This is a genomic window from Vulgatibacter sp., from assembly GCF_041687135.1.
Taxonomy (GTDB): domain Bacteria; phylum Myxococcota; class Myxococcia; order Myxococcales; family Vulgatibacteraceae; genus JAWLCN01.
The window spans coordinates 1-111753 of the sequence record NZ_JAWLCN010000006.1; the positions used below are offsets into that span (position 1 = coordinate 1).

General features: G+C 70.0%; 106 protein-coding genes, 1 tRNA gene and 3 pseudogenes. 81 read left to right on the forward strand and 29 right to left on the reverse strand.

The features are described from left to right. The 31 genes from ACESMR_RS14820 to ACESMR_RS14970 form a co-directional block, all read left to right on the forward strand. Positions 1–439 (forward strand): EF-Tu/IF-2/RF-3 family GTPase (locus ACESMR_RS14820; RefSeq protein WP_373047878.1); only part of this gene is annotated, 439 nt, incomplete at its 5' end. 11 nt (positions 440–450) lie between these two features. Further along, positions 451–759 carry a 30S ribosomal protein S10 gene (gene rpsJ, locus ACESMR_RS14825; RefSeq protein ID WP_373047879.1) on the forward strand — a complete coding sequence of 103 codons (309 nt, stop codon included), beginning with the start codon at positions 451–453 and terminating at the stop codon, positions 757–759. A gap of 13 nt (positions 760–772) precedes the next feature. After that, positions 773–1411 carry a 50S ribosomal protein L4 gene (rplD, locus tag ACESMR_RS14830; RefSeq protein WP_373047880.1) on the forward strand — a complete coding sequence of 213 codons (639 nt, stop codon included), beginning with the start codon at positions 773–775 and terminating at the stop codon, positions 1409–1411. After that, complete coding sequence (locus tag ACESMR_RS14835) at positions 1408–1698, forward strand: 50S ribosomal protein L23 (protein WP_373047881.1); 291 nt, start codon at positions 1408–1410, stop codon at positions 1696–1698. The genes rplD and ACESMR_RS14835 overlap by 4 nt, the downstream gene beginning before the upstream one ends. Positions 1699–1712: 14 nt before the next feature. Further along, on the forward strand, positions 1713–2546 hold the full coding sequence (rplB, locus tag ACESMR_RS14840; protein WP_373047882.1) for a 50S ribosomal protein L2: 834 nt from the start codon (positions 1713–1715) through the stop codon (positions 2544–2546). Positions 2547–2615: 69 nt separating this feature from the next. Beyond that, positions 2616–2894 (forward strand): 30S ribosomal protein S19, encoded by a 279-nt coding sequence (rpsS, locus tag ACESMR_RS14845; protein WP_373047883.1) that lies wholly within the window; start codon positions 2616–2618, stop codon positions 2892–2894. 17 nt (positions 2895–2911) lie between these two features. Next, a complete protein-coding gene (gene rplV, locus ACESMR_RS14850) occupies positions 2912–3280 on the forward strand; it encodes a 50S ribosomal protein L22 (protein ID WP_373047884.1) in 369 nt (122 codons plus the stop codon). Then, positions 3280–3936 carry a 30S ribosomal protein S3 gene (gene rpsC / locus ACESMR_RS14855; protein WP_373047885.1) on the forward strand — a complete coding sequence of 219 codons (657 nt, stop codon included), beginning with the start codon at positions 3280–3282 and terminating at the stop codon, positions 3934–3936. The genes rplV and rpsC overlap by 1 nt, the downstream gene beginning before the upstream one ends. A gap of 90 nt (positions 3937–4026) precedes the next feature. Further along, positions 4027–4446 carry a 50S ribosomal protein L16 gene (rplP, locus tag ACESMR_RS14860; protein WP_373047886.1) on the forward strand — a complete coding sequence of 140 codons (420 nt, stop codon included), beginning with the start codon at positions 4027–4029 and terminating at the stop codon, positions 4444–4446. Positions 4447–4449: 3 nt separating this feature from the next. Beyond that, positions 4450–4662: a 50S ribosomal protein L29 gene (gene rpmC, locus ACESMR_RS14865; RefSeq protein ID WP_373047887.1), complete on the forward strand. Its 213-nt coding sequence runs from the start codon at positions 4450–4452 to the stop codon at positions 4660–4662. A gap of 103 nt (positions 4663–4765) precedes the next feature. Continuing rightward, a complete protein-coding gene (gene rpsQ / locus ACESMR_RS14870; protein WP_373047888.1) occupies positions 4766–5026 on the forward strand; it encodes a 30S ribosomal protein S17 in 261 nt (86 codons plus the stop codon). Between the two features lie 60 nt (positions 5027–5086). Continuing rightward, a complete protein-coding gene (gene rplN, locus ACESMR_RS14875) occupies positions 5087–5455 on the forward strand; it encodes a 50S ribosomal protein L14 (protein WP_373047889.1) in 369 nt (122 codons plus the stop codon). 2 nt (positions 5456–5457) lie between these two features. After that, entirely contained in the window at positions 5458–5775 is a 318-nt protein-coding gene (rplX, locus tag ACESMR_RS14880; RefSeq protein WP_373047890.1) for a 50S ribosomal protein L24, read from the forward strand. 64 nt (positions 5776–5839) lie between these two features. Further along, a complete protein-coding gene (rplE, locus tag ACESMR_RS14885; protein ID WP_373048087.1) occupies positions 5840–6376 on the forward strand; it encodes a 50S ribosomal protein L5 in 537 nt (178 codons plus the stop codon). Between the two features lie 22 nt (positions 6377–6398). Then, positions 6399–6584: a type Z 30S ribosomal protein S14 gene (locus ACESMR_RS14890; RefSeq protein WP_373047891.1), complete on the forward strand. Its 186-nt coding sequence runs from the start codon at positions 6399–6401 to the stop codon at positions 6582–6584. A 120-nt stretch (positions 6585–6704) separates the two neighbouring features. Beyond that, a complete protein-coding gene (gene rpsH, locus ACESMR_RS14895; protein ID WP_373047892.1) occupies positions 6705–7103 on the forward strand; it encodes a 30S ribosomal protein S8 in 399 nt (132 codons plus the stop codon). 12 nt (positions 7104–7115) lie between these two features. Beyond that, positions 7116–7655, forward strand: coding sequence for a 50S ribosomal protein L6 (gene rplF / locus ACESMR_RS14900; RefSeq protein ID WP_373047893.1), 540 nt, complete (start codon positions 7116–7118; stop codon positions 7653–7655). Between the two features lie 61 nt (positions 7656–7716). Beyond that, positions 7717–8091 (forward strand): 50S ribosomal protein L18, encoded by a 375-nt coding sequence (gene rplR / locus ACESMR_RS14905; protein ID WP_373047894.1) that lies wholly within the window; start codon positions 7717–7719, stop codon positions 8089–8091. After that, the gene (gene rpsE / locus ACESMR_RS14910) at positions 8092–8604 is read left to right on the forward strand and encodes a 30S ribosomal protein S5 (protein WP_373047895.1); all 513 of its coding nucleotides are present in this window, start codon (positions 8092–8094) and stop codon (positions 8602–8604) included. Positions 8605–8630: 26 nt separating this feature from the next. Then, a complete protein-coding gene (gene rpmD, locus ACESMR_RS14915) occupies positions 8631–8870 on the forward strand; it encodes a 50S ribosomal protein L30 (protein ID WP_373047896.1) in 240 nt (79 codons plus the stop codon). A gap of 3 nt (positions 8871–8873) precedes the next feature. Continuing rightward, the gene (gene rplO / locus ACESMR_RS14920) at positions 8874–9365 is read left to right on the forward strand and encodes a 50S ribosomal protein L15 (RefSeq protein WP_373047897.1); all 492 of its coding nucleotides are present in this window, start codon (positions 8874–8876) and stop codon (positions 9363–9365) included. 93 nt (positions 9366–9458) lie between these two features. Continuing rightward, on the forward strand, positions 9459–10772 hold the full coding sequence (gene secY, locus ACESMR_RS14925) for a preprotein translocase subunit SecY (RefSeq protein WP_373048088.1): 1314 nt from the start codon (positions 9459–9461) through the stop codon (positions 10770–10772). A 125-nt stretch (positions 10773–10897) separates the two neighbouring features. Next, the gene (locus ACESMR_RS14930) at positions 10898–11542 is read left to right on the forward strand and encodes an adenylate kinase (RefSeq protein WP_373047898.1); all 645 of its coding nucleotides are present in this window, start codon (positions 10898–10900) and stop codon (positions 11540–11542) included. Between the two features lie 4 nt (positions 11543–11546). Further along, on the forward strand, positions 11547–12314 hold the full coding sequence (map, locus tag ACESMR_RS14935) for a type I methionyl aminopeptidase (RefSeq protein ID WP_373047899.1): 768 nt from the start codon (positions 11547–11549) through the stop codon (positions 12312–12314). A 157-nt stretch (positions 12315–12471) separates the two neighbouring features. Then, positions 12472–12588, forward strand: coding sequence for a 50S ribosomal protein L36 (rpmJ, locus tag ACESMR_RS14940; protein WP_373047900.1), 117 nt, complete (start codon positions 12472–12474; stop codon positions 12586–12588). A gap of 28 nt (positions 12589–12616) precedes the next feature. Beyond that, positions 12617–12994 (forward strand): 30S ribosomal protein S13, encoded by a 378-nt coding sequence (gene rpsM, locus ACESMR_RS14945; RefSeq protein WP_373047901.1) that lies wholly within the window; start codon positions 12617–12619, stop codon positions 12992–12994. A 48-nt stretch (positions 12995–13042) separates the two neighbouring features. Continuing rightward, positions 13043–13429, forward strand: a complete 387-nt coding sequence (rpsK, locus tag ACESMR_RS14950; RefSeq protein ID WP_373047902.1) for a 30S ribosomal protein S11 — start codon at positions 13043–13045, stop codon at positions 13427–13429. A gap of 92 nt (positions 13430–13521) precedes the next feature. Further along, positions 13522–14148 carry a 30S ribosomal protein S4 gene (gene rpsD, locus ACESMR_RS14955; RefSeq protein ID WP_373047903.1) on the forward strand — a complete coding sequence of 209 codons (627 nt, stop codon included), beginning with the start codon at positions 13522–13524 and terminating at the stop codon, positions 14146–14148. Between the two features lie 76 nt (positions 14149–14224). After that, the gene (locus ACESMR_RS14960; protein ID WP_373047904.1) at positions 14225–15247 is read left to right on the forward strand and encodes a DNA-directed RNA polymerase subunit alpha; all 1023 of its coding nucleotides are present in this window, start codon (positions 14225–14227) and stop codon (positions 15245–15247) included. A gap of 84 nt (positions 15248–15331) precedes the next feature. Then, positions 15332–15751, forward strand: a complete 420-nt coding sequence (gene rplQ, locus ACESMR_RS14965) for a 50S ribosomal protein L17 (protein ID WP_373047905.1) — start codon at positions 15332–15334, stop codon at positions 15749–15751. 213 nt (positions 15752–15964) lie between these two features. Further along, on the forward strand, positions 15965–17287 hold the full coding sequence (locus tag ACESMR_RS14970; protein ID WP_373047906.1) for an ammonium transporter: 1323 nt from the start codon (positions 15965–15967) through the stop codon (positions 17285–17287). Positions 17288–17291: 4 nt separating this feature from the next. Here ACESMR_RS14970 and ACESMR_RS14975 read toward each other — a convergent pair whose 3' ends face one another. After that, positions 17292–17936, reverse strand: coding sequence for a UdgX family uracil-DNA binding protein (locus tag ACESMR_RS14975; RefSeq protein WP_373047907.1), 645 nt, complete (start codon positions 17934–17936; stop codon positions 17292–17294). 216 nt (positions 17937–18152) lie between these two features. On the opposite strand from ACESMR_RS14975, the gene ACESMR_RS14980 reads away from it, so the two are divergent. Further along, a complete protein-coding gene (locus tag ACESMR_RS14980; protein ID WP_373047908.1) occupies positions 18153–20960 on the forward strand; it encodes a choice-of-anchor D domain-containing protein in 2808 nt (935 codons plus the stop codon). A gap of 3 nt (positions 20961–20963) precedes the next feature. On the opposite strand, the gene ACESMR_RS14985 is transcribed toward ACESMR_RS14980, so the two are convergent. Continuing rightward, positions 20964–21464, reverse strand: coding sequence for a TlpA family protein disulfide reductase (locus ACESMR_RS14985; protein WP_373047909.1), 501 nt, complete (start codon positions 21462–21464; stop codon positions 20964–20966). 147 nt (positions 21465–21611) lie between these two features. Here ACESMR_RS14985 and ACESMR_RS14990 point away from each other — a divergent pair. The 4 genes from ACESMR_RS14990 to asd (ACESMR_RS15005) all read left to right on the forward strand — a co-directional run bounded on the left by ACESMR_RS14990 (position 21612) and on the right by asd (ACESMR_RS15005) (position 25554). Then, positions 21612–21686: transfer RNA gene (locus tag ACESMR_RS14990), tRNA-Cys, on the forward strand. Between the two features lie 128 nt (positions 21687–21814). Further along, positions 21815–22774: a hypothetical protein gene (locus ACESMR_RS14995; RefSeq protein ID WP_373047910.1), complete on the forward strand. Its 960-nt coding sequence runs from the start codon at positions 21815–21817 to the stop codon at positions 22772–22774. A gap of 184 nt (positions 22775–22958) precedes the next feature. After that, on the forward strand, positions 22959–24227 hold the full coding sequence (locus ACESMR_RS15000) for a Stp1/IreP family PP2C-type Ser/Thr phosphatase (RefSeq protein WP_373047911.1): 1269 nt from the start codon (positions 22959–22961) through the stop codon (positions 24225–24227). Positions 24228–24474: 247 nt separating this feature from the next. Next, entirely contained in the window at positions 24475–25554 is a 1080-nt protein-coding gene (gene asd, locus ACESMR_RS15005) for an aspartate-semialdehyde dehydrogenase (RefSeq protein ID WP_373047912.1), read from the forward strand. 744 nt (positions 25555–26298) lie between these two features. Here asd (ACESMR_RS15005) and ACESMR_RS15010 read toward each other — a convergent pair. Further along, positions 26299–27918: a M64 family metallopeptidase gene (locus ACESMR_RS15010; RefSeq protein WP_373047913.1), complete on the reverse strand. Its 1620-nt coding sequence runs from the start codon at positions 27916–27918 to the stop codon at positions 26299–26301. A gap of 191 nt (positions 27919–28109) precedes the next feature. Next, a pseudogene (locus ACESMR_RS15015) lies at positions 28110–28562 on the reverse strand (transposase); the annotation flags it as partial. A gap of 124 nt (positions 28563–28686) precedes the next feature. Here ACESMR_RS15015 and istA point away from each other — a divergent pair. From istA to miaA, 6 genes and pseudogenes are all read left to right on the forward strand, one after another. Then, positions 28687–29919, forward strand: a pseudogene (gene istA / locus ACESMR_RS15020) (IS21 family transposase). After that, a pseudogene (locus tag ACESMR_RS15025) lies at positions 29916–30317 on the forward strand (ATP-binding protein); the annotation flags it as partial. The pseudogenes istA and ACESMR_RS15025, both read left to right, overlap by 4 nt. A gap of 219 nt (positions 30318–30536) precedes the next feature. After that, on the forward strand, positions 30537–31454 hold the full coding sequence (locus ACESMR_RS15030) for a hypothetical protein (protein ID WP_373048091.1): 918 nt from the start codon (positions 30537–30539) through the stop codon (positions 31452–31454). 144 nt (positions 31455–31598) lie between these two features. Next, a complete protein-coding gene (gene asd, locus ACESMR_RS15035) occupies positions 31599–32456 on the forward strand; it encodes an archaetidylserine decarboxylase (RefSeq protein ID WP_373047914.1) in 858 nt (285 codons plus the stop codon). Beyond that, entirely contained in the window at positions 32453–33742 is a 1290-nt protein-coding gene (hisS, locus tag ACESMR_RS15040) for a histidine--tRNA ligase (RefSeq protein ID WP_373047915.1), read from the forward strand. Before asd (ACESMR_RS15035) ends, hisS begins: the two co-directional genes overlap by 4 nt. Before the next feature lie 5 nt (positions 33743–33747). Beyond that, positions 33748–34704 carry a tRNA (adenosine(37)-N6)-dimethylallyltransferase MiaA gene (gene miaA / locus ACESMR_RS15045; protein ID WP_373047916.1) on the forward strand — a complete coding sequence of 319 codons (957 nt, stop codon included), beginning with the start codon at positions 33748–33750 and terminating at the stop codon, positions 34702–34704. A gap of 4 nt (positions 34705–34708) precedes the next feature. Here the strand turns inward: miaA and ACESMR_RS15050 are convergent, their stop codons facing one another. Next, a complete protein-coding gene (locus ACESMR_RS15050; RefSeq protein ID WP_373047917.1) occupies positions 34709–35026 on the reverse strand; it encodes a hypothetical protein in 318 nt (105 codons plus the stop codon). A 95-nt stretch (positions 35027–35121) separates the two neighbouring features. On the opposite strand from ACESMR_RS15050, the gene ACESMR_RS15055 reads away from it, so the two are divergent. The 8 genes from ACESMR_RS15055 (at position 35122) to ACESMR_RS15090 (ending at position 43515) form a co-directional block, all read left to right on the forward strand. Then, the gene (locus tag ACESMR_RS15055) at positions 35122–36087 is read left to right on the forward strand and encodes an acetyl-CoA carboxylase carboxyltransferase subunit alpha (protein ID WP_373047918.1); all 966 of its coding nucleotides are present in this window, start codon (positions 35122–35124) and stop codon (positions 36085–36087) included. 53 nt (positions 36088–36140) lie between these two features. Beyond that, positions 36141–37229 (forward strand): histidinol-phosphate transaminase, encoded by a 1089-nt coding sequence (gene hisC / locus ACESMR_RS15060; protein WP_373047919.1) that lies wholly within the window; start codon positions 36141–36143, stop codon positions 37227–37229. Next, positions 37226–37933 carry a (d)CMP kinase gene (cmk, locus tag ACESMR_RS15065; RefSeq protein WP_373047920.1) on the forward strand — a complete coding sequence of 236 codons (708 nt, stop codon included), beginning with the start codon at positions 37226–37228 and terminating at the stop codon, positions 37931–37933. The genes hisC and cmk overlap by 4 nt, the downstream gene beginning before the upstream one ends. Positions 37934–37957: 24 nt before the next feature. Beyond that, positions 37958–38863 carry a 4-hydroxy-3-methylbut-2-enyl diphosphate reductase gene (ispH, locus tag ACESMR_RS15070; protein WP_373047921.1) on the forward strand — a complete coding sequence of 302 codons (906 nt, stop codon included), beginning with the start codon at positions 37958–37960 and terminating at the stop codon, positions 38861–38863. A 327-nt stretch (positions 38864–39190) separates the two neighbouring features. After that, entirely contained in the window at positions 39191–40900 is a 1710-nt protein-coding gene (locus tag ACESMR_RS15075; protein ID WP_373047922.1) for a 30S ribosomal protein S1, read from the forward strand. Positions 40901–41072: 172 nt separating this feature from the next. Next, a complete protein-coding gene (locus ACESMR_RS15080; protein ID WP_373047923.1) occupies positions 41073–42146 on the forward strand; it encodes a CNNM domain-containing protein in 1074 nt (357 codons plus the stop codon). Between the two features lie 65 nt (positions 42147–42211). After that, positions 42212–42439 (forward strand): hypothetical protein, encoded by a 228-nt coding sequence (locus ACESMR_RS15085; protein ID WP_373047924.1) that lies wholly within the window; start codon positions 42212–42214, stop codon positions 42437–42439. A gap of 8 nt (positions 42440–42447) precedes the next feature. Then, positions 42448–43515 (forward strand): CNNM domain-containing protein, encoded by a 1068-nt coding sequence (locus ACESMR_RS15090; protein WP_373047925.1) that lies wholly within the window; start codon positions 42448–42450, stop codon positions 43513–43515. Here the strand turns inward: ACESMR_RS15090 and ACESMR_RS15095 are convergent. Further along, positions 43484–44449, reverse strand: coding sequence for a LysR family transcriptional regulator (locus ACESMR_RS15095; protein ID WP_373047926.1), 966 nt, complete (start codon positions 44447–44449; stop codon positions 43484–43486). The genes ACESMR_RS15090 and ACESMR_RS15095 overlap by 32 nt on opposite strands. Before the next feature lie 224 nt (positions 44450–44673). On the opposite strand from ACESMR_RS15095, the gene glyQ reads away from it, so the two are divergent. From glyQ to ACESMR_RS15130, 7 genes are all read left to right on the forward strand, one after another. Next, complete coding sequence (glyQ, locus tag ACESMR_RS15100) at positions 44674–45606, forward strand: glycine--tRNA ligase subunit alpha (RefSeq protein ID WP_373048089.1); 933 nt, start codon at positions 44674–44676, stop codon at positions 45604–45606. Further along, on the forward strand, positions 45606–47717 hold the full coding sequence (gene glyS / locus ACESMR_RS15105) for a glycine--tRNA ligase subunit beta (RefSeq protein ID WP_373047927.1): 2112 nt from the start codon (positions 45606–45608) through the stop codon (positions 47715–47717). The genes glyQ and glyS overlap by 1 nt, the downstream gene beginning before the upstream one ends. 43 nt (positions 47718–47760) lie before the next feature. Then, the gene (locus tag ACESMR_RS15110) at positions 47761–50925 is read left to right on the forward strand and encodes a pyruvate, phosphate dikinase (protein ID WP_373047928.1); all 3165 of its coding nucleotides are present in this window, start codon (positions 47761–47763) and stop codon (positions 50923–50925) included. A gap of 258 nt (positions 50926–51183) precedes the next feature. After that, positions 51184–52578, forward strand: coding sequence for a hypothetical protein (locus ACESMR_RS15115; protein WP_373047929.1), 1395 nt, complete (start codon positions 51184–51186; stop codon positions 52576–52578). Next, on the forward strand, positions 52578–54713 hold the full coding sequence (locus ACESMR_RS15120; RefSeq protein WP_373047930.1) for a hypothetical protein: 2136 nt from the start codon (positions 52578–52580) through the stop codon (positions 54711–54713). Before ACESMR_RS15115 ends, ACESMR_RS15120 begins: the two co-directional genes overlap by 1 nt. Positions 54714–54783: 70 nt before the next feature. After that, the gene (locus ACESMR_RS15125; protein ID WP_373047931.1) at positions 54784–55434 is read left to right on the forward strand and encodes an FHA domain-containing protein; all 651 of its coding nucleotides are present in this window, start codon (positions 54784–54786) and stop codon (positions 55432–55434) included. Then, entirely contained in the window at positions 55434–55943 is a 510-nt protein-coding gene (locus ACESMR_RS15130) for a prepilin peptidase (protein WP_373047932.1), read from the forward strand. The genes ACESMR_RS15125 and ACESMR_RS15130 overlap by 1 nt, the downstream gene beginning before the upstream one ends. 43 nt (positions 55944–55986) lie before the next feature. On the opposite strand, the gene ACESMR_RS15135 is transcribed toward ACESMR_RS15130, so the two are convergent. The 3 genes from ACESMR_RS15135 to ACESMR_RS15145 are packed head-to-tail and all read right to left on the reverse strand — an operon-like array spanning position 55987 to position 60921. Further along, positions 55987–57972 (reverse strand): WD40/YVTN/BNR-like repeat-containing protein, encoded by a 1986-nt coding sequence (locus tag ACESMR_RS15135; protein ID WP_373047933.1) that lies wholly within the window; start codon positions 57970–57972, stop codon positions 55987–55989. A 52-nt stretch (positions 57973–58024) separates the two neighbouring features. Next, positions 58025–60169: a hypothetical protein gene (locus tag ACESMR_RS15140; RefSeq protein ID WP_373047934.1), complete on the reverse strand. Its 2145-nt coding sequence runs from the start codon at positions 60167–60169 to the stop codon at positions 58025–58027. Then, complete coding sequence (locus ACESMR_RS15145; protein WP_373047935.1) at positions 60166–60921, reverse strand: hypothetical protein; 756 nt, start codon at positions 60919–60921, stop codon at positions 60166–60168. Before ACESMR_RS15145 ends, ACESMR_RS15140 begins: the two co-directional genes overlap by 4 nt. Positions 60922–61075: 154 nt before the next feature. Between ACESMR_RS15145 and ACESMR_RS15150 the strand changes: the two genes are divergently transcribed. From ACESMR_RS15150 to polA, 4 genes are read left to right on the forward strand one after another with little or no spacing between them, the layout of a single operon-like run. Next, entirely contained in the window at positions 61076–62506 is a 1431-nt protein-coding gene (locus tag ACESMR_RS15150) for a pilus assembly protein N-terminal domain-containing protein (protein WP_373047936.1), read from the forward strand. Positions 62507–62515: 9 nt separating this feature from the next. Then, the gene (locus ACESMR_RS15155) at positions 62516–64060 is read left to right on the forward strand and encodes an ATPase, T2SS/T4P/T4SS family (protein ID WP_373047937.1); all 1545 of its coding nucleotides are present in this window, start codon (positions 62516–62518) and stop codon (positions 64058–64060) included. A 2-nt stretch (positions 64061–64062) separates the two neighbouring features. Next, positions 64063–64686, forward strand: coding sequence for a hypothetical protein (locus ACESMR_RS15160; RefSeq protein WP_373047938.1), 624 nt, complete (start codon positions 64063–64065; stop codon positions 64684–64686). A gap of 20 nt (positions 64687–64706) precedes the next feature. Further along, positions 64707–67448, forward strand: coding sequence for a DNA polymerase I (gene polA / locus ACESMR_RS15165; RefSeq protein WP_373047939.1), 2742 nt, complete (start codon positions 64707–64709; stop codon positions 67446–67448). 19 nt (positions 67449–67467) lie between these two features. Here polA and ACESMR_RS15170 read toward each other — a convergent pair whose 3' ends face one another. From ACESMR_RS15170 to ACESMR_RS15190, 5 genes are all read right to left on the reverse strand, one after another. Further along, on the reverse strand, positions 67468–68013 hold the full coding sequence (locus tag ACESMR_RS15170) for a hypothetical protein (RefSeq protein WP_373047940.1): 546 nt from the start codon (positions 68011–68013) through the stop codon (positions 67468–67470). A gap of 198 nt (positions 68014–68211) precedes the next feature. Further along, positions 68212–69210 (reverse strand): hypothetical protein, encoded by a 999-nt coding sequence (locus tag ACESMR_RS15175; protein WP_373047941.1) that lies wholly within the window; start codon positions 69208–69210, stop codon positions 68212–68214. A gap of 117 nt (positions 69211–69327) precedes the next feature. After that, on the reverse strand, positions 69328–70494 hold the full coding sequence (locus tag ACESMR_RS15180; RefSeq protein ID WP_373047942.1) for a peptidase MA family metallohydrolase: 1167 nt from the start codon (positions 70492–70494) through the stop codon (positions 69328–69330). Positions 70495–70631: 137 nt separating this feature from the next. Further along, the gene (locus ACESMR_RS15185; protein WP_373047943.1) at positions 70632–70922 is read right to left on the reverse strand and encodes a DUF167 domain-containing protein; all 291 of its coding nucleotides are present in this window, start codon (positions 70920–70922) and stop codon (positions 70632–70634) included. Next, the gene (locus ACESMR_RS15190; protein ID WP_373047944.1) at positions 70922–71425 is read right to left on the reverse strand and encodes a DivIVA domain-containing protein; all 504 of its coding nucleotides are present in this window, start codon (positions 71423–71425) and stop codon (positions 70922–70924) included. The genes ACESMR_RS15185 and ACESMR_RS15190 overlap by 1 nt, the downstream gene beginning before the upstream one ends. 147 nt (positions 71426–71572) lie before the next feature. Between ACESMR_RS15190 and ACESMR_RS15195 the strand changes: the two genes are divergently transcribed. Then, positions 71573–71965, forward strand: a complete 393-nt coding sequence (locus tag ACESMR_RS15195; protein WP_373047945.1) for a YfiM family protein — start codon at positions 71573–71575, stop codon at positions 71963–71965. Here ACESMR_RS15195 and proC read toward each other — a convergent pair. The 3 genes from proC to ACESMR_RS15210 are packed head-to-tail and all read right to left on the reverse strand — an operon-like array spanning position 71962 to position 75642. After that, entirely contained in the window at positions 71962–72786 is an 825-nt protein-coding gene (proC, locus tag ACESMR_RS15200; protein ID WP_373047946.1) for a pyrroline-5-carboxylate reductase, read from the reverse strand. The two genes, ACESMR_RS15195 and proC, sit on opposite strands and share 4 nt — an antisense overlap. Further along, positions 72779–74305, reverse strand: coding sequence for an FAD-dependent oxidoreductase (locus ACESMR_RS15205; RefSeq protein WP_373047947.1), 1527 nt, complete (start codon positions 74303–74305; stop codon positions 72779–72781). Before ACESMR_RS15205 ends, proC begins: the two co-directional genes overlap by 8 nt. Further along, entirely contained in the window at positions 74302–75642 is a 1341-nt protein-coding gene (locus ACESMR_RS15210; protein ID WP_373047948.1) for an FAD-dependent oxidoreductase, read from the reverse strand. Before ACESMR_RS15210 ends, ACESMR_RS15205 begins: the two co-directional genes overlap by 4 nt. A 100-nt stretch (positions 75643–75742) precedes the next feature. On the opposite strand from ACESMR_RS15210, the gene ACESMR_RS15215 reads away from it, so the two are divergent. The 3 genes from ACESMR_RS15215 to ACESMR_RS15225 are packed head-to-tail and all read left to right on the forward strand — an operon-like array spanning position 75743 to position 81439. Then, positions 75743–77509: a chloride channel protein gene (locus ACESMR_RS15215; RefSeq protein ID WP_373047949.1), complete on the forward strand. Its 1767-nt coding sequence runs from the start codon at positions 75743–75745 to the stop codon at positions 77507–77509. 40 nt (positions 77510–77549) lie between these two features. After that, positions 77550–79028 (forward strand): trehalose-phosphatase, encoded by a 1479-nt coding sequence (otsB, locus tag ACESMR_RS15220; RefSeq protein WP_373047950.1) that lies wholly within the window; start codon positions 77550–77552, stop codon positions 79026–79028. Continuing rightward, positions 79025–81439: a glycoside hydrolase family 65 protein gene (locus tag ACESMR_RS15225; protein ID WP_373047951.1), complete on the forward strand. Its 2415-nt coding sequence runs from the start codon at positions 79025–79027 to the stop codon at positions 81437–81439. Before otsB ends, ACESMR_RS15225 begins: the two co-directional genes overlap by 4 nt. On the opposite strand, the gene truD is transcribed toward ACESMR_RS15225, so the two are convergent. After that, the gene (truD, locus tag ACESMR_RS15230) at positions 81440–83044 is read right to left on the reverse strand and encodes a tRNA pseudouridine(13) synthase TruD (protein ID WP_373047952.1); all 1605 of its coding nucleotides are present in this window, start codon (positions 83042–83044) and stop codon (positions 81440–81442) included. It abuts the gene before it with no gap. A 188-nt stretch (positions 83045–83232) separates the two neighbouring features. Between truD and ACESMR_RS15235 the strand changes: the two genes are divergently transcribed. The 4 genes from ACESMR_RS15235 (at position 83233) to ACESMR_RS15250 (ending at position 89408) form a co-directional block, all read left to right on the forward strand. After that, positions 83233–84897: a hypothetical protein gene (locus tag ACESMR_RS15235; protein WP_373047953.1), complete on the forward strand. Its 1665-nt coding sequence runs from the start codon at positions 83233–83235 to the stop codon at positions 84895–84897. A gap of 22 nt (positions 84898–84919) precedes the next feature. Beyond that, positions 84920–86476: an adenylate/guanylate cyclase domain-containing protein gene (locus ACESMR_RS15240; protein WP_373047954.1), complete on the forward strand. Its 1557-nt coding sequence runs from the start codon at positions 84920–84922 to the stop codon at positions 86474–86476. Positions 86477–86538: 62 nt separating this feature from the next. Further along, positions 86539–87318, forward strand: a complete 780-nt coding sequence (locus ACESMR_RS15245) for a TerC family protein (RefSeq protein WP_373047955.1) — start codon at positions 86539–86541, stop codon at positions 87316–87318. A 140-nt stretch (positions 87319–87458) separates the two neighbouring features. After that, positions 87459–89408: a sodium:solute symporter family protein gene (locus ACESMR_RS15250; RefSeq protein ID WP_373047956.1), complete on the forward strand. Its 1950-nt coding sequence runs from the start codon at positions 87459–87461 to the stop codon at positions 89406–89408. On the opposite strand, the gene ACESMR_RS15255 is transcribed toward ACESMR_RS15250, so the two are convergent. The 7 genes from ACESMR_RS15255 to ACESMR_RS15285 form a co-directional block, all read right to left on the reverse strand. Then, positions 89386–90396: a hypothetical protein gene (locus tag ACESMR_RS15255; RefSeq protein WP_373047957.1), complete on the reverse strand. Its 1011-nt coding sequence runs from the start codon at positions 90394–90396 to the stop codon at positions 89386–89388. The two genes, ACESMR_RS15250 and ACESMR_RS15255, sit on opposite strands and share 23 nt — an antisense overlap. 66 nt (positions 90397–90462) lie before the next feature. Further along, positions 90463–91482 carry an ABC transporter ATP-binding protein gene (locus ACESMR_RS15260; protein ID WP_373047958.1) on the reverse strand — a complete coding sequence of 340 codons (1020 nt, stop codon included), beginning with the start codon at positions 91480–91482 and terminating at the stop codon, positions 90463–90465. Further along, complete coding sequence (locus ACESMR_RS15265; RefSeq protein WP_373047959.1) at positions 91479–92447, reverse strand: ABC transporter ATP-binding protein; 969 nt, start codon at positions 92445–92447, stop codon at positions 91479–91481. The genes ACESMR_RS15260 and ACESMR_RS15265 overlap by 4 nt, the downstream gene beginning before the upstream one ends. Next, on the reverse strand, positions 92447–93379 hold the full coding sequence (locus tag ACESMR_RS15270; protein WP_373047960.1) for an ABC transporter permease: 933 nt from the start codon (positions 93377–93379) through the stop codon (positions 92447–92449). The genes ACESMR_RS15265 and ACESMR_RS15270 overlap by 1 nt, the downstream gene beginning before the upstream one ends. Then, positions 93376–94407 (reverse strand): ABC transporter permease, encoded by a 1032-nt coding sequence (locus ACESMR_RS15275; protein WP_373048090.1) that lies wholly within the window; start codon positions 94405–94407, stop codon positions 93376–93378. Before ACESMR_RS15275 ends, ACESMR_RS15270 begins: the two co-directional genes overlap by 4 nt. Before the next feature lie 3 nt (positions 94408–94410). Then, entirely contained in the window at positions 94411–96042 is a 1632-nt protein-coding gene (locus ACESMR_RS15280) for a peptide ABC transporter substrate-binding protein (RefSeq protein WP_373047961.1), read from the reverse strand. 54 nt (positions 96043–96096) lie between these two features. After that, positions 96097–96309, reverse strand: coding sequence for a hypothetical protein (locus tag ACESMR_RS15285; protein WP_373047962.1), 213 nt, complete (start codon positions 96307–96309; stop codon positions 96097–96099). Positions 96310–96527: 218 nt separating this feature from the next. Here ACESMR_RS15285 and ACESMR_RS15290 point away from each other — a divergent pair, with 218 nt between their 5' ends. Beyond that, entirely contained in the window at positions 96528–97352 is an 825-nt protein-coding gene (locus tag ACESMR_RS15290) for a PHP-associated domain-containing protein (RefSeq protein ID WP_373047963.1), read from the forward strand. Between the two features lie 317 nt (positions 97353–97669). Then, complete coding sequence (locus tag ACESMR_RS15295) at positions 97670–98368, forward strand: transposase (RefSeq protein ID WP_373047964.1); 699 nt, start codon at positions 97670–97672, stop codon at positions 98366–98368. Positions 98369–98464: 96 nt separating this feature from the next. On the opposite strand, the gene ACESMR_RS15300 is transcribed toward ACESMR_RS15295, so the two are convergent. Next, positions 98465–99592, reverse strand: a complete 1128-nt coding sequence (locus tag ACESMR_RS15300) for a serine hydrolase domain-containing protein (protein WP_373047965.1) — start codon at positions 99590–99592, stop codon at positions 98465–98467. A 172-nt stretch (positions 99593–99764) separates the two neighbouring features. On the opposite strand from ACESMR_RS15300, the gene ACESMR_RS15305 reads away from it, so the two are divergent. From ACESMR_RS15305 to ACESMR_RS15320, 4 genes are all read left to right on the forward strand, one after another. Further along, positions 99765–100493 (forward strand): hypothetical protein, encoded by a 729-nt coding sequence (locus ACESMR_RS15305; RefSeq protein ID WP_373047966.1) that lies wholly within the window; start codon positions 99765–99767, stop codon positions 100491–100493. A gap of 42 nt (positions 100494–100535) precedes the next feature. After that, complete coding sequence (locus ACESMR_RS15310; protein ID WP_373047967.1) at positions 100536–101027, forward strand: ubiquinol-cytochrome c reductase iron-sulfur subunit; 492 nt, start codon at positions 100536–100538, stop codon at positions 101025–101027. Continuing rightward, positions 101024–102730 carry a cytochrome b N-terminal domain-containing protein gene (locus ACESMR_RS15315; RefSeq protein WP_373047968.1) on the forward strand — a complete coding sequence of 569 codons (1707 nt, stop codon included), beginning with the start codon at positions 101024–101026 and terminating at the stop codon, positions 102728–102730. Before ACESMR_RS15310 ends, ACESMR_RS15315 begins: the two co-directional genes overlap by 4 nt. Before the next feature lie 99 nt (positions 102731–102829). Further along, a complete protein-coding gene (locus ACESMR_RS15320; protein ID WP_373047969.1) occupies positions 102830–104119 on the forward strand; it encodes a pyridoxal phosphate-dependent aminotransferase in 1290 nt (429 codons plus the stop codon). A gap of 42 nt (positions 104120–104161) precedes the next feature. On the opposite strand, the gene ACESMR_RS15325 is transcribed toward ACESMR_RS15320, so the two are convergent. Continuing rightward, positions 104162–105769, reverse strand: coding sequence for a flotillin family protein (locus ACESMR_RS15325; RefSeq protein WP_373047970.1), 1608 nt, complete (start codon positions 105767–105769; stop codon positions 104162–104164). 24 nt (positions 105770–105793) lie between these two features. Next, positions 105794–106426, reverse strand: a complete 633-nt coding sequence (locus tag ACESMR_RS15330) for an NfeD family protein (RefSeq protein WP_373047971.1) — start codon at positions 106424–106426, stop codon at positions 105794–105796. Positions 106427–106651: 225 nt separating this feature from the next. Between ACESMR_RS15330 and ACESMR_RS15335 the strand changes: the two genes are divergently transcribed. The 5 genes from ACESMR_RS15335 (at position 106652) to ACESMR_RS15355 (ending at position 110119) form a co-directional block, all read left to right on the forward strand. Further along, the gene (locus ACESMR_RS15335; RefSeq protein ID WP_373047972.1) at positions 106652–107212 is read left to right on the forward strand and encodes an HdeD family acid-resistance protein; all 561 of its coding nucleotides are present in this window, start codon (positions 106652–106654) and stop codon (positions 107210–107212) included. A 134-nt stretch (positions 107213–107346) separates the two neighbouring features. Then, a complete protein-coding gene (locus tag ACESMR_RS15340; RefSeq protein WP_373047973.1) occupies positions 107347–107943 on the forward strand; it encodes an LPP20 family lipoprotein in 597 nt (198 codons plus the stop codon). 69 nt (positions 107944–108012) lie between these two features. Beyond that, complete coding sequence (locus ACESMR_RS15345; RefSeq protein WP_373047974.1) at positions 108013–108525, forward strand: hypothetical protein; 513 nt, start codon at positions 108013–108015, stop codon at positions 108523–108525. Further along, positions 108522–109319: a GNAT family N-acetyltransferase gene (locus ACESMR_RS15350; RefSeq protein ID WP_373047975.1), complete on the forward strand. Its 798-nt coding sequence runs from the start codon at positions 108522–108524 to the stop codon at positions 109317–109319. Before ACESMR_RS15345 ends, ACESMR_RS15350 begins: the two co-directional genes overlap by 4 nt. Beyond that, positions 109316–110119 carry a GNAT family N-acetyltransferase gene (locus tag ACESMR_RS15355; protein ID WP_373047976.1) on the forward strand — a complete coding sequence of 268 codons (804 nt, stop codon included), beginning with the start codon at positions 109316–109318 and terminating at the stop codon, positions 110117–110119. The genes ACESMR_RS15350 and ACESMR_RS15355 overlap by 4 nt, the downstream gene beginning before the upstream one ends. On the opposite strand, the gene ACESMR_RS15360 is transcribed toward ACESMR_RS15355, so the two are convergent. Beyond that, positions 110094–110444, reverse strand: a complete 351-nt coding sequence (locus ACESMR_RS15360) for an Mpo1-like protein (RefSeq protein WP_373047977.1) — start codon at positions 110442–110444, stop codon at positions 110094–110096. The genes ACESMR_RS15355 and ACESMR_RS15360 overlap by 26 nt on opposite strands. Positions 110445–110582: 138 nt before the next feature. Here ACESMR_RS15360 and ACESMR_RS15365 point away from each other — a divergent pair, with 138 nt between their 5' ends. Continuing rightward, complete coding sequence (locus ACESMR_RS15365; protein WP_373047978.1) at positions 110583–111731, forward strand: hypothetical protein; 1149 nt, start codon at positions 110583–110585, stop codon at positions 111729–111731. The last annotated feature ends 22 nt before the right edge of the window (positions 111732–111753 follow it).

The following is a 111753-nucleotide window of genomic DNA, read 5'->3' on the forward strand; positions in this document are numbered from 1 at the left end:
GAACACCCAGAAGACCGTGGTGACCGGCGTCGAGATGTTCCGCAAGCTCCTCGACCAGGGCCAGGCCGGCGACAACATCGGCGCCCTGATCCGCGGCCTCAAGCGCGAGGACGTCGAGCGCGGCCAGGTCATGGCCAAGCCCGGCAGCATCAACCCGCACAAGAAGTTCAAGGCCGAGATTTACGTGCTCACGAAGGAAGAGGGTGGTCGTCACACCCCGTTCTTCAAGGGCTACAAGCCGCAGTTCTACTTCCGCACCACCGACGTGACTGGCGCCGTGCACCTCCCCGAGGGCACGGAGATGGTCATGCCCGGCGACAACATCTCCATCACCGTGGAGCTGCTCACCCCGATCGCGATGGAGAAGGAACTCCGCTTCGCGATTCGTGAGGGTGGGCGCACCGTCGGCGCCGGCGTGGTTGCCGAGATCATCGAGTAACGAGGAAATCGATGGCGACCCAGAAGATCCGCATTCGTCTCAAGGCCTACGACTTCAAGCTTCTTGATCAGTCGGCAGGCGAGATCGTGGAGACCGCGAAGCGGACCGGTGCCAAGGTGGCCGGCCCGATTCCGCTCCCCACGAAGATCAACAAGTTCACCGTCCTCCGCGGCCCCCACGTGGACAAGAAGTCGCGTGAGCAGTTCGAGATCCGGACGCACAAGCGGCTGCTCGATATCCTCGAGCCGACGCAGGCGACCCTCGACGCGCTCATGAAGCTCGATCTGTCCGCAGGCGTGGACGTCGAGATCAAGTCGTAAGGATAGGGACATCATGGCGACGTTCGACGTCTACAACCTCGAGAAGCAGAAGGTCGGCACCATCGACCTCGCCGACTCGGTCTTTGCCACTGAGGTCAACGAGAACCTCATCTACGAAGTGGCGAAGATGCAGCAGATCAACAAGCGCCGCGGCACCGTCGGCGTGAAGAACCGCTCGCTGGTCAGCGGTGGCGGCAAGAAGCCCTGGAAGCAGAAGGGTACCGGCCGCGCCCGCCAGGGCTCCATCCGTGCGTCCCATTGGGTCGGCGGTGGCAAGGCCATGGCACCCAAGAGCCGGGACTACTTCTACCGGCCGCCCGCCAAGGTGCGGAAGGGTGCTCTCCGCTCGGTGCTCTCGCTCCGTGCGCAGGAGGGCAAGCTCCTCGTGGTCGAGAACTTCGACCTCGGCGAGATCAAGGCCAAGAAGGCTCTCGCGACCCTGACCGGCAAGCTGGGCCTCGGCTCCGCGCTGCTCGTCGTGGGTGGCGTGCCCACCGATGCCGCTCGCGTCAATGCGATCAAGTCGGTGCGCAACCTGGCCTCCTTCGACGCTCTCCCGGTGGAGGGCTTCAACCTCGAGACCGCGCTTCGCCACAGCGAGCTCGTTCTCACCAGCGCGGCTGCGAAGCAGCTCGAGGGAGCTCTGTCGTGAACATCCACGAGGTGATCCGCGCGCCCGTCGTGACCGAGAAGTCCGACCAGATCCGCGAGACCGCGAACGCTTACACGTTCGAGGTCGATCGGCGCGCGTCGAAGATCGAGATCAAGGCAGCGGTGAAGCAGTTCTTCGGCGTCGACGTCGTCGACGTTCGCACCGCCGTCGTCCGGGGCAAGCACAAGCGCGTTGGCAAGAGCATCGGCCAGCGCCCGAACTGGAAGAAGGCGATCGTGGTCCTCAAGGAGGGCCAGCAGATCGATCTCTTCAACCTCGGCGTCTAAGGGAGCCAACGACCATGCCTCTCAAGGTCTACAAGCCCACGAGCCCCGCACGGCGCCTCACGTCCACCACGGACAACGCCGAGCTCACCAGGGGTAAGAAGCCCGAGAAGTCGCTCACCGCCCCGATCAAGAAGTCGGGCGGCCGCAACGGCAAGGGCCACATCACCACCCGCCACATCGGCGGTGGTCACAAGCGTCGTTACCGCCTCATCGATTGGAAGCGGAACAAGGACGGCGTGCCCGGCAAGGTGGCGTCGATCGAGTACGATCCGAACCGTTCGGCCCGGATCGCCCTCATCAGCTACCTCGACGGCGAGAAGCGCTACATCCTCTGGCCGCAGGGCCTCAACGTCGGCGACACGGTGCTCTCGGGCAGCGACATCGACGTCAAGCCCGGCAACTGCCTTCCGCTGCGCAGCATCCCGCTCGGCTCGGTGATCCACAACATCGAGCTCAAGCCGGGGCGGGGCGGCCAGATGGTCCGCTCTGCGGGCAGCTGGGCCCAGCTGATGGCCAAGGAAGACAAATACGCCCAGGTCCGCATGCCTTCGGGCGAGGTCCGCATGGTCCTCCTCGAGTGCCGCGCGACCATCGGCCAGCTCGGCAACCTCGAGCACGAGATCGTGCGCATCGGCAAGGCAGGTCGCAGCCGTTGGCTCGGTATCCGCCCGACCGTCCGTGGTGTCGTCATGAACCCGGTCGATCATCCGCACGGTGGTGGTGAGGGCAAGTCCGGCCAGGGCAACCCGCACCCGGTTTCGCCGTGGGGCATGCCCACCAAGGGCTACCGCACCCGCAAGAACAAGCGGACCCAGAAGTTCATCGTTAAGCGCCGCGGCAGCAAGTAAGGCGTTCCAAGCGATCGGATTGGCCTCGCGGCGCATGGAAGCGCCGCGAGGCCGTAAAGGAATGGAAGAATGGCTCGTTCTATCAAGAAAGGCCCGTTCGCCGATCAGTACCTCCTGAAGAAGGTGGATGACGCGAACGCCCAGAACAGGAAGCAGGTCATCAAGACCTGGTCGCGCCGCTCCACGATCTATCCCGAGTTCGTCGGGCATACCTTCGCGGTGCACAACGGTAAGAAGTTCGTCCCCGTCTTCGTGACCGAGAACATGGTCGGTCACAAGCTGGGTGAGTTTTCTCCGACCCGGACCTTCGGCGGCCACGCGGCCGACAAGAAGGTCAAGGGCCGGTAAGCGGGAGAAGCAACGCCATGGCTACCAAGAATTCTGCGGCGAACACCGCTTCCTCCGCCTACCTGCGCTACCTGCGCATCGCCCCCCGCAAGGTGCGGGCGGTTGTCGACACCGTGCGTGGGCAGCCGGTTGAGCGCGCCCTCGCAACGCTGCGCTTCACCCCGAAGGCGGCTGCGAAGCCCGTCGCCAAGCTGATCCGTTCGGCGATCGCCAACGCGGAGCAGAAGGCGAACGGCAACATCGACATCGACCGCCTCTACGTAAAGACGATCATGGTCGACCAGGGCCCGACCCTGCGGCGCTTCATGGCTCGCGCCATGGGTCGTGCGACCCGGATCAACAAGAAGACGAGCCACGTGACCGTCGAGCTCGGGGAGATGCGCTAGTGGGTCAGAAAGTTCATCCGATCGGCTTCCGGCTCGGCGTCATCAAGAGCTGGGACAGCAAGTGGTTCGAGGAGCGCAACTACGCCAAGTGGCTCCACGAGGACATCCGCATCCGCGAGTTCGTCAAGGAGAAGCTCGGCCACGCCGGCATCTCCCGCATCGAGATCGAGCGCGCTGCCAGCAAGGTGAAGGTCAACGTGCACACCGCACGTCCCGGCATCGTGATCGGCAAGCGTGGCGCCGGCATCGAGACGATCAAGAAGGACCTGCAGAAGTTCACCGCGAACGAGATCTTCCTGAACATCGTCGAGGTCCGTAAGGCCGAGACCGATGCGCAGCTCGTCGCCGAGAACGTCTGCACCCAGCTCGAGCGCCGCATCGCCTTCCGTCGCGCCATGAAGAAGGCCGTGTCCACCGCGCAGAAGTTCGGCGCCAAGGGCATCCGGATCGCGTGCTCGGGCCGGCTGGGTGGCGCCGAGATGTCCCGCTACGAGTGGTACCGCGAGGGCCGCGTGCCCCTGCACACCCTCCGTGCGGACATCGACTACGGCTTCGCCGAGGCGAAGACGACCTACGGCGTGATCGGCTGCAAGGTGTGGATCATGCGGGGCGAGGTCCTCCCGGGCGAGCGGGCGGTCGCCGATACCCGCAGGTAATCTGCGCCTCGTTTGCCGAGGCCTCTTGACGCGGTGGCGCGTTCGTGACATTTCACGCGCCCCGCTCGCTATTGAGCGAAGGATTTAACGATGCTTCAGCCCGCACGCACCAAGTGGCGCAAGATGCACAAGGGCCGGATGAGGGGCATGGCCCACCGGGGCTCCGAGCTCGCCTTTGGCGAGATCGGTCTCCAGGCCCTCGAGTCTGGGTGGATCACGTCCCGCCAGATCGAGGCGGCTCGTATTGCCCTCACCCGCCAGATCAAGCGTGGCGGCAAGGTCTGGATTCGCGTGTTTCCGGACAAGCCGATCACCAAGAAGCCCGCCGAGACCCGCATGGGTACCGGTAAGGGCAACGTGGAAGGTTACGTGGCCGTCGTGAAGCCGGGCCGCATCCTGTACGAGATGCAGGGTGTGACCGACGAGGTCGCCCTCGAGGCCCTCCGGCTCGCGGCCTTCAAGCTGCCGATCAAGACCAAGGTCGTCCGGCGCGACATGGTGGAGCTGTAAGCAATGACTGCGAACGAGCTGCGCGCGCTCTCGGGCGAGGACCTCCGGAACAAGGCTACCGAGCTGAAGGCGACCATCTTCGACATGAAGATGAAGCTGAAGACCGGCCGCCTGGATTCCACCGCGGACCTGGCCAAGACCAAGCGTGACCTTGCCCGGGTGAACACCCTCCTGCGTGAGCAGGAGATGGGCATCCGCCGCGAGACCAAGGCGTAGGAATCCCCGCCCACCGCGTACCCGTTGCGCGGTGGGCTCAACAACGTGCTCGGGTCGCTGCCGGCAAGGAAGCCGGGACGGGCCCGAGAGGGAAGGTGATCCGATGGAGCGCGGCCGTCCCAAGACCCGCATCGGAATCGTTACCTCGGACAAGATGCAGAAGACCGTGGTGGTCCGTGTCGACCACCGCGTCAAGCACCCGAAGTACGGCAAGTACGTCACGCGTCACGTCAAGTACAAGGCGCACGACGAGAACAATGCCTGCGCGATGGGCGACAAGGTCATGATCGTCGAAACCCGCCCGCTGTCGAAGGACAAGCGCTGGCGTGTCGTCGAGACGCTCGTCAAGGCCCCCACCGTCTAAGCAGCCCACCCCGCGGAAAGGCGCGCAGGATGCGCGAACCGCCCGCGGAAGGAGAGAGTCATGATCCAGGCCACCACGGTCCTCGACGTGGCCGACAACTCCGGTGCGAAGAAGGTCCAGTGCATCAAGGTACTGGGCGGTTCGCGTCGGCGTTACGCCAGCCTCGGCGACATCATCGTTGTTTCCGTCAAGGAAGCGATCCCCAACTCGAAGGTGAAGAAGGGCGACGTGCAGAAGGCCGTCGTCGTTCGCACCAAGATCGAGGTCGCTCGCCCCGACGGCAGCTACATCAAGTTCGACGTGAACTCCGCCGTCCTCATCAACAAGGACGAGGAGCCGATCGGTACCCGTATCTTCGGGCCGGTCGCTCGTGAGCTCCGCGCTCGCAAGTTCATGAAGATTGTCTCGCTTGCTCCGGAGGTTCTGTAACCATGCACATCAAGAAGGGTGACATGGTGAAGGTCATCTCCGGCAAGGAGAAGGGCAAGACTGGCAAGATCCTCGAGATCGACCGCGAGAAGCAGCGCGCGCGGGTCGAGGGTCTGATGGTGGTGAAGCGCCACCTCAAGCGTGGTCGTCTCCCCTCCGCGCCGGAAGGCGGCATCATCGAGAAGTTCGGCACCATCCACGTGTCGAACCTGATGGTCGTCGATCCCCAGACCAACGAGCCGAGCCGCATTGGCCACAAGCGCCAGGAGAACGGGAAGAACGTCCGTTTCTCCAAGCGCTCTGGCAATACGCTCGCCTGATTCACTGATCCGTCGGTGGTAGGCCCGAACGCCGGCGGAAGCAGGAGCTAGACAAATGGCCCAGATGTCGATGCGGGAGCGGTACGAGAAGGAAGCCGTCCCCGCCCTGATGAAGGATTTCGGCTACAAGAGCCGGATGCAGGTTCCCAGGATCACGAAGATCGTCGTGAACATGGGTATGGGCGAGGCCCTTACCAACAACAAGATCCTGGATGCCGCCGCCGAGGAGCTCGCCCAGATCGCCGGCCAGAAGCCGGTGCTGACGCGCGCTCGCAAGTCCATCGCGAACTTCAAGCTTCGCGAGGGCCAGGCAATCGGCGTGATGGTGACGCTCCGTTCCCAGCGGATGTTCGAGTTCCTCGAGCGTCTGATCGGCGTGGCGCTTCCCCGCGTTCGTGACTTCAAGGGTGTCTCCAGCAAGGCCTTCGACGGCGCTGGCAACTACACCCTCGGCGTTCGCGAGCAGATCATCTTCCCCGAGATCAACTACGACAAGGTCGAGAAGGTGAAGGGGATGAACGTCACGATCGTTACGACCGCGACGACCGACGAGGAGGGGCGCGCGCTCCTCAAGTACATGGGGATGCCCTTCCGCTCGTAAGAGCGAAAGCCGGGGAATAAGAATGGCCAAGCTCTCGAAGATGGCGCAGGCAAAGCGCAAGCCGAAGTTTTCGGTACGCCAGTACAACCGCTGCCCGCTTTGCGGACGGCCCCGGGCTTTCCTCCGGAAGTTCCAGATGTGCCGCATCTGCTTCCGGCTCCGGGCGCTCAAGGGTGAGGTCACTGGCGTGACCAAGTCCTCCTGGTAGTTTCAGGCGGATGGCAGGCCGGGGCCCATACCCGGCCAACCTAGATGGAATTGGCGTGCGACCGGACCACCGCATGGTGCGGCGAGGCGGCGCAGGCCCAGCAGTCAGGGAACCTCCTACATGGCTCAGGTGACCGATCCGATCGGTGACATGCTGACCCGGCTCCGCAACGCGGGGCGGGCGCGGCACGAGAAGACCGTGATTCCCGCCAGCAAGCTGAAGCGGGCGATCGTTCAGGTCCTCAAGGACGAAGGCTACATCAACGACTTCGTCTTCCACGAGGACAACAAGCAGGGCGAGTTGACCGTCTTCCTGAAGTACGACGGCGGCGACTCGGTGATTCGGCAGATCAAGCGCGTGTCCAAGCCGGGCCTCCGGCAGTACGTGCCGAAGGACGAGATTCCGCGCGTCCTGGGCGGCCTGGGCATCGCGATCCTCTCCACCAGCAAGGGCGTGCTGGTCGACCGTGAGGCCCGCAAGGCCGGCGTCGGCGGCGAGCTGCTCTGCACCGTGTTCTAAGCGAGGACCGACATGTCGCGCATTGGCAAGAGGCCGATCATCGTTCCCGACAAGACCAAGGTGCAGATCAACGGCAACGTGGTGAGCGCCGAGGGTCCGAAGGGGAAGGGCAACCTGACCTTCGGCGAGGGCGTCGAGCTCAAGCTCGAGGGCAACACCCTCACCGTGACCCGTGAGAGCGACGAGCCGAAGGCTCGTTCGATGCACGGTCTGACCCGCACCATCGTCAGCAACCTGGTCGAGGGCGTTTCCAGGGGCTTCGAGAAGACCCTCGAGATCACCGGCGTCGGTTACCGCGCCGAGGTCAAGGGCAAGGAGCTCCACCTCACCCTCGGTTATTCGCACCCGGTCGTCTTCCCGCTCCCCGAGGGCGTGACGGCGGCTACCCCGGCGCCGACCCGCGTGGTTCTCGGCAGCTGGAACAAGGTGCTGCTCGGTGAGACCGCCGCCAAGGTCCGGTCGCTCCGCGCTCCCGAGCCCTACAAGGGCAAGGGCATCCGGTACGCCGACGAGACCATCCGCCGCAAGCAGGGCAAGGCTGGCGCTGCCTAAGTGATTCGGGACCTCGGCGGGTAAGTCCTCATCCCGCCGGGAGCCGAAGGAGATTGCCGAAATGGCTGCAAATGTTCACAAGCGCAAGCTGAGCCCGCGCGAGCAGCGGGCGGCGCGCATCCGCAAGAAGCTCTCCGGGACCACCGAGCGTCCCCGGCTGACCGTCTTCAAGAGCAACAAGCACATCTACGCCCAGATCATCGACGACACGAAGGGTGCCACCCTCGCGTTCGCATCGACCCAGTCCAAGGAGCTCAAGGACCAGGTGAACGAGGCGGACAAGAGCGGCGCTGCGAAGCTCGTCGGCAAGCTCGTGGCCGAGAAGGCCAAGGCGGCGAACGTCAACCAGGTCGTCTTCGACCGGAACGGTTTCCCCTACCACGGCCGCATCGCTGCCGTGGCCGACGCTGCCCGTGAGGCGGGGCTGGAGTTCTAAATGGCTGCTGCACCGATCAATCCGAACGAGCTCGATCTCACCGATCGCGTCGTCAACATCAACCGCGTCGCGAAGGTCGTGAAGGGCGGTCGCCGCTTCAGCTTCGCAGCGCTGGTTGTGGTGGGCGACGGCAACGGCCACGTGGGCATCGGCCTCGGCAAGGCGAACGAGGTCCCCGAGGCGATCCGCAAGGGTGGCGAGCAGGCCAAGAAGCACCTGCTCCGCGTTCCCCTGCAGGGTTCGACGATCCCCCACGAGGCGCTGGGTCACTTCGGCGCAGGCTGGGTTCTTCTCAAGCCGGCTTCCGAAGGTACCGGCGTGATCGCGGGCGGCGCCGTCCGTGCGGTCCTCGAGGCCGCCGGTGTCCGCAACGTGCTCACGAAGATCCAGGGCACCCGTAACCCCCACAACGTCCTCAAGGCGGTCATGGACGCTCTCCGGCAGATGAAGTCGCCGGAAGAGATCGCTCGTGTCCGTGGCAAGGACGTCGCCGAGATTCTGCCCACCGCCTGATGGCGACGGGACGAGAAGAGGACGCGATGGCTCTCAAGGTGAAGCTCGTCAAGTCGTGGGCGGGCGCCCCGCAGGATCAGCGTGATACGGTCGCTGGCCTCGGGCTGTACAAGATGAACAGTGAAAAGATCCTCAAGGATACCCCGTCGGTCCGTGGCATGATTGCCAAGGTCCAGCACCTGGTTTCCTTCGAGGAGATCCCCGGTGATGCTCCCGTGCGCACGCGGCGCAAGGGCAAGGCCGGGCAGAAGGCGAAGGAGGCCTGAGCAATGGGCACCAACCTGCATAGCCTGAAGGCGCCGGCGAACAGCCGGCACCGGAAGAAGCGGGTCGGCCGCGGCCAGGGCTCCGGCCTCGGCAAGACGGCTGGCCGCGGTGGCAAGGGCCAGAAGGCCCGCACCGGCAACATGAACTTCGAAGGCTTCGAGGGCGGCCAGATGCCGCTCCAGCGCCGCCTTCCGAAGTTTGGCTTCAAGAACATCTTCCGCGTGGAGTACGCTGCGGTGAACTTGGACCGGCTCGAGGCCGCCTTCGAGGCGGGCGAGACGGTTTCGCCGGAGTCGCTGTACGAGAAGGGTGTTCTGTCGAAGAAGGGCCAGCTCGTGAAGATCCTCGGCCGCGGTGAGCTCTCCAAGAAGCTCACCGTTTCCGCGCACAAGTTCTCGACCACCGCCCGCGAGGCGATCGAGAAGGCGGGCGGTTCGGTGACGACGATCGAGCTTCACCCTGCGAAGGCAGAGGGTGAGGCCGGCAAGGCCTGAGCCTGACAACGGGGGCCCCCGGAGTTTCCGGGGGCCTTCGACCTTGTTCGAATTGGTCGAAGGGGAAGCAACTTGCTCGACGCCATCGGGAACATGTTCCGCATCCAGGAGCTGCGGAAGCGGATCATCTTCACGCTCTCGCTCCTCGCGGTCTACCGCCTCGGCATCTTCATCACCACCCCCGGCATCGACCGGGAGGCGATGCAGAGCTTCATGCAGTCGCAGGGCGGGCTGCTGTCTCTCTTCAACCTCTTCTCCGGTGGCGCGATCGAGCAGGCTTCGATCTTCGCCCTGGGGATCATGCCGTACATCTCCGCGAGCATCATCATCCAGCTCCTCGCGGTGGTGATCCCGGCCCTGGAGCGCCTCCAGAAGGAGGGCGAGCTCGGGCGGCGGAAGATCACCCAGTACACCCGCTACGGCACCATCGCCCTCGCCGTCGTGCAGGGCCTCGGCATCTCGTTCTGGCTCGAGGGCCTCGGCACCGCAGCACAGGCTGGCGCCGGCCTCGCCGCGCCCGTCGTGCTCGAGCCGGGCTGGGGCTTCCGGTTCATGACGGTGATCACCCTCGCTTCCGGCACCGCGTTCATCATGTGGCTGGGCGAGCAGATCACCGAGCGGGGCATCGGCAACGGCATCTCGCTGGTCATCTTCGCGGGCATCGTCGCCGGCATCCCGGACGCGATCTTCCAGACCATCAACTGGTTCAGCACCGATCAGATCGACGCCTTCTCGCTCCTCGTGATCGGCGTGATCATCCTCGCTGCCATCGCCGGCGTGGTCTTCATGGAGCGCGGCCAGCGCCGCATTCCGGTGCAGTACGCCAAGCGCGTGGTGGGGCGGAAGACCGTCGGTGGCCAGACCACCCACCTGCCGCTGAAGGTGAATGCATCGGGCGTGATTCCGCCCATCTTCGCCTCTTCGATCCTGCTCTTCCCTGCGACGCTCGCCGGTTGGTTCCCGGCGCTGAAGGGCTTCTCGGATCGCCTCCAGATCGGCGGCTGGGAGTACAACACCCTCTACGTTCTCCTCATCGTGTTCTTCGCCTTCTTCTACACCGCGGTGACGTTCAACCCGGTGGATGTGGCGGACAACATGAAGAAGCACGGCGGCTACATCCCGGGCATCCGTCCGGGCAAGAAGACCGCCGACTACATCGACCGGGTCCTTACCCGGCTGACCTTCGGCGGCGCCGGCTACCTGGCCATCGTCTGCGTGCTCCCCACCATTCTCATCAACACCATGAACACGCCCTTCGCCTTCGGTGGTACGGCGCTGCTCATCGTGGTGGGTGTGGCCCTGGATACGGTGCAGCAGATCGAGAGCCACCTGATCACCCGGCACTACGAGGGCTTCACCGGCGCTCATGGTCCCCGGATCCGCGGTCGTCGCGTCGCTGCCCGCTGAAGCGGGCGGCCCCGGCCTGACCCGGGTTTGAACACCAGCCGGGGCGTCTCCCGTGGGAGACGCCCCGTGCGCTTCGAGGCGGCAGCGCAGAGAGATCCCCTCTCGACGCGCCGCGGAGAGCCGACATGAATCTCGTCTTCCTCGGGCCCGCCGGTTCCGGCAAGGGCACGCAGGCCAAGAAGCTCGAAGCCGACTTCGGCGTGGTGCAGATCTCCACCGGCGATCTTCTCCGCGATGCGGTGCGCATGGGCACCGAGCTCGGCCAGCAGGCCGACCCGCTGATGAAGCAGGGCAAGCTGGTCCCGGACGACCTGGTGGTCGGCATCATCGAGGAGCGCTTCCAGCGCGGCGGCCTCGAGAAGGGCTTTCTCCTCGACGGCTTCCCCCGGACGCTGCCGCAGGCGGAGGCGCTCGACGGCATGCTCGAGCGCAACGGGCTGAAGATCGACAAGGTCCTCTCGCTCGAGGTCCCCGAGGAGCTGCTCTACGAGCGGATCACCGGGCGTCGCTCCTGCCCGAAGTGCGGCACGGTCTACCACGTCAGCAACGCGCCCCCGAAGCGCATGGGCTTCTGCGACGTGGAGGGCGAGCCGCTGGTGCAGCGCAGCGACGACAGCCCCGAGAAGCTGGCCAACCGCCTCGAGGTCTTCCGCACGGAGATCCCGAAGGTGAAGGAGCATTACGCGCGCATGGGCCTCCTCGCGGAGATCCACGGCGTGGGGACGCCCGACGGGATCTACACCGAGATCCGGAAGGCGCTGGGCAGGTAAGCGGATGGGTGTGCAGCTCAAGAGCCGGGCGGAGATCGCCGCGATGCGGGAGGCGGGGCGGGTGGTTGCCACCATCCTCGCCGCGCTGCGCGACGCGACCAGGCCCGGCGTCACCACCGGCGACCTCGACGACCTGGCAGCGGAGATGATCCGCAAGGCCGGGGTGAAGTCCGCCTTCAAGGGCTACGCGCCCGGTGGCCGCAAGCCGTTCCCCGGGGTGATCTGCGCCTCGATCAACGAGGAGATCGTCCACGGGATCCCGTCGAAGCGGCGTAAGCTGCGGGACGGCGACATCATCGGTCTCGATTTCGGCATCATCCAGGACGGCTGGTTCGGCGATTCCGCCGTGACCGTCGCCGTCGGCGAGGTGCCGGAGGAGACCGCGAGATTGGTCCGGGTGACGAAGGAGGCGCTGGATCTGGGGATCGCCCAGGCCAGGCCCGGCAACCGGATCTACGACATCGGCGCCGCCATCCAGGCCCACGTCGAGGCCCACGGCTATGCCGTGGTCCGCGACTTCGTGGGGCATGGGGTGGGGCGTCGCCTCCACGAGGAGCCGCAGGTTCCCAATTACGGCCCTGGTGGCCAGGGAATGCGGATCAAGCCGGGGATGGTCCTCGCCATCGAGCCGATGGTGAACGTCGGGACCTGGCAGGTGGAGGAGCTGGACGACGATTGGACCGCAGTCACCGCCGATGGCAAGTTGTCTGCTCATTTCGAGCACACCATCGCGGTGACCGAGGACGGGCCGGTCGTTCTCACCCTCCCGTAAGGGGAAAGGGTGGGGTGCAAGGCAAGATGGGCAAGAAGGGCTTGTCGGCGGGTAAGGAATATGCTATCCCCCGCCGGCTTTTGATTACCAGTGACTCCCGCGAGCGTCGTCAAGCGCTCGGTTGCGGGAAGTCGATCACCTGGCTGCGGAGCGAGCGATGAAGGTGCGGGCATCCGTCAAGAAGATTTGCGAAAAGTGCAAGGTCATTCGGCGTCGTGGCATCGTGCGCGTCATCTGCGCTGCCAACCCGCGTCACAAGCAGCGCCAGGGCTGAGCAAACTAGGAATTTCCGGAGGCATCACGTGGCACGCATCGCCGGCGTAGACCTTCCCCGCGAGAAGCGGGTGGTCATCTCGCTCCAGTACATCTACGGCATCGGTTCCAGCGTCGCGAAGCAGATCTGCGAGCGCGCTCAGGTCGACGAGAGCATCCGTACCAAGGACCTCACCGACGACCAGACCCGTCGCATCCGCGAAGTCATCGAGCGCGACGTCAAGGTCGAGGGCGACCTCCGCCGTGAGATCTCGATGAACATCAAGCGGCTCATGGACCTCGGTGCCTACCGCGGTCTGCGTCACCGCAAGGGCCTGCCCGTCCGCGGCCAGCGCACCCACACGAACGCCCGCACCCGCAAGGGTCCGAAGCGCTCGCTGGCACGCCCCCGCGCAGCAGCCCGGTAATTGTTTGCGCCTTCGGGCGTTGATCACCTGATTTGGAGTCAGCAGAGAATGGCCGACGACAAGAAGACCAAGAAGAAGGTCAGGAAGAATATCCAGCAGGGTGTCGTGCACATCGCATCGACGTTCAACAACACCCTGATCACCATCACCGATGTCTCGGGCAACGTGATCTCGTGGTCGAGCTCCGGTGCGCGTGGTTTCAAGGGTTCGCGCAAGTCGACCCCCTTCGCCGCGCAGGTGGCTGCTGGTGACGCCGCCGCCAAGGCGATGGAGCACGGCCTTCGCTCGGTCTCGGTCATGGTGAAGGGTCCTGGCGCCGGTCGCGAGTCCGCCCTCCGGGCCCTCGCCGCCGCGGGTCTCAAGGTCCAGCTCATCAAGGACGTGACCCCGATTCCGCACAATGGCTGCCGGCCCCCCAAGCGTCGCCGGGTCTGACCAGCACGACGAATTCGGGCGCTGCGGCGGCGGCCTGTGAAGCAGGCCGCCCCAGCCGATCCAGCGCGCAGACGACCTAAGGAGATTGCCAAGTGGCTCGTTACACCGGAGCGTCGTGCCGTCTTTGCCGACGCGAGAATCTCAAGATGTACCTCAAGGGCGATCGCTGCTACAGCGACAAGTGCGCGATCGAGCGCCGCCCCTACCCCCCGGGCCAGCACGGCCAGGGCCGGATCAAGTTCTCGGAGTACGGCGTCCAGCTGCGCGAGAAGCAGAAGGTCAAGCGCATCTACGGCCTGCTCGAGTCGCAGTTCCGCCTCACCTACCACAAGGCCGCTGCCAAGAAGGGCAAGACCGGCGAGAACCTCCTCCAGGCTCTGGAGATGCGTCTCGACAACGTCGCCTTCCGCATGGGCTTCGCGGACACCCGCGCCGAGTCGCGGCAGCTGGTTCGCCACGCGCACTTCACCGTGAACGGCAAGAAGGTGAACATCCCTTCGTACCAGGTTCGCGTCGGTGACGTGGTCTCCGTCAAGGAGAAGAGCCGCAAGGTCGCCCGCATCGGTGAGGCCCTCGAGGCCGTCGACCGCCGCGGCACCCCGGCCTGGGTGGAGATCGACAAGAAGGGCTTCGCCGGCACCGTGAAGTCGCTTCCTGCTCGCGAGGATCTGACGCTCCCCATCCAGGAGCAGCTGATCGTCGAGCTCTACAGCAAGTAATCGCTCCCTCCCCCGTAGTCGCCCGTGGAGCCCGGCCTCGAGCCGGGCGTGGTGGGCGGCACTGGAGTTCAGAGATATGGCCGACGCCACCATCGCGAAGAACTGGCGCGATCTGATCAAGCCCCGCGGGCTTCAGGTCGAGCAGGAATCGCTGACCAACACCTACGGCAAGTTCGTTGCCGAGCCGCTCGAGCGTGGCTTCGGCATCACGCTGGGCAACTCGCTCCGCCGCGTGCTGCTCTCCTCGCTGCAGGGTGCTGCGATCACCTCCGTGAAGATCGAGGGTGTGGACCACGAGTTCACGACCGTGCCCGAGGTCTCCGAGGACGTGACCGACATCATCCTCAACCTCAAGGAGGTCCGCCTCCGGATGCACACGCTCGACACCAAGCCGCTGCGCATCGAGGTCGAGGGGCCGAAGGAGGTCAAGGCCGGCGACATCATCACCGACCCGCAGGTGGAGGTCCTCAATCCGGGCCACCACATCGCTACCGTCGCCGAGGGCGGCAAGCTGCGCATCGAGATGACCTGCCGCCGCGGCCGGGGCTACGTCCCTGCCGAGCGCAACAAGGTCGCGGGCCAGCCGATCGGCACCATTCCGGTCGACTCGCTCTTCTCGCCGGTGAAGAAGGTCAACTACCAGGTGACCAACGCCCGCGTGGGCCAGGTCACCGACTTCGACAAGCTCTCCCTCGAGGTCTGGACCGACGGCTCGGTGGAGCCGGCGGACGCGGTGGCCTACGCCGCCAAGATCGTCAAGGAGCAGCTGTCGATCTTCATCAATTTCGACGAGTCCGAGGAGCCGGTCGCCGTCGAGATGCCGAAGACCGAAGAGAAGCTCAACGAGAACCTCTTCCGCTCGGTGGACGAGCTCGAGCTCTCGGTCCGCTCGGCCAACTGCCTCCAGAACGCCAACATCAAGACCATTGGCGAGCTGGTGCAGAAGACCGAGGCGGAGATGCTCAAGACCAAGAACTTCGGCCGCAAGAGCCTCAAGGAGATCAAGGAAATCCTTGCGGAGATGGGGCTCTCGCTGGGCATGAAGCTGGACAACTGGCCGCCGAAGGGCGGCGGTGTTGCCAGCACGCCGACTCTCTAAAGGCCGACGGGATGCGTTTCGCATCCCGGAAACCGTGAAAGCTGGGGGCGCTCATGAGGCGCCCTTCGATGACGGAGCAAGAAGATGCGTCACGGAGTTGCCGGCCGGAGGTTCTCGCGGACCTCGGCCCACCGCGAAGCGATGATGGACAACATGGTCACCTCGCTTCTGCGGCACGAGCGGATCCGCACCACGGTCCCCAAGGCCAAGGAAGCCCGCAAGCTCGCCGAGAAGGTGATCACCCTCGGTAAGAAGGGCTCGCTGCACAACCGTCGCACCGCCGGCAAGGTGGTCAACGACAAGGAAGTGCTGGCCAAGGTCTTCGGTCCCCTGTCGGAGCGCTACGCGCAGCGTCCGGGTGGCTACACCCGGATCATCCGCCTGGGCAAGCGTCTCGGTGACGCCGCCGAGATGGCGCTGCTCGAGCTGGTGGATCGTCCCGAGGCTCCGGTTGCCCCTGCGGCTGCCGAGGGCACCGAGGCCGAGACTCCGGCTGCCGAGTAGGCCTTTCGGCTAGCCGATCGTGCAGAGCGGCATTCGCCTCCTCGTCGGAGGTGGGTGCCGCTTTGTGCGTTCCTGGGGCTGCCTGCTGGTTGGGCAGCAGGCGCCCGGGGATCGGGCAGTCCCGGCGCTGGCAGGGGCGGGGCGGGCGCCTGGGGGCCGTTCTACGCCTCCGGCATCCCGGCTGCACCGGGGCCAGGGGCAGGAGGTGGCCCCATGGCAGCCAATGGCCTCGTCGATACCCTCTTCGTGCTCGTCTGCGCGCTCCTCGTCTTCTTCATGAACGCGGGCTTCGCGCTGCTGGAATCCGGCCTCTGCAGGGCGCGCAACGCCGCCTCGGTGCTGGCCAAGAACTTCGCCGTTTTTGGTATCGCCGCGCTGGCGTATTGGGCGGTGGGCTACGGGCTGATGTTCGGCGCAGCCGAGTGGGCGCTCGGCGGGCTGGTCGGGCGCTCCGGCTTCTTTCCCGACGGCAGTGGAAGCGCGCCGGTGGCGATCCCCGAGAGCGCCTTCTTCTTCTTCCAGCTCGCGTTCGTCGCCACCGCTGCATCCATCGTCAGCGGCGCGGTGGCCGAGCGCACGAAATACGTTTCGTATCTCGTCTTCTGTCTCGCCTGCTGCGGCGTGATCTATCCGGTGGTGGGGCATCTGGCCTGGGGCGGCGGGTGGCTCACCCGTCTCGGCTTCCTCGACTACGCCGGCTCCACGGTGGTTCACGCCACCGGCGGTACCGCGGCCCTCGTCGGCGCCTGGCTGGTGGGCCCGAGGCAGGGGAGCTACGACGCGGCGGGCAGGCCCCGGGCGCTCCCCGGTCATTCGCTCGCCCTCGCCACCCTGGGCAGCTTCGTCCTCTGGCTCGGCTGGTTCGGCTTCAACGCCGGCTCCGGTCTCGCCTTCGACGAGAACGCCCTTCGGGTCATCCTGACCACCGTGCTCGCATCCTCCGCCGGCGTGCTGTCGTCCACTGCGGTGGCGTGGTGGCGCCTCGGCAAGCCGGAGCTGACCATGACGCTCAACGGCTGCCTCGGCGCGCTGGTCTCGATCACCGCCGGCTGTGCCGTGGTGACACCGGGCGCGGCGGTGGTGATCGGCGCCGGCGGCGGCGCCCTCGCGGTGCTGGCGGTGCCGATCTTCGATCGGCTGCGGATCGACGATCCGGTGGGCGCGCTGGCCGTGCACCTCTGCTGCGGGATCTTCGGCACGGTCGCGGTGGGGCTCTTCGCCAGCCCGGCGCTGGTGGTGGAGGGCGCGTCCTTCGGCCTGCTCTACGGCGGGGGCGTGGGGCTCCTCGGTGTGCAGCTCCTCGGTTGCGCCGCCGTGGTGCTCTTCGTCGGGCTGGCCTCGCTGGGGCTCTTCACCGCCATCCGGCGCACCATCGGCCTTCGGGTGGAGCCGGAGGAGGAGGCGATCGGCCTTGACCGCGCCGAGATCGGCGTCGTCGCGTACGGCGAAGCGGTGCAGGGCGCGTTGATCGAGCCTCGCCGGGAGCCACCCGCGCCGCCGGCGCCGGTGGTGGCGCCGCGGCCGAGCGAAGCATGATCGGCTAGCGGCGAACCAGCGGCGCGAGCTTCGCGAGGTCTTCGAAGAAGCGCGCGCGCTCCCGGCGGCGGGACTCGTCGTCGGGGGCGCGGAGCACCGAGGAGGGATGGACCGTGGCCATCACCCACGGTGCGAGCCCGGTGCGCTCGAGGAGCTCGCCGCGCGATTGCGTCACCCGGAAGCCCCGGCCGAGGAGCGCCTGGGCCGCGGTGGCGCCGAGACAGACCACGGCCAGCGGCTTCACCGCCGCGAGCTCCGCGTCGAGCCAGGGCCTGCAGGCGGCGATCTCCCGGGCGTTGGGCTTGGCGTGGATCCGGCGCTTGCCGCGCGGCTCCCATTTGAAGTGCTTCACCACGTTGGTGACGTAGGCGAGGCTGCGGTCGATGCCGGCGGCCTCGAGCCCCTGGTCCAGCAGCTTGCCGGAAGGGCCGACGAAGGGCGCGCCGGCGAGATCCTCCTCGTTGCCCGGCTGCTCGCCGACGAAGACGATCCTGGCGCCCTGCGGCCCGGCGCCGAAGACGGTCTGCGTGCCCCGTTCCCAGAGCTCACAGGCCCGGCAGCCCGCAGCTGCCTCCCGGAGGGCATCGACCCCGCCCGCCCGCGGGACGAGGGGGGCGGCGGTTTCGTCGGGGGCCGGTTTTTTCGCCATCGCGCCTCGATGGCCATGGTGCGGCGCCGCTGCCGCCCCCCGATGAGGGGCAGGTGTTGCTTCCCTGTCGGGGTATTACTCCCGCTGCCAACTTTCTGTCACACTTGGTGTTTCTCGAGCCGCAAAGCTGTCCGGAGGCAGGCGATCATCGCCTGTCTTCCCGGCTCAGGACGTGTTGTCGGTGTTCACACTGCACGGGAGGGACACGTGCGCAGCTTGCGTTGGCTTGTCGTACTCATTCCGATCCTCGCCGCCTGTTCCTGCGAGGAAAAGATCTCTGCTGCTGCCGGCGACGTCGTCGCGACGCCGCAGTCGCTCGACTTCGGCGGTGTCTTCCTCGGCGAGGAGGGCGAGGCGGAGGTCGTCTTCCGCAACGATGGCAGGACCCACGTCACGCTCTCGGCTGCGGAGCTGCCGCCGAATTTCCTGGTGAAGCCAGCGAATCTCGAGATCGCGCCGGGCGCCACCGCGAATTGGACCTTCATCTTCGTCCCCGAGGTGGTCGGAGCCGCTGCAGGCGAGGCGAAGCTCGAGATCACCGGCGCCAAGAACAAGGAGATCCTCCTGCCGCTGCAGGGCGTCGGCCTCGCCCGCGACGTGATCGTCGAAGCGCTCGATTTCGGTCTCGTCCCCATCGGTGAGGAGCGGACCCTGCCGCTCGAGGTGAAGAGCGGCAGCGAGGGCGTGCTCAGCGTCGAGATGACGCTGACCGGCTCCGAGTCCAGCGCCTACCAGATCAACACCAGCCGCCTGGAGCTCGGCCCCAACGAGACCACTACTGTGCAGGTGACCTTCCAGCCGCAGGTCCGCGGCCCGCACGTGGCCCGGCTGCTGCTGAAGACCTGCGCCGACTGCCAGGAGCAGAGCGTCCGGATCACCGGGCAGGGCGCCGTCCAGGAGCTGCGTCCCGCCCCCAGCAGCATCGACTTCGGCATGGTGACGCCGGGCAACGTCAAGACCCGCAACCTCAAGGTCACCAACACCGGCGACCTGCCGGTGCAGATCGGCAGGGTGGGGCTGCTGCCCGAGGGCGGCCCCGACTTCCACGCCGACGCGACCGCGTTCCCGATGGAGCTCGCCGCCGGCGAGAGCGTCTCCTTCGACGTCTCCTTCCAGCCGCCGCAGGACGCCGAGTACATCGAGCAGGCGAACGCCGTGCAGTTCTACGCCGCGGACGCCAACACGCCGATCTTCAACGTCCCGGTCACCGGCAGGCCCGGTGGCCCGAACCTCGGGGTCTTCCCGGAGCTGATCGACTTCGGCCAGCAGCCGGTGAACCTCCGGGTCGAGAACGTCGTCACCGTCCGCAACTTCGGTGAGCCCGCCGCCGTGCGTATCGTCGCCGCCCGCCTCGAGGGCCCCGGCGCCGCCGCCTACACCCTGCAGATGCGCCGGCAGATCGGCGAGGACGCGGAGGAGTGGATCGCGCCGGAGCTGGGCCTTCCGGCAGACGTCGGCGATGCGGTCGCCAACTTCAAGGTCTCCTTCCGCGGCACCGCTCCCGGCGACTACGGCGCGGAGCTCGTCATCTCCACCGACGACGACGAGGACCCGGAGTTCCGGATCCCCGTCACCGGCAACGCCAGGGAGACCGGCCCCTGCAGCCTCCAGGTGCGGCCCGGCACCCTGCGCTTCGGCCTGGTGGCCAACGGCGGTGAGTACACGCGCTCGGTCAACGTGCAGAACACCGGCGTAGACGACTGCCTGATCTGGGACGTGCGGCTGGCTGCGAACGGCTCGCCCTTCTTCGTCACCGCCGGTGTGCCGACCACCACGACGCTCATCCCCGCAGGCGGCAGCCTCCCCCTCGCGGTGCGCTTCATCCCGCAGGGCCTGGCCGACGTGCGGCAGGAGTCGACGCTCTCCTTCGCCCACTCGACCCCGGGCACCCCGCGGATGGAGATCCCGGTGAGCGGCCTGCCCAGCCGCTACAACCTCGAGGTCACGCCGAACCCGGTGATGTTCGGGGCGCTGCCCATCGACTACCGCAGCAACGTGAACGTCACGGTGAGCAACGTCGGCTCCTTCGCCGTGAACATGGTGAGCGGGAACAAGACCACCGAGACCTCCGCGGAGTTCGGCATCCAGCCGGCCCTCGGCGTTCCCGGCCCCCTCGCCGAGGGAGGCCAGGCGGTCTACCAGGTGAGCTACGCCCCGGCGGAGGCCGGTGGTGACAACGGCATGTTCGAGCTCTGGATCCAGGAGGCGACGGAGCCGCTCCTCCTCGACGCCCGTGGCTCCGGTACCGACGAGGAGTGCGGGGAGCTCTGCGCAGCGCCGCAGGCGATCTGCCCCGGTGCCCAGACCACCAACGTGAACAACCAGATCGTGCTCGCAGGCTCGGGCTCCGATCCCGCCGGCGACTCTCTCAACTGCACCTGGCGCGTCGCCTCCGGCCCCACCGGCTCCCGCGCCGCGCCGGACAACGCGGCGCAGTGCGTGACCACCTTCACCCCGGACATCGTCGGCGACTACGTGATGGAGCTGACCGTCACCGACCCGATGGGCAACACCGGCACCTGCACCGCCGACGTGCACGCCAATCCCTTCGGCGGCCTCTGGGTCGAAATGTACTGGAGCCCCGCTGGTGACATGGACCTGCACATGCTCCACCCGAACGCAGGGTCGGGTACGCAGCGCGCCTCCTGGACCGACTCGAGCTACGCCTGCTTCTACGCCAACTGCGTGACCAGCCGCGGCGGCACCCTCGCCTGGGATACGAGCAGCGTGAACGACGATCCGAGCCTCGACCGGGACGACATCCCCGGCACCGGCCCGGAGAACATCCGCATCAACCAGCCGAGCACGACCCACAGCTACGCGGTCGGCTTCAAGAACTTCAGCAACTCCAACACGCCGATCACGGTGACCTACAACGTCTACTGCGGCGGCGCGCTGGTGAACGCGGCGAACAACACCTTCACCTCGACCACGGTCTCCGAGTTCATCTACGTCGGTGACGTGCAGTACGCGAGCGCAGCGGCCTGCACCTTCACGCCGAACGGGACGGTGATTCCTCCGTGACGATCACGCCCCCTTGCGCGCAGCGTCCAGCGCTGCGCGCAGGGGGCCGTACATCGAGTCGCCCTTGCCTGCATAACCGATGAGGCGGAAGGTGGCCCGGCGATCCCGGTCCACCACCACGAAGGTGGGCCAATGGAGCATGGCCACCATCTCCGCCCACTCGCGCGCATCCCGGTGGTGGTAGACCCCCGGCATGCCGATCGGGAGCCCGAGCTCCTCGAGCACACGCTCGGGGTAGCCGGGCTCTTCGTCGTCCGGGAACTCGGGCACATGGAGGGCGACGAAGGGGACGCCCGCCTCCGCTGCGAGGGGGACGAGATCCTGCAGCCCCTTCTTGCAGTACCAGCAGGAGGCTCCCCACATCCCGATGAGCCACGGCGGATCGGGTGGCAGCTCGGTGAGCCAGCCGCCGGCATTGCCCACGTAGCCGGCGCTGGGCAGCGGGGCGATGAGCCGCGGCGGCTCGATCGGCCCGCCGCGCTTCGATTCGATGAGGTCGCTCATGGAACGAACGTAGCGCCCGAACCCGGCCTCCGCAGCGCGAAGGCCGGGTGGGGGATCGTGCCGAAAAACGCCACGATCCCGCCGAAAACGAGAGGTTTCCTGCTTGACGGAGCAGCGAGGGCAGGGGTAGAAATCCCCCCACCTTACGGCGCCATAGCCAAGTGGTAAGGCAGAGGTCTGCAAAACCTCCATTCCCCGGTTCAAATCCGGGTGGCGCCTCCAGGAAACGAGAAACCCCGGTCCCAGCGGCCGGGGTTTTTTCGTCTCTGGCCCGGCCGGGCGCACGTGCGATGATGGTGGGCCCCTGCGTGCCAGCCCCTGGCCCGCTCCGACAACTGCGCGAGGCCCCCTTGGAGACGCTACCGGCACTGCTCACGGTGGCCGGCTCGTACGCCGGATACCTCCTCGCCCTGCGGCGGGTGCGGGTCTACCGTGGCAGGAAGGCGGGGCCTTCGCTCGAACTCCTCCGCCGCTACGATCACGTGGCCCTGGCGGGAGAGCTTTCGCCGGTGCGGGCGGCAGACGACACCACCGCCACCGGCCCCCGCCTCGTGCCGGTGCCGAGCGGTCCTGTCGGAACGCTCCCCGCGATTTGGGCGGAGGCGCCCTGGTCCTTCGCCGCGCCCACGCGCCTCGCCGCGGCCAGGGAGGAGCTCCTCCTCGGCCTGCCGGCGGAGGCCGCGGCGCAGGCAGCGGGGCAGGGCGCTCCACCGGAGGCGGTGCGCTCGCTCTTCACCTGGGCCTTCCTCCATCGGCTCTTCGGCGGGGAGCTCGCCATGGCGCGCGAGATCGCCGAGGCCCTGCGCACCCTCGACCCCGGCGCAGGCTCCCTGGTCCACCGGCTCCTCGCCAGGCTCGAGGCGGTGCGCGCAGAGGTGGAGCCCGGCGCCACCGAGGCAGCCGCAGCAGCAGGCCTCGAGCACCTGCGCCGGGGCGCGGTGCGGGGCCTGCCCGCACCCCCTGCGGAGGCCGGCCTCGTCGCCCATTTCGAGGTGCTCCGGCTCACGCTCTGGGAGCTCGAGTGGCGGGAGCTGGCGGTGCGCCGGCAGCTCCGGCGGGCACAGGCCCGGCACCCGCAGGCGCCGGTGCTCCACCTGGTGCGGGCCCACCTCGCCGCGGTGCTGGGCGACGGCCCGGGCGCCGCCGATCATCTGGCCCGCGCCCTCTACTACGCCCGCGGCGACGCCTTCTACGCGAGGCCCGTCGCAGCCTCGCCCTACCTGGCCCGGGTCCGCCCGGCGCTGGTGGCCGAGGCCCGCGGGCTCCTCGATGGGGCGCGGCAGCAGGGCGGGGGCGAGTCGATCGGATGACCCGGGCCGCTCCTGCGCGCCTGGCCGTGGAGGCTCACACGCCGGGTGTAGCGTGTGCGGCGAGGTCGGACGTCAATCACACGGCAAGTGAGATTCCACGCCCGCCGCGATTGACTTGGCGGAGGTGCCCAACCTACAGTCGCAGGCCTTCTGGCCAGAGGGCACGCGCCCGGGAACCTGCTGCATGAACGTGGCCTCCTTCGGCCTTTCCGACGTCGGGCGCAAGCGCCAGCACAACGAGGACGCCTTCCTCGCCGACGACGGTCTCGGGCTCTACATCGTCTGCGACGGCATGGGTGGCCACGCTGCCGGCGAGGTCGCCGCCGCCCGCACCACCGAGGTGATCCGCGAGCACGTCGCCGCGAACCACCAGGTGCTCCAGGATCTCGCCACCGAACCCTCGCCGAAGAACCGCGCCGCCGCGGTGGCGCTGGTGGAAGCTGCGGTGCAGAAGGCCTGCGCCGCGGTCTACCACCTCGCCCAGGCCGACGCGGAGAAGCGCGGCATGGGCACCACCTGCGTGGTGCTCCTCGTCGCCGGCGAAAAGGCGGTCATCGGCCACGTCGGCGACTCGCGCATCTACCTCCTGCGCAACGACGAGCAGCACCAGCTCACCGAGGACCACACCCTGGTCCAGGCGCAGCTGAAGCAGGGCGTGATCACGCCGGAGCAGGCCCTCGTCTCGCCCTACCGCAACGTGATCACCCGCGCCGTCGGCATCCAGGAGTCGGTGCAGGTCGACACGCTCCTCACCGACGTGGTGCCGGGCGACGTCTTCCTCCTCTGCTCCGACGGCCTCCACGGCTACCTCGCCGACGACGAGGGGCCGCGGATCGCAGCGCAGGGCACCACCTCGGATCTGGCGCAGCGCCTGGTCGACCTCGCCAACGATCGCGGCGGCAAGGACAACGTCACCGCGCTGGTGGTGGCCACCGAGGGCCCCCGCGCCGGGGGCGCTCGCGGCGAAGCGGAGGCGCGCCTCGAGGCGATGCGGAAGATCCCGCTCTTCCAGCACCTCAGCTACAAGGAGCAGATGGCGGTGCTCGCCATCGCCAACGCGCGCTCCTACGCAGCAGGCCAGGAGATCGTCCGGGAGGGTGCACCTGCCGAGCAGCTCTTCGTGGTGGTGAAGGGGCGCGTGGTGGTCGAGGCCACCGGCACCCCCGTCGCCGAGCTCCGCGCGGGCGCCCACTTCGGCGAGATGGGGCTCATCGATCAGGCCTCCCGCTCCGCCACCGTGCGCGCCCTCGAGCCCACCCGCTGCGTCGTCCTCGGGCGCCTCGAGCTCCTCGCGCTGATGCGCAAGGAGCCGGTGCTGGCGGTGAAGCTCCTCTGGAGCCTGGTGGGCGGCCTCGCCGAGCGGCTCCGCGCCACCAACGCCGAACTCGCCGAGGCGCGGCAGGGCGTGGTGCTCTCGCCGGGGCTCCCCGGCAACGAGATCCGAAAGCAGTAGCGCCCGGCGCTACGCCGTGCGCCGGGCGCTTTCCCACTCCCCGCCGCGGTCGATCCGCGCGGCGGGTCGACGGGCGTCCGCGTTGCAGCCACCCGGCCACGTCGGGGGGCGGGCGAATGGGCGCCGCCGCAGCAAACTCAGAATCAGATGGGGCCACGTGCCCCCGTGGGGCGCCGGCGGAGCCCGACCTCCACGACCTCTTCGCATCCACGGCGCCACGAGGCGCCGCATCCAGGAGTACGCCGCAATGGCTCGCATCCCCGTCGCCGTGGTGGGCGCTACCGGCCTCGCCGGCCAGCAGTTCCTCGCCGCCCTCGAGAACCACCCCACCTTCGACCTGCAGGTGGTCGCCGCCAGCTCCCGCAGCGCGGGCAAGCGCTACCGCGACGCGATCAAGGACGAGCGCGGCTCGTCGCAGTGGTTCGCGAGCCAGCGTGTCCCCGAGGCCTACGCCGATCTCGTGGTCCAGGACGGATCGAAGCTCGACCCCACCAGCGTCGGCCTCGTCTTCTCCGCCGTCGACGGCGACACCGCCCGGATCCTCGAGGCGGAGTACGCCCGCACGACGCCGGTGGTCTCCACCGCCAGCGCCTACCGCTACGAGGAGGACGTGCCACTCCTCATCCCGCCGGTGAACGCGGAGCACGCGAGGCTGATCGAGACCCAGCAGCAGCGCCGCGGCTGGAAGGGCTTCGTCGCCCCGATCCCCAACTGCACCACCACCGGCCTCGCCGTGACCCTCGCCCCGCTCGTCGAGCAATTCGGCGTGGATATGGTGCTGATGACCTCGATGCAGGCGGTCTCCGGCGCGGGGCGTTCGCCCGGCGTGATCGCCCTCGACGTCGTCGACAACGTGATCCCCTACATCCCGAAGGAGGAGGAGAAGGTCCAGGTCGAGACGAGGAAGATCCTGGGCGGCCTCGCCGGCGCCGGGATCACGCCCCACCAGATGGCCGTCTCCTGCACCTGCACCCGCGTCGCCGTCCTCGACGCCCACACCGAGAGCGTCTTCGTGAAGCTGGCGAAGAACGCCTCGCCCGCCGAGGTGGCGCAGGCGATGCGCGAATGGCGCGGCGCCGAGGTGGCCCGCGACCTGCCGTCCGCCCCCGCGCGCTGGATCGAGGTGAGTGACGATCCCTTCCGCCCGCAGCCGCGCCTCGACCGCGAGGCCGGCGGCGGCATGGTCACCACCGTGGGCCGGGTCCGCGAGGAGGCGGCGCTGGGCGGCGCGAAGTACGTGCTCGTCTCCCACAACACGAAGATGGGCGCAGCCCGCGGCGCCATTCTCGTCGCCGAGACGCTTCACGCACAGGGATACATCCGCTGACCGCACGCGCTGCCGAGACGGTGGAACATCGGGGTTCGCGGGCAGCTCCGCCTCGTGCAGCTGTTCGAGCGCTGCTGCCGCGGCGCATTCTTGCCACGCCGTGCGATTATCAGGAATGGTGAGACTCAGTTAATCCGGGCTCCGCTCGCACTGCACGAGATCGTAGACGGAGCTCTCCCCAGGGATGCAGGTGCACGTGCAATCGCCGAAGACGGTTGGCGAGGAGAATCCTCGGCAGGTGGAGCAGAGCAAGTCAGGGCACACTTGGAGAGCATCTGCGCCCGGATTGCAGCTCCATCCGTCTTCCGGTGTGCATACATCCCCCGGGAGCGGAAGCCCGGCACAAGCCAGTTCTCCGGCAGAGCAAGTCCGCCGATCAAAGAGTGGCGGCACGCACGTCCACTCCTCATTTACGCACTTCGGCTCTTGGAGCCAATCGTCACGGCAACTCCGGACACACCTGAAGTCCTCGTGGACCTGCACTCCGCAATCTCGAACTTCGCCGCCGCCACCGCCTTCCCCAATCGCACCACCGGTACCGCCCACGCCCGCAACGGCGCCGCCAGTTCCAGCGTCTGAATCCTGCCCTCTGGGCGATCGACCTGCGTCAACCTCGCCGCATGCAGCGGCAGCAAGAAGGAGTGCAAGGAGCGCGAGCGCGGAATTCATTGAAGATCATCCCATCGAAAGGCTGCTAGTCAGACTCTGCGGAGCACGGAGGAGCCCCGCGCTCCGCGAGACCTCTTACGGCGAGCTGACCATCCAGACCCAGGCCGTCTCCAACAGGTTGGCGGGATCACGACGGACGAATGGAGTGGTGTCCTCCAAGACGACCCTTACGATGTGTTCGCCTCCCCCGAAGGTGTAGGTGAAGCTGCTGCCGCCCGCTTGTTTTAAGGCGCCGTTCACGTACCAGCGAAACACTCCACCTCCTGGAACCAGGCTGTTGATGGCGAAGGTACTGGTCCCGCCGGGCATTACCGTCACGTTGAGGGCCGAGGGCGTGAACGACCCAATCATATGCGACCGGCTATAGAGGCGAAGCACGAGGGCTTCCTTGCAGATTTCGCAGTGCTCCTCGTGGCTCGCCCGCATCTTGCAGTCGGCTTCTGGTCGGAACAGACCATACATATGCCCACCGGCACCCTCGAAGCAGCCGACTCCCCCAATGCCGTGCCAAACGTTCCACTTGCTACAGGTGTGATCAGCCGTCATGTTGGCGTACTGAGGCTCTGGACCCGAGTAGGTCGTGAACATGTTGTATTCGTCGTACAGGCCGCCGAACGCATGTCCGAACTCGTGCGTCAAGGTGTCGTTGCCGACTCCGCTGGAACCCTGGTAGGCGACAGCGATCGGGCCGGAGCTGCAACCGCCATGTCGTGCATCGTTGACAATGACTGCAACGACACCTTCAAAATCCGGCGCGAGACCGGCATCTCGAAGGACCGCTTCGTCGTCCCTCGTGAAAAGGCAGATGCCCGCACCGTTGTACGCGTACGTAGCGTCGTAGTACGTGTCCTTCACGATTGGCGGCGATGCGTCCGGATGGTCAGCACCGGACTCGGCGGACGCCCTGAACACGGCATGAACGTTGAACGAGCTTCTATAGCTCGCGTAGGGCTCAGTGCCGCGCAACAACCAATCGGACCAGTCCTCAGCATCAGCGAAGAACTTTGCCTTTTCGCTGAGTGTGTAGCCATCGCCCAGGACGACGATGTCGTAGCGCTCTTCGGAAGGGCCGTTCGAGAAGAGCGTTCGCACTTCCGGTAGCGTCATCTGCAGCTTCCAGCCTCGCGTGGCCAAAAGCTCCAAAGCAGCATTGCTATAGACTTGGTCGAAAGCGATTGGAACATCGAAGCTACCCGCAGCGAGAAGACTGACCTCATCCACACTGCCTGCCGCCATTACGCGGGTATCCTGCTGTTCGGTAAGATCTGGAATCTTGACAACGAAAGCGATCGTAGGTCTACGAAGGATGTCGCCGTCGATCACCCAGTCGGAGCCGCCTAGATTCCAACCAGATCCATCCAGCGCTACCGAATACAGTACCGTGCTGTCGGCACCCAGAAGCTCAAGTCGATTGCCACTCGACGGAAACGTTGTGGTACCAATGTACGGGACGTTCATCCGCTGCGCACGCTCGATGGTCAGGCCGGTGGCGTCTCCGCTAACCAGGAGCATCAGGGTACTCTGCGAAATCACCGACTTCTCGGCAGCTACTGCGGCGTTCGGGATTAGTAGTGTGATGCACATGAGCATCGCGGAACATAGGCCACGCGCCCCGTCTGCGCAGAGTGCAGCAGTGCGCACCAGCGTTGATGCCTTTGACTCGCTCACGAACAGGCTGACAATCGACGAACTCATAGCCCCCTCCCAAGCCGCGCTGCACGTTACGGCCACCGGAAGTTCTTGCCTCGCCTCGGAGCACCTGGTCAATGGCGCTGCCCCCAAGGGGTTGTGCTGCGGTCAAGTCCCGATGTGTGTGTAGTTCGTAGCAGACCGAGGGAAGATCCATTGCTTGAGGCGGCCCGTGCCTCCTGCTTCTCAAACGCAGTCATGTCGAGGTAGCGGCGGTCGGTCCAGATGCTCGTAACCCGCAGCGCCACCGAGCTGATCAGCCGCAGCGCGGACGCCCGATCAGGGAACGATCCCACCGCGAGGATCCGCCTCTTGATTTCCCCGTGCAGGCGCTCGAGCCCGTTGGTCGAACGGATGCGCCGCCAGCGAGCCTCGGGGAAATCGTAGAAGACCGCCGACGCCTCGAGTCCGGCCTCGAGGCACTCGATGGCCTCCGGCACCAGCTTTCCCAACCCCGCCTTCAGTGCCTCCACACGCTACTTCGCCTCGCCCTTCGACGCTGCCGCGAAGACCTCGGATACCTCATTCGCTAGACGGGTGCGAAGCCGCTGCGGCGCCTTGGTGAGGACGTTCCGCTGCAGGTGCACGACGCAGCGCTGCTGCTTCACCTTCGGCAGGAGGCGGCGGACGGCGGCGGCTATCCCGCGGTGTGGAGCGTCACGGTAATTGACCCCCGAACGACACGGAAACTGACCCCCTCCCGCCTCGGACAAAAGGAAGGTCCAGTTGGAGCAGGAGAGGAGAGTTGGGGCACCGCCGTCGGCGGAGGTGCCGATGGTCGAACCGGAGGTGGTCAAGCAGATGCGCGAGTTCGCGGCGAAGGGCTTGGGCACCAAAGCGATCGCTGCCGAGCTGGAGGGGCCCGCAACACAGTCCGACGGTACCTCCGCGGTGCGCAGGCCGGCGTCATCGAGCGGCCGGGTGGGCGCAGGCTGGACGAGGCCCAGCGGAAGCAGGCCGAGGAGCTGTTCAAGCAAGTCGCCGAGGGCAACGCCGTGGTGGTGCGGGACATGCTAGTGGCCGAAGGGGGCGAGTTCGGTGTCCGTACCGTACAGCGAGCCGTGGAGCGCTACCGACGGAGCGTCCGTGCCGAGGAGTTGGCGACGATCCGGGTCGAGACCGAGCCGGGTCGCCAGATGCAGATCGACTTCGGCGAGAAGAAGGTCCGGATTGGTGGCGTCGAGGTTCGGGTGCACCTGCTCGCCGCGGTCCTCGGCCACTCGAGACGCATCTTCGTAAAGGCCATTCTTGCCGAGCGGCAAGACGACTGGCGTGAGGAGATCGCTGAGGCGTTCCCTCATTTCGGCGGCGTCCCGCGGGAGCTCCTCGGAGACAACGCGAAGGCCCTGGGTGATCTCACGCGGCCGGGAGCTGCAGACGGTTACCTTCCACCCGGCGTATGTCGCGTTCTGCAAAAGCTGGGGGGTGACGCCGAAGGCGTGTGCTCCGTACCGCGCGCGCACCAAGGGGATGGTCGAGTCGGGCGTGAAGTACGTGAAGCGCAACCCACTGGCCGGGCGCGAGTTCGCTTCCTTCGCCGAGCTGGAGGCGCACCTCGCGGCGTCGACGAGCCAGGCCGACGCCCGCGTCCATGGGACCACGCACGAGGTGCCGAACATCAGGTTCGTTCGAGCGTGATGAGCGCGAGGCACTCCGCCCGCTGCCAGCCCGGCCCATCCCCAGCCGCGAGAAGCGGATGCAGCGAACGGTGTCGAACGACTCCTTCGTCAACATCGACAGCGTCCGCTACAGCTCCCCTGGGGCATCGTGCGCGAGGACGTCGGGGTCGCGGTCGGCGAGACAGAGGTGAGCATCTTCTTCGGTAGCGCGCTGGTCGCGCAGCATGCTCGGTGCACCGAGCCGCACGCCGAGATCCGCAACCCGGAACACTTCGCAGGTCTCCACCGCGAGCCTACAGCCGTCGAGGAGCCGATCCCCGCAACCCTGGAAGCTCTCGGCAGGAGCCTCGCGGACTACGACGCTGTGATCGGCCAGGAGCCAGCATGAGCGACATCGTGCACGCGCGTGTCCTCGAGCACCTGGGACGCCTACCGCTCGGCCACCTCGCCCAACGTCTCGACGCAGCTCTGTCCGAGGCCGCTTGTACCGAGCCGAACCTGGCGTTTCTCGATCAGGTCCTCGGCGACGAGATCGGCGCGAAGCAGCGGAAGCGGGCGACGATCGGCATCCAGATCGCCCACTTTCCCGCGGTCAGGACCCTCGACACCTTCCAGTTCAAGTTCCAGCCCTTGGTCGACGAAAAGCTGGTGCGGGAGCTCTGCACCGGCCGTTTCATCGCCAACGGCGAGAACGTTCTGCTCTTTGGTCCACCGGGCGTCGGGAAGACTCACCTCGCGATCGCAATCGGCCGCGCGGTGATCGAGGCAGGCAACGCGGTACTCTTCAGGAGCGCAACGGCGCTCTCGGCTGCACTCGCAAAGGCCGAGGAGGGAACACGGAAGATCCGATTCCCAAGTGCCGTCGGTCGGACAGACCTTGCGCATCGAGAGCAGGCGGCCGGCGCGTTGCCTTCGTCACGGAAGTGCGGTACGCCTTGGAACCCTGCTAGCATAATTTTTACCTGCTCCGGCCATGTGTCGCCGGACTTCGGAGCTCCCTACCGAATGAGCCAGCTCCTCAAGATCGTCCTGACCGCCGTCGCCGTGATCGTCGTCTCCGTCATGGCCATCAACAAGTACAACGACACGGTCGAGACCTACGAATACAAGCTCGCCCGCGCCGACATCCGGGCCGATTACCTCGAGCGCTCCGCGACCGTGCGGGCGATCCAGGATCCCGTGCGCTACGAAGAGGAGGCCCGCGGCCTCTTCAAGTGGTACCTGGGCGAGCTCACCGAGCTCTACAACCGCTACCCGGCCCACAAGAACACCGAGGACGGCTACCTGGCGGAGCTCGAGGCGCGCAAGGCTGCCGGCCAGCTCGACGGCGAGGAGTTCGAGGCCTACAAGGCCTCCTACGACCAGGTGAAGGAGATCTGGGACCTGGTGAAGGCGGGCCGCTACAGCCCGGCGCTCACCGCAGCCGACGGCGCGATGCGCATCGACTTCCTCGAGTTCGAGCCCACCACCATCGACGGTGAGAAGGGCGTGAAGGGCCGCTTCGTGCTCTGGGGCGCGCAGCGCCGCAAGCTCGAGGAGAAGAGCTCGAACGGCGTCGTCTCCTACCGCTACGACGTGCAGGCCGCGTTCCAGGACGTGCAGCTCAAGCTCGCGGGCAAGGACGGCAAGCCGGTGGCCGAGGCCTCCTTCGGCCTGCCCTCCGGCCCCTACGTCCCCTTCCCGGAGCAGAAGCTCGCCGACTTCCCGCCGATGGCCTACATCGGCTCGTTCGCCTTCCCGGTTCTCCCGAACCAGGCGACGCAGGCGGAGATCGAGTCGGTGGTCGTGTCGCGCTCCGCGACCGGCCGCGACATCGAGGCCCGCTTCGCGTGGAAGAAGGAGGTCCCCTCCGAGTGGAAGCTCGCAGAGGGTGAGACCTGGAGCGGCGCCGACGTCGAGGAGCGCGAGGAGCTCGCGAGGTAATCCCGGCGCCAGCTGCTGCAACGACGACGGGCGGGCCTGCGAGGGCGCCGCCCGTCGCGCGTTTCGGGGCCGCGAGGGGGAAAGGTGAAGCGGAGCAAAGGGTTGTCGCCTGACCAGATCCCCTCTGCTAGAGTCCGCCGCCCCATGAAAGACGCTGCCTTCCTCTCCTTCGTCAAGCTTTTGCCCAAGCGCCAGCTCTCTCGCTTCGTGGGCGGCGCCACCCGCCTCGACGGCGCCCGCGGCGCCCACCAGGCCGCCATCCGCGCCTTCGCCCGCCAGTACCAGGTGAACGTCGAGGAGGCCGAGCTGCCCATCGAGGCCTACGAGACCTTCGGCGAGTTCTTCGTCCGCAAGCTCAAGCCCGGCATCCGCCCCGTCGCCCCCGGCGAGGACGTGGTCGTCTCCCCGGTGGACGGCACGGTGAGCCAGGCGGGCCACACGGCGAACGGCAGGCTGATCCAGGCCAAGGGCCGCGACTACTCCCTCGCGGCGCTCCTCGACGACGAGGAGGAGGCCCGCCATTTCTCCGGCGGCGCCTTCACCACCATCTACCTCTCGCCCCGGGACTACCACCGCATCCACGCGCCGCTGGGCGGCAGGATCACCGGCTGGTCCTACGTGCCCGGCAACCTCTGGCCGGTGAACCGCCCGTCGGTCCGCGGCGTCCCCGATCTCTTCGCGGTGAACGAGCGCGCCATCGTCTGGATGGAGACCGCGGTGGGCCGCGTCGCGGTGATCGCCGTGGGCGCCACCATCGTGGGCCGGATCCGCCTCGCCTTCGACGAACTCGCCACCAACCAGGGTGAGCCCGCCAGGCGCGTGCGCTACGAGGCGCCGCGCACCATCAACAAGGGCGACGAGCTCGGCATGTTCGAGATGGGCTCCACCGTGATCCTCTGCTTCGAGCGGGGGAAGGTGGCGCTCGACGACAGGCTCCAGCCGGAAGTGCCGCTCCTCCTCGGCGAGCGGATCGGCGGGCGGCCCCAGCAGGACGCGACATGAAGATCAACTCGGTCAAGGGCATGAACGACGTCCTTCCCACCGCGGAGGGGGACTCGGTCGCCTTCAACGGCAGGCTGTGGGAGCGGGCGGAGGCGGTCTTCCGCGACGTGATGCGCCGCTACGCCTTCGACGAGGTGCGCACGCCGATCGTGGAGGAGGCGCAGCTCTTCTCCCGCGCGGTGGGCGAGGCCACCGACATCGTCGGCAAGGAGATGTACACCTTCGAGGATCGCAGCGGGAAGAAGCTCCTCGCCCTGCGTCCCGAGGGGACCGCCGGCGCCGTCCGCGCCTACATCGAGCACGGCCTGCCGATGCGCGATCCGGTACAGCGCTGGTGGTATTTCGGCTCGATGTTCCGCCACGAGCGGCAGCAGAAGCACCGCTACCGCCAGTTCTACCAGGTGGGTGTGGAGCTCTTCGGCGTGGCCCAGCCCGAGGCGGACGCCGAGGTCCTCTCGCTCTGCAACGCGATCCTCGTGGACCTCGGTCTCGAGGGGATCGAGCTGCGCTTGAACAGCCTCGGCGACGAGCAGTGCCGGCCCGCCTACCTCGAACTCCTCTCGGCCTTCCTGCGCGAGCGGCGCGAGCAGCTCTGCCCGGAGTGCAGGGACCGGCTCGAGCGCAACCCGCTTCGCGTCCTCGACTGCAAGAACGAGGGCTGCCAGGCGGTGGTGGCGGACGCACCGGCGAGCCACGAGCACCTCTGCGCGCCGTGCAGCGAGCACTTTGCCAGGGTCCGCGCCTCGGTCGATCGCCTCGGGATCAAATACCGGCTCGACAAGAACCTGGTGCGCGGCCTCGACTACTACACCCGCACCTCGTTCGAGTTCCTCGCCAGCGCCCTGGGCTCCGCCCAGCAGACCGCGGTCTGCGGCGGCGGCCGCTACGACGGCCTGGTGAAGCAGCTCGGCGGCGCCGACACGCCGGCGATCGGCTTCGGCATGGGCGTGGAGCGGATCTGTGCCCTCCTCGCGCAGCAGGGCGTGCCTGCGCACGCACCGGCGCTCTTTCTCGCCATCGGCGACGAGGCCGCCCGCGAGGAGGTCCTCGCCCTGGCCACCGAGGCGAGGTCGAAGGGGCTCGCGGCGGAGGCGGATTTCCGCGGCGGCAAGATCGCCCGGCAGCTCGGCCGCGCCGACAAGCGCGGCGCCCGCTTCGCCGTGGTGATCGGCGGCAACGAGCTCGCCAGCCGGCGCGCGAAGCTGAAGGACATGCGGGGCGGCGAGGAGACCGAGGTCGCCCTCGACGAGCTCGTGGCCGAGGTCGCCCGCCGCGTCGGCGGGTGAGCGCCGTGGCCACGCCCTGGATCCGGCGCACCGCCTCCGCATCGACGGGGCCGGTGCTGCCGGCGATCGTCGGCCCCACCGCCTCGGGCAAATCGGCGCTGGCCCTCGCCGTGGCCGCGCGCCTGCCCGTCGAGATCGTCTCCTGCGATTCGCAGGCGATCTACCGCTGCCTCGACGTGGGCACCGCCAAGCCCACCGCAGCAGAGCGCGCGCTGGTGCCGCACCACCTCGTCGACGTGGCCGATCCCGCCGAGGACTACTCCGCGGCGCGCTTCGTCGAGGAGGCGGAAGTTGCGATCGCCGCGATCCGCGCCCGTGGTCGCATCCCCCTCCTCGTCGGCGGCACCGGCCTCTACCTGCGCTCGCTGATTCGCGGGATCTTCGAGGCGCCGCCGAAGGACGAGGCCCTGCGCCGCGGGCTCGAGGCCCGCGCCGCTGCGGAAGGGCCGGAGGCGCTCCACCGGGCGCTCGCTGCGGTCGATCCCGAGACCGCCGCGCGGCTGCCCCCCGCCGACGTGCTCCGGGTCGTCCGCGCCCTCGAGGTCCACGCCCTCACCGGCAAGGCCCTCTCCGCCCACCACCGCGACCACGAGGCGCAGCCGCCGCGCCACCGGGCCCTGGTCCTCGGTTGCAGCCCGCCCCGCGACGAGCTCTACCGCCGCGTCGACCTGCGGGCGGCGCAGATGTTCGAACAGGGCCTCGTCGAGGAGGCGGTGCGCGTCGCCGCCGACTCGGAAGCCCGGGCCCGCCTCGAGAGGCTCATGGGCTACCGCGAGGCGCTGCTCCTGGCCGACGGCGCGATCTCCGCCGAAGAGGCCCTCGAGCGCACCCGCGTCGAACAGCGCCGCTACGCGAAGCGCCAGCTCACCTGGTTCCGTGCGATGCCCGAGGTGGAGTGGCTGCCCTGGCCGGCGAATCCGGATGCGGTTGCAGCCCGAATCGCGGCGGCGCTCGCGAGCTGACGCGCTACTTGGCCGCCCGGAGCGTCGCCGCCCGGGCCGCTGCCAGCTCGGCACCCTTCGCGTCACCCAGCGCCTCCAGCGCCTGCGCGAGGATCGCCGCCGCCTCCGCGTCGTGCTTCGCCTCCTCCGCCACCCGCACCGCCGCCTGTGCCGCGAGGCCGCGCTCGACCAGCATCCGGGCCAGGTGGATCTCCGACCGGCCGCTCGTTTCGGCCGTGGGCAGCGGGCAGGAGAGGGCGGGGCCGGGGTCGCACCAGGCCGGCTCCACGTGGCCGGGATGGGCGAGGGCGACGGGGACGAGCAGGCGAACGAGCCATTCCATGGCGAGCAAGCTAGCCACGACGCACCGCTTCAACCCACAGGTCGGCCCAACGCGCCGTTTACTCCCGGACGCGGCGATGCTAAACCGCGCGGACCATGAGCCACTACGCGCTCGAATTCGAAAAGCCGCTCCTCGAGCTGGAGCGGAAGATCGATGAGCTGAAGCAGCTTTCCACGGGTGGGGCCAACGACTTCGGTGACGAGCTGGGCAAGCTCGAACGGAAGGCGAAGAAGCTCCAGTCCGAGATCTTCTCCGACCTCAGCCGTTGGCAGGTGGTGCAGTTGTCGCGCCACCATGGCCGGCCCTACACGCTCGACTACGTCCAGCATCTCTTCACGGACTGGGTCGAGCTGCACGGCGATCGTCGCTTCGCGGAGGACCAGGCCATCGTCGGCGGGTTCGCGCGTTTCGACGGCGAGCCGGTGCTGGTGCTCGGCCACCAGAAGGGTCGCTCCACCAAGGAGAACATGCAGCGGAACTTCGGGATGCCTCGTCCCGAGGGCTACCGCAAGGCCCTGCGCCTGATGGAGATGGCCGAGCGGTTCAACCGCCCCATCTTCTGCTTCATCGACACGCCGGGTGCCTACCCGGGCATCGGTGCCGAGGAGCGCGGCCAGGCGGAGGCGATCGCCTACAACCTGGAGATCATGGCGGGCCTCAAGGTCCCGGTGATCTGCACGGTGATCGGCGAGGGCGGTTCCGGCGGCGCGCTCGCCATCGGCGTCGGCAACCGCGTGCTGATGATGGAGTTCTCGGTCTACTCGGTGATCTCGCCGGAGGCCTGCTCCTCGATCCTCTACCGCGACCCGACCAAGGCCGAGAAGGCGGCGGAGGCCCTGAAGCTCACCGCCCCCGACCTCGCCGGCTTCGGCATCGTCGACGAGGTGATCGCCGAGGCCCCCGGTGGCGCCCACCGGGATCCGAAGCTCACCGCCGAGCGGCTGGGCAACGCGCTGCGCCGGCACCTGGGCGAGCTGAAGAAGCTCTCGCCCGAGCAGCTGGTCGACGATCGCTACGCGAAATTCCGCGCGCTGGGTGTTTTCGACGAAGAACTCGGCTGATCCCGCCCGCGCTCCCCGTATCGAAGTTTCGAAGTCCGAAGGAGTCACCGCAGATGTCGCTGGTCCCGAATTTCATCTCGAGCCTGTCGCCCTACGTCCCCGGCAAGCCCATCGAAGAGACGGAGCGCGAGTACGGGATCTCCAACGCGGTGAAGCTCGCCTCCAACGAGAACCCGCTCGGGCCCTCGCCGAAGGCGATGGCGGCGATCGCGCAGGCGCTGCCGAAGATGCACCTCTACCCGGACGGCGCGAGCTTCTATCTCAAGGAGAAGCTCGCCGGCTTCCTCGGGGTGAAGTCCGAGGAGCTGATGCTCGGCAACGGCTCCAACGAGCTGATCGAGCTCTTCATCCGGACCTTCGTCCACGGTGACGAGGAGCTCCTCGTCTCGGCGCAGACCTTCGTCATCTACAAGATCTCCGCGCAGGCGGTGGGCCGGAAGGTGGTCGAGGTGCCGATGCAGGATCGGCACTACGACCTCGAGGCGATGGCGAAGGCGGTCACCGACAAGACCCGCCTCGTCTTCATCGCCAACCCGGACAACCCGACCGGCACCTACCGCCCCGAGGCGGAGGTGGTGCGCTTCCTCGAGTCCGTGCCCGAGAAGGTCATCGTCGTCATGGACGAGGCCTACTTCGAGTACGTCACCGCCGCCGACTACCCGAAGTCGATGGAGCTCCGGAAGCGTTTCCCCAACCTGATCGTGATGCGGACCTTCTCGAAGGCCTACGGCCTCGCCGGGATCCGCCTCGGCTACGCGGTGGCGCGGCCGGAGATCTGCGACTTCGTCAACCGCACCCGCGCGCCCTTCAACGTCTCAGGCGTAGCGCAGGTGGCCGGCATGGCGGCGATCGACGACGCGGAGCACGTGCAGCGCACCCACGAGCTCAACGCGAAGGGCCTGCTCCAGCTCGCGACCGAGCTGCCGAAGTTCGGCCTCTCGCTCACGCCGTCGCAGTCGAACTTCTTCCTGGTCGACTTCCACCGGCCCGCAGGCCCCTTCTACGAGCCGCTGCTGCGCGAGGGCGTGATCGTGCGCCCGATGGGCGGCTACGGCTTCGGGACCTGCGCCCGCATCAACACCGGCACCGCCACCGATCACGAGCGGCTCTTCGCTGCCCTGGAGAAGGTGCTGCGGGCGTGAGCCGCGGCGGCGCCTTCCTCGTGGCCATCGACGGCCCGGCAGGTGCCGGCAAGAGCACCGTGAGCCGCCGGGTCGCCGAGCGGCTCGGCTTCGCCATGGTCGACACCGGGGCGATCTACCGCACCGTGGCCTGGGCCGCGGTGCGGGACGGGATCGCCTTCGACGACGACGCGGGGCTCGCCGGGCTCCTCGGCAGGATCCGGATCGAGTTCCGGCCCAGGCCCGGCGGCGGCCAGCTCGTCTTCCTCGACGGCGCCGACGTCTCCGCGGCGATCCGCACCCCCGAGATCAGCCGCGCTGCCTCCTCGGTCTCCGCCAGGCAGGTGGTGCGCGACGGGCTCCTCGAGCTCCAGCGCCGCCTCGCCCGTGGGGCGGGGAAGGGCGCCGTCCTCGAGGGGCGCGACATCGGCACGGTGGTCTTCCCCGATGCCGAGGCGAAGTTCTTCGTCACCGCCCGCCCCGACGTCCGGGCCGCCAGGCGCCACGCCGAGCTCTCGGCCCGTGGCGACGCGATCACGCTGGCCGAGGTGCTGGCGGATCAGAACCAGCGGGACAAGGACGACATGGAGCGGGCCATCGCCCCGCTCAGGCCCGCGGACGACGCGGTGGTGGTCGACACCAGCGACCTCTCCATGGACGAGGTGGTCGACAGAATCGTCGGCGAGGTCGAATCGCGGCTGGCTTCGGGCACGCTCCGCGGTTAGAGAGCGCGCAGCGAGGAGAGGACCATGCGGATCACGATCGCCAGGACTGCCGGTTTCTGCTGGGGTGTGCGGCGCACCGTCAACAAGGTGTTCGAGACGAGCGCCGCTGCGACCACGCCGGTGGCGACCCTCGGCCCCGTGATCCACAACCCCCAGACCATCGAGAAGTTCGAGGGGCAGGGGGTCAAGGTCTACCAGCAGGTCGAGGACGTGCCGGAAGGCACCACCCTCATCATCCGCACCCACGGCGCGGTGGTCCCGCAGCAGGCCCTCGCGAAGGATCGCGGTCTGCCGGTGATCGACGGCACCTGCCCCTACGTGAAGTTCCCGCAGGTGATGGCGCAGCGCCTCTCCCGGGACGGCTACCACCTGATCATCGTCGGCGACGAGAAGCACGCCGAGATCAAGGGCGTCGCCTCCTACGCCGAGGGCCCCTACACCATCCTGAAGACCGGCGAGCCGATCCCCGATCTGCCCGGCGTGAAGAAGGTGGCGGTGATCTCCCAGACCACCAACGACGCCACCCACTTCAAGGCGGTGGTGGCCGAGGCCGCGGTTCGCTTTCGCGAGGTCCGGGCGATCAACACGATCTGCTACGACACCGCCGAGCGGCAGACCGAGGTCCGGGAGCTCGCCCGGTCGGTGCAGGTGCTGATCGTGGTCGGCGGCAGGATGAGCGCCAACACCCGGCACCTCGCCGAGATCGGCGCGGAGATCCTCCCGCCGGACCGGGTCCACCACGTGGAGCGGGCCGAGGAGCTGGAGGCCGCCTGGTTCGAGGGCTTCGAGGAGATCGGCCTCTCCGCCGGTGCCTCCACCCCGGACGACGTGATCGAGTCGGTGGCAGCGCAGATCGACACCTTCGCCGCCGGGGGCGCGGAGCGGCGCTACCACCAGCCCTCCTTCACGCCGACCCACGCCAACCGTTGACGGCAGCGGCCTGCCGGGCGGTCCGCTGCCCGTCTCTTGCGGTGTGCGGCGCTGTGCGAATGTTCCGCTCTGGCGGCGCGTTGGCAGGAGGACGATTCGGCGCGTGCGCCGGCGATGGATCGGGCGTTTCGGCCCGGTCGGGGCTGCTTGACACCCCGGAATCGCTTGACTAGGGTGCGCGTTCCGAAGCGGACACCAGGCAACAGGTTTCCTGCATCGCCCGGAATATGATATTGGGCCGCCGCCATCGCTCCCCGTGGCGGCGTTTTTCCGTATTGGACCAGGGGGCAGTGTCGCAGCAGTACCGCGAAGAGAGTCGGTTTTTACATGAACGTGAATCCGCAGGAGCAGTTCACCGAGCAGGAAGAGAACTTCGCCGAGATGTTCGAAGCGTCCCTCAAGGAGCGCGGCGGCGAGGGTGTTCTCAAGGAAGGTGAAGTCGTCAAGGGCACCGTCATCCAGGTGACCAAGGACTTCGCCATCGTCGACGTGGGCTACAAGTCCGAAGGCCAGATCCCGCTTTCGGAGTTCACCAACGCCAAGGGTGAGACCAGCGTCGCCGCCGGTGATTCCGTCGAGGTGCTCCTCGAGTCTCGTGAGAACGAGACGGGCATGGTCGTCCTCTCCAAGGAGAAGGCCGACAAGATGCGGATCTGGGACGAGATCTCCGCCGCCTGCGAGCGGGACGAGCTCGTCCACGGAACCATCGTGGGCCGCGTGAAGGGTGGTCTCTCCGTCGACATCGGCGTGAAGGCCTTCCTCCCCGGCTCGCAGGTCGACATCCGCCCGGTCCGCAACCTGGACCAGTACATCGGCAAGGATTTCGACTTCAAGGTCATCAAGTTCAACAAGAAGCGCGGCAACATCGTGCTTTCGCGCCGGGTCCTCCTCGAGAAGCAGCGTGAGGAGATGAAGAAGGAGACCCTCACCAAGCTCCAGGAGGGTGCAATCCTCAAGGGCGTGGTGAAGAACCTCACCGACTACGGCGCCTTCATCGACCTCGGCGGCATCGACGGCCTCCTCCACATCACCGACATGAGCTGGGGCCGCATCGGTCACCCGAGCGAGGTCTTCAACGTCGGTGACGAGGTTCGCGTCGTCGTCCTCAAGTTCGACCCGAACACCGAGCGCGTCAGCCTGGGTCTCAAGCAGATCCAGGAGGATCCGTGGCACCGCGCCGACGAGAAGTACCCGGTCGGCACCCGCGTCAAGGGCAAGGTCGTCTCGCTCACCGATTACGGCGCCTTCATCGAGATCGAGCAGGGCGTCGAGGGTCTGGTCCACGTCTCCGAGATGTCCTGGACGAAGCGCGTCAAGCACCCGTCCAAGCTCATCAACGTCGGTGACCCGGTCGAGGCCGTGGTGCTCGACATCGATCCCAAGGCCAAGCGCATCGCGCTCGGCATGAAGCAGATCGAGCCGAACCCCTGGACCCTCCTCGAGGACAAGTACCCGATCGGCTCGGTCATCAAGGGCCAGATCCGCAACGTCACCGACTTCGGCATCTTCGTTGGTGTCGAGGAAGGCATCGACGGCCTGGTGCACGTCTCGGACATCTCCTGGACCCAGCGCATCAAGCACCCGGGCGAGCTCTTCAAGAAGGGTGACGAGGTCGAGGCCGTCGTTCTCAACATCGACGTCGAGAACGAGCGCTTCTCGCTCGGCATCAAGCAGCTCCACCAGGATCCCTGGGACACCCTCGCCGAGCGCATGCCGATCGGCAGCGTGGTCAAGGGCAAGGTGACCAAGGTCACCGACTTCGGCGCCTTCGTCGAGATCGAGGAGGGCATCGAGGGCCTGGTGCACGTCTCCGAGCTTCGCGAGGAGCGCGTGGAGAAGCCTGCCGACGTCTGCAAGGAAGGCGACGAGCTCGAGGTCAAGATCATCGACATCAACACCGTCGACCGGAAGATCGCGCTCTCGGCCAAGGCCGTGCTCTCGGGTGAGTCGGATTACCGCGACTACCTCCGCCAGCAGGGCCAGGACTTCGGCAAGGCTCGCCTCGGCGACCTGATGAAGAAGTTCAACCGCGGCTAAGCGGTAGCGGCTCTGCGAAGAGCTGCCAAACGAAGCCCCCTGCAGCCCACCGTGGCGGCAGGGGGTTTCGTCGTTCTGGCATCCCACCTCCTCGAAGGGGCGCTGCCCATCCGGAGCGGAGGTCGCATCTTGATGGCCCGGCTGCGCTGCAGGAGCAGCCGTACGGTCTCGCATGCTCCTTCTCCTTCTCTACGTCGGCATCGCCCTCTCGGTCTCCTTCCTCTGCTCCCTCCTCGAGGCGTCCTTCCTCTCGGTGCAGATGGGGGAGCTCCTCGCCCGCAAACAGGCTGGCGACGTGGCGGCGGAGCAGATGCTCGAGCTCAAGGAGCACCGGCTCGACGATTCGATCGGGGCGATCCTCACCCTCAACACCATCGCCCATACCATCGGCGCGGCGCTTGCCGGTGCACAGGCGGCACGGGTCTTCGGGAGCAACTGGGTCGGCGCCTTCTCCGCCGTGCTCACCCTTGCCATCCTGCTCTTCACCGAGATCATCCCCAAGACCCTAGGCACCACCCACGCCGCGGGGCTGGTCCGCTTCACTGGCACCACGATCCGTTTCCTCGCCTGGCTCCTCGCGCCGGTCCTCTTCGTCACCGGCTGGCTCACGCGCCTCTTCGCCAGGGGCACCGAGCTGCGGGTGTCGCGCCGCGAGATCGGGGCGCTGGTCGACGTGGCGGCGGAGCAGGGCAGTCTCGAGCCCGAGGAATCGAAGGTCATCGCCAACGTCCTCCGGAACCGCGAGGTGCTGGTCGCCGACGTGATGACGCCGCGGGTGGTGGTGAAGATGCACCCGGCCCACACCACCGTGGACGAGCTGCTCGAGGATCCGGAGGCGCTCACCTTCTCGCGCATTCCGATCTGGGAAGACTCGACGGATCGGGTGATCGGCTACGTCCTGCAGCGCGAGGTCCTCGAGGCGGTGGCCCGCGGCTCGTCCCGGGAGCGGCCGCTGCGCGACTTCCTCCGCGAGCCCTTCCATTTGCCGGAGATCGTCTCGGTGGAGTCGGCGCTGCGCGCATTTCTCGGGCGGCGGGAGCAGCTCGCCATCGTCACCGACGAGTTCGGTGGGGTGAGCGGCGTGGTGACCCTCGAGGATCTGGTGGAGACCATTCTCGGGGCGGAGCTCGTGGACGAGCTCGATTCCGAGGCGGATCTCCGGGCTGCCGCCGTGCGCCTCCGCGACGAGCGGCTCAAGCGGATGCGCCTCGCCCCGGTGGGCGGGCCGCAGGCCCCGTCCCACTGAAGGATCGGAGCGCCCAAACAGGCCGCGCCGTGGTAGGGACAGCTTCCTGCGCAAGGGAGCCGTTCGTGAAGAACTATGTGATTGCCGGCTTCGAGATCGACAGCTGTGAGCGCGCGGAGGAGCACCGGCTCGCCGATCGCCAGCTCCTCGTGCCGATCCTGGGCGACGTCGACCCGGGCCCCGACGACTTCATCCCGCTCACGCCGGAGCAGGCCCGGGCCGTCGCCGAGGCGACCGGCCTTCCGCTCCTGCCCGACGAGCTCGAGTATTTCCTCGAGATCGAGCGGATCTGAACGAGACCATGGCCCTCCTGTTCACCTACGTCGTAGTCGCCCTCTCCATCTCCTTCCTCTGCTCGCTGCTGGAGGCGTCGTTCCTCTCGGTGTCGATGGGAGAGCTGCTCGGGCGCAAGCAGGGCGGCGACAAGAGCGCCACGCTGATGCTCCACCTCAAGGAGGAGCGGCTCGACGACTCGATCGGCGCGATCCTCACCCTCAACACCATCGCGCACACCATCGGCGCCGCGCTCGCCGGCGCGCAGGCCGCCCGGGTCTTCGGCGACGCCTGGCTCGGCGTCTTCTCGGCGGTGCTCACCCTCGCGATCCTCGTCCTCACCGAGATCATCCCCAAGACGCTGGGCACCACCCAGGCGTCGGCGCTCGTCGGCTTCACCGCCCGCACGATCCGGCTTTTGATCAAAGGGCTCGCTCCGCTTCTCTTCCTCACCCGGATGCTCACCCGCCTCTTCGCCAAGGGCGCGGAGGTGAAGATCTCCCGTGGTGAGCTGGGCGCGCTGGTCGCCCTCGCCGCGAAGCAGGGGCTGCTCCAGCACGACGAGTCGACCCTCATCGCCAACGTGCTCCGCTTCCGCGAGGTCAAGGTCGCCGACGTGATGACGCCGCGGATCGTGGTGCAGATGCAGCCTGCCGACGCCAGCGTCGCCGACCTCCTCGGCGATCCCGCGGCCATGGTCCACTCGCGAATCCCGGTCTGGCAGGAGAGCCCCGATCACGTGATCGGCTACGTGCTCGTGCGCGACGTGCTCACCGCCGTGGCGAAGGGCACTTCGCAGGAGGCGCCGCTGGTCCGGTTCCTCCGCGATCCCTTCTTCGTGCCGGAGCTGGTCTCCGTCGACGGTGCCCTGCGGCAGTTCACCGGGCGCCGGGAGCAGCTGGCCATCGTCACGGACGAATACGGCGGGGTGAGCGGCGTGGTCACCCTCGAGGACCTGGTGGAGACGATCCTCGGGGCGGAGCTGGTGGACGAGTCGGATGCGGTCGCCGACCTGCGCAAGGTCGCGGCGGATTTGCGCGACCGGCGGTTGCAGCGCATGCAGGTCAACCTGCCCGACACCGATCGATCGGTGTGATCTCCTTCCCACCCGCGGGCGCCTGCGCGCCGGCGTTCCGTCGACGCAGGGGCAGCGCCCGGAGCTCCGCCGCCAGCGCCTGCAGCTCCTGTTCCCGGGGGTGGCCCGCCCGCCAGACCAGGCGGAAGGCGTCGGTGGCGAGCTCCAGCCGCGGGAGCAGCTCCGAGAGGCGACCGCGCGCGAGATCTGGCGCGACGAAGTAGCGCGGCAGCACCGCGACCCCCGCTCCCTCCAGCAGCCGGTAGCGGACGGCGGCGATGCTGCCGAGCCATTCGTTGCGGGCGAAGGGCCAGCGGGTGCCCACCGGCGCCGCGTCGATCAGGTAGCGGAAGAGGGGCAGATCCGGCCCGAGATCGAGGAGCGTGTGCCGCGCGACGTCCGCTGGCGCCGCGAGCGGTTCGCTGCGCAGCAGCCGCTTTGCACCGACGAAGACGTAGCCCTCCGGGTGGAGCACCTCGTAGCGGAGCGCGCGGCCCGCGAGCCTGCTGCTGGTCACCGTGGCGTCGAGGGTGCCGTCGCGGACCTGGGTGAGGAGCGCGTCACCGTCGCCGAAGGCGAGGTGGACCGTCCGCTCCGGCCGCGCCGCTTGCAGGGGCCCGAGCGCCGGGGTGAGCCAGGAGAGGCCCAGCTCGAAGCGGGTGCCGACGCGGAGCTCGAAGGGCGGGGTGCCGGCGTCTGTCGCAACGGCGAGGCAGCGTGCCGCTTCGTCCAGCGTGCGCCGCGCCTGCGGGAGGAGTCGCTCCCCTGCAGCGGTCAGCGCCACCCGCCGGGTGGTCCGGACGAAGAGCTCCGCCCGCAGGGTCTCCTCCAGCCGCTTCAGCCTGTCGCTGAAGGCTGCCGGCGAGAGCGCCACCGCACGGGCGGCGCGGCGGAAGTTGAGGTGGCTCGCCGCCGCGTCGAAGCAGCGGAGCGATTCGAGGTCGGGGAGCTGCATTCGTCACCTCCGAACGATCCTCGACGGATTCTATCGATTCCCGGCCTGAGCCGACCACCGCATCCCGCCGGTGGGGAAGGAGCCGAACGACGGAGCGGAGGGCCCCGTCCTGCTCGTGCGCAGCCGCTGGCGGCTGCGCGGCGCGCGCTGCAAAGTAGCGGCGAATCGCGGCCTTTCGCGCCTTGACGCTCCACGATCTCGCGGCTAGCGTCCGCCGCACTATGCTGACCTTCCAGGACCTGATCCTCACGCTGCACAACTACTGGGCCCAGCGCGGCTGCATCATCGGACAGCCCTACGACATGGAGGTCGGCGCGGGCACGTTCAACCCGCAGACCTTCCTGCGCTGCCTGGGCCCCGAGCCCTGGAACGTCGCCTACGTGCAGCCCTCCCGCCGCCCTGCGGACGGTCGCTACGGCGAGAACCCGAACCGGCTCTACCAGCACCACCAGTACCAGGTCCTCCTCAAGCCCTCGCCGAAGAACATCCAGGAGATCTACCTGGGCTCGCTACGGGCCATCGGCATCGATCCCCTCGAGCACGACATCCGCTTCGTGCACGACGACTGGGAGTCGCCGACGCTCGGCGCCTGGGGCCTCGGCTGGGAGGTCTGGTGCGACGGGATGGAGGTGACCCAGTTCACCTACTTCCAGCAGGCGGGCGGCATCGACCTGAAGCCGGTGAGCGTCGAGCTCACCTACGGCCTCGAGCGCATCTGCATGTACCTGCAGAACAAGTCGAACGTCTTCGACATCGAGTTCACGAAGGGCGTCACCTACGGCGAGGTGTTCCGGCCGAACGAGGTCGAGATGTCGACCTACTCGTTCCAGGCCTCCGATCACGACATGCTCTTCCGCCTCTTCGACACCTACGAGGCGGAGTGCAAGCGGCTCCTCGAGATGCAGCTGCCGCTGCCGGCGTACGACTACGCCCTCAAATGCTCGCATGCCTTCAACAACCTCGACGCCGGCGGTGCGATCAGCGTCACCGAGCGGCAGGGCTACATCCTGCGGGTGCGCAACCTCGCCCGCGGATGCGCCGAGGAATACCTGGCGATGCGCGAGCGCCTCGGCTTCCCGCTCCTCCAGTCGGGCTGGGCCCGGAACGAGGCCGGCCCCGCCACCAGCACCGCAGCTGCAGCGAAGGAGGTGCGGTGATGGCCCGCGACCTGCTCATCGAGATCGGCACCGAAGAGATCCCCGCGGCATTCTTTCCCCGGGCGATCGAGGACCTGCGCGACAACCTGGCGAAGGGGCTCGCTGCCGCGCGCCTCTCCCACGGCGCCGCCCGCCTCTACGGCACCCCCCGTCGCCTCGCGGTGCTGGTGGAGGGCGTGCTCGACGCGCAGCCCGACGTCACCCGCGAGGAGGTCGGCCCGCCGGTGAAGGTCGCCTTCGACGCGGAGGGCAAGCCCACGAAGGCGGCGCTCAACTTCGCCGAGAAGGTCGGCGTCCCGGTGGAGAAGCTCGCCCGCAAGCAGCAGCCCAAGGGCGAGTACATCGCCGCCACCGTCGAGGAGAAGGGCAGGTCGGCCCTCGAGGTGCTGCCGCAGATCCTCCACGACGCGGTCGCGAACATCCCCTGGCGCAAGAGCATGCGCTGGGGCAACCACGACGTGCAGTTCGCAAGGCCCGTCCACTGGATCCTCGCCCGCTTCGGCGGCGAGGTGGTCCCCTTCGGCTGGGGCGACGTGGAGAGCGGCGGCGTCACCTGGGGCCACCGCTTCCTCGCCAACCGGGCGATCGAGGTGCCGGAACCCGCCGCCTATGTGGAGACGCTGCGCCGGGCCGAGGTGGTGGTCGATCCCGCCGAGCGCCGCCAGGCAGTCCGGGCCGCTGCGGAGCAGGGCGCGAAGGAGGCAGGTGGCACCCTGCTGCAGGACGACGAGCTCTTCGAGCACGTCACCTGGCTGGTGGAGCGCCCGTCGCCCATCGTCGGCACCTTCGACGAGAGCTTCCTCGACCTGCCCAAGGAGGTCCTCGTCTCGGAGATGAAGGGCCACCAGAAGTATTTCTCGGTGAACCGCCCCGGCGACACGGGGCTCCTGCCCGCCTTCGTCGCCATCGCCAACACGCCGGTGAAGGATCCGAGCCTCGCCCGCCGCGGCTTCGAGCGCGTCCTGCGCGCCCGGCTCTCCGACGGCCGCTTCTTCTTCGACGAGGACCGGAAGTCCCCCCTCGTCGACCGCGTCGAGCGGCTGAAGAAGGTGACCTTCCAGGCGAAGCTCGGCTCGATCCACGAGAAGGTGGAGCGCTTCCGCGCGGTGGCGGCGTGGCTCGGCCAGCAGCTCGGCCTCTCCGCCGCAGCCCGCGAGCACGTGGAGCGGGCGGCGACGCTGGCCAAGGCCGATCTCGTCACCGGCATGGTGGGGGAGTTCCCCGAGCTCCAGGGCGTGATGGGCCGCGAGTACGCCGTCGCCTCCGGCGAGCCCGACGAGGTCGCCGTGGCTGTCTTCGAGCACTACCTCCCCCGCGGCTACGGCGACCAGATGCCGGCGGGCGACGTGGGCGCCGTCGTCGGCATCGCCGACCGGATCGACACCATCGTCGGCATCTTCGGCATCGGCAAGCCGCCCACCGGCAGCGCCGATCCGTTCGGCCTCCGGCGCGCCTGCCTCGGCGTCATCCAGGTGACGCTGCAGAAGGGCTACCGGTACTCGATTGCACAGCTGATCGACCGTTCCCTGGTGGCGCTCGCGGACCGTCTCGCCCTGCCTGCACCCGAGGTGAAGGCCCAGGTGCTCGATTTCTTCCGCACCCGCCTCAAGAACCTCTGGGCGGAGCAGCACCCCGTCGAGATTGTCGAGGCCGTGCTCGCTGCCGGCTTCGACGACCTCCTCGCCGTGCGCGCCAGGTTGTCTGCCGTCGACCAGATGCTCGGCGACGAAAGCTTCCGGGCCCTTGCCGAGGGCTTCTCGCGAACCAATATCGTCGAGAAGGCCAAGAGCATCGACGTCCGCGACGTGGATCCGCAGCTCTTCGAGAAGGACGCAGAACGCGTGCTCTTCAAGAGCTTCCTCGCCGCGAGAAAGCAGGTCGACGAGCGCCTGCAGGTGGACGACTACGCAGCCGTGCTGCGGGACTTCACCTCGCTGCAGCGCCCGCTCGATCAGTTCTTCACCGACGTGATGGTCATGGCCGAGGACCCGAAGGTTCGCGACAACCGGCTGCGGCTGCTCTCGGAGGTCCGGGAGCTCTTCGGACGCGTCGCGGATTTCGGAAAGATGGACCTCAAGCGCATCGGCGGCGGGAGCCGCGAGGCGAGATAGCAGGCGCCGGATTCGACAGCCCGGCGCCTGGCGGGAGAGCGTGATGGACAACCACGTGTTCTCGTTCGGTGACGGCAGGGCGCAGGGCTACGAGGCAATCCCCGCCGGGAACGAAGAGCGGAAGCGCATCCTCGGAGGCAAGGGAGCAGGGCTGGCGGAGATGACCGCCGCCGGCCTGCCCGTGCCCCCGGGCTTCACCATCTCCACCGGGGCCTGCCTGCTCTGGCAGCGGGAGGGCAGGCTCCTCGCTGCGATCGAGGCGCAGATGGACGAGGCCCTCGCCCTCCTCGAGCGGCGCATGGGCAAGCGGCTCGGCGATCCCGCCAACCCGCTCCTCGTCTCCGTCCGCTCCGGCGCGCCGAAGAGCATGCCGGGGATGATGGACACCATCCTGAACCTCGGCCTCAACGACGGGACGGTCGAGGGGCTGGTCGAGCGCACGGGCAATGCCCGCTTCGCCTACGACGCCTGGCGGCGCTTCATCTGCATGTTCGCCGACGTGGTCCTCGGCCTGCCGCGGCGCCTCTTCGAGGAGGAGCTCCACAAGGCCCGCCGTGCCCGCGGCGTGCGGCAGGACCACGAGCTCGACGCCGAGACGCTGCGCAACAAGGTGGTGCCCGCCTTCCTCGCCGTGGTGAAGCGGGGCACCGGCAACGACTTCCCGCAGGACGCACGCGAACAGCTCCGCCTCGCCATGGACGCGGTCTTCCGGAGCTGGAACAACCCGCGCGCCATCGACTACCGCAGGCAATTCCACATCCCCGACGACCTCGGCACCGCGGTGAACGTGCAGGCGATGGTCTTCGGCAACAAGGGCGACGCCTCCGCCACCGGCGTGGGCTTCACCCGGGACCCGGGCAGCGGCGCGCGCCTCTTCTTCGGCGAATACCTGGTCAACGCGCAGGGGGAGGACGTGGTGGCGGGCATTCGCACGCCGCAGCCGATCGCCGCGCTGGAGGAGGCGCTGCCGGAGGCCTTCGGCCAGCTCCGCGCGATCACCTCCCGCCTCGAGACCCACTACCGCTGGCCGCAGGATTTCGAGTTCACCATCGAGGAGGGGACGCTCTACATGCTCCAGACGCGCGACGCGAAGTGCACCGCGCGCGCGGCGATCCGCTGGGCCATCGACTTCCTCGACGCTGGGCTCATCTCCGAGGAGGAGGCGCTGCTGCGGGTCGAGCCCGCAGCCCTCGATCAGCTCCTCCACCCGGTCTTCGACCACGCCGCCAGGAGCCGGGTGAAGGCAGCCACGAGCGGCCTGCCCGCTGGCCCCGGCGCCGCCACCGGCCACGCGGTCTTCACCGCAGCCGACGCGGTGGCGTACGCGCGCAAGGGCAGGCCCGCGATCCTCGTCCGGGCGGAGACCAGCCCCGACGACATCGGCGGGATGATCGCGGCGCAGGGGGTGCTCACCGCCACCGGCGGCATGACCAGCCACGCGGCGGTGGTGGGCCGGCAGCTCGGCAAGCCCTGCGTCGTCGGCGCCGGTTCGGTGGAGATCGACGAGGGCAGGCGGATCGCCCGCATCGGCGGTGCCACCATCCGCGAGGGCGACGCGCTCTCGATCGACGGCGCCACCGGCGAGGTCTTCCTCGCGGCGATCCCCACCGTGCCCTCGGAGGTGATCCGCGGGGTGCAGGGGCGGCTTTCGCCGGAGAAGAGCGAGGTCCTCCGCGACTACCTGCGGCTGATGGAGATCGCCGATCGCCACCGCCGCCTCGAGGTGCGGGCCAACGCCGATCAGCCCAAGGACGCGAAGGCCGCCTTCGCGTTCGGCGCCAGGGGGATCGGCCTCTGCCGCACCGAGCACATGTTCTTCGAGGGCGAGCGGATCCCGGTGGTCCAGCGGATGATTCTCGCGGCGCCGGAGGGGCGCGAGGGGATCGTCCGCCTCGAAGCGGCGAAGGCGCGCTGCGAAGCCTCGAAGGGCAGGGGGCGCAAGGGCGATCCCCGGCTCCTCGCGGAGGTGCGGGCGATCGAAGCGGCGCACGGCGACGCCATCGCCGCCTACCTGGGAGCGCTGGAGGAGCTCCTCCCCCTGCAGCGGGCGGACTTCGCCGGCCTCTTCGAGGAGATGGACGGCCACCCCGTCACCATCCGCACCCTCGATCCGCCGCTCCACGAGTTCCTGCCCAGGCGCGAGGAGCTCCTCGTCGCCAGGGAGGCGCTGCGCCACGGCAAGAAGCCGGAAGGCTGGAGCAAGCTGGAGAAGAGCCTCAAGGCCCTCGGGCCGGTCCTCGGCAGAAAGCGCCTGTCGCGCCTCGAGCTGGTGGAGGCGGTGCTCCACCGGGTGGACGAGCTCCACGAGTTCAACCCGATGCTCGGCCACCGCGGTTGCCGCCTGGGGATCACCTACCCGGAAATCACGGCGATGCAGGCCCGGGCGATCTTCGAGGCGGCAGCGCGCTGCGCCAGGCGCGGCATCGTGGTCAAGCCGGAGATCATGATCCCGCTGGTCGGCACCGTGAAGGAGCTCGCCGAGCAGAAGGCGATCGTCCAGCGGGTCCACGCCGAGGTGCAGGCGAAGAAGCGGGTGGAGATCCCGCTGGTGGTGGGCACGATGATCGAGGTGCCCCGCGGCGCCCTCACCGCCGACGAGATCGCGAAGGAGGCCGAGTTCTTCTCCTTCGGCACCAACGACCTCACCCAGATGACCTTCGGCTACTCGCGGGACGACGCGGGACGGTTCATCCACGGCTACGTCGAACGGCAGATCCTTTCCCACGATCCCTTCGTCACCCTGGACGGCGGCGGTGTGGGCAAACTGGTCCGCATCGCGGCAGAGGGCGGCAGGGCCACCCGCCCCGAGATCAAGCTCGGCATCTGCGGCGAGCACGGCGGCGACCCCCGCTCGATCGAGCTCTGCCACGAGCTCGGCCTGGCCTACGTCTCCTGCTCGCCCTACCGGGTGCCGGTGGCGCGGCTGGCCGCTGCCCAGGCGGCGGTACAGGAGAAGCGCCGGGCGGCTCCGGTGGCGGAGGACCTCCCCGCCGCCGCGAACGATTCGGAAGCGGGGATCCCCGCCTCCGCCATCGCCACCGGCCCGGAGATAGCCGCCCTCGACATCGCGGTGCTGCCGGAGCTGCCCGCAGGCGACCTGCTCCGGGTCGCCGAGGCGGCCCGCGGCGCAGCCACCAACGCCTATCCCCCGCAGGCCCTCGACCGGGAGCTGCTGCGCGGCGACGAGGGCGGCGCCGACGAGGTCTGACCGGCAGCCGACCCGGGTGCAGCGCCGCGAAGGCGGTGGTTTCCCCCCACGGGGATCCACCGCCTTTTCGCGTTCTCCGGGGGCCCTCCCGTCGACCCGGTAATCCTTGACCGGGTCCGCTCCCGGTGCCATCCTCCGCCGCCTTTTCCCCGGGTAAATCGCGTGTCTGGCAAGCTTTCCCCTTCGAATCTCCTCCCTCCGGCGGCGCCTCTGCGGACGCGGGCGACGGAGATCTGCGCCCCGCGTACCGGACGCAAGATGCTGGCGGCGCTCCTCCTCGCCGCGGCGGGGATCGCCGGTGTCGCCTGTGCCGAGGAGGTGCCGCGCGAGCCGCCGCCGCTCGACCAGCTCTTCTTCCCCACCGGCGCAGCGCTCTCCAGCGACGGGACGGTGCTGCTCGTCACCTCGGGCAATTTCGATCTCCGCTATCGCTCGGGCGTGCTCCACGCCTTCGACGTGGCGGCGCTCGATCGGCTCGCGGACGAGGCGGACGGGGAGCCTTGCCCGGGCACCGCCGATTGCGCGCCGCCCAGGAACGCCGACATCGGCAGCGCTCTGGTGGACAGCACCGAGATCGGCGACTTCGCCGGGCAGCTCGGGCTCGGTTCGGTCGGCGGGCTCGATCGCGCCTTCATCCCGCTCCGGGGCAGTGACACCGTCCTCGCAGTCGACGTCGCCCCCGGCAGCGCCGACGGCGACGTGCTGCGCTGCGTGCGGCAGAACGACGAGCGCTGCCTCGGCGCCTCGTTCCCGCGGCGTGACCCGTTCAGCGTCGCGGTCCTCGAGGGGAACGTCTATGTCGGCCACATCGGCCGCGACGGCGACGACGATCCGATCGGCCTCATCGGCGCCGCCCGTGCCGACGACGATGCGCTCTGGCGCGAGGGGGACGGGGAGTTCGCCCGGATCGGCCTCGGCGAGCAGCCCGCCGGCGGCATCGCCGCAGGCGCCTGCCGCGACGAGGCGGAGGGGCGGACCTGCACGCTCTTCGCCACGGCGCGCACGCTGGAGCAGGGCTTCAACCCGGTCTTCCTCTTCGACTTCCGCGCGGGCGAACTGCGCACCAGCCCGGTCTTCAGCCTGAACGTCTTCGGCCAGCAGCGGGGCCTCGACACCCGCGGGGTCGCAGTCTCCAGCGACGGCAACGCCATCTTCGTGGCGGAACGCTTCCCCGACGCCCTCGCGACCATCGACGTGAGCCGCACCGGCGAGCAGCGCTTCGACGGCTGCGTGGTGCCCTCCGGCGAGCAGCTGCCGCCGGAGGGGAGCTGCCCGCCGGGGCCGGTTCCGCTCGGCGGCGAGGAGCCGCGCTTCGTCACCGCCGATCTCGTCCCCGTGCCGGAAGGTCCCAACGCGGTCTTCGTGATCCCGCGGACCCTACCCGGCGGTGGCACCAGCGATCTCGTAGTCGTCACCAACGACGACGGCCTCTATTTCGTCGATACGAGGACCGGTCTCGCCTCGGGCGCGGTGGAGAACATCGGCATCGCGCCCGCCGCGGTGGCGGTGCGTCCCAACGGCACCGGCGCCCGCCTCTACGTCCCCTCCTTCGGCGAGGGAACGCTGGCGGTGATCGACCTGCCCGACCTCTTCCGCCCCTCGTCGGCGGAGGTGGTCGCCATCCTAGGCAATTCGCAGGAGGGCGCGCTCTGATGCGCCGATTCGCTCCGCTCCTCCTCTGCCCCGTTCTCCTCGCCGGCTGCGGCGAGACCTCCGTCGCGCCCTTCGGCCAGCTCCGGAGCCCGGTGGCGCTCGCGGTGCACCGCCCCACGAGCCAGGTCTTCATCGCCTCCCTCGGCGGCGACGAGCTGCGCGTCTTCGACGCCCGCGAACAGGCCTTCCTCACCGCGCCGGTGGCGCTCTTTCCGCTCTCGGTGCCGACGGTCCGCAACCCGACCGCTCTCTCCGCAGCGGACCGCTTCGTCTTCGTCCTCTCCGGTCCCGACGCGGAGCTCGGCTTCGTCGACACCGAGGTTCCTGCTGGCGCTGCGGGCCCCCGCAGCGTCGACGTCGCCGGCTTCCCGCTGACGCTGCCCCTCGACACCGTGCCCGCCGACGTGGAGGCGTTCGCGGCCGCCTGGCCCTGGGGGCCCGACGCCGTGCTCGCCGATCACGCGATCGTCGCCGGCCTCGACGCGGACGGCGAGGGCGGCGTCCTCGTCGCGGTGCGGCCGCCCGTGGTGGCGGACGCCACCGAGGTCCTCGAGCTGCCGCAGCCGGAGGCGGTGCTCGAGCTGCCTGGGATCTACCCTGCTGCCATCGCCCTGGATCCCACCCCTGCAGCAGTCGCCGGCCTGCGGGGCGCCGACGGCGCGCCGGTCGAGGACTGCCGGCCGATGGCGATCGCCGACGGCAGGTTCGCCCCGGGCACCGATCACACCCCCGGCATCTGGCTCACCAGCGTGCGGGTGCAGCCCGACGGCGTCCTCTCCATCGACCCCCTCGACGAGAGCCGCTTCGTCGCGATCGAGGTGGCGGTGCGCCTCCCCGACGGGGCGGAGGAGCTCCGTGTCGCGCCGGTGCGCGATCTGGCCTTCGTACCGGCGCCGCTCACCGACAGCGCGCTCGCCGCTCTGGCGGTCGACCCCTGTGCCGCCCGCTCGGGCCGCATCTACGCCGTGCTCGACCCCGTCTATTGCGCCGGCGCCGTCGAGTGTCCCGACGTGGCGGTGGTGGACGTGGCGGGCACCGACGCGCCGCGCCTCGCGCCGGACGCGCTCGAGGCAGGGCCCGCGCTCTACGACCTGCCGGCGACGATGCTGGCGGTCACCGCCGTCTCCGGCCCCTTCGATCTGCCGCAGGCCTTCATCCCCGGCCGCTTCACCGACGCCGGTGTGAACGAGCCTCTCGACGCCTCCGCCGCCCTGGGGCTCTTCGCCTCCAGCAACGGCTCGGTCTACTACGTCGACGGCGGCCTCGGACCCTACCTCGTCGGCCCCGGGCCGGAGGATCGCGCTCCCGTGGGGCCGGCCTTCCCGGTGGACGCGGAGCAGGCCGGGCCGGGGATCTCGTTGCCGCTGGTGCGTACGGACGCGGGCCTCCGCGGCTCCGCCGCCAGCGATCCGGCCCTCGCCGTGCCCCCGGGGGCGCGCCCGCGGGACGAGCGCTGGACCCTGGCCTACCTCGCGGCCCTTCCCGGCCTCGGCAACCTCGGCAGGACCGCCGACATCACCGAGGACGGCAGGGTGCCCGCGCCGCCCGGGACCAATTTCCTGGCGCCGGTTGCCGCGCGGGCCTCTTCGGATCCGCGCCTTGCCGACCGGGTGGCGCCGCTGACCTTCACCAACGCTGTCTGTGAGGGGTTCCCGGTCACCGAGGTCGCCAGCGACGGCAGCTTCCTCCGGGTCGATCTCGCCTCCACCCTGCAGAACGACGAAGGCTGCTTCGAGACCACGCTGCCGCTGCGGCTGCTGCCGCCGATCGAGGAGCCCTGGTGGGTCTCCGGGGCCACCGTCGGCTTCGTGGGCAGGCTGGCCGGCGCCAGCGAAGAGGCACAGCCCACCTCGCTGGTCTTCGTCGGTGATTCGTTCCAATTCGCTTTCACGGCGCCGGCGGAGACGCCGCCGGAGCGGGCGACCTACGGCTTCTCGACCACCGACGGCCTGCGCTTCTACGGGGCCAACCCCGGCGAGTTCGGGGAGCTGCCCGCTGCGATGGCGTCCTTCCTCCGCGCCGGTCCGCGGGAGAACGCCGACCCCGACTGGCGGATCTTCGTCGCCTACAGCGGCACCGACACCCTCGCGTCGCTCCGGCCCGCCGCCCCCGACGACATCGATTTCTTCCAGTAGATCGAATCCGCTGCGGCCCCCTGCTAGACTCGCGCGCGCGCCCGCGGGTCGCGGGTTGGGGGCACCGCCGATGATCGAAACGAACGAGGCCAGCTCGACCCGCGAGGTCGCCATCGCCGACCATCTCTGGGCGACCCTGGAGACGATGTCCCGCGAGATGGCGACGCCGGTCGACGTCCTGCTCGGGCAGGCGATCTTCACCTTCGCCCGCTTCAACGGCTACCTCGGCTCGCTGCGCCAGGGCGCCGAGCGGGGCGGCGGCGCCGAGGTGACGGGGGCGCCCTCCGCAGCCACGGTCTTCGAGACCGCCGGGCCGCGCAGCGCAGCCGCCGCCCCCGTCGCCGCCGAAGCGCCGCCGCCGGTTCCGCGCAGCATCTCCTCGGTTCCCGCGGGACCGCCGCCGGTCATCCGTCCCGCCGAGCAGCGGCGGGAGGCAGCAGCTGCCGGCCTGGTCCTCCGGGACGACAACGGGGCGAGCTTCGTGGTCGAGGGGGAGCGCTTCGTCATCGGCCGCGGCAAGCATTGCAATCTGGTGATCGACTCCACCCGGATCTCCCGCGAGCACGCGGCGATCGTCCGGGAGGGGGGCGGCTGGTTCATCGAGGACCTCGGCTCCTCCAACGGTACCTGGTTCGACAAGCAGCGGATCGACCGGCGGCGGATCGCGGACGGCGACGAATTCTTCGTCTGCTCCGAACGGCTCCGCTGCCTGGTGCGCTGATGGCCCCGGAGGCTGCGGCCTGGGTGCTCGGCGCCCTGCTTCTCGGCAGCCTCGGGGTGTCGCTGGTCACCGACCTGCGCGCCCGCCGGATCCCCAACGCGGTGACGCTGCCGGCCTTCGCGCTGGCGCTCCTCGCCCGCGGCCTCCTCGTCGGCTGGGAGGGGCCGTATGGCCTGGGCAGCGGCCTCGTCGGCGCGGTGGTCGCCTTCGCCCCCTTCTTCCTCCTCGCTTGGATGGGCGGGATGGGGATGGGCGACGTGAAGCTCGCCGCCGTGGTCGGCGCCTGCGTCGGCTGGGAGCGGATCCTCGCGGTGCTCTTCTGCATCGCGCTGGTCGGCGGCGTCCAGGGCGTGATCGCGCTCCTCTGGTCCCGCCTCCCGCGCCGCCAGGCCGGGCCCCGCACGGTGGCGGAGCCTGGCCCGCAGCTGCGGCGGGTGACGGTTCCCTACGGCGTGGCGATCGCGTTCGGTACCGCGTGGGCGCTGGTGTGGCCCGTGCTCGGCTCCTGATGCGCCGGGCGGTTCGACCGCCGCCCGACGCCGTTCGCAGCGATCACGGCAGGGGCAGCTTCCAGACGCCGGCGCCGTCGACGCCGACGTAGAGGTGCTCCTCGGTCAGCACCAGTGCGAGCGGAGGCCCCGGCAGCTCCTGGCCGAACGTCTGCCAGGTGATGCCGTCGTCACTGCTCCGCCAGACGTGGTGGAAGACCTGCCGCTCGTACTCCCACCCGGGGCGGACCAGCGTCACGAGCAACTCGCCGTCGACCACCACCGCCGAGGTAGGTGTGCCGGGGAGCGTGACATGCTGGCGCTGCCAGGTGAGCCCGTCGTCTGCCGAGTGCCAGACGTCCATCGCGCCCACGTCTGGGGTGCCGTGGAGCATCTCGCCGATGCCGATCAGGCGCGTGCCGCTGCGGACGATCCTGCCGAGGCTGAAGGTGCCGTCGGAGACCGTGGTGAACGTTCCCCCCGCGTCGGTGCTGCGCCACGTCTGGCGGGCCCCGAGCGCGAAGAGGTTCGCGCCGTCCGCGACGAGGCGACCGACGTCGGGACTGCCGTTGCTGCCGGGCAGGTTGGCGCTGAGCGAGGTCCAGGTGGCGCCACCGTCGCTCGAGCGCTGGAGATCGTGCCCCAGTCCGACGAAGAGCTCGCTCCCCACCATCGCAAAGCCGTACGCCCAGCGATCGGCGTCCAGCAGCTGCCAGGTCGCGCCGTCGTCGGAGCTGGACATCACACCGTCCCGCTCGGAGTGGCCGATCCAGTTGCTGCCTCCCAGCGGCTCGATCAGCCGCAGGTGCACCCCGGGGATCGACGACCAGCTGGCGCCTCCGTCCGTGGAGCGGAAGGTGCGGCGGTAGGAGTCGGAGGCGAAGAGGACCGCGACGTTGCCAGCGAAGGCCTTCAGCCCGCGGTTGGCCGAGGCGACAGGGACCTCCATCCAGGCGTTGGCGGCGGTGTCCCACCGGACCAGATCACCGCTCGTCACGTCGAAGACCCACAGCGTGCCGCCGCCCGTAGCGGTGGCGCAGTGGCCATTCCTGAGCGGGCCGACGCGGTTCCAGCCGGAGGCGCCACGTTCGTAGACGCCACTGCCGTCGAGCGCATAGAGCGTCGAACCGACGAGGTAGGTTCCGCAGACCGGGTGGATCTCGTCGCGCGGGAGGCCCGATGGATCGTCGGAGACCCACGTCTGCCCGCCGTCGTCGGAGCGGACGATGGTGCCGTCGAGGAGGGCGGCGAAGTGGCTGCCGTCGTACGCGCGGATGCGCGCCCGCATGGATTGCGGGAGGGGGTGCGCGGTCCAATTCACCCCGTCGATCGAGACGCGCATCTCCTGGTCGTAGTGGGTGAAGAGGTGTCCTCCCGCTGCATCGAAGAGCCACCCCATCGCTGGGAGCGAGGTGAGATCGGTCCAGGTGATGCCGCCGTCGCTGCTGGTCCGTACCATCGGCGGCATCCCCGCGGCGTAGTGCACCGTGGTCCAAAGCGCATGTTGCGGGCCCGCAATCGGCAGACTCACCTTCCACCCGCTGCTGCGCACCGCCCAGGTGGCGCCCTCGTCCGAGGAGGCCAACAGCTGGTCGTCCACCAGGTTGATGCCGTAGAGGGTGCCGTTCACCTCCTCCCCGATGTAGTCGGGCAGTGGCTGCGCCCTGTCGACGACGCTCCAGGTGATCCCGCCATCGGTGGAGCGGCGGAGATCCAGGGGCGTCCTGGCCAGGAGGGTACCGGCGTCGGTGCCGTGCAGGTACATCCCCTGCACGCCCTTCGGGCCGCTCGTCGGGATCCAGGTTTCCGGGGCGATCGCGCCGCCGGCGCCTCCGCTCCCCGCCGCGCCGCCGGCGCCTCCGCTCCCCGCATCGCCGCCGCCGCCTCCGCTGCCCGCTTCGCCGCCACCGCTGCCACCCGGATTCCCGCCGGCACCGCCGCTTCCGCCGGCTGCAGGCACGAGCGACCCCTCGACCGAACCGCCGGCATCGGTACATCCCGCGGCGACGAGCGCCGCGCACACGTACAGCATCGACCTCGACCGAATCATGGTCAGGCTCCTTTCGCGGAAGCGCTGCCGCCTCCGCCAGCGTGTTCGTGCTTCAGGGCAGCGGCAGCTTCCAGACGCCGGCGCCGTCGACCCCGATCCAGAGGTGGCCGCCGGCGACGACCGGGCCCGTGGGCAGGCCCGGCAGCTCCGGGCCGAGGACCGACCAGGTGGCGCCGTCGTTGCGGCTGCGCCAGACGTGGTGCAGGTCGTCCTGCTCCGCATCGAGGAGGCGAGCGAGAGTCGCCAGCACGTTGCCGTTCACCGCCGTCAACGTCATGGCCAGACCGGGCAGGTTGGCGTGCTGGCGCTGCCAGGTGATTCCGTCGTCCTCCGAGATCCAGAAGTCGCCCCGGTAATCTCCGAGCGGGAGCAATTCGCCCGCCGCGACCAGCGTCGAGCCGTTCCGGACGATCCGCCGGAGGCTAAAGGTTCCGTCCGTGATCGTGGAGAAGCTCGCGCCGCCGTCGGTAGAGCGCCAGGCGGTGTGGGTCCCGAGGACGTAGAGGTTCGAGCCGTCCACCGCGATCCAGTTGATGTTCGGGCTTCCACGGGGCACGGGCAGGTTGGCGGTGAGCGAGGTCCACGTCGCACCGCCGTCGCTCGAACGCTCCAGCTGCGTCACGCTGGCCATGAAGAGATCGCTGCCCAGACCGGCAAAGGCCGTGGCCCAGACGTCCGGGCGCAGCGTCTGCCACGTGGCCCCGTCGTCAGCGCTCGCCACGGCGCCGTGTTGGGTGGAATGGCCGATCCATCTGCCGCCGCCGAGCGATGCGAGTCGCCTGAGGTTCAGACCGGGGACGGCGTGCCAGTTCGCACCGCCATCGGTCGAGCGGAAGGTCTGCTCGTAGATGTCCGTGGCGAGGAGGACGGTGCTGGTGGCGCCCAGGTCGATGACGCGGCGGAAGGGCGAGGCGACCGGCACCAGCGCCCAGTTGCCCGACGAGCGATCCCAGCGCGCGATCTCGCCCACGGTGTAGTCGAAGTGCCAGAGCGTCCCGCCACCAGCGGCGGTGGGACATTTGCCGTTCCAGGTGGGACCGACCCGGCTCCAGCCCGTGGCGCCACGCTCGTGGACGCCGTCTTCGTCGACGGCGAAGAGGATCGGTCCGGCGAGATAGGTGCCGCAGCGCATCTGGATCGGCGTGAGCGCGGAGGGCTCGTCGGCGATCCAGCTCTGCCCGCCGTCGTCCGACCGCGCGATCGAGCCGTCGGCGAGGGTGGCGAAGAGGCTGCCGCCGAACTCGTCCACATGGCGGAGCGTCGGCGCCGGGTGCACGGTCCAGCTGGCGCCGTCGCTGGAGACGCGTAGCTCCTCGCCGAGCGAGGCGAAGAGCCTGCCGCCGGCGGACATCACCCGCATCCCCATGGCGGGGAGCTGGTGGACGTCCGTCCAGCTGACGCCGCCGTCGGTGCTCTTGCGGAGCACGTGCGGCTGCCCCGACACCACCTGGACGGTGGACCAGAGTGCACCCTGCGGACCCGCGAAGGGCAGGGGACCAGTCCAACCGCTGTGGCGCACCGACCAGGTGCGCCCCTCGTCCACGGAGGCGACGAGGCGATCGCCTGCCGTGTCGAGCGCGTAGAGGGCGCCGCCCAGCTCCGCGGCGAAGATGTTCGGGAGGGGCTGCTGCCTGTCGACGGGGCTCCAGCTCACGCCGCCGTCGGTGGAGCGGAGGAGATCCCAGGGCGTGCGAACGAGGAGCGTGCCGGCGTCGGTGCCATGGAGGCGCAGCGCGTCCACGCCGAGCGGGCCGCTGGTCTGCGCCCACCGGCCCGGGAGCCCGCCACCGAGCGCCGGTGGCTCGATGTCGCCGCCCTCGTCGACGGGTACCGCACGCGGAGCGGCAGGTCCGCCGGACGCCGGTACCGCCACCGGGACGTGGGGACGCTGCGCCACGCTGCCGAAGACCTGCTCGAAGCCGAGATCGACCACGTGCGCGGGCAGATCGCCTTCGGGGCTGCAGAGCACGCCGCGCTCGTGCTCGTAGGCGTGCGGCATCTCGGGCGGGCAGCGGAAGCCGGTCTCGATGATGCCGTTGTCGTACGCGCAAAAGGGATGTCCCTCCACCTCGACGTACGAGCCACCGCCGGGGCAGGTCTCGAGCGCATGCGAGCGGGAGGTCGGTGCCTCGTCGCCGCACGAGGCGGCGAACATTGCCGCGGCGATCGATATCGAAAGCAGGCAGGACCGCTTCATTCTTCGTCTCCGTCGTCGTGCTGCATGGAATCGCGCGGTGCCCAGAGCACCGAGAAGTCGAGGGCGTCCGCGTCGGCTGCGCCGCGGGCGGCTTCGTCGAGCGCCTTGAGCGCCGGCCAGATCTGCTCCTCGTAGAGCTGCTGCAGGCGCGGCAGATCCTCGGGGCGGATACGGAAGGCCAGGGTGCGGGCGAAGGCGCGGGCCTCGCCGCGGAAGAAGCGCCCGTAGACCGCGTGGGCCAGGTTGGCGGCGAGGTTCTGCAGGGCGTCGAGGCGCGAGAAGAGCGAATCGGCGACGAGGCGCCGCTCGGCCTTGAGCGCCTCGTAGCGGATCGTCCGCCCCTCGATGCGCCGCGCCCGCTGCTGCTCCACGAGGAGCTGCAGCGCCTTCGCGACCGCTCGCGGCTCCACGTCCGGCAGCGCCTGGCAGATCCGCGCCTCGCTCTCCGGCCCCGCCCAGATCAGGAACTCGATCCGCCGCGGCAGCTCGTGGGTCTCGTTGGTGTGGAGGAAGCGCTGCTTCAGGCGACTGGAGAGATCGGCCACCTTGCGCAGGCTCGCGCCCATCCGCTCCGCCGCCTCGCGGGTCTTGAGGCCCTGCCTGCGGGTCTCGTGGAAGTAGGCGACCTCGAGCTGATCGGCCACCTCGCGCACCGGCACGCCGAGCGCCAGCGCGAGGCGCGCCGCCGGCAGCAGCAGGGCGTAGACCACCTGCTCCGCGAGCTCCTTCTCCGCTGTGCCCCGATCTGCCATGGGACAATTAGCGCAAGATTCCGCGCAAATCGTCAAGCCGGGTTTGCGCCCCATGCGGGGCGATCGCCCCCGCTGCCCGCCCGTCCTGCCGGAGCGCCGCCGCTGGTCGGCAGCTTGCAGAAGCGCCCCGCGTCTCGAGCATCGGAGGACCGCGATGGGCCGCTACGCAGCCGGGTTGTTACTCGTCGTCGCCATTGCCCTTCCCGCAGCAGCCTCCGCAGAGGAGATCCTCCTCGGCGTCGGCGCGCAGCGGGTCCTCACCGCGCCCGGCGGCATCGAGCGGATCTCGGTGGGCGACCCCGAGATCGCCGACGTGAAGCCGCTGGGCAGCGATCAGGTCCTCGTCCTCGCAGGAAAGCCCGGTCGCACCACGCTCCTCGTCTGGCGCAAGGGCGGCAGGCGCGACAGCCACGCGGTGGTGGTGCGCCACGGCACCCTCGATCACACCGTCGACGAGATCCGGGCGCTCCTCGCCGATCGCGAGGGGATCTCGGTCCGCAGCGTCGGGGACCGGATCCTCCTCGAAGGTGATGCCCTCACCGCGGAGGACCACCGCCGGGTGGAGCAGGTGGTGGGGCTCTATCCCGGCGTCCGCTCCTTCGTCCGCGTCGCCCCTGCAGCCCGGCGGGTGGTGGCCCAGCACCTCACCGCGGCCTTCGCCGAAGCGGGCCTGCCCGGCGTCCGGGCCCTGGTGGTGGGCAGCACCACGTTCCTCGAGGGGACGGTGGAGAGCGAAGCCGAGCTGGAGAAGGCGGCGCTCATCGCCAGGGCCCTCGGTGAGCGGGTGGAGAACCTGGTGCAGGTGGGGCTGCGGCGGATGGTCCTCTCCGAGGTACACTTCGTCGAGCTGCGGCGGGCGAGCCTCCTCAACCTCGGGGTGAAGCTGCCGGTCGAAGCGGTGGGAACCGCGCAGGCGAGCGCCACGCTCACCGGGCCCCTGGCGATGGCGCACGGGGCGACGGCGGGTACGTGGGACGCCAGCGCCGCAGCCGCGGCGGGCTTCTCGCTGCGCGCTGCGCTCGACTCCGGCGAGGGCAGGCTCCTCGCCCAGCCGAAGCTGGTCTGCGCCTCCGGCGAGTCGGCGGAGTTTCTCGCAGGTGGCGAAGTGCCCCTGCCGCTCGTCACCGCCAACAGCAGCGCCGTCGACTACAAGCCCTACGGCATCGTCCTGCGGATCAAACCCATCGCCGATCGCGACGGGAACATCTCCACCGAGATCGAGGCGGAGGTCTCCGAGCTCGACCGATCGGTGGCGGTGGCGGTGGGGCCCGACAATTCGGTGCCCGGCTTCCGCAACCGGCGCGTGCGCACGAGGGTCACGGTGAAGAGCGGCGAGACGATCGTCCTCTCCGGCGTCTTCAGCAGGGACGAGCAGAAGAACGTATCCAAGGTGCCGGTGCTGGGGCACATCCCGATCCTCGGCGAGCTCTTCAAGCAGCGGGCGGTGGACGACGTGGAGCGGGAGCTCGTGGTCTTCGTCACGCCGCGGCTGGTGGCCGCAGGCGACGAGGCGAGCGACTCGCTCATCGGCGATCTGAAGCGCCGCTACGAGGAGGAGAACGTCGGCGTCGAGCTGCTCGACTAGGAGGCGGCGATGGAGCTTCTCCTCCACGTTCGTGAAGGCGGCGGAACGCGGGTGGTACGGCCTGGGCAGGCCACGATCCGCATCGGGCGCGACGCGGACAACGAGCTGGTGATCCCGGTGGCGGCGGTGTCGAAGCGCCACGCGCTCCTGCGCTGGCAGGGCGGCGGGGGAACGCTCGAGGACCTCGGCTCGCGGAACGGAACCCGGGTGAACGGCGCGCCGGTGGTGGGCGTGGTGGCGGTCGTGCCCGGGGACGAAATCGAGATCGGGCCGGCGCTGGTGCAGGTCGCTCCCGCCACCGACGCAGCGGAAAGGGCGGGCTTCCGCAAGCGGGTGCACGACGAGCTGCTGGTGCGGCTCGACCTGCGCCGCCTCGATCCGGACGCGATCGGCGCAGCGGAGCTCCGGCGCCGCACCGATCGGATCCTCGGCGAGATCCTCGAGGCCTGGAGGGACGAGGTGCCGGAAGGCGCTGCGGCCGGGCTTCGCCGCGAGGTCCTCGACGAGGCGCTGGGGCTCGGGCCCCTCGAGCCGCTCCTCGCCGACGAGACGGTGAGCGAGATCCTCGTGAACCGCGCCGACCAGATCTACGTCGAGCGGGCAGGGCGCCTCGAGCTCGCGCCGCAGCGCTTCTCCTCGGACCGGGCGGTGCTGGCGGTGATCGAGCGGATCGTCTCGCCGATCGGCCGGCGCATCGACGAATCCTCGCCGCTGGTGGACGCGCGCCTCCCCGACGGTTCCCGCGTCCACGCGATCGTGCCGCCGCTCGCGCTCAAGGGACCCTGCCTCACCATCCGCAAATTCCGCCGGGAACCGCTGCGGGTGGAGGAGCTGGTGGCCTCCGGTGCGATGAGCCCGCAGCTCGCGGCCTTCCTCGAGCTGGCGGTGCGGGCGCGGCGCAACGTGGTGATCGCCGGCGGGACCGGATCGGGAAAGACCACGCTCCTCAACGTGCTCACCGGCTTCGTGCCGGAGCGGGAGCGGATCATCACCGTGGAGGACGCCGCGGAGCTGCAGGTTCGGCAGCCGCATTGGGTGCAGCTCGAGGCCCGGCCCGCCAACCTCGAGGGGCAGGGGGCGATCGGGATCCGGGAGCTGGTCCGCAACTGCCTCCGCATGCGGCCCGATCGGATCGTCGTCGGCGAGTGCCGTGGCGGTGAGGCCCTCGACATGCTCCAGGCGATGAACACCGGCCACGACGGCTCGCTCACCACGCTCCACGCCAACGGGCCGCGGGAGGCATTGGCGCGCCTCGAGACGTTGTGCCTGCTCTCCGGCGTCGAGCTGCCGGTGCGGGCGATCCGGGATCAGATCGCCCGGGCGGTCCACCTCGTGGTGCAGCAGGCGCGCTTTCCCGATGGGAGCCGGCGGATCACCCACGTCTGCGAGCTCACCGGGATGGAGGGCGAGGTGATCGCGCTGCAGGAGCTCTTCCGCTGGGACCGACAGGGTGGCGGCAGGCACGTGGCTACTGGGTTCGTCCCGCGCTTCGTGGAGGAGCTGCGGCAACAGGGCGAGGTGATCGATCCGGCGATCTTCGCCCGGGAGGGGTGACGATGCGGTGGCTGGTGCTGGCGGTGGCGTTTCTGGTCGGCGCAGGCGTGGGCTGGCTCGTGCACGGGCGCGAGGAGCCGGTGGCTGCCGCCGACCCCTGGGGTGGCGGCGGGCTGGTGGTGGAGGAGGGGGCTGCGGTCGAAGCCGCTGGCCCGGGTCCCGTGGCGGACGGAGAGGACGGGCTGCAGGGGAGCGAGGCCTTCGAGATGCGGCGACGCGACGTCCACGCGGCGCTCCTGGCCGGCGCCCTCGAGACGGCGGACCAGCGCTTCTCCACCCTCGTCGAGGCGGAAGCTGCGCTCCCACACCACGAGCGCGCGCCCCGGGAAACCCGGGAGCTCGCAGCGCGGCTCGCCGCCGGCTGGCACGAGCGCGGACGGGTCCACGAGGAGCGGCAGCAGCTCGAGGCCGCCTTCGCCGCCTGGGCCCGTGCGGCGGGCCTCGACCCCACGCACGTCGAGAGCCTCGCGGGGCTGCAGCGCCTCGAGTTGCGGGCAGCCCGGCTCCTCGCGGGCGACGCGAATTGCGCCGCCCTCGCGAGCATCACCGGGACCACCCGGCAGGAGAGCGCCACCCACCGCGCCGCCGCCGAACGCCTCGCGGGATGCGGAAGGCATGGGCGGTAGCGATCTGTTATGTAGCCCCTGTGGCTGACACCAACCGACCGACCCTGACGCTCATCGACGGCTCCTCGTACATCTTCCGTGCGTACCACGCGATCCGCACGGAGCTGGCGACGTCGAAGGGCCTTCCCACCCGCGCCGTCTTCGGCTTCACCCGCATGCTCCTCAAGTCGCTGCGGGAGGCCTCGCCCACCCACGTTGCGGTGGTCTGGGACCGGGACGGCAAGACGCTGCGCCAGGCGATCGATCCCCAGTACAAGGCCCAGCGCCCCGAGGCGCCGGACGATCTCAAGGTCCAGTTTCCCTGGATCCGCAAGGTCGTCGACGCCCTCGCGGTGCCCAACCTGGAGAAGGCCGGCTGGGAGGCGGACGACGTCATCGCCACCCTCGTCCACCAGGCGGTCGAGCGCGGCTTCGACGTGGTGATCGTCACCGGCGACAAGGACTTCTCCCAGCTCGTCGGCGCGCACGTGAAGCTCTACGACGGCATGACCGACAAGTGGACGGGGCCCGACGAGGTGCGCGAGAAGTGGGGCGTGCCGGTCGAGAAGTTCCTCGAGCTCCAGACCCTCCTCGGCGACGCCATCGACAACGTGCCCGGCGTGCCGGGCGTGGGGCCGAAGACCGCGGCGGATCTGATCGCCCAATACGGCGACGTCGACGCGGTGATCGCCGCCTGCGATCGTGGCGAGGTGAGCAAGAAGAAGGTCGCCGCCGCCATCTGCGAGGCAAAGGATCAGCTCGCGCGGAACAAGGAGCTGGTGCGGCTGCGCACGGACGTCGAGCTCGAGCTCGGCCCCGACGATCTGCAGCGCCGCCAGCCCGACCCGGGCCCGGTGCAGCAGCTCTTCCGCGACCTCGAGTTCTACGGCCTGCTGCGCGAGCTCCCCGCGGTGCTGCCGACGCTCAAGGGCGTGCAGGCCGAGACGCCGCAGGACGCAGCGCCCGTCGCGCCTGCCGATGCCTTCCCGCTCCCGGCGACCGAGCTCGTCACCGACGAGGCGGCGTTCGCCAGGCTGCTCGAGCGGATCCGCGCCGCCGATCACGTCGGCCTGCGGGCGGCGCCGCCGATCGAGCCGGTGCACGCAGCGGATCTCGTCGGGGTGGCGCTGGCGATCCCCGGGGGCCCGAGCGCCTACGTGCCGGTGGGCCACCGCGGCATGTTCGTCGGCCCGCAGCTCGATCGCGCCCGGGTGGTGGAGGGCCTCCGCACCGCCCTCGCCGGAAAGCCCTGGTACGGCTCGCACACCAAGCGCGACCTCATGGTGCTCTACGGCGCTGGGCTCGACCTCCACGGCGCCACCGGCGACGCGGAGCTCGCTGCCTACCTGCTCAACCCGGTGCGGCGCACCTTCGAGACCACCGACCTCGCCCGCGAGAAACTTGCCTGCGACGTGCCCGAGTACGGGACCGTCGCCGGCGTGGGCAAGGAGCGCAAAGCCTTCTGCGAACTGGAGCCGAAGGCCGCCGGAGACTTCATGGGCGCCACCGCCGCGTGTGCAGCCGAGGTGGCGCAGCGCCTCCTCCCCGAGCTGGACGAGGCGGGGCTCGTCGGCGTCTACCGGGAGCTCGAGCTGCCGCTGGTGCGGCTCCTCGCCCACATGGAGCGGCTCGGAATCCGCCTCGACACCGAGACCCTGGCAGCCCTGGGCAAGGAGCTCGACGAGAAGCTCGCCGTGCTGCTGAAGCGCTGCTTCGAGCACGCTGGGCGCGAGTTCAACGTGGGCTCGCCGAAGCAGCTGGCGCAGGTCCTGTTCGAGGAACTCCACCTGCCGGTGATCAAGCGGAGCAAGACCGGCCCCTCCACCGATCACGAGGTGCTCGAGAAGCTCGCCGAACAGCACGAGCTGCCGAAGGCGGTACTCGAATACCGCTCGCTCTCGAAGCTCAAGGGGACCTACGTCGACGCGCTGCCGCTGCTGGTGGCGAAGGACGGCAGGCTCCACACCACCTTCGAGCAGAGCAACACCGCCACCGGGCGCCTCGCCTCGAGCGATCCCAACCTGATGAACATCCCGATCCGCACCGAGGAGGGCCGGCGCATCCGCGAGTCCTTCGTGGCCGATCCGGGCTTCGTGCTCGTCTCGGCGGACTATTCGCAGATCGAGCTGCGCATCCTCGCCCACGTCACCGGCGATCCCGGCCTCGTCGACGCGCTCCGCTCCGGCGCCGACGTGCACGCCCGCACCGCTGCCGAGGTCTTCTCGGTGGCGGTGGACGCGGTCACCGCCGACCAGCGCCGCATCGCCAAGATGATCAACTACGCGGTGGCCTACGGCCTCTCCGCCTTCGGCCTCTCCACCCGCCTCGACATCCCGCCCGGCGAGGCGGCGGCGATCATCAAGGCCTACTTCGAGCGCTACGCCGGGGTGAAGAGCTGGATCGATCGGATCATCGCCGAGGCGAAGGCGAACGGCTTCGTCACCACCCTCGACGGCAGGCGCCGCTTCCTCCCCGATCTCGGCTCGCGGAACCCGGCGCTGCGCCAGGCGGCGGAGCGCGCGGCGATCAACATGCCGATCCAGGGCACCGCCGCCGACATCATGAAGCGGGCGATGATCCGGGTGGAGGAGGCCCTTCGCAACGAGGGCGCCGACGCGCGCCTGCTCCTCCAGGTCCACGACGAGCTCGTGCTCGAGGTCCGCGAGGGGCAGGTCGACCGGATCGCCGCGCTGGTCCGCGAGGCGATGGAGGGGGCCGCCTCCCTCGAGGTGCCGCTGGTGGTCGACGTGGGGCAGGGCGCCAACTGGGCCGTGGCCCACTGACGTTCCCGGCGGAGCTTCGTCAGCTGAGCATCGGTTCCTGCAGCGTCTCCGGCGGGGCGAAGGCTTCCACCACCAGCCGTGGGTCCTCGTGGACGAGGAGGACCACGCCGCCGAAGCGGGGCACGCCGTGGCGGGGGGCCCTGCCGGCGAGGCGGGCCCCCTCGTCGAGAGCCCCCTCGTGCAGCACGTCGATCGCCGCGTTGACGAAGTCGAGGACCTCCTCGTCGGCGGGCTCGCCGTTGAGGGGTTCCACCGCGTCGTGGAGCATCCCGCGGAGGAAGTAGATCTCCCGGAGGAGGAGCTCCTCCCCGCGCTGCGGCGAGAAGCGGAGGACGCCGCCAGCCCGGGACCAGGGCGCGGCGGGATCCGGCCGCACGGCGATCAGCTCCTCCGCCAGCTTGCGCAGGAAGGGCTCGACCAGCCCGTCCAGCAGCGGGGTGAGCCACACCCCCCGCTGCACGAAGGCGGTGTTCTGCCGCCGGAAGATCCCAGCCAGCCGCGCGCTCCCCTCGAGAAGTCGCTTGGCCGCACGGTAGCGGGGGTGGTTGGCGTTGCCGTTCTCCATCGCCGTCTCCTCGGCCCCGAGGAAAAGGCAAGGCCCGCGCCAGAACGGTCGCGGGCCTCGAGCGGGCGCCGGACCCGGCGGTCCGGCCTCTTCGCGGTGTGAAGCGGCGCAGCAGCCGGTGGGAAGTCGCGTTCCCACCGGAGGCATCACTTTGCGCAGGTGGGCACCGGATCGCACCGATGCCGCCCCAGCCGTTGGCTACTGGAAGACCTGGCAGCAGCCGGTCACGCAGAACTCGTTGGCGCCGGCGCAGTCCGCGTGCATCACGCAGCTGTCGCGGCCGCCGGGGCAGACGGGCTCGGTCGTGCCGCCGGTGCCACCCGAGCCGCCCGTGCCGCCGCTGCCACCGGGACCGCTGCCGCCGGCGCCGCCGGGGGGCTCGCCGATGCAGTTCTCACCCTCTTCGCAGGGGTTCACGCAATCCTGGTTCTGCGTGCAGCTGTTGCAGGCGGTGCAGAACGAGGTGGCGCCGTCGCCGTCGTCGACGCAGTTGAGCCCGCTGTCGCAGGGCGCCCCGCTCGTGCGGCAGGCGCCGCCCTCCGCACCGGCCACCGCCGCAGGATCCCGCGCGGTGCGGCAGCCCTCGTGGAACATGCCCACCAGCTCCGGCGTGCCGTTGCCGTTGATGTCGATCCAGCAGCAGCCGAAGCAGTCGCAGCCGTTCGGCGTCCAGTCGAGGCAGAAGGCGTCGTTGCCGGTGCCCGAGTTGCCGTCGAAATAGCACTCGGTGGAGCCGTTGGCGCCGTTGTTGTCGCCGGGGATGCCGGTGCCGAAGCTCGACTCGTCGTTGTCGTAGGGACCGGCGCACTCGGGGTCGAATTCGTCGGTGAGGCCGTCGCCGTCGTTGTCGATGCCGTCGGAGCACTCGCAGCCGGTGCTGGTGCCCGGGCAGTCGAGCCCCTTGATCCCGCCGGTGCCGCCGCTGCCGCCGACGCCGCCGGTGGCGCCCATGCCGCCCTGGCCGCCGGCGCCGCCTACGGCGCCGCTACCGCCGGCGCCGCCACTTCCACCAGCGCCACCACTTCCACCAGCGCCGCCGCCGGAACCGCTGCCGCCGGTCCCGCCGGATCCGCCGGCGCTGCCGACGCCACCCGTTCCACCTTCGTTGAGGCCGGACTCATCGGTCTCGGTGCCTCCGCAGTGGAGGCTGGTTGCTGCCAGGAAGGCGACGAGAAGCGGCATGGAGAGACGGTGCATCATGGGGATCCCCCTAGAATTTCGATCTCGCGCACTCTACGTGCGCCGACGGCGAGATGCACGTTTCCCGTACCACCGGTCGGGGTCTGTGGGAGTCCCATGGTCGGGTGCAACCCGCTAGTGGCGCCAAATCCCTGGCGAAATCGCGCCGGCAGGCCCTGCGGGAGGGCCCTCCTGCTTTCCGTGGCCCGCTGCCGCGCGGCGCTGGAGCACCGGGCAGGGGCCGGGGGTGGTGAGGCGCACGCCGTTCTCCTCCCCCGGGTGGAGGACGACCCGCTGGAGCGCCGGCTCTTCGGCACCGGCAGGCAACGCCACCGGCAGCGAGACCGCCGGCTCGAGCTCCGGGCCATCCTCCATCGCCTCGATCCCGCGCCGGGACCTGCCGCGGGCCCGCCAGGCGCCGAGGACCAGCAGGACCGCGGCGCCGGCCCACCAGACGTTCGTGTCGGTGAAGAGCGGGAGCCAGCCGTAGCGGCTCTGCATCGCGCGCTTCCAGTCGAGCTCGAGGAGGATGAGGGGCTGCCCGTAGGCGGCGATGAGCGCATCGGCGAAGGGCTCGCCGGCGCCGAGGTGGCGGACGAGCCGCTGGAGCACCGCCCCGTCGCCGCTCGAGGCGAGGAAGGCGACCAGCGAGGCGCTCTGGGCGTAGGCGAGGTCCACGTCGGTGGGCGATCCCGGCCAGCCCTCGTCGATCTCGCGGACGGGCAGCAGCGCCCCAGCGGCGCTCGCCCGGGCGAGGGTGGTGCTCCGCGAGAGGGTCCACTCGTTGGCGTAGATCTGGGCGAAGCCCTCGGTGAACCAGCGCGGCATATGGCCCTGGACCAGCCGCCCCAGCGCCACGTGGGCCAGCTCGTGCCGCAGCACCGCCCGGACGTCGCCGTTGCGGCCCGAGGCCTGCGCGTCGATCACCACCAACCCGAGGCCAGGCCAGGCGACGCCTGCGGCCCAGCCGGGTACCCTGCCGCCGCGGGGCTGCAGCGCTGCGAACTCCTCGCGGCCGTAGGCGAAGCGGATCTCCATCGGCCCTGCGTCGAGGCCCCCGAGGAGCGCCTCGAGCTCGGCGCGCTCCGCGTCCAACCCTTCCGCCAGCGAGCGGGCGACGCCGGCGGCGGCGCCGGGGGCTGCGAGGACGTGCATCCGCGCCGCCGGTGGGCTGGGGATTTCGACCACCGGGATGCCGGGTGTGAGGTCGACCCGGGCGGGCGCCTCCGCCGGCTCCGCGAGGACGGGGGTGGTGACGAAGAGCACGACCAGGGCTGCAACGAGGAGGCGGAGCGTTCTCATCGACCCTTCCGATGCGAAGGGGCGGTCGGCCGTTGCGGCGCATCCGCCTCGGCTCTTCCACCCGGATCGGAGGGGCTGACGTTCCGATCCCACCGAACTTACGGCAGGAGGGCGTTCTGGCAAGCGAGCGAAGAGGATCAGGCCCGGAGCCGCGCCGCGGCGGTGGCCTCGTCCACGCCGCGGACGAGCACCGTCTTGCGCCTGGCCGTAGCGCCAGCCACCAGCTCCACGTCGCGCTTCGGCACCGAGAAGGTCGCCGCCAGGAAGGCGATCACCGCGTCGTTCGCCTCGCCGTCCACGGGCGGGGCGGCGATCTGGAGCTTGAGGCGGTCGCCGTGCTCGCCGACGATCCGCGTCCGGGAGGCCCGCGGCTGCACCACGATCTCCACGAGCACGCCACCGGTCGACGGCCGCAGCCAGGCCGGCATCAGTCCGCTGCGCCTGCGGCGCGGGGAAGCCGCGTGACCTTGTCGAGGGACGCGGGCTCCGCGTCGATCGCCTCGAGGAGCTGCAGCTGCGCGTCCGCCGCCTGGCGGAGCTGGGTGGCGAAGAGGGCCCGCTGCCGTTTCATCTCGGTGATGTCCCCGAGCACCTCGGCGAGCCGCTCGTTCGCCTGCTGCAGCAGGATCTCACCGCGCAGCTCCGCCTCGGCGACGATGTTCTCCGCCTCCTTGCGGGCCTGCGCCTTCACCTCGTCGCTCAGCCGCTGGGCGGTGACCAGCGTCTCCTGGAGGAGCTTCTCGCGGGAGGTGAGGGCGTCGATGCGCTCCTCCCGCCGCTTCAGCTCCTCGCGCAGCTCGATGTTCTCCCGGGCGAGCTCCTCCAGCTGGGCGCCGACCTGGTCGAGGAAGGTGCGGACCTCCTCGGCGGCGAGGCCGCGGAACGACCGGGCGAACTCCTTCTGCTGGATGTCGAGGGCGGTGACCTTCATGCGGCGGAGTCTACCGCCGGGGGCCCACCGCACCAACTTTCGTGCGCCCGCCTGCTCGTTGCTGCCCGGGCCTGCCGGAAGCAGCGTTGGCAGGGAGGAACGATGCATCTCGTTGACGCCGCGCGGACGGGCCCGCACCTTCCGGGCATGCGTGCCCTCGCCCTCCTGCTCGCCGCCGCTGCGTCCCTCGTCCCTGCTGGCGCCGCGGCGGACGACGACCCGTGGTTCGGTCCCGACAAGGTGAAGCATTTCGGCGCCTCCGCCGCGCTGGCGGTCGGCGGCTATGCGCTGGGAGCCGCGTTCTTCGACGAGGTGCCGGCGCGGCTCGCCACCGGTGCGGGAATCGCGCTCGGCGCAGGGGTGGCCAAGGAGGTGGCCGATCTCGCCGGCGCCGGCAGCGCCTCCTGGCGCGATCTCGTCTGGGACGTGGCGGGCACCGGCGCGGGGCTGCTGGTGGCGTGGGGTGTCGACGCGGTCTTCTTCGCGCCCGCAGGCGGCGCGGACGACGCCAGGCTCGTCACCCTGCAGGGACGCTTCTAATCGTCGAGGAATTGCTCGCCGAGCTCCTTCGCGCGGCGGGTCGCCGCCTCCACCGCGTTGATCAGCGTGGTGCGCAGGCCGCCGGCCTCGAGGGTATGGAGGCCCGCGATCGCGGTGCCGCCCGGCGAGGTCACCTGATCCTTGAGCATGCCCGGGTGCTGGCCGGTCTCGAGGAGCAGCTTCGCCGAGCCGAGCACCGTCTGCGCCGCCAGGGCCTGCGCGGTGTAGCGGGGCAGGCCCACCTTCACGCCGGCGTCGGAGAGCGCCTCGATGATCAGGAAGATGTAGGCGGGGCCGCTGCCGGAGAGTCCCGTCACCGCGTCGAGCAGCGACTCGTCGACGATCACCGTCTGGCCCACCGCATCGAAGAGGGCCTTCGCCGTGGCGAGATCCGCCTCGGTGGCGTGCTCGCCGCCGCTCACCGCGGTGGCGCCTGCGCCGACCAGCGCCGGCGTGTTGGGCATCGCCCGCACGATCCGCGCGCCGGCGCCGAGTTTGCGCTCCAGCGCGGCGATCGGCACGCCGGCGGCGACGCTGATCACCAGCTTGCCGTGATCGATCCCCGGCGCCACCAGCTCGAGCATCCGCTCCAGCGCCTGCGGCTTCACCGCCAGCACCACGATCTCCGCGTCGGACACCGCCGCCACGTTGTCGAGGCTGGTCCGGATCCCGTAGCTCCGGTGCAGGTGGTCGAGCCGCTCCGGCCGCCTGCCGGTGCCGACGATCGCATCCGCCTGCCAACCGGCGCCGAGGAGCCCCTTGATCAGGGCCTCCGCCATGTTGCCCGCGCCGACGAAGGCGATCTTGGGCGAATCAGCCAATGATGAAATCCTCCGCCACCACGTTCCCCTCGGCGAAGCGCCGCAGGGTGAAGCGATCGAAGATCTCGTCCTTCACGCCGCCCGTCATCCAGGTGGCCATCAGCTCCGCCACCGCCGGCGCCATCATGAAGCCGTGGCCGACGAAGCCGTTGAGCTGCAGGAAGTTCGGCAGCTCCGGCGTCTCACCGAGGATCGGGTTGTTGTCCGGGGTGACGTCGTAGCAGCCCGCCCATTGGCGGATCACCTTGAGGTCGCGGGTCTGGGGGATGCAGTCGATGAGGGCGCGGGAGTAGCGCGCGAGGTAGCGGAGGGTGCTGCCCATCTCGAGGCCGGGGGGCTCGTTGGGATCCCCCATGCCGCCGACGATCTCGCCGCGCATCGACTGGCTGAAGTAGAGGCCGTTGCCGAGGACCGAGACCAGCGGCCCGAGCCAGGGCTTGAGCGGCTCGGTGGCGCAGATCTCGTGGCGGTGGGGCTCGTTGGGCAGCTCCACGCCGGCGAGGCGGGCGATCCCCGGCGACCAGGCGCCGGCGGCGTTCACCAGCACGTCGCACTGCACCGGCCCGCGATCGGTCTGCACGGAGGTCACCCTGCCGCCGGCGGTGTCGATCCCGGTGAGTTTGGTGAAGGTCTCGATCCGGACCCCGAGCTTGCGGGCCCCCTGCGCGTAGCCCCAGAGGAAGGGCCAGGGGAAGACGACGCCGTCCTCGGGGTTGAAGGCCGCGGCGATGAACCTGCCGCCGTCGAGCTGGGGCACGACCTCCTTCGCGCCGCCCGGCGTGAGCATGCGCGTGGGCACGCCCAGCGAGTTGTGGAGCGCGGCGTTCTTCTCGAGGCGCTGCGCCTGCACTTCGTCGGGGGCGAGGAAGAGGTAGCCGCCCTGGCGGAACCAGACGTTGATCCCGAACTCACGCGCGAAGGATTTGCAGAGATCGATGGAGCGCTTGGCCAGCCGCACCATCGTCGGCGTGGACCACTGCATGCGCACGCCGCCGCCGTTGCGGCCCGAGGCGCCGGAGCAGAGGTAGCCCTCCTCGAGGACGAGCACGTCCTTCTGCCCCCGCCGCGCCAGGTTCCAGGCCAGGGCGAGGCCCATGATCCCGCCGCCGACGATCACCACCGATGCCCGCGCGGGCAGCTTGCCCTCGGGCTTGAGCGGATGGGAATCGTGGGTGGGAAAGCCGTCCGGCGCCACCTGCTCGAAGGGCTCCACCGGCGGCGGCACGCCGTGCCCGGGAACGTCGCCGACGACGTCGAGGGGCAGGGTGGCGAGCTCGCCGAGGGAGATCATCCGCGCCGGCGGCCGCGGGGTGAAGGGGAGCATCGCCTTCTCCGCGATCCCGCCTTCCTCCGCGAGGATCCGCGCCACGGTGCCGAGGCAGTTCTTGCCCTGGCAGACGCCGGTGCCGAAGCCCGTGTAGCGCTTCACCGACTCGATGTCCCGGTAGCCCTTGGCGATCGCGTGGCGGACGTCCTCGATGGTCACGTCCTCGCACGTGCAAACGAAACACTTGCTCACCGCGCACCTCCCGCCACCGCCGCCGCAGCCCTTCCTGCGCGCTCACCCGCCTGCGCCGCCTGGTTGGCGGTGCAGGGGCCGGTCACCTCGCCGCAGGCGAAGAGGCCGGGGATCCCGGTGCCGCCGTCCGCGTCGACCACCACCGCGAAATGGCCGTCGCGGTAGGCCACGTGGGCCCCTGCGTGCCGGGCGAGATCGACGAGGGCCGAGGTGACGCCGCCCACCGCGATCAGATCGCAGGCGACCTTGCGCTCGGCGCCCTTCGCATCGGCGAGGACCGCGCCGGCAACCGCCGACCGGCCCCGCGCCTTGACCAGGTGGCCCGCGGCGCCGGCCCGGAGGCCGACCTCCGCTACCACCTCGCAGCCGGCGCCGCGCAGGAGCGCAGCCAGCGCCGCAGCCTCCGGCCCTTCGCCGGCGACCACCGCCCGCTTGCCGGGGAGGACGCCGTCGACGGTGACGAGGCGCGCCAGCGCCCGTCCCGCGAAGATGCCGGGCAGATCGTTGTTGCCGAACGCAGGGAGGGGCTCCGCCGCACCTGCGGCGATCACCACCGCCTTCGGCTTCACCACCACCAGGCGGCGCCCGGGGGCCCGCACCGGCACGAGGGTGCCGTGCTCCCGGTAGAGGCCGAAGGCGAAGCTGCCGAAGAGCACGTGGCCCCCTGCTGCCCGGAGCGCCTCGACCTGCTCGCTCACCCAGCCGCCCTCGGGGGCGTTGGGGAGGGCGAGGCCGGAACGCAGCCTGCCACCGGGGCCCGGCTGCTCCTCGACCAGGGTCACCTGCGCACCTGCCCCTGCCGCCGCCCGCGCCGCAGCGAGGCCCGCAGCGCCGCCGCCGACGACGAGCACATCGGTCTGGTGGGAGGCGAAGCTGGCGCCGTCGGCCCGGGCGGCGTCGGGCAGGGTGCCGAGGCCGGCCATCTCCCGGGCGACCTTCGCCACCACGTGCTCCACCACCGGCACGCCGGCGAACATGGAGTGGTGGTCGAGACCCCGGGGGTACATCCAGTCGATGGTCGAGAAGATGTCGTGGTTCACCGAGGGAAAGGCGTTCTGCCGCTCCACCCGCATCCCCTCGCGCACCGGCGTGGTGCAGGCGGTGACGTTGGGCTCGCCGTTCACCCGGACCAGGCACTGCGAGCAGCGCCCGGAGAGGCAATAGGGACCCCGGGCCCGGTGGTATTTCACCGCGCGGGAGAAGACGCCGACCCCGTTCGCGAGGAGCGCAGCGGCGAGCGGCTCGCCCTCCCGCGCCGGGATGTGCTCGCCCTCGAATTCGATGCGCACCGCGCGACCGCCGAGGGCCGTGCCTGCAAGCCGTTCCGCCTTCGCCATGCTGTGCCTTCCTGAAGTGCCGCGTCGTATAACACGCCATCGGCCTTCTGTCCGAGCGACGCCGCTTGCCTTCCGGCGTCGTGGATGCCTTTCTCCCCGGATGGGCGCCGAACCCCGGCCCAGCGCAGGCAACGCTGGGAATCCGAACGTCTTCTACTCCTCGCTGCGCGCCTTCCTCCGCGACCTGCCCGGCGTCCAGCAGCGATTCTGGGTCCTCGTCGTGCTCACCGGCGTCGCCGCCGGCCTGGGGGCGGTTCTCCTCGACCTGCTCCTCGAGGCGGTGGAGGCCCTCGCCTGGCCCGACGGCGCCACCTTCCTCGAGCGGATCGAGGCGGCTGGCTGGGGCCAGCGCGTCGGCGTCCTCGTCGGCGCCGGGCTCCTGGTCACGATCGTCGCGCTCCTGCTCCGCCAGCCCCTGGGCGGCCATGGCACCTCGGGGATCATCCAGGCGATCTGGGTCGAGGACGGCACCTATTCCCTCCGCCGCGCGCTGCTCCGCGGCCTGGTGATCATCGGCGTGGTCGGCATGGGCGCGCCCCTCGGCCGCGAGGGAGCGCTCATCTCCAGCGGGGCGGGGTCCGGCTCCTGGCTCGGGCGCCGCTTCGGCCTCGAGCCCAACCAGGTCCGCATCCTCGTCGGCTGCGGCGCCGGGGCGGGCATCGCTGCCGCCTACAACGTGCCCATCGGCGGCGCGCTCTTCGGCCTCGAGGTGATCCTCGGCAGCTTCGCCCTCGAGCTCTTCGGCCCCATCGTGGTGAGCTGCGTCACCGCCACCATCGTCTCCCGCGTCCTCCTCGCGAGCGAGCCCGCCTACGCGATCCCGTACTACCGCATCGGCGAGCCCCTCGAGATCGCCAGCTTCGTCCTGATCGCGCCGCTCCTCGGCGTGGCTGCCGCGATCTACATCCGCGGGATCGAGGCCTTCGCCAACCTCCCCGCGCGCTTTCCCGAGCGGCTGCGGCCCCTGCTGCCGCCGCTCGCTCTCGGCCTCACCGGCGTCGGCGCCATATGGCTGCCCGAGCTCCTGGGCAACGGCTACGACCCGGTCAATCTCGCGCTGCTCGGGCAGATGCCGCTCTGGCTCATGCTCCTCCTGCCCTTCGCCAAGCTCCTCGCCAGCGCCCTCTGCGCCGGCGCCGGCGTGCCGGGCGGCCTCTTCACCCCCTCGCTCTTCTTCGGGGCCCTCCTCGGCGGGGCCCTGGGGACGGCGGTCCAGGCGGTCTGGCCAGGGGCCGCGCCGCCGGGGGCCTACGCGCTCATCGGCATGGCGGCGGTCCTCGCCGGCACCACCCACGCCGCCATCTCCGCGGTGCTGATCACCTTCGAGATGACCCGGGACTACGGCGTGATCCTCCCGGTCCTCCTCGCCTGCGCCATCGCTACCGCGGTGAGCCGCTTCCTCGAGCCCCACTCCCTCTACACCGGCGTGCTCCACCGGCGGGGCGTGCCGCTCCCCGAGCAGGCGCGGCCGCGGTGGCTCCGGCAGCAGCCGGTGGCGCCGCTGGTGGAGGCGCAGGCGCCGCAGGTCGGGCCCTCGGCGCGCTTCGTCGAGGTGATGCAGCAGCTGCTCGCCCTGCCTGCAGGCTGGGACCTCTACGTGGTGGACGCGGAGGGGCGCTTCCTCGGGGCCATCGTCCTCGAGCAGCTCAAGGGGCATCTGCCCGACTCCGCCAACCTCGACGTGGTGATCGCCGCCGACCTCGCCGACCCCGCCGTGCCGCGCCTCACCGGCGAGGAGACGGTTGCCGCTGCTGCGGCCCGCTTCGTCCCCACCCACCTGAACCGCCTGCCGGTGGTGGACCCGGGGAGCGGGCGGCTCCTCGGGACGGTGGCCCGTGGAGACGTACTCCGGCAGGGGGTGTTCTGAACGGGCGGCGCTCGCGGACTTCCGTTCCCATCGTAGGGCCATGGAACTCCACTTCGACGCCGCCGTCTTCGACCTCGACGGCGTCGTGACCCGGACCGCGCGGCTCCACTTCGCCGCCTGGAAGGAGAGCTTCGATCGCCTCCTCGCCGAGCGCGGCCTGCCTCTCTTCACCCGCGAGGACTACCTCGCCTACGTGGACGGCAAGCCCCGGCGCGACGGCATCCGGGCTCTCCTCGCTGCCAGGGGGCTGCCCGGGGACGAGGCGGTGGTGGAGCAGCTCGCCACGGAGAAGAACGATCGCTTCCGCACCGTGCTGGCGCAGGAGGGACCGGAGGTCTTTCCCGGGGCCCTCGAGCTGCTCCGCGCGCTCCGGGCCCGGGGCGTGCGCACGGTGCTCGCCTCCTCGAGCCGGAACGCGGGGCCGGTGGTGGAGGCCGCGGGAATCGCGGATCTCTTCGACGCCCGGGTGGATGGCATCACCAGCGCGGCGCGCGGGCTCGCAGGCAAGCCCGCACCCGACCTCTTCCTCGCCGCTGCCCGGGAGGTGGGGGCGCAGCCGGAACGCTGCGTGCTCCTCGAGGATGCGGTCGCCGGCGTGGAGGCGGGGGCTGCGGGCTGCTTCTGCCTCGTGGTCGGCGTCGACCGCGGGGGCAACCACCTGCCGCTGCGCCTGGCTGGCGCCGACCTCGTGGTGCAGGGCCTCCGGGAGCTCTCCGTCGACGCGATCGAGCGCTGGTTCGTCCGCGCCTCGGATCGGCGTCCTTCGGCCCTCACCCACCTCGATGGGCTGCAGCGCGAGCTGCAGGGGAGGCGCCCTGCCATCTTCCTCGACTACGACGGCACCCTCGCACCGATCGTGGACCATCCCGAGGACGCGGTGATGCCGGCGCAGGTCCGCGCCGACCTCGAGGCAGCCACCACGCGCTGCCCGGTGGTGCTGGTGAGTGGCAGGCGCCTCGCGGACGTTGCGGCGCTCGTGGATCTGCCCGCGCTCACCTTCGCGGGCAGCCACGGCTTCGAGATCCGCGGTCCGACGGGCAGCCACGCGATTCGCCCCGAGAGCCAGGGGGCGATCCACGCCGCCGCCGCCGCGCTGCGGGCCCGCCTCGGCGCGATCGAGGGCATCCTCGTCGAGGACAAGAGCTTCGCGGTGGCGATCCACTTCCGCCTCGCCGATCCCGCATTCGTCCCCGCGGTGGAGCGGATGGTGGACGAGGTCGGCGCCGGCCTCGGCCTGCGCAAGACCCACGGCAAGATGATCTTCGAGCTCCGGCCCGACGTGGATTGGGACAAGGGGCGGGCGGTGCGTTTCCTCCTCGAGACCCTGGGACTCGGGGATGCGGTGCCCATCTACGTGGGCGACGACGTCACCGACGAGGATGCGTTCCGGGCCCTGGCCGACGACGGCATCTCGATCCTCGTGAGCGACGAGCCGCGCCCCACCGCTGCGCGCTGGTCGCTGCAGGATCCGGCGGAGGTCGGCTTCTTCCTGCGGCTGCTCTGTGGAGGGGAACCGTGACCGATTGCTGGACGCTCGCCTGGGAGGGGCTCGACTGGGGACAGGAGTCGCTGCGCGAGGCGCTCTGCGCCGTGGGCAACGGCTTCTTCGTCACCCGCGGCGCGGCGGAGGAAGCGGCTGCCGACGGCGTCCACTACCCGGGGACCTACGTCGGCGGCGGCTACAACTGCCTGGTGAGCGAGATCGCCGGGCGGCAGGTGCCCAACGAGGACCTCGTCAACTTCCCCAACTGGCTCCCGCTCACCTTCCGGCCCGCCGGTGGCAGCTGGCTCGACCTGCGCACGATGGAGGTTCTCGCCTACCGGCAGGAGCTGCGCATGCGCGACGGTCTCCTGGTCCGTTCCTTCCGGGTGCGCGACGAGGCAGGGCGGATCTCCCGGGTGGAGAGCCGCCGCTTCGTCCACATGGGCGCCGAGCACGTCGCCGCGCTGCAACTCACCCTGGTGCCCGAGAACTGGTCGGGGACGGTCGAGGTCAAGTCGGCGATCGACGGCGCGGTGCGGAACGCCGGCGTGGCCCGCTACCGCCAGCTCCGCTCCGAGCATCTGCAGGTCACGGCCCGGGGGGCGGTGGCGCCGGAGGGGATCTACCTCGTCGCCGAGACGGTGCAGTCGCGCTTCGTGGTGGCGGAGGCTGCGCGCACCAGGCTCTTCACCGGGGGCAGGCGCCTCGAGGTGGTGCCCACCCTGCTCGAGGAGGAGGCGCGGATCGCGCAGTGCTTCACCCTCGAGGTGCAGCAGGAGGAGCCGCTGCTGGTGGAGAAGGTGGCGGTGCTCTACAGCTCGAAGGATCGGGGGATCCTCGAGCCGGGGCACGAGGCGCGGACCGCCATCGCCGAGCAGGAGGATTTCGAGGAGATCCTGCCGGCCCACCTCGCTGCGTGGCGAGCGCTGTGGCGCCGCTTCGATCTCGAGATGAGCTGCAGGGACGGCGACAACTGGGAGCAGCGGATCCTGCGGCTCCACATCTTCCACCTGCTGCAGACCGTGTCGGAGAACACCATCGGCAGGGACGTGGGCGTCCCCGCCCGCGGTCTCCACGGCGAGGCCTACCGCGGCCACGTCTTCTGGGACGAGCTCTTCATCTTCCCGACCTACAACCTCCGCTCACCGTCAATCACCCGCAGCCTGCTGCTCTATCGCTACCACCGCCTCGAGGCGGCGCGCCGACACGCACGGGAAGAGGGGCTCGCCGGCGCGCTCTACCCCTGGCAGAGCTCGAGCGACGGGCGCGAGGCCTCGCAGCTCATCCACCTCAACCCGCGCTCCGGCCGCTGGGATCCCGATCACAGCAGGCTGCAGCGCCACATCAACGCAGCGGTGGCCTACAACATCTGGCTCTACCAGCAGATCACCGCCGACCAATCCTTCCTCGAGCGATACGGCGCGGAGATGCTCCTCGAGATCGCCCGCTGCTTCGCCAGCCTGGCGAAGTGGAACGAGGCGGAGGCGCGCTACGAGATCCTCGGGGTGATGGGCCCGGACGAATACCACGAGGGCTATCCCGGCGCCGCAGCAGGCGGCCTGCGGAACAACACCTATACGAACGTGATGGCGGTCTGGTGCATCGAGCGGGCGCTCGAGGCGCTGGAGCGGCTGCGGCCCGAGCGGCGGGAGGAGCTGGTCGTCCGCCTCGAGCTCGAAGCGGACGAAGTGGAGCGCTGGCGCCACATCACCGAGCGGATGAAGCTCTGCTTCCTGCCGGAGGGCGTGCTCGCGCAATTCGAGGGCTACGAGGCGCTGGAGGAGCTCGACTGGGATCGCTACCGCGATCGCTACGGCCACATCCTCCGGCTCGATCGGATCCTCAAGGCGGAAGGAGACACGCCCGATCGCTACAAGGTCTCGAAGCAGGCCGACGTCACCATGCTCTTCTACCTGCTCTCGACGGAGGAGTTGCAGGGGATCCTCCGCAAGCTCGGCTACGACTTCGACGACGACGCGATGCGGGCGAACGTGGCCTATTACCTGCCGCGCACCGCCAACGGATCGACGCTCTCGCTCGTGGCCCATGCGGCGGTGATGGACCGCATCGACCGCGAAGCGGGCTGGCAGATGTGGCAGATGGCCCTGCGCAGCGACGTCGAGGACATCCAGGGCGGCACCACCGGCGAAGGCATCCACCTCGGCGCCATGTCCGGCACGGTCGACATCGTCATCCGCCAATACCTCGGCGTCGAGATGACCCGCGGGGTGCTCTCGATCTCGCCGCGGCTGCCCGACAAGCTGCGCACCGTGCGCGCGCGGATCGAGCACCGCAACACCTGGCTCACCCTGGAGGTGGACGCCGAGGGCTTCGAGCTGGAGGTGGAGGAGATGGCGCCGGCGCCGGTTCGCCTCGAGGCGTGGGGCGAGCTGGTGGAGCTGGATGCCGGGGAGAAGCGTCGCTTTCCCCGGCCACCCGGTCGCTGATCAGCCGCGGCGCTTCGACCCGGCCTGCTTCTTCTGCGGGACGTTCGCGGCCTTTCCGCCTCCTGCCTGTTCTGCTGCAGCGGCCGCGGCCTTCGCCCTTTTGGCGGGGGCGCGCTTGCCGGTGCCGGCGGGGTTGGGCGCCTGCGCCCGGGCCTGCGCCTTCTGATCCTTCTTGCGGCGCTGCCTCTCGCGGTAGCCCATCTTCGCCTTCGGGGCCTCGGCGAGCGCCGCCGCCACCTCCACCGCAGGGGAGGGCTCGGTGGCGTGGAGCGAGGCGAGGGCGCCGGTGGTCACCGCCGTGGCCGCTGTCTGCAGCTGGCGGCGCGGCCTCTCGTCCCGGAGCTCCTCGCGGATGCCGCCGGGACCGTAGGCCGCCTCGAGGGCCTGGGCCGCCACCGGGTGGAGCTCGCCACCGTGGCTCATCGCCTCCTCCTCGAGCATCGCGAACCAGAAGAGCCGCTTGGTCACGAGGGTGGCGTAGGCGCCGGGGGGCAGGGTGAAGGCGACGTTCACCTTGAGCCGCCCGCGGTTCATCTCGTCCCGGCGGGGCTCGGAGACCACGAGCTTGCCCGGGTAGATCAGGATCTGCCGCTCCTCGTGCTTGAAGAACATGCCGGGCAGGTGGTGCATCTTCAGGTCGGGCAGGCGGAGATGCTCGCGGGCGAGGGTCGCCTCGGCGGCCTCGCGGGTCCGCTCGTCGGCGAACTCGGTCTCCGGAGCGAGCAGCGGGAAGGTGCGCTCGCGGAGGTCGCGGAGGATCGCCCCGGGGATCTCGCGGGGGAAGAGGAGCCGGCCCGCCTGGTAGCGGAGGCTGATCAGGTCCTCGTCCGGGAGGAAGCCCTGGAGCAGCCGGCGCACGCCCTCGTTCCAGAGCCAGCTCTGGTACTCGAAGATGAGCAGGGCGCGGTAGCGCGGTTCGATCTGGAGGAAGGCGCCGGCCCAATCGTCCGGGTAATCCTGCAGGTGGAGGAGGACGTTGCGGTACTTCGCCACCGCCTTGTACGGGCAGTGCCGCTCCCAATCGCCCCAGTTCTTCTCCCAGAACGCCTTCACCTTCGCGTCGTCGCTCTTGTCGAGGGGCGAGGGCTTGGCCATGTAGTTGTGGAGCGCGTGCTCGACCTGGTTCTTGATCAGATCCTTGGCGATGAAGCCCTGGCCGTGCTTCAGCGCGCCGAAGCGCTGGGAGTCGAAGTAGTTGACCACGCCGACGCGGCGCACTTCGGCGACCGAGGAGGCGAGGCGGGCGACGTCCTCCTCGCCGAGATCGCGCACCGTCACCGCGAAGCGGTTGGCGGTGAGGTTGGCGGCGGAGAGGGGCTCGGAGGCGCGGCCGAGGAATTTGAGGCGGAGATCGGGGTCCTGCATCTCCGCGTCCTTGCCGCGGATCGCCACGATCTGCTCGGTGCGGCCCTGCTTGTCCTTGAGGCCGCAGAAGCTCACCGCCGCCGGCGGGATCCGCATCCGGGTGCAGATCCGCTGCACCGCCTCGAAGGTGGACAGCTTCTGCTTGTCCATCAGGTAGACGCGGTAGGGGCCGCGCGGGTCTTCTTCGAATCGATAGGCCTCGCGGACGATGAAGTCCTCGGGCCGCTGCTTGAGCTTCATTGCGGTTCAAACCTTATCTGCCGGGTCGCGGCACGAAAGGCCGCTTCTATCACAGCGCCGCGGCGCTGCATCCCCCTGCAACCGCCGGGGGGCCCGGAGTCGTCCGGGCCGCTACCGCCAGGTGGCGCGACGAAGCGCGCGTCGGGTAGCATCCGCGTTTCACCGCAGGTCTGGTTCCGGGGGCTCCGATGGCTCGGCATGGGTCGCATCTTGCTGCACTGGCGGTCTTTGCGCTGGCTGTCGCAGCTGCAGGCTGCGGGGCGGATCCCGACAGCGTGGGGGCGGCTGCTCCCGGCGGCTCGGGGGGCTCGGGCGGCGCAGGCGGTTCGGGCGGCGTGGGTGGTGCGGGCGGCGCAGGTGGTGCGGGCGGAACGGCCGGGGCCGGCGGCATCGGTGGAGCGGGCGGCATCGGCGGAGCTGGAGGCGCAGGCGGAGCCGGGGGCAGCGGCGGTGGCGGAGGGGAGGGGCCGTGCGGCGGCAACTTCTGTCCCGAGGACCGCCCCCATTGCACGCCGGCGCTGACCTGCTCGGCCTGCGAGACCGGCTCGTGCGGCGGCGCCCACCTCGGGACCTTCGGTCTCTCCGGCGGCGACGCACCGGGTGCCCTCGCCTCCACCGCAGATACCCTCGTGCTCGGCGGCGGCATCGACGGCACGATCGACCTCGGCGGCGGGGCGCTCGACGGCGATACCGCGCCCCGCGGCCTGCTGCGCTACGCCGACCTCTATCTCGGCGAGCTCCGCCTCGACGGTACCCACCAGGCGAGCGTCGCCCTCGACAGCGGCGCCGGCGCCCGCATCGCCGAGATCCTCGCTGGCGGCGCAGGCGAGCGTTTCGTTCGTGGGCATTTCTTCGATTCGCTGGAGCTCTCCGGCGGCGTGACGCTCGTCGAGTCCTCGCCGACCACCTCGCCTTCGCACTGGGTCGCCTTCTTCGAGAGCACCGGACCGATCTGGTGGCGCACGGTGGAAGCGAGCACGGGCAGCATCGTCGACGCAGCGCTCCTTCCCGGCGGTGACGTGATGCTGGCGGGCCAGCTCCATCCCCGGGACACCCTCGACCTCGGCGGCACCTCGCTCGAATGCAGCAGCGCCAACACCTGCGCCTGGCTGGCGCGCTTCGGCGCCGACGGCACGCTCGCCTGGGCACAGCTCCTGCCGACGGGGCAGGTGATCAACCTGGCAGCGACGCCGGATGGCGGCATCGTCCTCTACGGCGAGCTGAAGGGGACCGTCGATTTCGGCGGCGGGCCCCTCCGGCTGGAGTCGAGCTACGCGGCGTACGTCGTCCGCCTCGACGGCGCCGGCGAACACGTCTGGAGCAGGCGCTACCCCGAACCCGGGAGCACGTCCGTCCTGCCCCGCGCCCCGGGCCTCGTCCTGGCGCCGGACGGCGGCTACTTCTTCCACGCCGACTGCTCCGGGGCGATCACCTTCCCCGGCGGCGGGAGCTACGTGGCGGAAGGCCACCTCGACGATTGCCTCTTCCGCTTCGATGCGGACGGCCTTTTCGCCGGGGCGCTCGAATTTCCCCGCTCCAGCGGCTTCGCCCTCCGCGGGATCGCCCTCGACCCCTGGGGGCAGGCGGTGATCGCCGGCGATTTCGACGCAGCCCTCGACCTGGGCGCCGGTCCGCTGGTGCCGGCGCGTCGGGAGGGCCTGCTGATCCGGACCGACGCGGGCCTCGCACCGTTCCAGACGCTGCGGCTCGCGGGGCCGGGCACGGTGCAGCTCTCGGCGCTCAGCGTGACGCCGGGCGGCGAGATCGTCGCCAGCGGCTCCTCCTCCGCAGGCGTGGAGCTCCCGGACGCCTCGGCTGCAGCCGGCGTCTTCGTCACCCGGATCGCGCCGTGATCCGGGGTAGCGTGCCGCGCCGATGAACGACGCCCGCCTTCTCGTCCGATTGCCCGATGGCACCAGCAACGAGGTGGTGCTCCACCCGTCCACCTCGCTCGGGCGGCAGCCCGGCAACGTGGTGCTGCTCCCGGATCCGCAGGTCTCGAAGCAGCACGCGCTCATCGAGCGGCGGGCCGACGGCTGGTTCTTCCGGGACCTCGGCTCCTCCAACGGCTCCCTCGTCAACGGGCAGCCAACGGACGGCTGCAGGCTCGGTCCCGGCGACGAGATCCGCCTCGGCGCGAGCACGCTGCTCTTCCGCGGTCCCGGACCCGCCTCCGGCGTGACCCTCTTCGAGAGCGCGCTGGATCCGGCCATCCTCACGGCCCTTCCCGGCGCGGAGGCGGCGGGCTTCCGGCCGGCGTCGCAGATCGAGGACCCGGCGCTGCTCCGGCGGGACTACGAGAAGCTCCGGGTGGCCATGGAGTTCGGCCGCCTCATCGTGCTCGAGCGGGACGTGGATGCGCTCCTCGAGCGGATCCTCGCCTTCGCCTTCGAGGTCCTTCCCGCGGAGCGCGGCGCGATCTTCCTGGTGGGGGAGGGTGGCGGCCTCGAGGCCCGGGCTGTGCGCCACCGGCAGGGAGAGGGGGAGCTCCACCTCTCCGCCAGCCTGCTCGCGCGGGTGCAGCTGGCGCGGGAGAGCGTGCTCGTCCTCGACGCCGGGACCGACACCCGCTTCGCCTCCTCCCACTCGCTTCTCTCCCAGGGCGTGCGCTCGGCGATGGCCGTGCCGCTGCTCGTGGGCGAGGAGGTCCGGGGCGTGCTCTTCCTCGACACCAGGCAGCAGGTGGCGGCCTTCTCCGAGAAGGATCTGCAGCTCCTCTCCGGGATCGCCGCGCAGGCGGCCCTGGCGCTGGAGCGCACCGCCCTCGGCAAGCAGATCGAGCGGGAGGCGGAGACCCGGGCGCACCTGGCGCGCTTCCTGGCGCCGGCGCTGGTGGAGCAGGCCCGCACCGGCCAGATCGAGTTGCAGCGCGGCGGCCAGCTCACCACCACCACCGTGCTCTTCTCCGACATCCGGGCCTTCACCGCCCTCTCGGCCCGCGTCGGGCCGGAGGAGACGGTGCGGATGCTCAACGAGTATTTCGAGCGGATGGTGGACTGCGTCTTCCGCCATGGCGGCGTCCTCGACAAATTCATCGGCGACGCGCTGATGGCGCTCTGGGGCGCGCCGCTCCGCAGGCCCGACGACGTCGACCGCGCGGTGGCCTGCGCCCTCGAGATGCAGCGGGAGCTCGCCGCGCTCAACCGGCAGCGGCAGGCGGCGGGCAGGGAGCCGATCGAGATCGGCATCGGGATCAACGCGGGGCCCGCCGTGGTGGGCAACATGGGCTCCTCCAAGCGGCTCGAGTACACGGCGATCGGCGACGCGGTGAACCTCGCCTCGCGGCTCTGCCACCTCGCCGGCGCAGGCGAGGTCCTGGTGGCTGCGGCGGCCCTGGAGCAGGCAGCGGGACCGGTCGCCGCCGAGCCCCTCCCGCCTGCGCGGGTGAAGGGCAAGGAGGCTCCGGTGGCGGTGGTGCGCCTGCTCGGCTGAATCCCGCTCGGGACCCCGCGCGCAATCTTCCTGCAGGGATCGGCGCGTGTTATCGGAGCGCCATGCTCGAAGCATTCACGACTGCCGAAGGTTGGATCGCCCTGGCCTCCTTGAGCGCGATGGAGATCGTGCTCGGGATCGACAACATCATCTTCATCTCGATCCTCGTGGCGAAGCTGCCCGTGCACCAGCAGGCGAAGGGGCGCCAGATCGGCCTCGCTCTGGCGCTGCTGATGCGCCTCGGCCTCCTCTTCGCCATCGCCTGGATCATGCGGCTCACCGCGCCGCTCTTCACCGTGCTCGGCAACGAGATTTCCGGGCGCGATCTCATCCTCGTCGTCGGCGGGCTCTTCCTCATCGCCAAGGCGACGTACGAGATCCACGACAAGCTCGAGGTGGATCACGAGAAGACCGGGGGCATCGGCAAGAAGTCCACGACCAGCTTCACCGCGGTTCTCCTGCAGATCATCGCCCTCGACATCGTCTTCTCCCTCGACTCGGTGATCACCGCCGTCGGCATGGCGCCGGCGATCAGCATCATGGTCGTGGCGATGGTCCTCGCGGTCGGCGTGATGCTCGTCTTCGCCGGGCCCATCGGCAACTTCGTCGAGCGGAATCCGACGATGAAGATCCTCGCGCTCTCCTTCCTCCTCCTCATCGGCGTGGTGCTCGTCGCCGACGGCCTCGGCCAGCACATCAGCAAGGGCTACATCTACTTCTCGATCGCCTTCTCGCTCCTCGTCGAGCTGATCAACATGCGGCTGCGCAAGGTCCACGAGGCGCCGGTGCGGCTCCATGGCAAGTTCGAGCACGAGCCGAAGCCGCCGGAGCTGGCGAAGTAGGCCGCCGTCGGTCGGCGCGCGCCAACGAGTACGAACCGTTCGTGCGGATGGCGGCCCGGCTGCACACCCTCCCTGCGGCAGGCGGATGGCCAGGAGTGGGGAGGGCACCTGGCATTGTTGCGGTGGGAAAGGAGGCTTTCGTGCTCGCAGGGATCGACATCGCCATCGTGCTCGCCTTCCTCGTCTACGCGGCGAGCGCCGGCCTGCGCAGCCGAGCGGTCTCCTCGCAGAACCTCGAGGAGTACTTTCTCGCCGGGCGCACGCTCAAGGGCTGGCAGGCGGGGACCTCGATGGCGGCGACCCAGTTCGCCGCGGACACGCCGCTCCTCGTCACCGGGATGATCGCCACCGCCGGGATCTTCTCCCTCTGGCGCCTCTGGATCTACGCGATCGCCTTCCTGCTCATGGGCTTCGTCCTCGGCGCCGCCTGGCGGAAGGCCGGGGTCCTCACCGACGCGGAGCTGGCGGAGTTCCGCTACGGCGGCAGCCTCGCCGCGCCCCTGCGCGCCGCCAAGGCGATCTACTTCGGCACGATCTTCAACTGCACGGTGATGGCGATGGTGCTCTTCGCCGCCACCCGGATCGCCGAGCCCTTCCTCCCCTGGGACCGCTGGCTGCCGCCCGATATCCACGGGGTGGCAGTAGGCCTCGTGCAGACGCTCGGGCTCACCCTCACCTCGGCCACCTCGAACGTCGCCGTGCTCTCCGCCAACAACCTGATCTCGCTGCTGGTGATCCTCGGGGTGACGCTCCTCTACTCGACCACCGGCGGCCTGCGGGCGGTGGTGCGCACCGACGTGGTGCAACTCGGGCTGGCGATGGTGGCCACCTTCGCCTACGCCTGGATCGCCGTCGATGCGGCAGGCGGCCTCGGCGCCCTGCCGGAGAAGCTCACCGCGCTCTACGGGGACGGGCGCCTCGGCATCGGCGTGGAGGAGCTGCTCTCCTTCACGCCGGGTTGGGCCGAGAGCGCGGGCTTCGCCGTCCTCGGCACCATGGCGATCCAATGGTTCGCCCAGATGAACGCCGACGGCACCGGCTACCTCGCCCAGCGCACGATGGCCTGCCGCACCACCCGCGACGCCCGCCACGCCGCCATCTGGTTCACCGTGATCCAGATCTTCCTCCGCTCGCTCCTCTGGGTGGCGATCGGCCTCGCGCTCCTCGTCATCGTCCCCGCCGGCGCAGGCGTCGGTGATCCCGCTTTCGTCGCCGGCAGGGAGAGCTCCTTCGTCACCGGCATCGCCGAGCTCCTGCCGCCCGGGGTGAAGGGGCTGATGCTCGCGGCGCTCCTCGCTGCGCTGGCCTCGACCCTCGACACCCATCTCAACTGGGGCGCGAGCTATTGGACCAACGATCTCTACAAGCGCTTCTGGTGCGAGGCGCGGGGCAGGGAGGCGTCGAGCCGCTCGCAGGTGCGGGTGGCGCGCCTCTCCAACCTCGTGATCCTCGTGCTGGCGCTGGTGATCCTCACCCGCCTCGACTCGATCCAGACCGCCTGGCAGACGAGCCTCCTCCTCGGCGCCGGCATGGGCGTGCCGCTGCTGCTGCGCTGGTTCTGGTGGCGGATGACGGCGACGGCGGAGCTCGGCGCCATCGTCGCCTCGACGGTGCTGGCGCCCGTGCTCCTCTTCGCCCTGGACGGCGACGCCGAGCGGATGCTGGTGATGACCGCCCTGTCGGCCTTCGTGGCCGTGGCGATCGCGCGCTTCGGTCCCGCGGAGCCCGCGGCGAAGCTCGACGCCTTCTACCGGCGGGTCCACCCGCCGGGCTTCTGGGGGCCGGTGGCAGCGCGCTGCGGCCACGCGCCCTCGCACCCGCGCAGCAAGCTGAAGGACGGCCTCGTCCTCACCTTCGGCAGCGCGCTGGCGCTCTTCTGCGCGCTGGTCGGCGTGGGCAGCCTGCTCTTCGGCAGCCCCGCGCCGGTCTTCTTCCCCTGGCGCGCCGGCTGGATCGGCCTGCTCTTCGTCGCCGCCGTGGGGCTGGTGATCTGGCTCCGCCGCCGGCACGGGCGCACCCGCGCCGCGAAGGAGCACCACGAGGCGGAAGCGATCGCCTCCTGCGTGATCAGCGCAGGTCGAAGGCGGTGACGCCCGCGGCGTGGGCCACCACCGCACGGCCGCCGTCGGGGCTCAAGGAGACCGAGCGGATCTCGCCGGGCATCTTCTCCTCGCCGAGGACCTCGCCGCTCCCGTCGAGGACGAGCACGGTGTTCGGGGCGGGGACGCCCTCCGGCGCCGGCGTCTCGAAGGGGCGCGAGGTGACGCCCACCACGATCCGGCGCGCCTGCGGCGACACGGCGAGCTCCACCTCGTGGCCGAAGACCGGGCCGAGCACGCCCTCCTCGAGATCCTGCAGCTCGTGGAGCTCGATCCTGCCCTCCTCGCCCACGGCGGCGATGGTGAAGCCGTCGCCACCTGCGATCCGGGTGGCGGGGAAGGGGATGGTGCCGAAGCTGTTGTCCGCGGCGTCCCAGCGGCCGAGGTAGCCGCTGTCGTTGATGTATACGTAGACCTCGTCGAAGGCGTGGGCGATGGCCCGCACCGAGAGGAAGGCGGCTTCGCCACCTGCGGGGCGGTGGATCTCGGTGACCATGCCTACGTCCGAGACCTCGACCAGCGCGCCGCCGGGCACGAGCATCTGGGTGCCGTTGGTCATCGCCGCGGCGTACCTGCCGTCGATCCGCAGCGGCCCGGTGACGAGGTTGCGCGGGTTCTCGATGGGCAGCTCGCGGACGCGGCGGTTCTCCGGCTCGATCCGGAGCAGCGGGCCGCCGGGCTCCGCCGAGCCGAAGAAGGCCTGGCCGCCGACCACCAGCGGCTGCGAGGGCACCAGCCCGCCGCAGCCGGCGCAGTCGAGGGCCACGGTCTCGGTGGGCTTGCCGTCCGCCGAGAGGAAGATCCCTTCGGCCGACGCCCCTTCCGCGCCGGCGACCGCGGCGAAGATCTCGCCGCCCGGCAGCACCGTCGCCGCCTGCACCCCGCCGGCCTTCCAATTCCACGCCTTCTCCACGGCGGGGGCCGGCTCCTCCGAACCGCAGGCGACGAGGAGGAGGGGAACGAGGGCGAATTTGCGCATGGGCGATCTCCGAGAAGAAGTACGGCCCCGATGCGATCACGCCGCGAGCGGCGCCGTCAAGGCGCGTCAGCTCGCAAAATGGCAGGCCACCTGCCGGTCCCCGTCGAGGACCCGCAGCAGCGGCTCCTCGGATCTGCAGCGCCCCTGCTGCTCCCGCCCGAGCTGCTTGTAGAGCGGGCAGCGCGGATGGAAACGGCAGCCGGCCGGTGGGGCGAGGGGGGAGGGCACGTCGCCTTCGAGGACCACCCGCTGCCGCGTCGCCTCCCGGCGGGGATCGGGGAGCGGCACCGCCGAGATCAGCGCCTGGGTATAGGGATGGGCGGGCCGCCGGTAGATCTCGTCGGCAGCCGAGAGCTCCATCACCTTGCCCAGGTACATCACCGCGATCCGGTCGGAGAGGTGACGCACCGCCGCCAGATCGTGGGCGATGAAGAGGTAGGTGAGGCCGAGGTCCCGCTGCAGCTCCACCAGCAGGTTGAGCACCTGGGCGCGGATCGAGACGTCGAGGGCGGAGACCGGCTCGTCGCAGACCACGAAGGCGGGCGAGAGCGCCAGCGCCCGGGCGATCGCCACGCGCTGCCGCTGGCCACCGGAGAACTCGTGGGGGTAGCGGCGGATGTAGCGCGGGTTCATCCCGCACCGCCCGAGGATCTCCTTCACCCGATCGAGGACCTCGGGGCCCTTGTGGCCGTGGGCCCGCAAGGGCTCTGCCACGATGTCGGCCACGGTGAGCCGCGGATTGAGCGAGCCATAGGGGTCCTGGAAGATCATCTGGATGTCGCGGCGCCGCCTGCGCAGCGCCTCGCCCTCCAGCGCGAGCAGATCCTCGCCGAGGAAGTCGACCCTGCCGGCGGTCGCCTTCGCGAGCCGCACCAGGGCCCTGCCGGTGGTGCTCTTGCCGCAACCCGACTCGCCCACGAGGCCCAGGGTCTCCCCGCGCTTCACGTCGAAGGAGACGCCGTCCACCGCGCGCACCGCCGCCACCTGCCGGCGCAGGAAGAGGCCACGGGTGACGGGGTAGTGCACCTGCAGGTCCCGGACGTCGAGGATGGTGTCGGCCTGCTGCCGGGCAGGCGCTGCGCTCATGCCGCCCAACACGCGACCTCCCGTCCCTCGTGCAACACCTTCGTCTCCGGATAGACCGCGGCGCACTGGTCCATCGCCTTCGGGCAGCGCAGGCGAAAAGGACAGCCCGACGGGAGGCGCGAGGGATCCGGCGGCTGGCCCGGGATCGGCACCAGCTGCTCCTTCTGCTCGGAATCGAGGCGCGGCACCGAGGCGAGCAGCCCCTGGGTGTAGGGATGGAGCGGCGCGCCGAAAATCTCCTCCACCGTGCCACGCTCCACGATCCGACCGGCGTACATCACGGCGACGAGATCGGCGTTGCCCGCCACCACGCCGAGATCGTGGGTGATGAGGATCGTCGACGAGCCCAGCTGCGCCTGCAGCGACTTGAGCAGCTCGAGGATCTGCGCCTGGATGGTCACGTCGAGCGCCGTGGTCGGCTCGTCCGCCACCAGCAGCGCCGGCTTGCAGAGCAGCGCCATGGCGATCATCACCCGCTGCCGCATGCCGCCGGAGAATTGGTGCGGGTACTGATCGATCCTGCCGTCGGGATCCGGGATGCCGACCATCCGCAGCATCTGCAGCGCCTCGGTCCGGGCCTGCTTGCGGGCCATGCCCTTGTGCGACTGGAGCACCTCGGTGAGCTGCCGCTCCACCGTGAGGAAGGGGTTGAGCGCCGTCATCGAGTCCTGGAAGATCATCGCGATGCGATCGCCGCGCAGCGCCCGCCGGCGCTTCTCGCTCGCGGTGAGCAGGTCCTCGCCCTCGAAGAGCGCCGCGTCCCCGAAGACCCTGCCTGGCGGCTGCGGCACGAGCCCCAGCATCCCGTACATCGTCTGGCTCTTGCCCGAGCCGGACTCGCCGACCACCGCCAGCGTCCTGCCCCGGGGCACGTCGAAGGAGACGCCGTCGACCGCCTTCGAGACGCCGTCTTCGCCGGGATAGTGCACGTGCAGGTTGCGCACGGAGAGAACGTGGTCGCTCATCAGCTCTTCATCCTCGGATCGAGGGCGTCGCGCAGGCCGTCGCCCAGGAAGTTCAGGGCGAAGAGCGTCACCGTGAGGAGCAGGCCCGGGAAGATCAGCATGTGGGGCAGGAAGGTCATCGAGTTGGCGCCGTCCGCGACCAAGAGCCCCCAGGAGGCGTTGGGCGCCTGCACGCCGAGGCCGAGGTAGGAGAGGAAGGCCTCCTCGAGCATCACCCGGGGAATGGTGAGGGTGGCGTAGACGATGATCGTGCCCAGGGCGTTGGGGACGAGGTGGCGGAAGATGATCCCCGCGTGCCCCACGCCGCTCGCCCGGGCCGCGTCGACGAACTCGCTGTTCTTCAAGCTGAGCACCTGGCCGCGGACGATGCGGGCCATGGTGAGCCAGGAGACCGCACCCAGCGCCACGAAGAGCAGGACGAGCGAGCGGCCGAAGAGGACGAGGAAGAGGATCACCACGAACATGAAGGGGATGACGTACATGACGTCGACCATCCGCATCATCGTGGCGTCGACCTTGCCGCCGAAGTAGCCGCTGGTCGCGCCCCAGGCCACGCCGATGGTGAGCGAGACGGCGGTGGCGCACAGGCCCACCAGCAGCGAGATCCTCCCGCCGTGCATGGCGCGGACGAGCAGATCGCGGCCGTGCATGTCGGTGCCGAACCAGTGGGAGAGGGAGGGCCCCTGCGCGCCGTAGGCGAGGTCCTGCTGCTCGAAGCTGTAGGGCATCACCCAGGGCCCCACCACCACGAAGAGGAACATCAAGACCAGCAGCCCCGCGGAGAAGACCGCCATCCGGTTCTTCTTGAGGCGGCGCCACGCGTCCTGCCAGAGCGAGGTGCCCTGCACCTCCTCCTCGAGGGGCCGGCTCGCGTCGGGGAGGCCCGGGGGCAGGCCGGCGCCGCCGTAGAGCGTCTCGTTGGGCGACGTCATTCGTCGTACCTCACGCGTGGATCGAGCAGGCCGAGGCCGAGATCGACGAGGAGGTTGGCCACCAGCAGGAAGATCGCGTTCACCACCACCACGGCCATCGCCAGGGTGATGTCGCGGTTGAGCGCCGCGTCGACGAAGTAGCGGCCCATGCCGGGGATGTTGAAGATGCGCTCGATCACGATCGATCCGGTGAAGAGACCCGCCAGCGCAGGCCCGAGATAGGAGATCACCGGGAGCATCCCGCCGCGCATCGCGTGGCGCAGGATCACCAGCCGCTCGGAGAGCCCCTTGGCCCGTGCGGTGCGGATGTAGTCCTGCCGGATCACCTCGAGCATGCCGCCGCGGGTGAGGCGCGCGATGTAGGCGGCGTAGACCGAGCCCAGGGTGAAGCCCGGCAGGATCATGTACTGCCAGCCATCCCAGCGCGCTGGCGGCAGCCACATCAGCGTGAGCGAGAAGACGAGGATCAGCACCGGCCCCAGCACGAAGTTGGGGATGGAGATGCCGAGGAGCGCGGCCCCCATCGCCGCGTGATCCTCCCAGGCGTTGTGTTTGATTGCGGCGAGCAGTCCCGCACCGAGGCCGATGAGCAGCGCGAAGCACATCGCCACCAGGCCGAGCTGGATCGTCACCGGGAGGCCGGCGGCGATGAACTCGTTCACGCTCCGGTCCTTGTATTTGTACGAGGGGCCGAAGTCGCCGGTGGTGTAGTTGGCGAGCATCCAGCCGTATTGGAAGGCGCCGGTGCAGAATTTCTCCGCCAGCGACGCCGCCGCGTTCTCCGCCCGGAGCGCCCGCTCCGCTGCGGGCTCGAGCCCCTGGGCGAGGGCGGGGAGGAAGCGCGCTTCGCACCACGGTTCGCGCAGATGGTATTTGAGCTCGAGGTTGCGCTTCACCTCGGCTGGCACCGGCTTCTCGGCGTCGAAGGGGCCGCCGGGGGCGGCGCGCATGAGCACGAAGCTCAAGGTGAAGATGACGAGCAGGACGGGAACGATCCCGAGGATCCGGCGCAGCGCGTAGCGACCCATCACCTACCTCTCCAACCGGATGTCGCGCAGCGGGTGGATGCCCTGCGAGTTGGGATGGAGGCCCTTCACCCACCCGCCGATCAGCGTCTGCTTCGAATAGAAGTAGAGCGGCAGGATCGGCGCCTCCTCGAGCAGGATCGCCTCCGCCTTCGCGTAGAGCGCGTAGCGCTCGGCGTCGTCGACCTTCGTGAGCGCTTCGTTCACGAGCCGGTCGTAGGTGGCGTTCTTCCACTTCGCCTCGTTCAGCTCCGAGTCGGAGAGGAACATCGAGAGGAAGGTGTAGGGATCCTGGAAGTCCCCGGTCCAACCGGCGCGGGCGATCTCGAAATAGCCCTCGGTGCGGTTGTTCATGAAGACCTTCCACTCCTGGTTCTCGAGGGCGACGTCGATCCCCAGCTCCTTCTTCCACATCTGCTGGATCGCCTCGGCCACCTGCTTGTGCCGGTCGTCCGTGTTGTAGGTGAGCGTCAGCTGCGGGAAGGGATTGCCGCCAGGGCCGTAGCCCGCCTCGGCGAGGAGCCTGCGCGCTGCTGCCGGATCGTGGTCCGGCGCCTGCGGCGGCTCGTAACCGAGGGGCTCGAAGAGATCGGGGACCAGCGTCCGCGCCGCGCGCTCGCCGCCGCGGGTGACGAAATCCACCAGCGCCTGCTTGTCGATGGCGAGGTTGAGCGCCTGCCGCACGCGCTCGTCCTGTACCGGGGAGGCCCGCTGCGCCGGCGTGTCGGTGCGCACGTTGAGCCAGTAGAAGTAGGTCGCGAGCTCGGGGTTCTTGCGGTAGTCGCGCTTGCCCTCGAGGAACGAGAGGTATTCCACCGGCGGCTTGTTGTCCGCGCCGAGCCAGTCGAGCTCGCCTGCCTTGAAGAGGCGCACCATCGCGTGGTTGTCGTCCGAGATCACGGCGACGGCGCGATCGATCGCCACCTCGTCGCGGCCCCAGTAGGTGGGGCTCTTCTCCAGCTCGATCTCGTAGCTGATCCGCCAGTTGGCGAGGTGGAAGGGGCCGTTGGTGACGATGTTCTCGGGCCGGGTCCAGCGAATCCCGTGGGCGCGGATCGTCTCCTCGGGTACCGGGTAGAAGGGCGCGAAGGCGAGGAGGTCGAGGAACCACGGCACCGGCTGCGCGAGTTGCACCTCGAGGGTGTTTTCGTCCAGCGCCCGGACGCCGACCTCCTCCGCCTTCGCCTTCCCCTCGGCGAAGGCCTTGCCGTTCTCCAGGTCCCAGAGGAGCGCCGCGTATTGCGCCGCGGTGCGGGGATCGAGGACGCGCCGCCACGCGTAGACGAAGTCGTGGGCGGTGACGGGCCTGCCGTTCGACCAGCGGGCGTCGGGGCGGAGGTGGAAGAGGTAGCGCGTGCCGTCCTCGCTCCGCTCCCAGGAACGCGCCACGCCGGGCAGCGGCTCGAGGGTCGCCGGGTCGTAGCGCATCAGCCCTTCGAAGACGTTGCGGGCGATCTCGAGGCCGGGCGAGTCGTAGGCGAGTCCCGGGTCGATCGACTCGGGCTCGGCGCCGCCACCGAATACGTAGGTGTTGTCGGAACGGGTTCGCTCGGCAGGGCCGAAGGTCTCACCGCTCTGCTTGCAGGCACCGAGGAACGCGAGGAGCGAGGCGAGGACGAGAAGCAGACGCGAAGGCACCGAGGCGGTCCCCCTGGGAAGCCGATGGACGATTCGGGCGGACGCGGGTAGGGCTCAACCGGCGGCGCGGGCCTGTTCCGCCCGGGCGCGGACCTCGTAGAAGATCACCACCGAGAGACAGTGGAACTCGTTGTCCGAGGACTGCACCACCACCCGGTCGATCACGTCGAGGTCGGAGTTGGCCTTGAGCCAGCGCGTGACGTTGGCGCCCAATTCGTCGCGGTCCCGTGCCCTGGTGGCGGAGAAGACCTTCACTCCCGAAAACATACGACCGCTCCCACCGCGCTTCCGCGCGGAAATCGAATGGGGCCCTGCGAAGGGTGCGGAAACGTGCGGGATCATTTCAGCCCGCACACCGGGTGTCAAACGGGGAGGGGCCCGAGAGGTGACTTGTTCACCCGTGGTCAAGGGCCGGCAGGGATCTTCGATTCCGATCCCGGCGGGCCTGTGGTAGCGGAGGGCAGTTTTCCAAGAGGAGGACGGCCTTGCTCGTCGATCTGCACGTCCACACTTCCTTCACGCCGGGCTGCAAGCTCGATCCGACCCTTGCCCTCGAGAAGGCCGAAGGGGTGGGGCTCGACGGCATCTGCTTCACCGACCGCAACACCTGGAAGGGCGCGGCGGCGCTCCACCGGCTCCGCGAGCAGACCGACCTGGCCATTTTCGTCGGGGCCGAAATCACCACCGACCACGGCCACTACCTCGTCTTCTTCCCCAGGCCCGAGGAGGTCCCCGAGCCTGCGGAGATGTTCGGCGCGCCGGGCGACGGCGAGCGGTGGCCGGTGCGCAAGGTGATCGAGACCGTGCGCGAGCGGGGCGGGGTGGCGATCGCCGCCCATCCCTACGATCGCAACCTCGAGCGCCCCGCCGGTGATTTCATCTTCACCCTCCGCGGCCTCGCCGCCATCGAAGGCTTCGCCGGCACCCGCAAGAACAACGTGAACGAGCTCGCCATCGAGGCCGCCGATCACCTCTCGCTACCCTGCGTCGGCGGCAGCGCCGCCGAGGGCAGCTACCAGGAGATCGGCACGGCGGCGACGCTCTTCCGCGATCCGATCCGGGACGAGGCGGCGTTGGTGGCGGCGCTCCGCGCCGGCTCGGTGTGGGCGGTGGCCATCGGCACGCCCCCGAAGTTCGTCGGCGACGAGCTCGCCCTGCGCGAGCGCGAGGAGCGCCGGGACGAGCGGCGCGACGACCGCCGCGGCGGATACGGCGGCGAGCGCCGCGGCGGCCGCGACGATCGCCGGGGCGGCGGCGGCCACCGCAGGCGCGGCGGCAGGGGCGGCCGGGGCGGCGGCGGGCGCCGCTAAATCGGAGCTGCGCCGAGCGGCTCTCGTGCTCCTCGAACCGGGCGGGGTGGTCTGAACCCAGCCGCCGCGCCCGATCCCTGCTTGCGCCCACAGTCGCACGACTCCGGCCGCTCGCCTCTCACGGGATGAATCCATCCCGCAGACGGATCCGACAGGCCGTCTCGCCTGTCGGGCCACCGCTCCACTCCCGCAGCGCCTCGCCCGAGCGATTCACGACCCTTCCGGGCGGTAGAACGCAGCGCGAGATCAACATATGCTTTTCAAGTGGCCGGTTGGTTGTCGAGCCCCTTCGTTGCAGCGGAACGTGGGAGTGGACGATGGCGAAGCCAAAGAAGAGCGCGCAGGGAAAGCTCCGGTTCAAGGAGCGGAATTGGGGCGGCGCTCGCAAGGGCGCGGGCCGCAAGCCGAAGGGCCCGCGTCCTCTCGGTGATCGGCGCGCCGTGCCGCACCACCGCCGTGCGGAGATCGAGCGCCGGCATCCGGTGCACGTCACCGTGCGGATGATGCCGGATGTCTGGAACCTGCGGACCAACCGGGCGTGGAACGTGCTCTCCCGCGCGTTGCTGGCGGTGCGGGAAACCGGCGCGCGCCTCACCCACTATTCGGTGCAGGGCAACCACCTCCACCTCATCCTCGAGGTGGAGCACCGCCGGAACCTCGGCCGGGCGATGCGCTCGATCTCCATCCGCGTCGCCAGGGGGCTCAACCAGCTGATGCGCCGCAGCGGCCGCGTCGTCGCCGACCGCTACCACGCCGCCGTGCTCCGCACCCCGACCCAGGTCCGCAACGCAATCCGCTACGTCCTCTCCAACACGCGCAAGCACATGCTCGAGCGTCGCGACCCGGTCGGCCCGGTGGTGATCGATCGCTTTGCGGCGGGGCCACAGGGGCAGGCTCCCGTGACGATGGACCTGCGCGGCGACGACCGAGTGCTGCTCGAGCCACGAACCTGGTTGCTGCGCGAGGGCTGGAGCCGCCGACCCACGGCGAAGCCGGTGTTGGCGATGCACCGATAGTCGCGGGCCCGGTGGCTCCACTGTGCGGGGATCAGCCGGGCTGCATCTACAGCAGGCCGATGCGCGCTCTCCCTGCCCCCGCGGACGCGGCGGCAGTCAGGGAGGCGGCTCGACGACGACCTGCAGCATCTCGTTCACGTGGGCGGCGAAACGCTGGCCGTTAGCGCGGGCTTCGCCGTCGGTGTTGCATGCGACGGCGAGGACGAGGTCGCGCTCCGGGATGACGACCAGCCAGGCGAGGAAGCCGGGGCCCGCGCCGTCGTGCTCGAGGCTGCGCATGCCGAAGCGCGAGCGGTGGACGGGCCCGAGGCCGTGGCCGGTGGCCGTGTCGAGCTGCGTCATCGCGTGGAGCGGCGCGGCGGGATCGCCGGCGGCGTCGGCGAGGTGCCGGCCGAAGCGCACCATGTCGGGTGTGGAGGCCCAGAGCCCGGTGAAGGGCAGGGCGTAGCTGCTCGCGTACCAGCCGGGCGGGAGGAACGCGACGGCGCCCTCCCGCTCGACGCTGCCGTGGGCGGCGCCTTCCTGCAGCAGGGCAGGGCGGAAGGTCGCGTGCGGCAGCTCCTTCCCGGCGAGCCAGGGATCGAGTGCGTCGGGGAAGGTGCGGCCCTCCACCTTCTCGGTCACGGCAGCGAGGAGCGCGTAGCCCAGGTTCGAGTAGCGGTAGGTACCGGGTTCCGCCACCAGCTGCACCGACCACGCGCTGGCGAGCTTCGTGAGCAGGGCTGGATCGCCCCAGCTCGATCCGACGCGGCTCGGATCGAGCGAGGCCGGCTGGTGGGGCAGGCCCCCGCGGTGCTGAAGCAGCTGCCGGAGCGTGATCGAGCCGGCGTGGTCGGTGCCGGCCGCATCGACGAGCCGGACGCCGGGTAGGTGCTGCCGCACGCTGTCGTCCAGACCGAGGCGGCCTTCGTGAACCAGCGCCACCACCCGCGCAGCGGTGATCAGCTTGCTGACGCTCGCCTGGTTGAACCGCGTCTCGTCGGCTACCGCCGGTCCGCCGGCCCAGGCCTCGCCGGCGGTGATCGAGGATACCTCGCCGCCCGTCGAAACGGACAGGCTCGCCGCGGTGGCGAAGGGCGGCCGCGCCAACTGCGCCACCAACGCCTGCAGGCGTGCGGCTCGTCCGTCATCGAGGACTTCCACAGGCGCCGCGATCTGCTGCGGTGTACCGGTGGTGCTGCAGGCGGAAAGCAAGGCGAACAGGGCCGCCGCGAACGGTCTCATCGTGCCCGCATGCTGCGAAAACGGGCCATGGGTGGCAAGCCCGCCGGCCTGATCGCTTTCCCACACCGAGCAAGGGAACAGGCAGGCCCCCGCCCGACGTTCCATTCTCCGTCGTGGCCGGTCGGTGTAGATCGGCCGGATGGCGCCTCGCGCCTTCGGAAGGATGGATTCGATGAAGCGTCTTCTCGCTGCCGTGGCGATCGCCGTCTCGTTTGCCGGCTGCGCCAGCCACACCAGGGTCCCCGATGCGGATCGCATGCGCCTCGAGCGCTCGCTCCCGGGCCGCACCTTCTACCTGCGCCACGCCATGTACGTGGGCCCGTTCTGGAGCGACGCCGACAAGCGTTTCCTCTCCGACGGCGTCCCCGGCGAGATCCCGTGGGTGGTGAACCCAGCCGGCGTTCCCATCGAGCCCGGGCAGCCCACCGCCGTGATCCCGGCGGGCACCCGGGTGCGGATCCGCAAGCTCGAGCTCCCCACCGGCTACGACGTCACCACCCGCAACCCCTTCGGCCCCCGCTACAACCCCTGGCTCTTCGTCGACGTGGAGGGGCTGCCCCGCGATCCCGCGCCGGTGATCCTGCTCGGCAGGGACGTGCAGTCCTTCGACCAGGTGATGGCGGAGCTCGAGCGTTGGCTCTCCCCGGACGACCTCGGTCCCGCCCTCGCGCAGCTCTCGCCGGAGGTCCGCAAGGCGGTGAACGAGAAGCGCCTCGTCGAGGGCATGCCCGCAGAGGCGGTGGCGATGGCGTGGGGTTATCCCGAGCGGAAGAACCTCTCGCCCTCCGAGGAAGGGCGCCGCGAGGAGTGGATCTGGCCCTTCGACAAGCGCAAGGCGCTCATCGTCGGCGGCAGGCTGATTTCATGGGAAGGCGAGGGCGCGACACTTGCCTCGGAGTAGCCCCCTTGCGTTAACAAATCGTATACGCGTCTCATCGATCGCATGAGTGACGCACGTGATCCGAACCGCCGCCGACTGCTCGTGATCCTGGGTGCCGGCGCAGCCACCCTGGCAGGCGCGCCCATCGGCGCCTCGCTCCTCGCGCCGGTGCGCACCACCACCGTGCGCGAGGGCGAGGACTTCGTCGACGTCGGCGCCGTCGACGAGATCCTCGCCGGCCATCCGCTGCGGGTGACCATCCGCTCCGACCGCACCGACGCGTGGAGCACCTTCCGCAACGTCGAGCTGGGCTCGGCCTGGATCCTCAAGGGCGAGGACGGCAGCGTCACCGCCTTCTCGAGCGCCTGTCCCCACCTCGGCTGCTCGGTCGACTTCGTGGAGAAGAAGGGGTGCTTCGAGTGCCCCTGCCACGACGGCGTCTTCGGCAAGGCCGGCGAGAAGATCTCCGGCCCCTCGCCGCGGGATCTCGACAAGCTCCAGAGCCGGGTCGAGAACGGCCGCGTCCTGGTGCGCTTCGCGAAGGTGGTCGCGTGAAACCGATCGAATTCCTCGAGGAACGGACCGGCCTCCCCTCGGCGTTGCGGCGCTTCACCGAGGAGCCGCCACGGCTCTCCGCCCTGGGCGGCGTCCTCGTGGCGCTCTTCCTCGTGCAGTTCGCGACGGGATTCGCGCTCTCGCTCCACTACGCCCCCACCGCCACCGACGCCTGGGGCAGCGTCTGGTACGTGCAGAACCGCCTCGCCCTCGGCGCGCTGATCCGCTCGCTCCACCACTGGGGCACCTCGGCGATCGTGGTGGCGATGGGGCTGCACCTGCTCCTCACCGCGCTCGCCGGCAGCTACCGCAGGCCGAACGAGGTCCGGTGGTGGCTCTCGGTAGCGGCGCTCTTCGTGGTGCTCGGCTCGGCGATGACCGGCAACCCGCTCCCCTGGGATCAGGACGGCTACTGGGGCGCCCGGGTGGAGAGCGGGATCATGGCCAGCATGCCGGTGGTGGGGCCGGTGCTGCACGCTGCCTTCCTCGGCGGCAACGACCTCGGCAACCTGACCCTCACCCGCTTCTACGCGCTCCACGCGGTGGCGCTGCCGGCGCTCCTCCTCGGCATCGGCGCGCTGCAGTGGCACCTCGCCGGTCGCAACCGCCAGGCCTTCACCCGCGATCCCCTGCCGCTCGCGCTCCTCGGCGCCGCTGCTGCGGTGGGCGGGCTCGTGGTGCTCTCCATCGTCCTGCCCGTGGAGCTGGGGGCGCCCGCGGAGCCCGCCTCCTCCTACCAGGCGACGCCGGCCTGGTATTTCGTTCCGCTCAACCAGCTCGTCGCCCTCTTTCCCGCCTCCCTCGCCCTCCTCGGCACCGCGGTGATCCCCGGGGTGGCGGTGCTCTTCCTCCTCGCGCTCCCCTTCCTCGACCGCGGCAGCGCCACGGCACAGGCCTGGGCGCCGCGCCTTCCCTGGCTCAGCTGCATGGGCGCCGGTGGCCTCGGGCTCATCGGCCTCCTCGCCATGGGCCTGCGCCACGAGGCGGTGGACGAGACCCTGATCGCGGCGCAGGCCGCAGCAGCCGAGGACGCCGCCCGGGCGACCCTCATCGCCGAAGCGGGCCTGCCGCCGGAAGGTGCCGCGGTAATGCTCGCCCGGGATCCTCTCACCGCAGGCAAGAGGATCTATGCCCAGCAGTGCGCTCCCTGCCACCTGGTGGGCGGCGCCGGTACCGACGAGCCCAACGGCCCCGATCTCGCCGGCTACCTCTCCGCTCCCTGGCTCCGGGCCCTCGTCGAGCACCCGCGGGATCCGCGCTTCTTCGGCACCACCGAGATCGACGAGATGGATCCCTACGCCGAGGAGGATCCCGAGCAGCTCGCCCTCGTGGTCGCCTTCCTCCAGGGCCTGCGGGCCCACCCCGGCGTCGATCCCGACGAGCTGCCCGCGTCGCTCGCCGCAGGCCGCGCAGCCTGGGACGAGATGGGCTGCGAGTCCTGCCACGAGATCACGCCGGGGGTGGAGGGCGCCGCCCCGAACCTCGCCGGCTACGGGTCCGATGCGTGGCTCCGCGCCTTCCTTCGCGATCCGGGCTCGGACCTCTTCTACGGCGAGGGGAACGAGATGCCCTCCTTCGAGCCCCACGAGCTCTCCGACGAAGGCATCGAGGCGGTGATCACCTGGCTCCGCCGGCTCGAGCAGCGCGAGCTGGCACCTCCCCCCGCGCAGGTGGCGGCACACGAGCCCACAGACCCGACCTGACGAGCCGCTCAAGGTTTTCGCACGCCACCCGGGGCCTTATCCTCACCGCAGGCCAACTGGTGGCGCGGCCCCAAGGCCGCGCAAGGACGGGAGCGGTCGATGCGGCTGAGCAGCGAGAGTGGGGCGCCTGACGTTCATCTCAACCTCAACGTGCGGGGCCTCAAGCCCTCCGCGACGGTGGCGATCAACGAGCGCTCCGACGAGCTGCGGCGCGCAGGCCGCGAGATCTTCAAGCTCGGTCTGGGCCAGTCGCCCTTCCCGGTGCCGCAGCCCGTGGTCCGGGCGCTGCAGTCCCACGCCCACGAGAAGGACTACCTGCCGGCGCGCGGCCTGCGGTCGCTGCGGGAGGCGGTGGCGGGCTACCACCGGCGGGAGCAGGGGATCGAGGCGGAGGCCGACGGCGTGCTCATCGGCCCCGGCTCCAAGGAGCTGATGTTCCTCCTCCAGCTCGCCCACTACGGCGACCTGGTGATCCCCTCGCCGAGCTGGGTCTCCTACGCGCCGCAGGCCCACATCCTCGGGCGGCAGGTCCACTGGCTGACCACCAACGCGAAGGGGCGGTGGAAGGTCGGGGCCGATCAGCTCGATGCCTTCTGCTGCGAGGATCCGGACCGGCCCCGGATCCTGATCCTCAACTACCCCTCCAATCCCACCGGCGCGACCTACAGTGCGGACGAGCTGCGGGGGATCGCGCAGGTGGCGCGGCGCCACAAGGTCCTGCTCCTCTCCGACGAGATCTACGGCGCCACCCACCATGCAGGGGGGCACCTCTCCGTGGCCCGCTTCTATCCCGAGGGGACGATCGTCTCCTCCGGCCTCTCGAAGTGGTGCGGCGCCGGCGGCTGGCGGCTGGGGACCTTCCTCTTTCCGCGGCGCCTCGCCTGGCTCCAGGACGCGATGGCCGCCGTCGCCACCGAGACCTACACCTCGACCTCGGCGCCGATCCAGCACGCCGCGGTGAGCGCGTTCACGGGCGGCCCGGAGATCGAGGCGTATCTCGCCGGCTCGCGCCGCGTCCTCGCTGCGCTGGGCAACTGGTCGGTGGCGAAGATGCGCGAGGCGGGCATCGCCGTGCAGGAGCCGGAGGGCGGCTTCTACCTCTTCCCCGACTTCACGCCCCTCGAGGACAGGCTCCGCGGGCGCGGGATCCAGGGATCCCGGCCGCTCTGCGAGCGGCTGCTCCAGGAGACCGGCGTCGCCACGCTCCCCGGCGTCGACTTCGGCAGGCCGCGGCAGGAGCTCACCCTGCGCCTGGCCTACGTCGACTTCGACGGCGGTGTGGCGCTCGCAGGCGCGGAAGGCGGCGCGGCCCTCGACGAGCGCTGGCTGCGCGCCCATTGCGGCAGGGTGGTCACCGCGATCGAGCGGATCTGCGACTGGGTGCGGTAGCGCCGGCTCGCGACCGGGCACGAACCGGCGCCGGCGGATCGATCAGCGGCGGCGGGCCGCCTCGAGCTCCTCGGGCGTGGGCAGGCCCATCGCCTCGTTGGCGGTGACGAAGCCCCGCTTCTCCTCGGCCTTCTCCTCCTCCGCAGCAGCGAAGGCGGCGCCGATCCCCGGCACGTGCTTCATCACCTGCGCCAGGGAGACGCCGCTGATCCCTTCGACCACCGGCGGCAGCTGCGCCACGATGTTGGCCACGTCCTGGGTCACCTTCGAGGCACCGCCGCCCTCCCCGCCGGAGTTGATGACCACCATCTTCTCCATCTTCGACAGCGGCTCGGAGACCGCCTTCGCCAGCTCGGGGAGCATCGAAGTGAACATCTCCACCACGGCGGCGGCGTTGTAGCTCTGGAAGGCCTCCGCCTTCTTGCGCATCGCCTCCGCCTCGGCGAGGCCGCGCAGGCGCACCACCTCGGCCTCCGCCGAGCCGCGGGCCTTGATCGCCTCCGCGTCGGCGAGACCGGTGGCGCGCAGCACCTCGGCGTCGGCGAGACCCGAGGCCCGCGCAGCGGAGGCGCGCCCTTCCGCCTCGGCGGTGAGGCGGTATTTCTCCGCGTCGGCGTCCACCTGCGCGGCGTAGCGCCTGGCGTCCGCGGGCTTCTGCACCGTGGCCTCGAGCTCCTTCTGGGCCCGGAGGATCTCGCGCTCCTGCACCGAGATCAGCTGCTCCTTCTCCACCACGGCGACGGCGATCTCCTCCTTCTTCACCTCCTGCGCCTTCTTGAAGCGCGAGAGGTCGTAGGCGAGATCGGCCTCCGCCTTCTTCTGGTTCACGCTGGCCGTGAACTCCGCCTGCTTCGACTCGAAGTCGCGGCTCGCCAGCGCCACCTCGGTCTCCGCTGCGAAGCGGGCGACGTCGCCCTCCTTCTTCGCCGCCGCCGAGCGGATCGCCGCGTCGCGGTTGGCCTCCGCCTGGGCGATCTCCGCCTGGGCGTGGGCCATCGACTCCTTCACCGCGGCGTCGCGCTTCACCTCGGCGAGGCGCGGCTTGCCGAGGGCGTCGAGGTAGCCGTTGGCGTCGGAGATGTCCCGCAGGGTGAAGGAGACGATGCGCAGGCCCATGTGCGCCATGTCGGGCGCGGCCACCTCCTGCACCTTCTGCGCGAAGGCCTCGCGGTTCTTGTAGATGTCCTCGACGTTCATGGTGCCGAGGATGGCGCGGAGGTGACCTTCCACCGTCTGCAGCGCCACGTTCATGATCTCGTTGCGCCCGCGTCCGAGAAACTGCTCGGCGGCGGTGGCGATGGCGACGTTGGTGGAGTCGACCTTGATCTGCGCGATGCCGTCGACGCGGATGGGGATGCCGAGCTCGGTGACCACCTCGGGCGTGTGCACGTGGATGGTCATCACCTCGAGGGAGAGGATGTCCGCCTTCTGGATCGCCGGCCAGACGAAGGCGCCGCCGCCCACCTGGATCTTGAAACCAAGGGATTTGGTCGGATCGATGGTCCGATTCCGCACCAGGCCCGAGATGATCAGCGCCTCGTTGGGCCCGACCTTCTTGTAGCGGGAGAGCAGCGCCAGGGTGACGGCGACGAGGAAGATCAGGATACCGAGGGCGGCTACGAGCAGCTCGCCTCCGAATGGCAAGGACATCTCTATCTCCTGTAGCTCGAGCAATCAGTCGCGAAAGGCGTCGGCGAGGAGCGGCGCGAGGGCGCGCTCCGCTGCGGGCTGCACCACGAAGGTCGACTCGTCGGCGCGGACGATTCGCACCGCGGCGCCGCGGGGGATGGAAGCGCCGTCCCAGGACCGGGCCGGTGCGGTGGAGCGGGTGCCGCCGACGAGGAAGGCCACCTCGCCCACGCCGCCGGTCGGGATCCCCACGGTGAGTTCGCCGCTGCTGCCTGCGAGGGCCTGCCGCCGCTGCGCGCTCCCGGTCTCGCCTGCCTGCAGCAGCTTCACCGTGCCCCAGGCGACGCCGAGGCCGAGGGCTGCGGCGCCGACGAGCGAGGCGGGCACGTGGACGAACGGGCTCTCCACCCCGAGCCCGCCGACCAGGCCGTAGCCGGTGGCGCCGAAGCCGGTGAGGTAGCCGGCAATCGCCGTGGGGGAGAAGAGGGGCAGCGAGAGATCGGCCTGCGGGTCGGCGATCGCCTCGCCGTGGCCCGTGCCGTTGCCCCCTGCGCCGAAGGACCCGCCGACGTGGAGGTCGCCGTGGGCAGCGTCGTGGCCCCCAGCCTGGCCGAGGATCAGGTTGATCACCGACCAGCCGAGACCGACCAATCCGCAGAGCAGGTAGATGCTGGGCATGCCCGGCCTCGACGCGAACGAGGGCGGAGTCGGGGCGCTGGCGAGCAGGTATCCCCCCGAATCCTGCCACGTGGAAGGCCACGGTAGCGGGGGCCGGATCGGGGGTCAATCGAGCCGGCGCTTCCTTCCCCCCACGCCGGCCGAGCCGTGGCTCGGGCGTGGCTTGTCTGCTGCGGCGGCCCGTCTGCACCGTATCCGTACGACGGTCTTTCGTGGGGGTATGCGGTGAACACGCTGGTTCGCAATTGGTGGGCGATCGCACTCCGTGGCGCGGTGGCGATCCTCTTCGGTCTCCTGCTCCTCTTCCTGCCGGGGATCAGCCTGGGCTTCCTCATCCTGCTCTTCGGCTCGTTCGCCATCGTGGATGGCGTCTTCACCCTGATCTCTGCGGTGCGCAGCGCGAGGGCCCACGAACGGTGGGGCTCGCTGGCGCTGGTGGGCGTCACCGGCATCGTCGTCGGCCTCTTCGCCTGGATGTGGCCCGCGGTCACCGCCGCGGCGCTCGCCTTCCTCATCGGCGCCTGGGCCTTCATCACCGGTGTGCTCGAGATCGTCGCCTCGGTGAAGCTGCGCAAGCAGATCACCGGCGAGTTCTGGCTCGGGCTCTCGGGGGCGCTCTCGGTGCTCTTCGCGATCCTCGTCTTCGCCAACCCGGCTGCGGGCGCGCTCGCCGTGGTCTGGCTCATCGGCCTCTACGCCGTGCTCTTCGGGGCGTCGCTCATCGGCCTGTCGCTGCGGCTGCGCTCCCTCGGCCATGCCCGCGAGCGCCGCCACGTGACGGTCTGAAAGGCGGGGAGGTCGCCGTTCTTCGCCGAGCGGGACCTCCCCGTGCGGGTGGAAGCACCTTTCCCCACCGGGCTGGTTGAATGCGGCCGGGACGCTGGACGTCACCGGCTGCTCACCTGCCACGGAGGGGAACGATGAAGCGCTTCGCTCTTTTGGGGATCGTCGCTGCGCTGGTGGTCGGAGGGGCGGCCTGCTCCTCGACGCCGGAGCCGCCGGGCAACCACGTGCGCGACGAGCTCGCCGGCGCGCCGGACTGGGTGCGCAAAGGCTGTGTCGCCTTCTGGGACGACGAGGACGATCGGAAGATCTGCGGCGTCGGCTCCGCAGGCGGCACCCGCAACGCCGGCCTCGCCAGGAGCGGCGCCGTCGCCAGGGCGCGGACCGAGATCGCGCGGACGCTGCAGGTGCAGGTCGAGTCGATGCTCAAGGACTACCAGGCGACCACCACCGGCGGGCAGGACTTCGGCAACGCCGCCGCCGACGATCAGCACCTCGTCGACGTGGGCCGGCAGATCACCGACATGACGCTCTCGGGCACGGAGATGATCGACTCCTGGATCTCGGACAGCGGCACCTTCTACGCGATCGTCGCCCTCGACACCGAGCGCTTCAAGGACGCGGTCAGCAAGATGCAGAACCTCTCGGACAGCGTGCGCCGCGCGGTGATCGAGAGGGCCGACGAGGCCTTCCGCGATCTCGACGAGCAGCTCGACAAGCGCCGGGAGCGGTAGCCGGCGCTTGCACTTCGCGCCCCCGGTCGTGAATGATGCCTGCACACCAAGGCCCGGCTGGGGGGGACGATGAAGCGTCATCTGTGGGGGGCGGCCGTGGCTGCCCTGCTGATCGGTGCGGTTGCGTGCGGCGAGGATGAGGACGAACGCGCAGGCGACACCGCCGGCTGCACCATCGACAATTGCCGGGCGATGACGACGAGCTGCGGGGCTATCCTGCCCGGCGAGCCAGCGGGCTATTGTTACGGTACCCCGGGCATGCCGGAAGAGTACGATCCCACCTGGTGCGTGGAAAGTTGCAACAAGCTCGGGCGGGGGGAGAGCGTTGCGTGCTTCGCGGCGCAGGCCGCTCGGTGCGACGAACTCCGGGGGGAGTCCGCCCCTGCGCCAGACGACCTCGCCGAGATCATCTCGGCGTGCGCTGAACCTCTGCCGAGCCCTGACGCGACCTGCTCGCAGCGCTGCACCGACGAGCGCCAGGCGTGCCTCGAAACGTGCTCCCGCTCGAGCTGGGAAGCGTGTACGCCCTGCGCCCACGAGTGCTTTCTTGCCGAGCATCTCTGCAGGGAGCGTTGCGAGTGATCGAGATCCGAGACGCCGCCCCATTGGATTACGCCGCGTTCGCCCGCTTGTTTCCGGCGCTCGGGCCCGAGTTCGCGGTGCCGGACGAGGCACAGTGGCAGGGCGGGATGTTCGCCGACGCGATCGTCGCCGAGGATGGGCAGGGCGTCGCCGGCTACGTGCTCGGCGTGCCCTTCGGCACCGTCGGCCACGTGAGCCAGCTCGTGGTCGACGAAGGACGCAGGCGGGCCGGCCTCGGCAGGCGGTTGATGGCGGCGATGGGGGAGCGGCTGCGGGCGCGCGGCTGCACCAGCTGGCAGCTCAACGTGAAACGCGAGAACGTCGCCGCCTGCCGGCTCTACGAGGGCCTGGGCTTTCGCCACGCGAGCACCTGCTCGTGGATCACGCTCACGTCGGCGATCGTCGAGACGCTGCCCGCGGCGGCGGTGCAGGCGCGGCCGATCGATCCGGCGGACGACGCCGCGATCGACCGCGCCTTCGGGCTCCGCGAGGGCAACATGGCCTGGGGCCGGACCTTTGCAGGCAACGTGCTGCACGAGGTGGTGGACGCCGCCGGCGTGCGGCAGGGCTTCGGCATCTACATGCAGGGCACGCGCTTCGTCGTCCTGCTGCGGCTGCTGCGCCCCGACCTGCTCCGCCCGCTGCTCGCCTCCTTCGGCGCCGGTGCGACCGAGGATGTGCGCGTGGCAGTCGAGGAGAACGACGAGTTGCGCGACGTGCTGCTCGCGCGCGGCGGGCGCCTCGACCTCGAGACCGATCGCCTGGTGGCGCCGCTGGCCGGAGCTGCACGGTGATCCGGGTGCGCGCCGCCCTGGCGGAGGATTACGGCGCCTTTGCCCAGCTGGTGCCCGAGCTCGGAGCCGGCGGTCCGGTGCCCGGCGAGACGCACTGGGCGACGGACCTCGCAAAGCAGAGCCTCGTCGCCGAGTCGAACGGTTCGGTCGTCGGCTACCTCGTCGGCGGCACGGCGGGGCGCTGTGGCCAGGTGCACCAGCTCGTCGTCGATCCGCAGCAGCGTCGCCAGGGCATCGCGCAGCTGCTCCTCGCCGCCTTCGCCGGCAGGCTGCGCGAGGCTGGGTGCACCAGCTGGCAGCTCAACGTCGAGGGGCACAACGCCGCGGCTCGTGCGCTCTACGAGCGGAGCGGGTTTCGGCTGCAGCGTCGCAGCGATTGGGTGGAAGTGCAGGCAGAGGCGCTCACCGACCTGCCCCGCGATGCCACGCTCGTCGGCAGGCTGGTGACACCGGCAGAAGACGAAGCCATCGAAGCGCGTTTCGACCTGCCCGTCGCTGCGATGCGCTGGTTCCGGACGATCGGCGGTGCGGCCCTCGTCGCCGTCGACGCCCGGGACGAGGCACGCAGCTTTGGCGTCTGGTTGCAGGAAAAGCGCCTCGTGCGGCCATTGCGGCTCGACCGTGCGGCAGCACTGCCTGCGCTCCTCGCTCCGGTGGCACCTGCCGGCACGATCACGCTCGTGCTCGAGGAAGGCCTGCCCGAGCTGATCGAGGCGCTCCATGCCGCAGGCGGCACGACCGTGATGCAGGAGTATCGGTACGTCGGCGAGCTGCCTACCGCGCCTCCGGCAGCGACTTGATCCCGAGCCGCTTCAGCTCGGCGTCGATGCGCCCGGTCAGCACGTACCAGGCCATCACGTGATCGGCCCACAACGAGAGGAGCGGGTGCCGGAAGGTGGCGGGCCGGTTCTTCTCGACGAAAAGGTGCGAGAGCCAGGCGGCGCCGTAGGCGATCACGGGGCAGGCGAGGGCCAGCTCCGGCTTGCGGGCCACGAGGGCAGCGCCCAGCCACGAGAGGTAGGCGACGGTCCCGAGGGTGTGGATCGCTCGGGTCGCGTGGCGTCGGTGCTCGCCCAGGTACCAGGGCCAGAACTCGGCGAAGGTCGGGTCGGCGGGAAGCTGCATCGGGCTCTTCTACCACGGCCACGAGCGGCGGATTTCCCGCCCGTATTCATCTGCGAATACGGAGAGTCGGGGCGCCGGGTGGGGCAGCGCACGCTGGGCGGGCTATGGTTCGAGCGGTCGTTCGCTGGAGGTTCTTCGATGTTCGGTCGTCTGCTCGCCTGCTTCTCCTTCTTCGCGCTCGTGGCCCTCGCGGCACCAGCACCGGCAACCGGCACGGGTGGGGTCGGGGGCGCCGGCGGCGTCGCCAGCAACCCCTGCCAGCAGTCGAGCGACTGTCCCGCCGGGCAGCTCTGCTCGGCCGAGGTCGATCCGAGCTGGCCCGCGGGCTCGAGCGGCTATTGCTACGAGCGGCAGTGCACCGTCGACGCCGACTGCGGTCCCGCCGCCGCATGCGACGCGGCGCAGGGATTGTGTCGGGACCGCACCTGCGTCACCGACGCCGACTGTCCCAGTGGGCAGGCATGCATGGAGGTGCACAGCGGTACCGGGGGCACGGGCGGTACCGGCGGCACCGGCGGCGTGGGCGGCACCGGGGGGAGCGCCCGGATCTGCGTGGTGCCGCAGTGCCGGACCGATGCCGACTGCACCGCGGCGGAGTACTGCGACGCCAGCTGGCTGAGCTGCATCCCGCGCAGCTGCACCTCGCAGGCCGACTGCCCCGCGCCTTCGCGCTGCATCCTTTCCGGGAGCGGCACCGGGGGCTCCGGCGGAGCGGCAGGTGCAGGCGGGGCCGGTGGTGTCGGTGGTGTCGGTGGGGCCGGTGGGGCCGGTGGTGTGGGTGGGGCCGGCGGCGATGGCGGCAACGTCGGCGGGAGCGGCGGCGGCGTTGGCGGCTCCTACGGCTATTGCGCGATGCTCGAGTGCACCACCGACGCCGAATGCGGCGGGCGCGGCGACGGCCGCTGGAGCTGCATCGAGGGCGGATGCGCGTTGCCTGCCTGCACCAGCGACAGCGAATGCCTCTCGGACGAGCGCTGCGCCGCGGGCGCCTGCTACCCGGTGACGCCGTGCACCACACAGGCCGACTGCCCCGCCGGCACCACCTGCATGGACGGCGGCTATTGCATCGACACCTGCGCCGGAATGGGCGGCTGCGGCGGCTCCGGCACCGGGGGCGCCGGCGGGAGCGGCGGCACGGGCGGGAGCAACGCCGGCGCCGGCGGCTCCGGCAGCTTCGACGAGGACGGCGAGGAGGAGGACGGCGAAGGTGGCGGCTGCAGCAGCGCCGCCGCACCTGCCTCGCTGCTCGGCCTCGCCCTGGTGGCCCGGGCCTTCCGCCGCCGCTGAAGGCACACGAACGAGAAAGGCC

Coding starts and splice junctions, on each gene's coding strand:
- rpsJ (WP_373047879.1), top strand. CDS start 451: ATGGCGACCCAGAAGATCCGCATTCGTCTCAAGGCCTACGACTTCAAG.
- rplD (WP_373047880.1), top strand. CDS start 773: ATGGCGACGTTCGACGTCTACAACCTCGAGAAGCAGAAGGTCGGCACC.
- rplB (WP_373047882.1), top strand. CDS start 1,713: ATGCCTCTCAAGGTCTACAAGCCCACGAGCCCCGCACGGCGCCTCACG.
- rpsS (WP_373047883.1), top strand. CDS start 2,616: ATGGCTCGTTCTATCAAGAAAGGCCCGTTCGCCGATCAGTACCTCCTG.
- rplV (WP_373047884.1), top strand. CDS start 2,912: ATGGCTACCAAGAATTCTGCGGCGAACACCGCTTCCTCCGCCTACCTG.
- rplP (WP_373047886.1), top strand. CDS start 4,027: ATGCTTCAGCCCGCACGCACCAAGTGGCGCAAGATGCACAAGGGCCGG.
- rpmC (WP_373047887.1), top strand. CDS start 4,450: ATGACTGCGAACGAGCTGCGCGCGCTCTCGGGCGAGGACCTCCGGAAC.
- rpsQ (WP_373047888.1), top strand. CDS start 4,766: ATGGAGCGCGGCCGTCCCAAGACCCGCATCGGAATCGTTACCTCGGAC.
- rplN (WP_373047889.1), top strand. CDS start 5,087: ATGATCCAGGCCACCACGGTCCTCGACGTGGCCGACAACTCCGGTGCG.
- rplX (WP_373047890.1), top strand. CDS start 5,458: ATGCACATCAAGAAGGGTGACATGGTGAAGGTCATCTCCGGCAAGGAG.
- rplE (WP_373048087.1), top strand. CDS start 5,840: ATGTCGATGCGGGAGCGGTACGAGAAGGAAGCCGTCCCCGCCCTGATG.
- ACESMR_RS14890 (WP_373047891.1), top strand. CDS start 6,399: ATGGCCAAGCTCTCGAAGATGGCGCAGGCAAAGCGCAAGCCGAAGTTT.
- rpsH (WP_373047892.1), top strand. CDS start 6,705: ATGGCTCAGGTGACCGATCCGATCGGTGACATGCTGACCCGGCTCCGC.
- rplF (WP_373047893.1), top strand. CDS start 7,116: ATGTCGCGCATTGGCAAGAGGCCGATCATCGTTCCCGACAAGACCAAG.
- rplR (WP_373047894.1), top strand. CDS start 7,717: ATGGCTGCAAATGTTCACAAGCGCAAGCTGAGCCCGCGCGAGCAGCGG.
- rpsE (WP_373047895.1), top strand. CDS start 8,092: ATGGCTGCTGCACCGATCAATCCGAACGAGCTCGATCTCACCGATCGC.
- rpmD (WP_373047896.1), top strand. CDS start 8,631: ATGGCTCTCAAGGTGAAGCTCGTCAAGTCGTGGGCGGGCGCCCCGCAG.
- rplO (WP_373047897.1), top strand. CDS start 8,874: ATGGGCACCAACCTGCATAGCCTGAAGGCGCCGGCGAACAGCCGGCAC.
- secY (WP_373048088.1), top strand. CDS start 9,459: ATGTTCCGCATCCAGGAGCTGCGGAAGCGGATCATCTTCACGCTCTCG.
- ACESMR_RS14930 (WP_373047898.1), top strand. CDS start 10,898: ATGAATCTCGTCTTCCTCGGGCCCGCCGGTTCCGGCAAGGGCACGCAG.
- map (WP_373047899.1), top strand. CDS start 11,547: ATGGGTGTGCAGCTCAAGAGCCGGGCGGAGATCGCCGCGATGCGGGAG.
- rpmJ (WP_373047900.1), top strand. CDS start 12,472: ATGAAGGTGCGGGCATCCGTCAAGAAGATTTGCGAAAAGTGCAAGGTC.
- rpsK (WP_373047902.1), top strand. CDS start 13,043: ATGGCCGACGACAAGAAGACCAAGAAGAAGGTCAGGAAGAATATCCAG.
- ACESMR_RS14960 (WP_373047904.1), top strand. CDS start 14,225: ATGGCCGACGCCACCATCGCGAAGAACTGGCGCGATCTGATCAAGCCC.
- rplQ (WP_373047905.1), top strand. CDS start 15,332: ATGCGTCACGGAGTTGCCGGCCGGAGGTTCTCGCGGACCTCGGCCCAC.
- ACESMR_RS14970 (WP_373047906.1), top strand. CDS start 15,965: ATGGCAGCCAATGGCCTCGTCGATACCCTCTTCGTGCTCGTCTGCGCG.
- ACESMR_RS14975 (WP_373047907.1), bottom strand. CDS start 17,936: ATGGCGAAAAAACCGGCCCCCGACGAAACCGCCGCCCCCCTCGTCCCG.
- ACESMR_RS14985 (WP_373047909.1), bottom strand. CDS start 21,464: ATGAGCGACCTCATCGAATCGAAGCGCGGCGGGCCGATCGAGCCGCCG.
- ACESMR_RS15000 (WP_373047911.1), top strand. CDS start 22,959: ATGAACGTGGCCTCCTTCGGCCTTTCCGACGTCGGGCGCAAGCGCCAG.
- asd (WP_373047912.1), top strand. CDS start 24,475: ATGGCTCGCATCCCCGTCGCCGTGGTGGGCGCTACCGGCCTCGCCGGC.
- ACESMR_RS15010 (WP_373047913.1), bottom strand. CDS start 27,918: ATGAGTTCGTCGATTGTCAGCCTGTTCGTGAGCGAGTCAAAGGCATCA.
- ACESMR_RS15030 (WP_373048091.1), top strand. CDS start 30,537: ATGAGCCAGCTCCTCAAGATCGTCCTGACCGCCGTCGCCGTGATCGTC.
- asd (WP_373047914.1), top strand. CDS start 31,599: ATGAAAGACGCTGCCTTCCTCTCCTTCGTCAAGCTTTTGCCCAAGCGC.
- hisS (WP_373047915.1), top strand. CDS start 32,453: ATGAAGATCAACTCGGTCAAGGGCATGAACGACGTCCTTCCCACCGCG.
- ACESMR_RS15050 (WP_373047917.1), bottom strand. CDS start 35,026: ATGGAATGGCTCGTTCGCCTGCTCGTCCCCGTCGCCCTCGCCCATCCC.
- ACESMR_RS15055 (WP_373047918.1), top strand. CDS start 35,122: ATGAGCCACTACGCGCTCGAATTCGAAAAGCCGCTCCTCGAGCTGGAG.
- hisC (WP_373047919.1), top strand. CDS start 36,141: ATGTCGCTGGTCCCGAATTTCATCTCGAGCCTGTCGCCCTACGTCCCC.
- ispH (WP_373047921.1), top strand. CDS start 37,958: ATGCGGATCACGATCGCCAGGACTGCCGGTTTCTGCTGGGGTGTGCGG.
- ACESMR_RS15075 (WP_373047922.1), top strand. CDS start 39,191: ATGAACGTGAATCCGCAGGAGCAGTTCACCGAGCAGGAAGAGAACTTC.
- ACESMR_RS15080 (WP_373047923.1), top strand. CDS start 41,073: ATGCTCCTTCTCCTTCTCTACGTCGGCATCGCCCTCTCGGTCTCCTTC.
- ACESMR_RS15090 (WP_373047925.1), top strand. CDS start 42,448: ATGGCCCTCCTGTTCACCTACGTCGTAGTCGCCCTCTCCATCTCCTTC.
- ACESMR_RS15095 (WP_373047926.1), bottom strand. CDS start 44,449: ATGCAGCTCCCCGACCTCGAATCGCTCCGCTGCTTCGACGCGGCGGCG.
- glyS (WP_373047927.1), top strand. CDS start 45,606: ATGGCCCGCGACCTGCTCATCGAGATCGGCACCGAAGAGATCCCCGCG.
- ACESMR_RS15110 (WP_373047928.1), top strand. CDS start 47,761: ATGGACAACCACGTGTTCTCGTTCGGTGACGGCAGGGCGCAGGGCTAC.
- ACESMR_RS15115 (WP_373047929.1), top strand. CDS start 51,184: ATGCTGGCGGCGCTCCTCCTCGCCGCGGCGGGGATCGCCGGTGTCGCC.
- ACESMR_RS15120 (WP_373047930.1), top strand. CDS start 52,578: ATGCGCCGATTCGCTCCGCTCCTCCTCTGCCCCGTTCTCCTCGCCGGC.
- ACESMR_RS15125 (WP_373047931.1), top strand. CDS start 54,784: ATGATCGAAACGAACGAGGCCAGCTCGACCCGCGAGGTCGCCATCGCC.
- ACESMR_RS15130 (WP_373047932.1), top strand. CDS start 55,434: ATGGCCCCGGAGGCTGCGGCCTGGGTGCTCGGCGCCCTGCTTCTCGGC.
- ACESMR_RS15135 (WP_373047933.1), bottom strand. CDS start 57,972: ATGATTCGGTCGAGGTCGATGCTGTACGTGTGCGCGGCGCTCGTCGCC.
- ACESMR_RS15140 (WP_373047934.1), bottom strand. CDS start 60,169: ATGAAGCGGTCCTGCCTGCTTTCGATATCGATCGCCGCGGCAATGTTC.
- ACESMR_RS15145 (WP_373047935.1), bottom strand. CDS start 60,921: ATGGCAGATCGGGGCACAGCGGAGAAGGAGCTCGCGGAGCAGGTGGTC.
- ACESMR_RS15150 (WP_373047936.1), top strand. CDS start 61,076: ATGGGCCGCTACGCAGCCGGGTTGTTACTCGTCGTCGCCATTGCCCTT.
- ACESMR_RS15155 (WP_373047937.1), top strand. CDS start 62,516: ATGGAGCTTCTCCTCCACGTTCGTGAAGGCGGCGGAACGCGGGTGGTA.
- ACESMR_RS15160 (WP_373047938.1), top strand. CDS start 64,063: ATGCGGTGGCTGGTGCTGGCGGTGGCGTTTCTGGTCGGCGCAGGCGTG.
- ACESMR_RS15170 (WP_373047940.1), bottom strand. CDS start 68,013: ATGGAGAACGGCAACGCCAACCACCCCCGCTACCGTGCGGCCAAGCGA.
- ACESMR_RS15175 (WP_373047941.1), bottom strand. CDS start 69,210: ATGCACCGTCTCTCCATGCCGCTTCTCGTCGCCTTCCTGGCAGCAACC.
- ACESMR_RS15180 (WP_373047942.1), bottom strand. CDS start 70,494: ATGAGAACGCTCCGCCTCCTCGTTGCAGCCCTGGTCGTGCTCTTCGTC.
- ACESMR_RS15185 (WP_373047943.1), bottom strand. CDS start 70,922: ATGCCGGCCTGGCTGCGGCCGTCGACCGGTGGCGTGCTCGTGGAGATC.
- ACESMR_RS15190 (WP_373047944.1), bottom strand. CDS start 71,425: ATGAAGGTCACCGCCCTCGACATCCAGCAGAAGGAGTTCGCCCGGTCG.
- ACESMR_RS15195 (WP_373047945.1), top strand. CDS start 71,573: ATGCGTGCCCTCGCCCTCCTGCTCGCCGCCGCTGCGTCCCTCGTCCCT.
- ACESMR_RS15210 (WP_373047948.1), bottom strand. CDS start 75,642: ATGGCGAAGGCGGAACGGCTTGCAGGCACGGCCCTCGGCGGTCGCGCG.
- ACESMR_RS15215 (WP_373047949.1), top strand. CDS start 75,743: ATGGGCGCCGAACCCCGGCCCAGCGCAGGCAACGCTGGGAATCCGAAC.
- otsB (WP_373047950.1), top strand. CDS start 77,550: ATGGAACTCCACTTCGACGCCGCCGTCTTCGACCTCGACGGCGTCGTG.
- truD (WP_373047952.1), bottom strand. CDS start 83,044: ATGAAGCTCAAGCAGCGGCCCGAGGACTTCATCGTCCGCGAGGCCTAT.
- ACESMR_RS15235 (WP_373047953.1), top strand. CDS start 83,233: ATGGCTCGGCATGGGTCGCATCTTGCTGCACTGGCGGTCTTTGCGCTG.
- ACESMR_RS15240 (WP_373047954.1), top strand. CDS start 84,920: ATGAACGACGCCCGCCTTCTCGTCCGATTGCCCGATGGCACCAGCAAC.
- ACESMR_RS15245 (WP_373047955.1), top strand. CDS start 86,539: ATGCTCGAAGCATTCACGACTGCCGAAGGTTGGATCGCCCTGGCCTCC.
- ACESMR_RS15255 (WP_373047957.1), bottom strand. CDS start 90,396: ATGCGCAAATTCGCCCTCGTTCCCCTCCTCCTCGTCGCCTGCGGTTCG.
- ACESMR_RS15260 (WP_373047958.1), bottom strand. CDS start 91,482: ATGAGCGCAGCGCCTGCCCGGCAGCAGGCCGACACCATCCTCGACGTC.
- ACESMR_RS15265 (WP_373047959.1), bottom strand. CDS start 92,447: ATGAGCGACCACGTTCTCTCCGTGCGCAACCTGCACGTGCACTATCCC.
- ACESMR_RS15270 (WP_373047960.1), bottom strand. CDS start 93,379: ATGACGTCGCCCAACGAGACGCTCTACGGCGGCGCCGGCCTGCCCCCG.
- ACESMR_RS15275 (WP_373048090.1), bottom strand. CDS start 94,407: ATGGGTCGCTACGCGCTGCGCCGGATCCTCGGGATCGTTCCCGTCCTG.
- ACESMR_RS15285 (WP_373047962.1), bottom strand. CDS start 96,309: ATGTTTTCGGGAGTGAAGGTCTTCTCCGCCACCAGGGCACGGGACCGC.
- ACESMR_RS15295 (WP_373047964.1), top strand. CDS start 97,670: ATGGCGAAGCCAAAGAAGAGCGCGCAGGGAAAGCTCCGGTTCAAGGAG.
- ACESMR_RS15300 (WP_373047965.1), bottom strand. CDS start 99,592: ATGAGACCGTTCGCGGCGGCCCTGTTCGCCTTGCTTTCCGCCTGCAGC.
- ACESMR_RS15305 (WP_373047966.1), top strand. CDS start 99,765: ATGAAGCGTCTTCTCGCTGCCGTGGCGATCGCCGTCTCGTTTGCCGGC.
- ACESMR_RS15310 (WP_373047967.1), top strand. CDS start 100,536: ATGAGTGACGCACGTGATCCGAACCGCCGCCGACTGCTCGTGATCCTG.
- ACESMR_RS15320 (WP_373047969.1), top strand. CDS start 102,830: ATGCGGCTGAGCAGCGAGAGTGGGGCGCCTGACGTTCATCTCAACCTC.
- ACESMR_RS15325 (WP_373047970.1), bottom strand. CDS start 105,769: ATGTCCTTGCCATTCGGAGGCGAGCTGCTCGTAGCCGCCCTCGGTATC.
- ACESMR_RS15330 (WP_373047971.1), bottom strand. CDS start 106,426: ATGCCCAGCATCTACCTGCTCTGCGGATTGGTCGGTCTCGGCTGGTCG.
- ACESMR_RS15340 (WP_373047973.1), top strand. CDS start 107,347: ATGAAGCGCTTCGCTCTTTTGGGGATCGTCGCTGCGCTGGTGGTCGGA.
- ACESMR_RS15345 (WP_373047974.1), top strand. CDS start 108,013: ATGAAGCGTCATCTGTGGGGGGCGGCCGTGGCTGCCCTGCTGATCGGT.
- ACESMR_RS15360 (WP_373047977.1), bottom strand. CDS start 110,444: ATGCAGCTTCCCGCCGACCCGACCTTCGCCGAGTTCTGGCCCTGGTAC.
- ACESMR_RS15365 (WP_373047978.1), top strand. CDS start 110,583: ATGTTCGGTCGTCTGCTCGCCTGCTTCTCCTTCTTCGCGCTCGTGGCC.